This window comes from Humidesulfovibrio sp. (assembly GCF_030689645.1).
In the GTDB taxonomy this organism is placed as follows: Bacteria; Desulfobacterota; Desulfovibrionia; order Desulfovibrionales; family Desulfovibrionaceae; genus Humidesulfovibrio.
This window is the reverse complement of sequence record NZ_JAUYFU010000048.1, coordinates 1-115,343: the sequence shown is the minus strand read 5'-3', so window position 1 is coordinate 115,343 and position 115,343 is coordinate 1. Positions and strand designations below refer to the sequence as shown.

The window sequence follows — 115,343 nt, the reverse complement described above, 5'->3', positions numbered from 1 at the left end:
CTGCTCCGGGATGGGCTACTGCATCCTGAAGTCCTGGTTTGACTGCTGCAACGACAGCCATAACTCCGCGCACTAAGCTTTCGCAGGCAGCTAACTTACGAGTTGTTCGTGGGCCCTTCCGGTGAAGGCCGGGGGGGTCCAATATCCTCTTTCTCTTTCTTCTTGCATTGTGTCAAGGGTTGGGGTAGAGGTTCGCTCTTCGTTTGACCAGATCTGTTCGGGGAGGTGATTCTATTGCCCGGTATTTTGTTGGATGACAGTGATAACTTCGAGATCGCCCTGCGTCGTTTTAAGAAGCAGGTTGAAAAGGCCGGCGTCCTCTCTGAGCTTAAGAAGCGTCAGCACTACGAGAAGCCCAGCGTTCAGGAAAAGAAAAAGAAGGCGGCCGCTAAAAAGCGTCTCGTCAAGAAGATGCGCAAGTCCAGGATTGACGGATGATCAGCATCCAGGGACGCATCGAGTCCGACTACATAGTGGCCTATAAGGCCAAAGACACGGTTCGGCTGGCTGTCTTGAGGCATCTCAAGACAGCCGCCAAAAACCGTGAGGTAGAAGTTTTGCGTCCTCTTAATGACGATGACTACCTTGAGATCATCGCCCGCCAGATCAAGCAGCGTAGAGAATCACTTGAACAGTACGAAAAGCATGGCCGCGCCGAACTCGCCGCAGTTGAGGCCGCAGAGCTTTCCGTTCTTCAGGACTACATGCCCGCCCCCTTGACCGAGGCCGAGTTGGTGCAAGCCATCGACCTGCTTGCCAAAGAGACGGGTGCACAGGGGGCCAAGGATATGGGCAAGGTTATGCAGGCCCTTATGCTCGCGTACAAGGGACGCTACGACGGCAAGAAGGCCAGCGAAGCCGTTCGAGCCCGACTTTCTTTGTAGCTGGCGGCCCTTCATGGAACCGAGAACCCTGCACCTGCTGGAGTTCCCGAAGGTCCTGAGGGAACTTTCGGGATTTGCCGTCTCCGAACCCGGAGTCGCCGCATGTCTTGCGCTCCACCCCCTCGCCACGGCTCAGGCCGTACAGCAACAACTCACTTTACTGGACCAGACCCTGCGCTGGGTTCGTGAGTCAGGCTTTCGTCTGGTGGCCTTCCCTGATTTCGCCAATTTTTTTCCGGAACTAGATATCGCGCACCGTGTTTTGGACTTGGACGCGCTCTTTGCCCTTTCCCAGACACTCGAACAGGCGCGGCATGCCCGCGAACTGCTTGAGCCTTACCACGAGCGCGGTTGGGACGAGCTCACCGAGGCCGTGGCTGGCGCGCCCTGGCCACAGGCCACCTGGTCTGGCCTGAAACGCTGTCTTGATTCGGATGGACGGCTCAAAGATGAGAGTTCTCCTGGCTTGTTCTCCGTGCGGCAGGAAATCCGCAGCATCCATCAGCGCTGTTCCAAGAGGGTAAAGGACTTCGTTCTTTCTGAAAATATTTCTCATTATCTTCAAGATGACTACATCACTATTTCATCTGACAGGTATGTTCTGCCCCTCAAGGTTAACTTTAAGAACCGCTTCCCGGGCATCATCCACGACTACTCCCAGACCGGTGAGACCTGCTATTTCGAGCCCATGTTCCTGGTTGAGATTAATAACACCCTACAGGAACTCAAGCGCGAAGAACGCGTCGAAGAACGTAAGGTCCTTGAGTATTTGACCGGACTTGTCAGGCAGGAGCGCCCCGGCGTTGTGGCCAGCTACGACAGCCTTGTGCAGTTGGATCTGCTCATGGCAAAAGCTCGCTTGGCCGACGCCACCGGAGCGCGCGCGCTAGATATTGGCCCGGATCTGCCTGCCCGGCTCATTAAGGCACGGCACCCCTTGCTGGCCTTGCACAACGCTGACACGCAACCGCTGGACATCAAGCTCCAGGAAGGGCAGTTGGCGCTCATCGTCAGCGGCGGCAACGCCGGCGGCAAGACTGTTTGCCTCAAGACTATGGGGCTTATAGCTCTTATGGCCTTTTCCGGCCTTCCTGTGCCTGTTGCCGAGGGGTCTTCCCTGCCGCTGTGGACCGACATCTTTGTTGTTCTTGGCGACGAGCAGAGCCTGGAAGAGCACGTGAGCACCTTCACTGCGCAGATTCAGTATCTTGCCCGCGTTTGGGACCGCGTGAACGACAAGACTCTTTTCCTGCTTGATGAGTTCGGCGCTGGCACTGACCCTACCCAGGGCGCCGCCTTGGCCCAGGCTGTCATCGACGGGCTGCTGGACCGTGGCGCCGCCAGCTTCGCAGCCACGCACTTTCCAGCGCTCAAGGCTTATGCACTGGCCACCCCCCGGGTGCGCGCCGCAAGCGTTCTTTTCGACCCGAGCACCAAGAAGCCTCTGTACCGTCTGGCCTACGACCAAGTGGGCGCGAGCATCGCTCTCGACGTAGCACGCGAGCATGGCTTGCCACGCACCATTCTTTCCCGGGCTGAACAGTACCTGCTCCTGGATGGCTCGGACACCAGCGCCGTTCTTGAGCGCCTGAACTCCCTTGCGGTAAAGCGCGAGCGCGAGAACGACGCCCTTGCGGATGAACGCAACGCATTGCGCAAGAAACGCGACACCCTCGAAGCCCGCTACGAGAAGGAACGCGTGAAGGTGTTGGGCGAAGTCCGCGAACTGGCTCAGGGCGTGCTGCGCGAATGGAAGACCGAACGCATTGGCCGTAAGCAGGCGCTCAAGAAACTTTCTGAGGTGCGCGAGCGCCTTGAACCTGCTGTGCGCGATGATGCACCGGCAGTTGCTCCAGACCTCAACTGGGCTGAGATTACCTCTGGCCAGCGTGTGGGCTATAAAGCCTGGGGAAAGGCTGGCGTTGTTCTGGAAAAGGATGAGCGCAAGCGTCAGGTTAAGGTAGATTTTTCTGGTGTGGCCATGTGGGTGGCTTTTTCAGAACTGACTTTGGACGGGAAAAGTGCCCGCAAGACAGAACGCGTATCGCAGGGCGTGACTGCGGAACTTGGCTTCACCCCGAGCATTGATCTGCGTGGTCAGCGCGCTGACGAGGCCTTGTCCGCCCTCGGACAGTTTCTGGACGCCTCGCTCCTGCGTGGAGCAAATGGTGTTGAAATCGTTCACGGGCGCGGCACCGGCGCTTTGCGCAAGGAGATCCACGCGTATCTCCGCACGGCTCCTGGCGTGGCGGCGTTCACCTTGGCCAATGAGGATCGTGGCGGCGACGGCATGACCGAAGTGACGCTTAAATAGCGTCATCTCAATAGGGAATTGCGGTCCATGGACAAGCAGGTCATTCAGACGCTCAAGCAGCGGCTCAACATCGTTGATGTTGTTCGGCGCTATGTCTCGCTTAGGCCCGGTGGCGGACGTCAGATGGGTTTGTGCCCGTTCCACCAGGAGAAGACGCCCTCCTTCAGCGTGAACGAACACGAAGGCTTTTTCTATTGCTTCGGATGCCAGGCCGGAGGCGATGTGCTGGACTTCTACCAGCGCGTCAACGGGTTGGAGTTTAAGGACGCACTCGAACAATTGGCGGCGGAAGCCGGTATTGAACTCAAGGCGTTCAAGCCAGACCCGGAATACGACGAACGCCAGAAACTGAAGCGCTTGTGCCTTGAAATGCACGATGCAGCGCAAGAGTATTATCGCCGCAACCTTGATTTGGCTGCGGGCGATGTTGCGCGTGTATATTTGCAAAAGCGTGGTGCGGACAAGGACGCAGTAGCGGCCTTCGGTCTGGGTGCAAGCTCGGATGACTGGCACGGCCTGTCGACATTTCTCGCCTCGCGTGGATTTTCTCCTGAGCAGGGAGTTTTGGCTGGGCTCTTGTCGCAGAACGATCGCGGCAAAATTTACGACCGTTTTCGAAGCCGTCTCATCTTTCCGATACAGAATTTATCAGGTCAGGTTATTGCCTTTGGTGGAAGAATACTTACAGATGGTGAACCCAAGTATCTGAACAGCAGCGACACGCCCATTTATAAAAAGGGGGAACACCTCTACGGACTCTTCCAGGCCCGCCAGGCCATGACCCGCAGCAAGCGGGCAATACTCACGGAAGGGTATATGGATGTGCTTGCGCTGCACCAGTTTGGCTACACGGATGCCTGCGGGGTCCTCGGAACCGCCCTCACCCAGGATCAGGTGAAGCGGGTAGCAGGATTTTGCTCGCGCATGGTTTTGATCTTTGACGGAGATACAGCTGGCCGTAAGGCGGCGTTGCGCAGCGCGGAAATGATTCTGCAATACGGCACCAAGTGCAGCGTGGTGCTCATGCCTGACGGCGAAGATGTGGACAGCCTGCTCCAGAAGATGGGGCGCGAGGGCCTGGACGCTCGCCTGGATGCGGCGCTGGATGGACTTGATTATTGCCTGGAAGTGGTGCGAGAGGGGTTTTCGCCGCGTGAAATCGTGGCCTGGGCCAATGGGTTTTTGGCGCATCTGGCCGATAACTCCTTGCGACCATTTTACATCCCGCGCCTGGCCCTGGGCCTTGGCATTGCAGAAGCAGATTTGCGCCGCTTCGGAGGCGGGCAGGGCAGGCTTGGAACGGGTGGACAGAGTGCTTCGCCCCAGACAAGACAAGTTTCGCAGCCCCAGCAGGAGCGAGCTCGAGCGAAGTCCACCGGTAACGACCAAAGTACGGACCGCCGTTTTTTGTCATTGCCTGTGCATTACCCTGAATATATTGCTGAACTCAACAAGAGAGGGTTCGAGGTTCTTCTGCACACGGATTTGGCCAAGAACATTTGGAGTCAGCTTCGCATGGCGTCTTCACACGAGGATATGCTGTCTCTTTTCCAAGGCCCGGAGAAGAATGAATACTTGATAGTGAAGGAAGAGCAGCCGCATCACGAAGGCGATGCATTAACTATCGAATGGCAACATATATGTTCGCAGATTGAAATCGCAGGTTTTCGCCTTAAGCGTGAGCAGGTGAAAGAAGATATTCGTATCGCTCAAGAAAGTGGCGATACGCAAGAGTTGATGAGACTCCTGGTTGTCCTAAAAGATCTCAATGCCCCCAGCAGGGAGGACGAATGAATAATCTCAAAGAAATCCAGCAAATTAAGCTTCTTATAGCCAAAGGGAAGAAAAACGGATTTCTGACCTTCGAGGAAGTGGGCAAGACTCTGCCCACAGAGATGAACACCCCCGACCAGCTCGAAGAAGTGATGAGCATCTTCGACCAGATGAATATTGTCATCGTGGACAGCGAAGAGAACGGCAAGAAGCTGACCACCGAGACCACTGACACGGACGAAGAGCTTGACTTGGTGCCCAGCGAAGGTGACGATGCTGCCGATTATTCCTCCCGCAGCACCGACCCCGTGCGCATGTACTTGCGCGAGATGGGCGCAGTGCCTCTGCTTGACCGCGAGGGTGAGGTGGTCATCGCAAAGAAGATCGAGAACGGCGAGCTTGAGGTGCTTTACGCCCTTGTTGAGGTGCCTGTGGCCGTTGAAGAGCTCGTCCAGGTGGGCGAAGACCTCAAGAACACACGCATCAAGCTCAAGGACGTGGTCAAGACCATTGAGGAGGATGACCCCACCGAAGACGAGATGAACCAGCGCCAGCGGGTCATCTTCCTGCTCGACGAGGTCAAGACGCTCTTCAAGAAAAAACGCAAGATCTACGAGAAGCTTGACTCCTGCGCCCAGTTGGACCGCCGCGTCACCGGCGTGCAGAACGAGATTCTGTCCTACAAGGAAGAGATCGTCACCCGCCTGCGCGACATCAAGATCGAGAAGACGCTCATTGACCGCATCATCGAGACGGTATCCGACTACGTCCGCCAGATGCACAACTGCCAGCGCGACCTCTCGGCCTACATTCTTTCCGTGGGCAAGAACCGCGACGAAATCGTGCGCATTTTCCGCGCTGTTGACGACCGCGAGATGAATCCTGTCAGCGCTGCCGACGCCCTCGGCATGTCTGTGGAGGAGTTTTTCTCCTTCAAGGAAATGCTTTCCGGCAAGATGGAGATCATCACCCGCCTTCAGGACAAGTGTTGCCACAATGTCGACGACCTGGAAGAAGTGCTCTGGCGCATCAAGCGAGGTAATCTGGCCGCCATGCGCGCCAAGCAGGAGCTCATCCGCGCCAACCTGCGTCTTGTTGTCTCCATTGCCAAGAAATACACCAACCGCGGCCTGCAGTTCCTGGATCTGATTCAGGAGGGCAACATCGGCCTCATGAAGGCCGTGGACAAGTTCGAGTACCAGCGTGGCTACAAGTTCAGCACCTACGCCACTTGGTGGATCCGCCAGGCCATCACCCGCGCCATCGCGGACCAGGCGCGCACCATCCGCATCCCGGTGCATATGATCGAGACCATCAACAAGCTTATCCGCACCTCGCGCTACCTGGTGCAGGAGCTTGGCCGCGACCCCTCGCCGGAAGAAATCGCCGAGCGCATGGATTACCCGGTTGAGAAGGTAAAGAAGGTCCTTAAAATCGCCAAGGAGCCCATCTCTCTTGAGACGCCCATCGGCGACGAAGAGGATTCGAACCTGGGCGACTTCATTGAGGACAAGAAGGCCACGGCCCCTGCGGAAGAAGTGGTGAGCACCAAGCTTTCTGAGCAGATCGCCAAGGTGCTTGCCGACCTGACGCCTCGAGAGGAGCAGGTGCTGCGCAAGCGTTTCGGCATCGGCGAGAAGAGCGACCACACCCTTGAGGAAGTGGGCAAGCTGTTCAACGTCACCCGCGAACGCATCCGCCAGATTGAGGCCAAGGCTCTGCGTAAGCTGCGCCACCCTGTGCGCAGTTCCGTGCTTCGCTCCTACTTCGAAAGCTAACCCCCCGCATAAAACATTCGGGCGGGGAGGGCGATGAACGCCTTCCCCGCCTTTTTTTCACCACCACGGAGTCTCCCGTGAAATTTATCGTCCTTACGCTGTTTAGCCTGCCCTTCCTCGCCTTTGTCCTTGATCTGCTGCTTGGCGACCCTCGTCGCTTGCCGCATCCCGTCAGGCTCATCGGGCGCTGGCTGGACTGGCTTGAGCCCACTGCCAAAGCCTTGAATCTGTCGCAGCGTGTCAGTGGGGCCTTTTGTGTTCTCAGCACGGCTGCTCTTTGCTATTTGGCGGTGCAATTTTTGTCTGAACTGAAGTTCTTCGGTTTGGCAATGATGTTTTATCTGGCCTACGCTGGCCTCGCGCTCGGTGAACTCATCGACAGCGCTCGCGATGCCCTTGACCTCATTGAAGAGGATGGGCGTTTGGACGAGGCCCGGGTAGCCGTTGGTATGCTGGTAAGCCGCTCCACCACCGACATGGAGGCCGACGACCTGCGCAAGACCTTGGCCGAGACAGTGAGTGAAAATTTCAGCGATGGATTTGTTGCCCCAATGTTTTATCTTGTTCTTGGAGGCCCGGCACTTATGTGGGCGTACAAGGCCGTGAGCACCATGGATTCCATGTGGGGGTACAAGACGGATCGTTTCCGCGACCTCGGGTGGGCCGCCGCCCGCACGGACGACCTCCTGGCGTACATTCCGGCGCGGATCTCGGCTTTTGTCCTCATTGGTGTCGGTGCGCTGTTGCGACTCAACTGGCGTGAGTCACTCTCCCGGTTCCGAGCCGACGCTGCGACCATGGACAGTCCCAACGCGGGCTGGCCAATGTCCGCCTGCGCCTGGCTCATGCAGGGCCGCATGGGTGGCCATGCAACCTACTTCGGCGAACCAAAATTGAAGCCAACGCTCGGTCCGGCAGGTCAACTTTGGAGTATAGAGAAACTTAAGAAATTGTTTAGACTCGTTGTGTTCTCTGGCTTTGCGGTTGTCGTGCTGCTCCAGGGGCTCAAGGTTGCTCTCACAGCCTGGTAATCCTATTTCTTTTGTTATCCATCTCGGCGTAACGCTGCTCGGCGAGCGATTCGACAGCTTTCAGGCACCAAAAAAGGCCGACTGGGTTCTCCCAGTCGGCCTTTTGCGTGTGTAACCAGAGGGCCTGCTAACCTAGCTCAATATTCCGATCATATGCTTCGCTCACTGCGTCGATGATGATGCCGCGCATGGCCATACGATCGAAGTGCATGGTTGCACGGATTGTGGATCCGGCAGGTGAGGTGACCATCTCGCGCAGTTCCGCGAGATGCAGGCCGCCTTCCTCGGCAAGCTTGGCCGAGCCGCTGAACAAGGCCTTGACGATCTCCGTCGATTGGGCGCGTGGAAGGCCGAGGTTCACTCCGGCCTCAACAATGGCGTCCATGACATAGAACACATAGGCCGGGCCGCAGCCTGCGACGGAAGTGAACGCATCAAAGAGCTTCTCAGGCAGTTCATGCACCTGGCCGAGGGGCTTGTGCATTGCGCGCAGGAACTCCCGGCGCTCCTCATCCAGGTCGGGGTCGTCGAAGCACAGGGCGAACACCCCAGCGCCAACAAGGGCCGGGGTGTTGGGCATGATGCGCACCACGGGGCAGAGTCCGCCGGAAAGCTCCTTGAGCCGCGTCATGGTGACGCCCGCGGCGATAGACAAGAGGCAATGCTCCGTCGTCAAGTCCGGCGCTAAGTCAGCAAGAACGCCCGCCAGATGCTGTGGTTTGACGGCCAGCAGCACATAGCGGCATTTCTTCACCAAGTCGCGTGGGGTGGCCTCAATCTTGAGACCAACTTCCTGACTCAGTATTTCAAGCTTTTCTTTGTTCAGATCGCAGCCGTGGACCTCCAGCTTCTGGGCGGCCAATCCCTTGATGATGGCCGTGCCCATATTGCCGACGCCAATGAAGCCGACGCTCTGTTTCATGGCTTTAGCCCACCAGCTCCAGGGAGCTGAAGAAGTAGGACACTTCCACCTTGGCGGTGTCGGGCCCATCGGAACCGTGGCAGGCATTGGCTTCAATGCTCTTTCCGAAGTTCTTGCGGATGGTGCCTTCGGCAGCCTTGGCCGGGTCGGTTGCGCCCATCAGATCACGGTAGCGGGCGATGGCGTTCTCGCCTTCGAGGGCCGAAACGACCACCGGGCCGGAGATCATGTACTCGACAAGATCCTTGAAAAAGGGGCGTGCGCTGTGAACGGCGTAGAAGCCTTCGGCCTGCGCGCGGGTCAGCTGAATCATCTTCATGCCCTTCACGGTCAGGCCCGCGTCAAGGATCATCTGGATGATGGCGCCAGTCTGCTTGGCGGCAACGGCGTCAGGCTTGATGATGGAAAAAGTGCGTTCAGTCATGTGCGTGTCCTCCGGGGGAATGAGTGTAGAAAGCGGCCAGTATTGGCCGCTTGTATTCGTGTGTTGGGGAAATGCACCTTAATGAGGCTTCAAGTCAAGGGCTTTCAAGTAATGAGACCGCCAACGGCGGCCTCCCGAGTGATGCGGTGCAAACAGCAGTTAGAAATGCAGCTGCTCGTCCTTGATGATTTTAAAGCTCTTGTTTCCTTTCACGCGGCCAGGTAGGCCGTAGAACTTGCGCACGCCTTCGATCTCCACCTCAAGCAGATCCTCGGCGTCCGTATCCAAGAGCAGAATATCCCCCACATCAAGGTTCAGGAGCTGACGTCCAGTGATGCGCGTCTTGCCCAGGCGCACCAGGAACTCGACAGGGGTCTCGAAGAGGCGCTCCTTGAAGCGGTTGATCCACACATGGTCCACCTCCAGGCGTTCGGACTGGAAGGAGGCGTGGAGCTTGGAGCGAATGGGCTCCATGGTGGCGTAGGGCAGGCAGCAGATGAGCGAGCCAATGGCGTTTTCCAGCTCCACCTCAAAGGTGATGACAATGACCACGTCGCTTGGGGGCACAATGGCTGCGAACTGCGGATTCACCTCAGAGCGCACCACTTCGATGTGCACCTCGTGCACCGGTTTCCAGGACTCCTCCATGTTGGCAAGGGCAACTTTGACGACCTTGTCAACGATGGCCTGCTCAATGGGCGTGAAATCGCGGCCTTCCACCTTGGGTTGTGAGCCTGCGCCGCCGAAAAAGTTCTCGACCAGTGCGAACACCAGGCGCGAGTCCACCACAAGCAGGGCATTTCCGCGCAGAGGCTCCATTTTGAAGATGGAGATGCTTGTCGGCACTGGGAGGGAGCGCATGAAGTCGCCAAACTTGGACATGTCTATGGAGATTGGGTTGATGTCTACGCGCTTGCGCATGGTGTTGGCGAGGGCGTTGGTGCACAGCCGCGCGAAGCGGTCGTTGACGATCTCGAGGACCGGCATGCGGCCCCGGATGATGCGGTCTTGGTTCGTGAGGTCAAAGGGAACGATGCCGGAATCATCTTCCGGTATGTCGGGTGTGGTTTCAACCTCGCCGCCAGAAAGACCGCGGAGAAGGGCATCCACCTCATCTTGTTCAAGAATCTTACTCATGTCCGCGATTCCTCGTGGGCCGCATGGTCTGCCAGGGCGAAAATAGCCACCCGGTCATGAAATATAAGCAAAAATCGGACCGATGGTGTTTCGAGTTAAGGGGCGAACGGTTTCAAACACGATAGCCCGAGCAGGGCGGCGTTGGCAAGGAACATCACTGGGGCGACAGAGACGTAACCGTAACCACCTGCACTGAGGAGTCTTTTTCCTTGAGCCATTGACGCAGCGCAGCAACGGTCTCTTTGTGCGGGTGGCCGATGGCGATGGCGTGTCCACGCTCCCGCGCCAGGGCTTCAGCCTTGCGCAATTGCTTCAGAATGGCGGACACAACCAGCTCATTGTCAAGAAACACGTCGCGCTGATGTGCTCGAATGCCGAGCTTTTTGGCTTCGACCACTCCCACGCTGGCGGCGGTGGTGCGGCTGTCCAGGAAGAACAGGCCCTCGTCCCGCATGGCGGAAAGGGCTGCGCGCATGCCCAGATTGGACTCGGTAAACTCTGATCCCATGTGGTTGTTAAGGCCGATGGCTCCGTGAACTCGCTTTGTTGAGCGGTGCACGGCATCCTGGATCTGTTCGGCGGTCATGGTGGTCAAGAGCGCGTGAGGGCCTGGCGCCACCTGGGGGTAACCCTTGGGCTGCATGGGCAGATGGATCAGGATTTCACGTCCAGCGGCCTTTGCGATCTTAAGGACGTCCTCGCGGTTTCCGCTGTCTGGCCATATGGAAAAGGCCACAGGCACGCCGAGTTTTGCCAGTTCGCGGGCAAGTCCCACGTCCTCTCCCATGTCGTCGATGACAATGGCAAGGCGCCCTGCGGCCCGTTTGGGTTCCTCTGGCTTTGGCGCCTCTGCGGGCAGGTGTAGGCGTTGCGTTGGCAGTCCGTCTATGGAGATATCCCAGTTCTCAGGGGAGATGCGTAGGAGCTTGGCTCCAGGCACAAACGACGCCAGTTCCTTGACGAGTCGATCATGCAATGCCTGCCTGTCTGACGGAGGCAGGCGCAGAATCTCGACGGTGTATTTCTGCCCAGCGTGCTCGCGTTGTTCAGTGCTCACAACCTGCGGCGCAGCAGCTTCCGGCGACACGGCCTTGAGGCTTGCACGCAAGGCTTTGTCGGCAAGCTTTGCCCTTTTGGCAACCTCACCTTCGCGTGGCTCGTCCAGGGTGGCATTGTGTGTAGGGAGGACAGGGGGCGCAGGGAACTGACGGGACAGGAAAAAGCCGCCGACAAGTCCGGCAAACAATGCCAACGCAATCCAGACTGCGGAATTGCCCCTTCGCTTGGGGCTCCTTCCCTCGTTTGAAGAAGAAGAACCAGGCCGGGATGGTCCAGCCTGGTCCTTGTTGTCCGTAGGTTTCGTCATGTGCGCAGGCGGTTACCGGATGTCCCGAATCTTGGGCAAGGTCTTGACCATTTCCAGGCCCAGGCGCAGCTGGTTGTCCTTATCGATCATGTTCCGGGCGGTTTCATTTTCCGCGCCGGGCTTTGCAGCGCCTTTCTTGCCCTTTTTGGCGGTGCCGTTCTCCAGGTGGCGGGAGAAGTCCTTCTCGCGGAAAGTGAAGCGGTCTTTGAGGTTTTTGTCCTCATCAGAGGGCGGAGCGACGAAGGGAATCTCAAGATCCGGAACGATGCCCTCGGCTTGGATGGAGCGGCCATTAGGCGTGTAGTACAAGGCTGTGGTGAGCTTGATGCCAGAGCCGTCAGGCAGGGAGACCACGGTCTGCACAGAGCCCTTGCCAAAGGTCTTTTCACCCACCAGCAGCGAGCGTTTGCGATCCTGCAGCGCTCCGGCCACGATTTCCGAGGCGGAGGCGCTGCCTGCATTGATGAGGGTTACGAGGGGCACCTGGGTGAGGTCATCCTGGGACTTGCGGCCATTAAAGTCGCGGCGTGACTGTGGGTCTTTGCCCTGAATGTACACGATGAGCCCATCGGCCAGAAAGGTGTCGGCCACGGTGACGGCCTGATCGAGCAACCCGCCGGGGTTGTTGCGCAGGTCGAGAACGATGCCCTGAATGGGGGTCTTCTTGGCGTACTCCGTGATCTTGTCGTGCAATTCCTTCGTGGTGTGCTCGTTGAAACGGGTGATGCGGCACATGAGGTAGCCCTTTTCGAGCTCCTGTGTCTTCACGCTGACGATGGGGATGGTTCCGCGGGCGATGGTGACGTCAATGGGCTGCTGCGCCCCTTTGTGCAAGATTGTCAGAGTGACGCTGGTTCCCTGGGGGCCGCGGATCTTCTTCACTGCCTCGTTCAGGCCGATTTCGGAAGTGGGTTCTCCGTCGATCTCCAGAATGATGTCTCCGCTCTTGAGACCGGCCTTGTAGGCGGGCGTGTCTTCAATAGGGGAAACCACGATCAGTCGTCCGTTCTCGGAGCTGATCTCGATGCCGATGCCGTGGAACGCGCCACTGGAGGAGACCTGCAACTCCTTGAAGTCGTCGACCGAAAGGAAGGAGGAGTGGGGGTCCAATTGCTCCAGCATGCCCTTGATGGAATTCTGAATCAGTTCAGCTTTGGTTACCGGTTTGACATAATGGGTCTCCACCATGTCCACCACCTGACTGAATCTGCGCAGGGCCTCAAACTGGTCATCTTTACCTGAAGCCGCACCAAGCGGGGCCGGTGCCACGGCCAGGGTGAGAAGCATGACAAAACAAACAAACCAGATGCCAATGCGCATAGTTCCTCCAAAAGACAAATCGGCCGGGAATTTCGACCGCTACTGGGCGGGCATGAGCCACTGCTGGGGATTAATGGGTTTCTGATGAAAACGCAATTCGAAATAGAGTCCGTTGCCGTGGGCTTCCGGGTAGTACCCGGCATGTCCTATGGCCTCGTCCTTTTCCACATCCTGCCCGGTCTCTACGCTCACATCCGATAGGTAGGCATACAGGCTGTAGTAGTCGCCGCCGTGGTACAATATGACAACTTTGCCAAGCCCTCTCAGAACATCGTTGTGCACCACCTTGCCCCAGAACACGCTACGCACCGTAGCGGAATCGCTTGTGGCGATGCCGATGCCCCTGCGTGCGGGCTTGCCATCCGGAGCGAAGGTGGCGACAAGCTTGCCGCCCACGGGCCAGGGTAGCGAAGACTTGAACGAGTCGAACTTGCGGCTGCGCTGGCTCACCAGCTGGTAATTCAACTGCTGGATGGTCTTGATGATGGACTGAAGCTCGGACTCGAGGTCACGACGCTGGTTGCTCACCTGACTAATGCGCGCGTTGGTGGACAGCTTGTCCCTGAGCAACGTGTCTTTGTCTGCGTTGATGCCGACAAGCTGGCGGTCCACCTGTGCCTCAAGCTCTTTCTGCTTGGCCACCACTCCGGCTAGTTCCTGCTCCTGGCGTCGAACGCCTTCAAGCATGGAGCGGGCGCGGTTGTAAGCTGCGCTGTTCCACTGAAAGCGGCGGTCGGCTGTGTCCCAGCTGTCAGCCAGACGCGCGCCTTCGTGCATACCCTGGGCATTGATGGGCCACAGCAGATCGAGCAGACGGCGTAATTCGCGTACGGACTGCTCGCGCCGCTTGCGCACAACTTCGTACTGTTCAGCGTATTTGGCCTCTTCCTTGCGGATAATATCGAGGGCCTCTTCCTGCTTGTCGATACGGGCCTGCGCAGCTTTCATGCGTTGGTCAATTTCACTGAGCTTGCCGACAAGCGCCTTTTCTCGGTCGGCCAGCTTCTGCACTGCGCCCTTACGTTCATCTGCCTTCTGGCGTTCTGATTGAAGAGCTTTTTCCAGGTGTGCAGGCTGGGCAAGGCCCTGTCGGGACAGCAGGGGACAGGATATAAGGCAAAGGCAGAGGCAGATGGGGAAGCGGACAACGCGCTTTTGCATTCTGGTCATTGCGGCAACCGGTCTGGGTCTGGAAGCAGGTTCCGAGCAGGGCAAAGGGCGCACTTGGGTTTTGATTTGCTGCACCATTCCTTACCCGCTCGGACGATGAGGGCATGGAATTCGTTGTAGTCTTGAACCGTTTCCGGCAGGGCGCTCTGGATGATTTCCTGAACCTCATGGTAGTCGGTGACCTCTGGGATAAGGCCGTGGCGGCTGAACATTCGAACTGTGTAGGCGTCGACCACAAAGGTTGGCTTTCCCAGAGCATAGCACAAGATGGAATCCGCCGTCTCTGGCCCGATGCCGCGCACGGACAAGAGTTTGGGTCGCAAATCATAAAGGCTTTGCGTGGACAAGTTCTCTATATCGAGGCCGGACTCCTGCTCAAGGAAATCAAGAAATAAAGCCAAGCGTTTTGTTTTAATACGAAAATGCCCGGCAGGCCGGATGAGTTCTTCAACGGCCTCCGGAGCGAGGGCGCGCAGGCCGGATTCAGTCATGGCGCCAGCTTCCTTCAGGTTGGCTATGGCGCGCTCAACGTTTTTCCAGTTGGTGTTCTGGGTGAGGATGGCGCCAACGGCCACCTCAAAGGGAGTGTCTCCGGGCCACCAATGGCTCGGGCCGAGCGTTTGGCCAAAGACTTGGTACAGCCCCCGGATGGTGTCCCCCCGCCGCGACATTAGGACCCCGCGATCTCTGCGTTCTGCACTACGTTGGTCCACAGCAGGCCGCACCATTCGCCTTCGTTGCGCTGCACTGGTTCGGGCAGACCCAGGCGCAGGTATGCGCGGATGACGTCTGGAGCCTGCTCCACAAGAATGCCGGAAAGGGCCAGGCAGCCGCCAGGAGCCAGGTGGCGCAATATGTCTGAGGCCATGAAGATCAGCGGTTTGGAGAGGATGTTGGCCACAATCACCTGAAACTGCTTGTCATCCGGCAGAGAGTTGATGCCGCCCACAGCCACCTTGAAGGTGTCGGCCACGTTGTTGATGACGGCATTTTCATCCGCGCAGGCAATGGCCTGGGGATCGATGTCGAGCCCGAGGCCGGTGAGTCCCAGCTTGGCCAGGCCGATGCCCAGGATGCCCGACCCCGTGCCCAGGTCCAGAAATTCCATTCCCGTGGCCATCGCACCGGAGCGGTGCAGGTCGGCGATGCAGGTGAGGCAAAGCGCCGTAGTGGGGTGGTGCCCGGTGCCGAAGGCCATCTTTGGCTCGATGATGATGGGAGTGAACTCGGCGTGCTGCGCATCGGCAAGCCAAGGAGGCAGAATCTCAAACCTCCCGCCGCACTCGATGGGAGTGAAAAACTCGCGCCAGGACTGGCCCCAGTCCTGGCTTACGCTTTCCTCGGTGCGGATGCCGGAGTGCGGCCAGAGTTCGCCTATCTGGCGGGCGACTTCACGCCCAGCCTCGTGGTTCTCAAGGTAGGTGCTGAAATGCGTGGTGCCGTCTGTGGCCTGGGTCTCTTCCCAGCCATGCTGTATGGCACCGGAAAGAAAGACAACCCCGTCGTCGTAGTCGGCGGAAGGCAGCGAGAATTCGATTTTAAGCAGATCCTGAGTCATGTTCGGTAACATTCCATTTGCAAAAGGTTCACAGGGCGTCAAGCTATGACGTCCATAATATTGCCAGTGCCCGTTATGTCGGCGCGCATCTGGGCCACATGCAGCTGGTTCGCCTTTTCGTCCACCACAGGCTGGCCCGTTTCCGCCGCTGCGATGAGCGGCATCGGGTGTGGCTGCACCGTGGTGATTTGCCTGCCCTTGGGCAGGTGCGGCTCGTCCGGCACGGTGACGTTCTGTACCGGGTTTGGCACTGCCGCACCCTTGGAAATTGGAGTTATCCCCGACATTCCCGCCCCCAGGCCTATAAAAGACGTTTCAGTCTACGCCTTGTTCGACTCAATAATATCATCCAGTGCCGCAGCAAAGGCAAGCAGATCATCGGCGCTGATGACCAACGGCGGCAAAAGGCGCAGAACCCTGCCATGGGCAAGATTGCACACGAAGCCGCGCTCCCTCAATTCCGAATGAATTTTCTCGCCAGGGGCGGAAAGCTCAATACCGATCATGAGCCCCAGGCCGCGTACGTTGCTGATGCATTCCGGGTGCTTGTCTTGCACCTTGCGGAAGGCGTCCAGGGCGAGGGCGCCAAGGTCTCGCGCCTGACCGGCCATGTCGTCACGCTTCAATATCTCAATGACCTTGGCCGCAACTGCGGAAACCACGCCGCCTCCGCCAAAGGTGGTGGCGTGGGCGCCAGGCACAAAGCCCTTGGCCACATGCTCCTGGGCCAGCATGGCGCCCATGGGCAGGCCGTTGGCCAAGGCCTTGGAGGTGGTGAACACGTCAGGCGTCAGTCCGAAATGCTGGTGCGCCCAGAATTTTCCTGTGCGGCACAGGCCGGTCTGCACTTCATCCACCATGAACAGGCACCCGGCCGCGCGGCAGATTTCCTGCACCTCGCGTGCGTAGGCCTCAGGCAGGGGCAGCACGCCGCCCTCGCCCTGGACCATCTCCACAAGCACTGCGGCGGTCTTTTGCGTCACCGCAGACCGCAACGCCTCGATATCGCCGAAGGGCACGGCGCGGAAGCCCTCGGGCAGGGGCTCGAAGCCTTCCTTGATGCGCCCGGCCTGGCCTGTGGCCGTAAGAGTGGCCAGGGTGCGGCCATGGAACGACCCCGTGAGGGTGATTATCTCGTATGCATCCTTGTAGCGCACTGTGCGCATGTAACGCCGGGCGAGCTTGATGGCTGCCTCGTTGGCCTCTGCGCCGGAATTGCAGAAGAACACCCTGTCGCAGGCGCAAGTGGAGAGCAGAATTTCCGCTAACTCAACCTGCCTGGGCTGAAAGAAGAGATTGCTGACGTGGAGGAGCTCCTGGGCCTGCTCGGCCATGACCTTCAAAAGCTCTGGGTGGCTGTGGCCCAAGTTGGCCACGGCGATGCCCGCAAGCAGGTCCACGTACTCCTTGCCGTCAAGATCGGTCATGCGCGCGCCAACGGCCTTTTCAATGGCCAGAGGGTAGCGCCCATAGGTCTGACAAAGGACTTTCTTTTCCCGGGCCACCAGCGCGTCGTATTTGCTGCTCATTATATATGCTCCTTGCGGGACTGAACGTGTGCTTACACCTTTCCGGTATGACCAAAGCCGCCCGCGCCGCGCGCGGTCTCGCCAAGCGCATCCACAGCGGTGAGCCGGGCGGTGAAGACCGGCATGAACACCAGCTGTGCGATGCGCTGACCTCGCTCAATTGTTCGCGGCTGGTCCGAGGTGTTTAAAAGCGACACGATGATCTGTCCCCGATAGTCCGGGTCGATGACGCCTACGCCTTGGCTTACAGTGAGGCCTTCCTTTGTGCCAAGGCCGCTGCGCGAAAAAATGAATCCTGCGATGCCCGGACGCATGATTTCGATGGCCAGGCCAGCGGGGATGGCTGCTCGGCCTCCGGCGGGGATGGCGAGTGTGTCAGAGTCGATGCAGGCGCGCAGGTCGAGACCGGCGGAAACATTCGTGGCGTAGGCCAGGGCGTGCTCTTGCCAAACGGGATGCAGAAAGCGCACCCGCACTTCCATGGATTCCAGGCTGGCTGCCGTATGCTGCTGGTCTGTCATCAAGATTCCTCCTTGCGCGTGGAGCGGATTTCTTTCCACCGAATCGCTTGCCTGTCAATGAATCTGACCGTGACAGAATTGTAGCATAACGAGCCTTGCATTTTCTTTGGGTGCTTTATAGGCTGTAAGCGGAAGAAATTTCATCCGTCACAACTTCAAGGAGTCCTCATGCAGGCGCTACGCGTGTTCAGCGTTGTACCCAAGCTTCCGCCCCGCCTGGAAGTTCTCTGGGACATCGCACATAATCTCTGGTTTTCGTGGAACAACGACCTCACGAACATATTTACAACAATTGACCACGCCCTCTGGGTGGCCTGTGACCAGAATCCAATAGAGCTCCTTAACAGGCTGCCCCAGCGCCGCATTGAAGAATTGTCGCGCGATGACTTCTTTCTGCAGCGTCTGGCGGACGCAAAACGCTCCCTTGACCACTATCTCATGCGCCGCCACTCCCCGTTCAAGTTTCCGGTCCTGCCGGATCGAAACATGGCCGTGGCCTATTTCAGCCTTGAGTACGGCATCGCCATGTGCCTGCCCATTTATTCCGGCGGCCTCGGCGTGCTTGCGGGCGACCACCTCAAAAGCGCCAGCGATCTCAACGTCCCGCTGGTGGCTATTGGCCTCCTGTACCGTGAAGGCTACTTCCGGCAGTACATGACTCCGGACGGTTGGCAGCAGGAGCGTTACCCGGACCACGACTTCGAGCAGATGCCCATCAAACCGGTGCAGGACGATCTTGGCAACCAACTGCGCATTTGTGTCGACCTTGCGGGGCAGAACCTATGTGCGCGTCTTTGGGAGGCGCGTGTCGGCAAGGTGCGCCTGTTTCTTCTCGACACCAATCTGCCGGACAATTCGCCGGAATTCAGACAGGTCACAGCGCGATTATATGGCGGCGGCCTGGAAATGCGTCTGTGGCAGGAAATTCTGCTCGGCATCGGAGGCATCAAAGCCCTGACCGCCATGGGCATAGAGCCTATGGTCATCCATATGAATGAGGGGCATTCGGCCTTTGCCGGCCTGGAGCGTATTCGGGTGTACATGCAGGACCACGGCCTGACTTTCGAGGCCGCAACGGAACTTACGGCTTCGTCCAGCGTGTTCACCACCCACACTCCGGTTCCGGCTGGCAACGACCGCTTCCCGCCCGACCTTATGCGCACGTATTTTGAGCAGTATTCCGCCAAGCTTGGGCTTGCGTTCAAGGTCTTCATGGCCCTTGGACGGGAAGACCCGCGCGACGAAGGCGAACACTTTTGCATGACCGTGCTGGCGCTCAGGCTTTCGCGCTTCAGCAACGGCGTGTCCAAGCTTCATGGCGAGGTCTCGCGTCACATGTGGCAGCGCGTGTGGCCCCAAAATCCAGTTGAGGACGTGCCCATCGGGTCCATCACCAACGGCATCCACGCCGCCACCTGGGTGGCCACGGACATGGCCATCCTCTACGACCGCTATCTGGGCAACTGGCGCGAGGATCCCGACTGCGGCCGCATCTGGGATCAGGCCGAGACCATCCCCGACGCCGAGCTCTGGCGCACACATGAGCGTCTGCGCGAGCGGCTGGTGGATTTTGTGCGCAAGCGCCTGCACAAGCAGTTGAAGGACAAGGGCGCCCGCCACAAGGAAATGCAGGTGGCCGACGAGGTGCTTGATCCGCAGGCGCTGACCATCGGGTTTGCGCGGCGCTTCGCCACCTACAAGCGCGCCAACCTGCTGCTCATGGACAAGGAGCGGCTGGTGCGGCTGCTGAACGACACTGAGCGCCGGGTGCAGTTCATCTTTGCAGGCAAGGCGCATCCAAATGACAACGAGGGTAAAAAGATCATCCAGGAGTTGCAGCAGCTTTGCCGCCGCGACGATTGCCGCCTGAGCATGGTGTTTCTTGAAGACTATGACGTGAAAATCGCCAGCCGGATGGTGCAGGGCTGCGACGTGTGGCTCAATAATCCGCGCCGGCCTTTGGAAGCCTGCGGAACAAGCGGCATGAAGGCCATGTGCAACGGCGTGCTTCAGGCCTCTACGCTGGACGGCTGGTGGGACGAGGCCTACCGGGCGGACAACAGCCTGGGCTGGGCCATCGGCAGGGGAGAGGAGTACGAGGACTTGGCCTATCAGGACTTCGTGGAGAGCCAAACCCTGTTCAACATTATCGAAAATGACATCCTGCCGGAATTCTACGATCGAGGCCGTGGCAACCTGCCGCGCAACTGGATCCGCAAGATGAAGTCTGCCTTGAGAGAGCTGGGCCCTGTGTTCAACGCTCACCGCATGGTTGAAGAGTATGTTGAGCGAGCCTATTTGCCATCCTGCCGCAATTACGTGAATCTTGTGAAGGACGACTTCCGCGCGGCCAAGGAGTTGGCCGATTGGCGCATGCGTCTCATGACCCGTTGGAGTAATTTGGCCATTGCAGACATCCGCACAGAGACCCATGCCACAGTGTTCGTGGAGGAACCCATCCTCATCGAAGCGCGAGTGCACCTGGACGGGCTTTCGCCTTCGGACGTGCGTGTTGAGATTTACCACGGGCCGGTAAGTCAGGACAGCGCCTTCACACGTCGCAACACCATGCCCATGGCTCCGGAAAAGGAGCTTGGGGACGGCTGGCATTTATACCGCGGTGAAGTGATGCCTCCAGAAGCCGGGAGGTTTGGCTTCACAGTCAGGATTTTGCCCCACCATCCGTACCTACTAGATTCCCATGCCCTGGGATTAATTCACTGGGCCTCCGTCTGATTTGCGTAGTTCAGGCCGCCTTATCTTCGGAAAGGCGGCCATTTTTTAGCTCAATTTTCGTCATTTTCGCTGGCTTTGTATTCTAGCCATGCTTGCAGAATATGACAAAAACCGAAAATTCGACGTATATTTGTAATCCTTTCTTGACAGCCCATGACGGTTATGATTTTCTGGCCAACCCCTGTCAGCCGGGCATATCGGATGAAGCGGGATGCGGCCTGCGGCCCCGTGCGCGTTCATCCAAACCACTTGGAGCGAGGTAACGGTTTTGCTTTTTCAGCCGATCAACCGAAATTATCACGACTTCTCCATCGTCCGCGACAAGGACCTTTGCATCAACTGCAAGGTCTGCGTCCGCCAGTGCTCGTACGAGGCCCATTTCTGGGACGAGACGCGCCAGAAGGTCATGCATGACAACGCCAAGTGTGTGGGTTGCCACCGCTGCGAAGCCCTATGCCCGACTTCTGCGCTTTTGATCCAGAAGAAGCGCTCGGATTTTAAGGACAATGCGCTCTGGCGTCCTGAATTCATCAAATACATCTATAAACAAGCCGACACCGGCGGCGTTCTTCTTACGGGCATGGGAAGCCCGGTGAATATCCCGATCTACTGGGATAAACTCCTGCTGGATGCCAGTCAGGTCACCAACCCTTCCATTGACCCGCTACGCGAGCCCATGGAACTCAAGACCTTCCTGGGATCAAAGCCGGATAAGCTTGAATTTGCCAAGACCAAGGACGGCAGCCCCAAGCTCAAGACTAAGCTGGCCCCGCAGATTGAGCTGAACTATCCTTTGATGTTCTCGGCCATGAGCTTCGGCTCTATCAACTTCAACCTCCATGTCGCCATGGCGCGCGCGGCCACGGAGTTGGGCATCTGCTACAACACTGGCGAGGGCGGCCTGCACAAGAGCCTGTACGAGTATGGAAAGAACACCATCGTCCAGGTCGCTTCCGGTCGCTTTGGCGTCCATCGGGACTTCTTGAACGCTGGCGCAGGCATCGAGATCAAGGTGGGACAGGGCGCTAAGCCCGGCATCGGCGGGCATCTGCCTGGCGAGAAGATCAACGCCATGGTCTCCGAGACGCGCATGGTTCCCCTCGGTTCCGACGCCATCTCCCCGGCTCCGCATCATGACATCTATTCAATTGAAGACCTGCACCAGCTTATTTACGCCCTGAAAGAGGCCAGCGAATACCGCGTGCCTGTGAGCGTTAAAATTGCTGCAGTGCATAACGTTGCCGCCATCGCCTCAGGCATCGTGCGCGCCGGAGCCGACATCGTTGCCATCGACGGCATTCGAGGCGGCACGGGCGCAGCTCCCGGCATGATCCGCGACAACGTGGGCATCCCCATTGAGCTTGCATTGGCCCAGGTAGACCAACGCCTGCGCGACGAGGGCATCCGCAACCGCGCCTCCATTGTCGCCGCTGGCGGCACCCGTTGCAGCGCCGATGTGGTCAAGGCCATCGCTCTTGGCGCAGACGCCTGCTACATCGCCACCTCGGTTCTGCTGGCCGTTGGATGCACCCTGTGCGCCAAGTGCTACACCGGCAAGTGCCCCTGGGGCATCGCCACCAACGACGCACGTCTGGCCAAGCGCCAGAACCCGGACGTCGCCGCCCAGAAGATGGTCAACCTGGTGCATGCTTGGGGCCATGAAATCGAGGAAATGCTCGGCGGCATGGGCCTCAATTCCATTGAGAGCCTGCGCGGCAACCGCGACAAACTTCGCGCTGTAGGCCTGTCCGACACCGAGATGGACATTCTCGGCGTCAAACACGCTGGCCGCTAAAAGGGGGAGGAAAGAGAATGAAACGCGTCTACCCCAATAAGGACTTCTGCATCGGCTGCCACATCTGTGAGTTGGCCTGCCTTACCGCCCACTCCAAGAGCAAGGATCTGATCCTGGCCTACACGGTTGAGCGCGGACAGAACGGCGTGGCCTCCAGCAAGCACGTGCACGAGGGCGGCGCCACCTGTGTGGCCCTCTCTTGCCGTCACTGCGACGAGCCCTCCTGCGTCGCCGCCTGCATTTCTGGCGCCTTGCAGAAGGATCCAGAAAGTGGCCGCACGATCTATGATCGCGAAAAGTGCGTCGGCTGCTGGTCCTGTCTCATGGCTTGCCCATTCGGGGCCATTGCCAGGCATCCGCTGGAGCAGAAGATAGTCAAGTGCGACCTGTGCTTTGATCGTCCCGGCGGCCCGGCCTGCGTGGCCGCCTGTCCGAACAAGGCCCTGAAACAGGAGGAGCGCTAACATGACCTATGTGATTATCGGCAACGGCGTTGCCTCCATCGGCGCAATAGAGGGCATCCGGCGGCATGACAAGGACGGGCGGATCGTCATCATCGGCGCAGAAGATACTGCCGCCTATGGACGCCCGCTCATTTCGTATCTGCTGGCCGGAAAGATCGGCCCCGAGCGTCTGGCCCTGCGCGGCGACGACTACTACACCCGAAATGGCGTGGAGTTGAAACTCGGCACCACTGCCACGAGTATCGACACGGCAAAGAAAACCGTAACGACCGACAAGGGTGAGACGGTGAAATACGACCGCCTGCTCATCGCCACTGGCGGCATTCCTTTTGTTCCGCCCATCCCGGGCGTGCAGGGACCTGACATTTACAGCTTCACCACCCTGGCCCACGCCAACACCCTGATTGAGCTTTCGAGCAAGATCAAGCGCGCCGTGGTCATCGGCGGCGGACTCATCGGCCTCAAGGCTGCGGAGAGCATCTTCGACCGCGGCGTGGCCGTGACCATCGTCGAACTTGCTCCGCGCATCCTGTCCGGCGGCTTTGACGAGAAGGCCGGGAAACTGGCCGCCAACCGTCTGAAGAAAGTCGGCATCGAGGTCAACTGCGGTGTTACCGCCAAAGAGATCCAGCGCACCAAGGAAGGCCGCGTCAAAGGCGTGCTCCTGACCGACGACCGTTTCCTGGAATGCGATGTCGTGGTTGTGGCCATCGGCGTTGTGCCCCACAGCTCCATCGCCAAGGATGCCGGGGTCAAGGTCGAGCGCGGCATCATGGTGGACAGCAAGCTCATGACCAATGCCAGGGACGTGTACGCAGCAGGCGACGTGGCCCAGGCCATGGACCAGATCACCGGCGAGCATCGCGTGGTTCCCATCTGGCCCAATGCCTACAATCAGGGCTACGCCTCAGGCCGCAACATGGCCGGAGCCAAACAGCCCTACATGGGCGGCCTGCCCATGAATTCCATCAGCTTCTACGGCTTGCCCACCATCTCGGTGGGCACGGTGAACCCGCCTGAGGGCGACAGCAGCTTTGAGGTCCACGCCCTTCTTGATGAAGAGAAAGAGACCTACCGCAAGCTGGTGTTCCGTGACGAGAAGCTCGTGGGTTACGTGCTTGTGGGTGATATCGACAAGGGTGGCATGTACACCGCGTTCATCAAGTTTGAGATGCCGCTTGCCGGCGAGGCCAAGGACAAGCTCATCAATGGCGGGCCCGAGGTCTTCCTCTGGCCAGCCGAGCTGTTCGACGAGACCTGGAACCCCGAGCCGGCCAAGGCCGCCCGCTAACAAGCTGGCGATCTTGCAGAACATCCGCGTAGGAGCACGAGTAGGATGAAAGCACCTGAACGGTATTACGACTTCCAAAAAGACATCTCCGGTTGCGGCGTCTTTGGGGTGATCCACAAGAAGCGTGGACTCATTCCCGGCGAAACGCCGATCCGGGCCATGGCCTGCATGCACGACCGCGGCAATGGCCTCGGCGGCGGATTCGCGGCCTATGGCATCTACCCCGAACTGGCCGACAAGTACGCCTTCCACCTCATGTGCGACACCCAGTCTGCGCTGGACAGCGCCGAGCAGGTGATCAAGCACTACTTTACGGTTCACGAGTACCATCCAATTCCGACCCGCAAGGTCGTTACCATCAAAAATCCGCCTATTATGACCCGGTATTTCTTGACTATCAAGAAGGATCGGCCTGAGGAAGTTCGCGAACTGGGCGAGCAGGATTACGTTGTTGGCGCAGTGATGCACATCAACCACAAGGTTCCTGGCGCGTTCGTCTTTTCCAGCGGCAAGAACATGGGCGCCTTCAAGGGCGTAGGCTTTCCGGAAGATATCGCCGATTTCTTCCGCCTGGAAGAATACAAGGCCTACATCTGGACTGGCCACAACCGCTTCCCGACCAACACTCCGGGCTGGTGGGGCGGGGCGCACCCCTTCACGTTGCTCGACTGGTCCATCGTGCACAACGGCGAGATTAGCTCTTACGGCATCAATCGCCGATACCTGTGCGAGCATAACTATCTGTGCACGCTTATGACCGACACCGAGGTTGTGGCCTACGAGTTGGACCTGCTCATCCGCAAGCACGGCCTTTCCAAAGAGATGGCCTGCAAGGTCTTCGCCCCGCCCTTCTGGGACGAGATCGCCCGCATGCCCAAGCAGGAAAGGGACGCCTACACCGCCCTGCGCATGGTGTACGGACAGGCGCTGCTGAACGGACCCTTCGCTATTCTCGTAGCCGACAGCACTGGCCTCTTCGGCCTCAACGACCGCATCAAACTGCGGCCGCTGGTGGTTGCCGAGAAGGACGACATGGTCTTCATGTCGAGCGAGGAGAGCTCCATCCGCGAGATCCAGGCTGAGCTGGACCGCGTGTGGATGCCCAAGGCTGGCGAACCGGTCATCGTGCATCTGGAGGCGTAGGATAATGGCCAAGACTTTCACCCTGGACGCGAGCGGCATGTACTACCGCCAGCTCAATGAGCAGATCCGCGCGGCTGTTGCCGCTGGCTCAACCAACTTCGTGCTTAAAAACGTCAACGGACAACGCTACATTGCAGGCGCACTTGAAGGCGACCTGACCTTCGAGATTCAGGGCGTGCCCGGTCAGGACCTGTGCTCCTTCATGCGCGGACCCAAGGTCCGCGTGAAGGCCAATGCCCAGGACGGCATCGGCAACACCATGGATGACGGCACCATCATCATCGAAGGTCTCGCTGGAGATGTGGTGGGCTACGCCATGCGCGGCGGCAAGATTTTCATCAAGGGAGATGTCGGCTACCGCGTGGGGATCCACATGAAAGCCTACATGGAAAAGCTCCCCGTCATCGTCATCGGCGGCAAGGCTGGCGACTTTCTTGGCGAATATATGGCAGGCGGAATCCTTTTGCTTCTTGGAATGTATTCTGATAAGCCCACTGAACCCATTGCCGGACGCAGCCTGGGAACAGGCATGCACGGCGGTGTGATTTATGTGCGCGGCGAGGTTCCCAAGGAGCAGATAGGCCCCGGCCTCTCGACGCAACCCCTCGATGACTCCGATAAAACGGTCATAGAGGGTATCGTCAAGGAATACGCCAAGGAACTCCATCTTGATGCCAAGGAGATTCTGGCGGCTGATTTCGTGAAGATCAAACCCTTCTCGCACCGCCCGTACGGCAACTTGTACGTGCCGGCGTAAGGCCGGGAGGGCAGGGCGCAGGGCATTTCGCCTTTGGCGCCACCATCCAGGAGGATGCAATGTTTTTTGACAATCTCGCTTTCGCCATGGGCGGTCTTACAGGTAACGGCGGCGCACAGGGTAGCAATCCCCTTGGCGCGTTTGTTCCGCTCATTCTCATGTTCGCCATCTTCTATTTTCTGCTTATCCGGCCTCAGCAGAAAAAGGCCAAACAGCACAAGGAGATGATCAACAACCTGAAGATAGGCGATCGCATTGTCACCAATGGTGGCATTTATGGCACCATCGTCCGCATGAAGGACCAGACCGTCATCGTTGAGATCGCCGAGAAGGTGCAGGTGGAAATGCTCCGCAACACCGTTGCCGACAAGGCTGAGGCGTTTGAGAAATTGGAAAAGAAGGGAAAGTAGGCCTTTCTTTTGATTTTAAGCCGTTAGGCGGATACGCGGACCTGGGGATGCGCCTGGGTCCGCGCTTGTCTTTGTCTGGCTCTTAATTTTTTGTCGCGTAAATCGCCGTTTTCGTGTTTTATTTTGGAAGCAACTGGGAGAGCACATGTACCGCAACCTGCGCTGGCGTTTACTTCTTACCCTAGCGGTGATGATCGTGGCCTTGACCTTGGTGCTGCCTTCAGTCCCTGGCATCAAGGACACGAGCCTGGGTAAAATCCTGCCCGACACGGCCATCAACATGGGGCTCGACCTCAAGGGCGGAATCCACCTCACCCTTGGTGTTGATGTCGACAAGGCCATAGACAACAACATGTCCAGCCTCGGCCAGGACATCAAGGCCAGCGCTCGTGAAGAGAACCTGGCGCTGCTTAAACCAAATGTTCTGCCAGGCCCTCGTCTTGAGGCTGTGCTTGTTGGAGCGGACAAGCAGGAAGCCTTCGAGAAGCTGCTGCAGAAGCAGTTCTCCTCCCTCAAGATCGACGCCAAGGAAGTCCAGGCCGAGGACAAGGTCAAATACTTCCTGTCCATGACACCGGACTATAAAAACTATTTATCCAAGCTCACCCTGGACCAGGCGGTAAAGACCATCCGTAACCGCGTTGACCAGTTTGGTGTTGCCGAGCCGGACATCCGCCGCCAGGAAGGCAACCGTATCCAGGTGCAGTTGCCCGGACTGAGCGATCCCGAACGCGCCATCGCCATCATCGGCAAAACCGCGCACCTGGAATTCAAAGTCGTGGACGACACAGTGGATCCGTCGAGCCCCATTCTCGGCCCTGGTCGCGAACTTTCCGTGATCAAGACGCGAGGTCCCAAGGGCTCCACAACCGAAGCTCCCATTGTGCTGAAGAAAGACGCGGTCATGACCGGCGAGTACATCACCGACGCCCGCGCCACCATTGAACAGAACAACAGCCAGTTTTCCGTGAGCATGACCTTCAACGCACGCGGCGCCAAAATCTTTGAACGCGTGTCGGAAGAAAACATCAAGAAGCGGCTGGCCATCGTGCTGGATGGCAAGTGCTATTCCGCCCCTGTCATCCAGGATAAGATCTCTGGCGGCAAGGCCCAGATTACTGGCAGCTTCACTCAAGAGGAGGCCCGTGACCTCGCCATCGTGCTGCGCGCAGGCGCATTGCCTGCCCCGGTCAACGTGCTGGAGCAGCGCACAGTCGGGCCCACCCTTGGTCAGGAATCCATTGACGCTGGCATCATGGCCACCGGCATTGCAGCAATCGCCATCATTGTGTTCATGAGCTTCTACTACGGAACAGCCGGGCTCTTCGCCAACGCAGTGCTGATTCTGAACATCGTGCTGACCCTGGCTGGCCTGGCCGCCTTTGGCGCGACCCTGACTCTGCCAGGTATCGCTGGAATCATCCTGACCATCGTTATGGCCGTGGACGCAAACGTGCTCATATATGAACGCATTCGCGAGGAACTACGCCACGGAATGAAGGCCAGCGATGCCGTGCATAAAGGCTATGACCGCGCGACCCTGACAATTCTGGACTCGAACACCACGAACGTCCTTGTGGCGATCATCCTGTATCAGTTCGGCACCGGCCCCATCCGCGGTTTCGCCGTCACCCTGGTTCTGGGCATCATCATGAGCATGTTCACCGCCATCTTCGTTTCGCGGATCATGTTCGACCTGTACCTCTCCAAGCGCCCGGCGGATTCCGCCGTGAGCATTTAAGGAGACGCCATGAGCTTCCACTTCATTAAAAACGACACCAAGATAGATTTCATCGGACTTCGTTATTACGCCTTCGCATTGTCCGCCCTGATGATCTTCATAGGCGCAGTCTCCCTAGTCATGAAAGGCGGCCCACGCTACGGCATCGACTTCGCAGGCGGCGTCATCATCCAGGCCAAGTTCGATGCGCCGACCAAACTCGACACGTTGAAGCGCTCACTCGAGGCGACCAATCTACCTGGTCTTGTGGTCCAGCAGTTGGGTCAAGAAAAGGACAATGACTTCCTCATCCGCACCAGCACGACGGAAGCCACCAGCAATGCAGTTCAGAACACCGTCACCAACGCGCTGAACAAAGACCTGTCAGGCACATCCTATACGTATAAACGTATTGAGATGGTCGGCCCCAAGGTTGGCGAGGACCTTCGAGGCAAGGCCCTTGAGGCCATGTACTTCGCCATCTTGCTCATCGCCATTTACATCTCCGGACGTTTTGAGCAGCGGTGGGTAGCGGCTGGGATTATGGCTGCTGGACTCTTCGGCGGCATAACAGCTCTGCAATATGTCAATGCGCCGCAGGTCTGGCTGGTTTTCGGCGCGTTGATAATCACCCTTGCTCTATGCTTCCTGCTCAAACTCAACTACGCGCTGGGGGCCATCGCAGCGCTCATACACGACGTCCTTGTGACAGTCGGCATTTTCTCCATCTTGAACAAAGAATTCGACCTCACCATCATCGCGGCGCTTTTGACCCTGATTGGATTCTCGCTCAATGACACCATCATCGTCTATGACCGCATCCGTGAGATCCGCAAGCTGAAGACCGGTGAACCGCTCACGACCATCATCAACAGAAGCGTGAATCAGACCCTTTCGCGCACCGTGCTGACTTCCGGTCTGGCCTTCCTTGCCGTGTTCAGCCTGTACTTGTTTGGCGGTCAGGTTATCCATGACTTCGCGCTGGCCATGCTTCTGGGCATTGTGGCGGGAACCTTCTCGTCCATCTATGTCGCAGCCCCGATCATCGCGAGCCTGACTCCGCCTGAAGACCTTGACGTCCCGGCCACCCCGGTGCGGGCTAAGACCAAGACCGCATAAGCTTCTGGCTACTGCAAAAAAGAAAGGCCCCTCTTCCTTGCGGAAGGGGGGCCTCTTTGTTTGCTTTGTGAGCTGGTTTTACAGCTGATCCAGCAGGGTCTTCTTGATGGAGTCGATGGAGCCTTCGCCGTTCAGCTCAATGTACTTGCAGGCGCCCTTGGCGGCCAGAGCCTTGTAGAAGTAAGCGGCGGCCAGGGTTCCGGTCGTCTCATCGTAGTAGATGTCGTGGCGCTTGTCGATGGCGCCCTCGTCCTGGTCATCGGCGCGGGCGGTCAGGGCGCCGCCGCAAACACGGCACACGTCGCCGTTGGGCTTGATGGCGTCGATGAAGATGTTGTTCGGGTGGTTGTTGTCATTGGCGCACAGACGGCGGCCCATGATACGGTTTTTGGCAACGGCGCGGGGCAGCAGGATCTCGATGACGAAGTCCAGTTTCTCGCCGCCCTTCTCAAGCGCTTCCCACAGCTTCTCAGCCTGAACCAGGGAGCGGGGGAAGCCATCCAGAAGCCAACCGTTCTTGCTGGCGTTCTGCAGCACGTCAAGAACCATGGGAATGGTGATGTCGTCGGGCACCAGCTCGCCGCGGTTGATGAATTCCTTGGCCTTCATGCCGAGCTCAGTGCCGCCGCCGATGTGCTTGCGGAAGATGGCGCCGGATTCGATGTGGTCCAGATCAAATTTGGCCTTAACCAGGGTGCCCTGGGTGCCTTTGCCGCTGCCGTTAGGTCCGAACATAAGAATATTCATTGAGCCTCCTAGAGTATATGCTTTTTGCTTGTGCAAAAGATTCACAAGCTCTTATCCGCACTCTTTTTTCCTGTCAATGACCTGCATCGCGATGCCTGCCTTGGTGAGCCTGGCTTCTTTGTCACCGGGAAAGCGAACCTTTTTTCCGGTCGCATGTTCCCGCCACAATTCATCCAAGCGGAAAAGGCTGTCGCTCAGAGGTTGCCCGGGGCCAAGGCGCTCCAACACAGCCTTGTAGAGCCTGAGCCGTAGCGGGGCAGGGGACTGTTCCAACACCCTGGTTGGGAGCAATGCAGCGTCGCCTCTGGCGCTTTCGGGCAATCCTGAAAGCATGCGGGCTGTTTCAGAGTCCCAGTGGTCCTCGTCAACGCGAGCCTGCCGCCATAGCCGAGCCGCAGCATCAAGATAGGCTGGATTTTCACGCAGCAGAACGGGCAGCAGATCCAATCGAACACGATTCCGTGTGGTTGCGCCCTCGAAATTGCTTTGATCAACCCGCCATGCCAGCCCGGCGGCCTTGAGGAATTCTTCCAGCTGTGCTCTGGGCGTAAGCAACAGCGGTCGCACCAGCCCTCGTGCCGGATCTTGCCCGGCCATGCCGCCAAGGGCAGGCCAGCCCACCCCGCGCATAAGGCGCAGAAGCTGGTCCTCGGCCAAATCATTGAGTTGATGTCCCAGCAGAATGTATTGTGAAGCGGTTTCACGGCGTACGCGCTCCAGCAACTCATAGCGTGCCAAACGTCCAGCCTCTTCGAGTCCAAGGCCTTTTGATTGGGCTTGGGCCTGCACATTCTCGCGCTGCAAAATCAGCGGAATGTTCCAGTTTTCACAAAGTCTGGCAACGAAGCACGCATCTTGCGCCGAGTCTTCGCGCAGGCAATGGTCCAAGTGAACGGCTATGACTTGACCGCCGTTCTTGCGACAGAGCAGGGTGGATAGGAGCAGCAGCGCGGTTGAGTCGGCCCCGCCGGAGCAAGCCACGATGCACGGCTGTGAAGTGAAATCGCAGGCGAGTTCGCGCGTGACAAAGGCCCTGACACCGAGGCAAAATCTCGCCCATTTGGGCGGCAGATCCTGAAGTCTCGGCAGGGGACGCATTATGCTCCGCAGCGGCGCCAGGCTAGGCCGTTATGTCGAGTTGGCGGAGGAGGTCGTCGAGGTAGTTGATGATATGTTCGCGCTGATGCGGTGTAGCGTACGAGACGCACTCGCAGCGAAGCTTCTTCTGGGCGCGCACAAGCAGTTCCAGCTTCAGGGTGCTCTCGTCCTGTACTTCCAGCACAAACATATGCGGTCCGCATTCGCCCATATGTTCGCGCTGCACGTCGGTAAGCAAGGCTTCCGGCAGCGGCAGGTAGAAGATGCCGTCGAGGGAGCCGGCAAGGCCCATGTCCGTCAAGCTCGCCAGCACCTTTTGCAGGTGCTCTGGGTAGAAATCCTCAATGAGGTAACTGCGCATCATGTATTCCTATTGCTTGGTGGAATTATCGAGCCCGCTTTCTGCGTCCTCTCGACAGCATTCGCAATCCAGCGGTTCGTCATCCTCGCTTCCCCTGCGATCCAGGTGGGCGTCCGGGTTCACGGGGTCGCTGTCCAGATTGAAGATGCGCCGTGTGACGTCGATGAAACGATCGGATGAGCCTTCCTCACGCGTGCGGCGCTTGAGGAAGCAGATGGGCTCATGCAGGAGTTTACGGCTGACCGAGTTCACCAGCACCTCGAGAGCCTGTCTGGTTTCATCATCCACAGCGCCAAGCCGCTTCAGGGTCTTGGCCAGCTCGCGCTGGGCAACGTCTTCAGCCCGTCTCAGCAGGTCGGTGATGGTGGGTTGCAGGGCCAGGGACTTCATCCAGGTGGCGAAAGCCTCTGTCTCCAGGTCCACAATGGCCCGGGCCTTCACTGCCTCGCCCTTGCGGGCGCTCATGTTCTCCTCCACGACCTCCTTAAGGTCGTCGATGTCGTAGAGGTAGACATTGTCCAGGCTGTTCACATCCGGGTCAATGTCGCGCGGCACGGCGATATCGATGAAGAACATGGCGCGGTTGCGACGTTTTTTCAGCACCTCGCGGATGTCCTTGGCGCGAATGATGGCCGTGGGTGAGCCGGTGGAGCTGATGACGATGTCCACGCCGGAAAGACGTTCCACCATATCCTCGAAAAAGACCGCTTCGCCGCGCATGGTTTTGGCCAGTTCCTGGGCGCGGCCATACGTGCGGTTGCAGATGTAGAGCTTTTCAATGCCCGAGGCGAGCAAATGCGTTGCCGCCAGCTCCGCCATTTCGCCAGCGCCCACAAGCATGGCGGTCTTGCCGGTCAACTCGCCAAAGATCTTCTTGGCCAACTCCACGGCGGCATAGCTGATGGAAACAGCGCTGCTGGCGATGGCCGTCTCGGTGCGCACCCGTTTGGCCACGGAGAAGGACTTGTGCAGCAGGCGATTGATTATCACGCGCGCGGTTCCGGTCTCAACAGCTTTGCGGTAGCTGTTCTTAAGCTGGCCCAGGATCTGCGGCTCACCCATGATCATGGAGTCCAGGCTGGCGGCCACGCAGAACAGATGGGTAACTGCGTCCAGGCTCTGGTGCTTATAGGTGTGGTCGCGCAGTACGTCGAGCGGCCCCTGGCAGGTCTCGGCCCAGTGGGCCAGCACAGCCTCGGAGATGTCTTGATCCTGACAGCGATTACCATCGGCAACCACGAGGATCTCCACGCGATTGCAGGTGGACAGGGCCATGACCTCGCGCAGGGGGCAAGTGCCCAGCAGACTTTTTTCGAAGTCCGCGACGCTGGTCAACGCGAATTTCTCGCGCACATCCACACCGGCGGAACGGTGATTGAGTCCGACAAGGAATATGTTCTTATCCATTATGGCTTGAACCCGTGGAAGGTTGTGGGAACCAGGAAGTTGATCCCGAGCATGGAAAGCACAGTGAGGAGGAACACAGCGATAGCCATGACCGCCGGCTTTTTGCCCCGCCAGCCGTAAGCTAGGCGCTGGTGGAAGAGGTAGGCGTAGAGTCCAAGAATCGCAAGGGCGAGAATCTCCTTGGGATCAAAGGAGAACACGCGCTTGGACGCCAGCCAGGCCCACACGAAGCCAGACACAAGCCCTACAGTGTACAGCGGAAAACCGATGACGATGACCCAGTGGTTCACCTTGTCGAAGGTGTCCAGGGAGGGCATGTCCTGTTGAAAATTTTTGAGGCCGACTTTGGTCTTGATGCGCTTTTCAAGATGGATGAAAGCGAGCCCAGCGCCAAAGGCCATTGCCAAAAGCGCCATGCTTGAGAATAGGGTGCCGATGTGCAGCAAGAAGAATAGCCCGGAAAGCATTGGAGGCAGGCTGGCATTGATGTCCGAGGTGGCATTGGCTGTGGCGTAAAAAACCAAAGCCAAGGGCAAGGCGACCACCGCGAGGAAACGCATGTTGAGCCGCCACCACAGAAGCAGGAATATGATTAGGATGCCCAGCCCAAGCAGACAGAACAAAAAACGGCCCGAGGTCAGCGCCGACAGGGCGTCGGCCCCGGCCAATTGGCTGGCGAGGTCAAGGGCGTGAAGGGTGAAGCCCGCAGCGGCCAGGCACAAAGCCATGACCTTGATGCGCTCGTTGCGCAGGGCTGAGCCAAGCACATAGAAAGCCGTTCCCAGGAAGTAGAGACCAATGACCAGCATCGGCAGAATGTCAGGCAAGCCCATCAAGCAACTCCGGGATGAGATGGTGCAATTCAGGGGGCAAGTGGACAGAAAGTTCGACCTGCGCGAGTGATACGTCGCCTAGCCGGAACGCCTCTAGAAGTTTTGATCCGACAAGCCTGCGGAACAGTGCCGAGTTAGCCTCCGTTTCCTGTCCAAGGGCGAGAACACTGGGGCGCAGTCGACTCATGAGCTGCAGGAACCTTGCGTACTCCTCCCCGAACCGGTCCTGCAAGTCTTTTCGAATGCGCTTGGTCAGGGCGGGACTCTGTCCGCTGGTGGAAATGGCGATGGAGAGATCGCCGCGCGTGACGCTGGATGGAACGATGAAGCTGCCCTGGTCCGGCGCATCAACCATGTTGCACAGGATGCCGCGTTCGCGGCAGAGCGCTCCGATGCGCAGGTTCAAGCTCGCGTCGCTTGTGGCGGCGATGACAAGAAAGACACCTTCCAGATCACTCTCCTGGAAATCGCGCTGTTCAAGGCTGACGCCTGGGCGCATGGCCAGTTCGAGCAGGGCCTGATTGGGCTCTCTGCGGTCAATCACCACCAGTCTGGACGCGCCGCAATCCGCCAAAGACTGAATCTTTCGCAGGCCGACCTGGCCCGCGCCAACCACAAGGCAGGCCCGGTCCTCAAGACTCACGAACATGGGATAATAACGCATTCGCAACCCATACCAAATACCGGGGGTCTCTGTAAAATGCGAAGAAGGGCTTTCTTGCCAGATTCCCTGCGCCTGGGGTAGAGAAAGGCACCACAAAAAATGAGGTCGTCCATGCGCCAACTCGTGATTCAGCTCGCCCGATTCGGCGACCTCGTGCAAACCAAGCGTCTGCTGCTCTCGCTGCTGGCCGAGCCTGAAACCGAGGTGCACCTTTGCCTTGACCGTTCGCTCGCTGGGCTTGCCGCGATTCTGTATCCCAAAGTCATTCTGCACCCGGTGACAGCCCACGGAACGGCCCTGGCGAAGCTGTCGGCTGAAGAACAGGCCCAGGCGCTGCTCACGGCCAACGTGCCAGCCTTCCGGAGGCTTGCGAGGCTAGACTTTCAGCGAGTGTACAACCTAAATTTTTCGCCACTCAACTTCCGCGTGGCCAGCCTCTTTGATCCGAGCATCGTGCGCGGGCATGTGTGGCATAATGGTCAGGAGTCAGTGGGACAGTGGGCCCGTCTTGCCATGCGCTGGTCGTCCATGCGCCGCATAGGGTTGAACATCGCGGATTTCTGGGCCTGGCATCATCCAACTCCTGTTTCGCCGCGCGAGGTCAATCCGCCTGTTCAAGGCAGGGGAGGGGGGCTTGGTGTGGTGCTTGCCGGACGCGAATCACGCCGGTCGCTTCCTCCAAAGGAGCTGGCCGGATTGGTGACATCGCTGCTTGAAACAAATCCGACACTGGGCAACGGTCCAATTACCCTCCTGGGGAGCACATTCGAAGCCAAGGCTGCACATCAATTACTGCGCGAACTGCCCACAAAACACGCAGGAAAGGCCAAAAACCTCTGCGGCGCAACGGACTGGCCCGGGCTTATTGAGGCCGTGGCTGAGCTTGACCTGCTGCTAACCCCGGACACCGGCACCATGCATCTGGCCGCAGCGCTGGGAACACCCGTGCTGGCGACCTTCCTCTCCTCGGCCTGGTGCAGCGAAACCGGCCCTTACGGTCAAGGTCACCGCATTTTTCAGGCAATAACGGACTGTCTGCCCTGTCTGGAGTCGCAGCCCTGCGAACTCGGCGTAATCTGTCTGCGGGCCTTTTCCGACGCGCGCCTGATGCGCTACCTCGCCACCAGCGCCCCCAAACATCTGCCAGAGGGCTTGCTGGATCTTGAATCGGCCTTTGACAGCCTTGGGGTGGTCTATGTCTCAACAGCAGGCGAAGACACTTCAAACGGGCTGCGCTCGGACTTTCGCGAATTCCTTGCCCGTCACCTGGGCGCAGGCTACTCTTGGGAGCATCCTGATGCGCTGAAGTTCGCTGAACGCTTGTACTCCGAACGCGACTGGATGACGCCCGATCTAGAGTCCAGCCACAATCGTGCCTTTCTCTCCACAATGAAATATTTATTGTGATATTTGATTGTTAAATAAAGTCTAGATAATATCTAATCCCAATCTTCCATTCGCGGAACACAGTTGTTCTGCTTATGTGGGGCGGAATCAGGCAAGGGGGCGTTCATGAGGGTATTGGTTGTGCTTCCATTGTACGGCGGATCGCTGCCCGTGGGGAGGTATTGCGCATCTGCACTCGCCGAGCTGGGGCACGTGGTTGAAGTTTTTGAGGCCCCTGAGTTTTACACCTCGTTTCAAGCTATCAAAGGGCTCAAAGTTACTTCCGACCGACTGCAATATCTGGAAAACAGTTACTTGCAAGTGGTTTCGCAGGCAGTTCTGGCTAAAGTGGATACATTTGAGCCGGATTTGGTTTTGGCCTTGGCCCAGGCGCCGCTGTCGATCCAGACCCTGAAACGCCTCAAGCGAGACGGTGTGGCTACGGCCATGTGGTTCGTGGAGGACTACCGCCTCTTTACCTACTGGCAAGCCTTTGCCCAGCATTACGACTTTTTCGCCGTCATCCAGAAGGGTGATTTCATCGAGCAATTAAAACGGCTTGGCGTTGAACGCTCTCTGTATCTTCCCCTGGCGGCCCATCCGGATGTTCATAAACGACTTGAACTTTCTGGAGTTGAACGCCGCAAGTTCGGTTCTGACGTATCCTTCATGGGGGCAGGCTACCCCAACCGCCGCGTGGCCTTCCGACAGTTGGTGCGTTTTGACTTCAAGCTTTGGGGCACGGACTGGGACGGCGATTCCATCCTGATGCCTTATGTGCAGATGGCTGGAGCCAGGGTGACGAGCGAGGATTGCGTACGCATCTTCAACGCCACCAAAGTGAACATCAACCTGCACTCCAGCATTCAGGCCAAAGAGCTGGTAACCGGCGGCGACTTCGTGAATCCGCGAACCTTTGAGGTGGCCGCTTGCGGGGCTTTTCAGCTTGTGGACCGTCGGAGCCTCATGTCCGAGCTGTTTGCGGATGACGAGCTCGCCATCTTCGACAATATGGACGAGCTGTCCCCACGCATTGAGCACTACCTCGCATCTCCGGAAGAACGCATCACCATCGCCAAACGCGGTCAAGCCCGAGTGCTGGCCCAGCACACCTATGCAGCACGCATGCGCACCTTGTTGGAGTTCGTTGCAGAGTGTCGACCTGGTTGGCCCAAACCCCGTGCGGTCTCTGCCGCCTCCGAAGGGCTACCTCCAGAACTCGCCACTGACATCCAAAGTTTGCTTGAACGCCTGGGCCTGCCGTCAGACACGGGCTTCAACGATCTCGTTTGGGCCGTGCGCCAGCAACAGGGCAAGCTGGGCGAACTGGATGCGGCTGTGTTGTTTCTCGATGAGTGGCGCAAGCTGTACGCGCGCCAGACGGGAAAGGCGTAGGAAACGCGGCGGAGGCCTCAGGGCTTCTTGATTCCCCGCTTGCGCGAAGCAAGCCAGACATGCATGCGGGCCTCGGCGCCCTCGTTTTTTGGTACAAAGAACTGCGCACCACGCTTGGCGAGATCGTGGGGCAGGTATTCCTGATCCACCCAGGAGCCGGGGAAGGCGTGCGGATACTTGTAACCCCGGCCATAACCCCATTCTTTATGCAGGCTGGTGCTGGCATTGCGCAAGTGCAGGGGAACAGGCTGCATGCCGTTTTCCCGCACTTCCTTGAGAGCATTTAAATATCCGCCATAGCTTGCGTTGTTCTTCGGGGCCAGGGAAAGGTAGACCACGGTTTCCGCCAGGGGGATGAAGCCTTCGGGCATGCCCACGTATTCCACGGCCTGCTGACATGCCACAGCTAGGGGCAAGGCCTGCGGGTCTCCCAGGCCGATGTCCTCGGATGCCGACAGAATCAGTCTGCGGCATACAAAGCGGGGATCTTCACCGCTTTCCAGCAGACAGGCCAAGTAATAGAGCGCTGCGTCAACGTCGCTGCCGCGGATGGACTTGATGAGCGCCGAAGCCAACTCGTAGTGGGAATCGCCTTCCCGGTCGCCACGGATGATGACCTCGGGCAATGCTTGGCGCAGGGTGTCCAGGCCGAGCTTATCCTGAGACAGCCCGGACACATGCTCCACGAGGTTCAAAAGGGCGCGGCCATCGCCTGCGCACATGCCAGCCAACAGGTCGAACACCTCATCAGGCCATTCGCACCCAAGCACCTTGGCCCCGCGCCTGGCCATGCGGATGAGCTCCTCCCGCGTGAGAGAACGAAAGCGCAGCACGTGCAGCCTTGAGAGCAACTGACGGGTAACGCTGAAAGATGGATTTTCCGTGGTGGTGGCCAAGAGCACAATTTCCCCACTCTCCAAAATGGGCAAAAAAAAGTCCTGCTGCGCTTTGGAGAAGCGGTGGATCTCGTCGAGGATCAAAACCTCAGCGCCTTGCAGATGCTTGCGCAACGCGGTGAGCCCAGCCTCTGGAGCGCTGACGCGGACCCATTTTTTTCCGGCCGCCTTAGCCATGAGCATGGCCAGAGTGGATTTGCCGCAGCCCGGCGGGCCAAAGAAAAGCAGGCTTGGCAGGCGCGGTCCGCTGGCAAAGGCCGCAATGCGCTCCAGCAGATGGCTCTGGCCTACGAATTCGGTCAGGGTCTGAGGCCGGATCTTGTCCGCCAGGGGCTGCTTTTCGGAAATTTCAATGCGCATGAACCGGTCCGGGCGTTATTAAGTTTTCAGCAGGGCGTGGTGCGCAAGGGACAGGCAGGACAGTGCAGCAGTCTCCCAGCGCAGTGGGCTGGGGCCGAGACTCATGGACACGAATCCGGCCTGGGCCAGGCGCGCAACTTCCCGCTCCTCAAGTCCGCCCTCTGGTCCGAGCACCACCAAGCTGCGCCCGCGCACAAGGATCTCCGGCGCAAGCAGATCCTGCGGACCAGCACCTTCGTAGAGCACATAGCATCCGTCAAAATCCCTCGCAACGCGGATCAGCCCGTCCACGCCGCCAGAAACCACAATAAGGCCCGGCAGCCAGGCGCTCTGGCACTGTTTGGCCGCTTGCACACACTTTTCAAGCCAGGAGTCCTTGGGCTCATCAGGAACATCCCCCTGGCTTCGAGCGGCCTGCCAGAAAAGGATGCCCAAAGCGCCCAGTTCAACTCCCTTCTCAAGAAGCCAATCACGCCGCGAGGACTTGTTCCAGCCCAAGGCCAGGGTCACCCCACGGGTGGGCGCTGGCTCAAATGTTTCGGATATGCGGCACAACTCGGCCCTTGTTTTTGCGGTGATGGCGGCAACTTCGAAAATTCCGTGGCGACCAACGCCATCGAACAGGCGCACGGTTTCACCAACGCGGGCGCGCAAAACACCCAGCAGGTGTCGGGCTTCCGGACCTTCAAGCTCGGCTGCGCCGTTTGGTCCAGGCCAGCGCTCTTGCGGCAAATGGTAGGAGTTGAGACGGGTCATGGTTTGCAGGATGCGGGGCCGCCCAGGAGCAAGTCCCGGTCGGCCCCGCGTACGGGCTAGATTTCGTGCGCCACAAGGGACTCAAAGGTTTCGCGGCGGCGAGCGACTATGACGTTCTCGCCATCCACCAGGAGCTCGGCGGCTCTGGTGCGGGTGTTGTAGTTGGAGCTCATGGTGAAGCCGTAGGCGCCGGCAGAATACACTGCCAGGAGCTCGCCCTGGCGAACCTCTGGAAGCATGCGGTCCTTGGCCAGGAAATCGCTGGACTCGCAGATGGGACCCACAACGTCCACGTCCTGTGCGCCGCGCCCCTGGGGCTCAACTTCCTCGATGCGGTGGAAGGAGCCGTAGAGCGATGGCCGCACCAAGTCATTCATGGCCGCGTCCACAATGACGAAGCTCTTGCTCGGGGTCTGCTTGGTGTACAGCACTTCAGTCACCATGATGCCCGCGTTGCCCACAATGACGCGACCGGGCTCGAGAATGACCTTGAGGGGAATGCCAGCAAGGGCCTTGGTGAGGGCCGCTCCGAATTCCTTGGGGTGTGGAGGCTCTTCTTCATCGTAGGGAATGCCGAGGCCGCCGCCAAGGTCGAGGTAGCGGATGTCCAGGTTCATGCCTTTGAGTTTCTCGTAGAAGGCCAGCAGCTTGTCCAGCGCCTCCAGGAAGGGCTCAATGGTGGTGAGCTGCGAACCGATGTGGCAGTCGATGCCCACAGGCTCGATGGCCGGCAGGTCGCGCGCCATGGCGTAGGCATCCAGGGCGCTTTCGATGTTCAACCCGAACTTGTTCTTCTTCATGCCCGTAGAGATGTATGGATGGGTCTTGGGGTCGACATCCGGGTTGATGCGGAAGCTCACCTGGGCCTTTTTGCCCAGGTCGCGCGCCACATCGTTGATGCGAATGAGTTCCTGAACGGACTCGACGTTGAACATCAGGATGCCTGCATTCAGCGCCTGGGCTATCTCCGGGGCCTTCTTGCCCACGCCGGAGTAAACGATGCGCTCCGCCGGGACACCAGCCAGGAGCGCGCGGTAAAGCTCGCCGCCGGAGACGATGTCCATGCCCGCGCCAAGGGAGGCCAGCAGCCGCAGCACAGCCAGATTGGAGTTGGCTTTGACGGAATAGCAGGTGAGGTGCGGCACCGCGTCAAAGGCCGAATCAAAAGCCTGATAGTGGCGTTTGAGGGTGGCCGTGGAATAGATGTACAATGGGGTTCCGTAGCGCTGGGCAAGTTCCTTCACGCTGACGCCTTCCGCATACAAGGTGCCGTTCTTCATCTCGAAATGATGCATCGGGGCTATACTCCTCTACAAGGGGATGGTTATTGCGGCGCTGAGATAACAAGATCAGAGATAACAAGATCCAAAGCCGGATAGACATTGTTGGCCACGAGCTGCACCCGATAGGTCTTCCTGGGGTCCAGGTCGCAGGCCGTGATGATCAGACGGTTCATGTCGCGACGCATTTCCGGCGCTCCAGGTCCATAGAACCGGGAAATGCGCGGAACAAAGGGACAGGTGGGGCAGCCGTCGCCGGGTTCGCTGCCGATAGCCTCGATGTGCAGGCGCACGCTATCCAGATTGTCCCATGCGCCCGCCAACTCGCAGTCGATGATGAGACACCCCTGGCCACGTTGCACGGTCATGGTGCGCAAGCGAAAACGGTCTTCGCTCAACTTGGGGGCAGGCCATTCGCGTTTGCCGCAGGAGGCGAGCCCCAGGACCAGCACGGCCAGAAGCAAGGCCGCAATGGGTCTTGCAGCCTGGAACCGGTCAAAGATGCGTTGAGAGGAGGGAGGGGTGCCGGTCATTGGGCGCTCACGTTCTTTTTCCATTCATGCAAGAGGGTCAGGGCGGCCAATGGCGAGAGGCCGTTCACATCAAGACGCTTGAGCTCGACGAGCATCGGGTGCTCGGGCTCCACTGTTTTGGGTTCCTGCGGAGCTGGCACGCCAGGCAACAGGCTCTGCCGTGCAATTTGCGCCTGTGAGCCGCCGCGTTCACTTTGCGATTTTTCCTCGAGGGACGCAAGTATTTCGCGCGCGCGCAGCACAACAGGCTGCGGCACTCCCGCCAGCCGCGCCACTTCGATTCCGTAGCTCTTGTCCGCCGGTCCAGGGATGAGCTTGCGAAGGAACACGATGTCGCCCTTCCACTCCCGAACGGCAATGTTCATATTGCGTAGGCCGGGAATGCGGCCCTCTAGAGACGTGAGCTCATGGTAGTGCGTGGCGAAAAGTGTGCGGATGCCGTTACGGCCTCGGCGCGAAAGCTCCTCTACAACGGCCCAGGCCAGCGCCAGGCCATCAAAGGTGCTGGTGCCACGCCCGATTTCGTCCAATATCACCAGGCTGCGCGACGTGGCCTGACGCAAAATGCGCGCAGTCTCCATCATCTCAACCATAAAGGTGCTCTGGCCGCGGGCGAGGTTGTCCGATGCCCCCACGCGCGAAAACACCCGGTCAACCAGCCCAAGCCTGGCGGACTGCGCAGGCACAAAAGAGCCCAGCTGGGCCAGGATGCTCATGAGCGCAGCCTGGCGCAGGACCGTTGACTTTCCCGCCATGTTTGGGCCTGTTATGAGCAAAATTCTACGACTTTCGTCGATGCGCAGGTCATTTGGGATGTAGCCAGCCGAGCCCGTGGCCGCCTCCACAACGGGGTGGCGTCCCTGTGTCACCTCGATCTCGATGCCTTCATGCAGAGCCGGACGGGACCAGTCGTTCACACGAGCCGCCTCGGCCAGTCCCTGCCAGTAATCAAGCCCGGCCAGACTGGCGGCCATGAACATGAGCCGCGTGCGCACCTGGGCCACAGTCTCGCGCAGTTCACCGAAAAGTTTGTACTCAAGCGACTTGCGTTCTTCAGACGCGCCCTGCAGTCGATCTTCCAGGTCCTTGAGTTCCTGGGTGATGTAGCGCTCACCGTTCACCAGGGTTTGCTTTCGGATGAAATGCTCTGGCACTTTGCCCTGGTAGGCGTGGGAAATCTCCAGGTAGTAGCCGAATACCTTGTTGTACCCGAGCTTGAGTTTTAAGATGCCGCTGGAGTCGCGCTCACGCTCCAGCATTTCCTGTATGCGCGCCTCACCATGCTCTGTGAGGCTGATGAGCTCATCGAGAGCCGGGTCGAAGCCGGGCAGGAACAGACCGCCGTCGGTGACGGCCAGCGGCGGGGAGTCCACAAAGGCCCGTGTAAGCAGGTCCGAAATGTCCGCCATATCGTCCCAGTTCTTGAGCAGGCCCTTGAGCTCCGCTGGGGCTTCGACGCCGGGTTGGTTCGTTGCGTCGCTCATAAGGGCGCGCAGGCCCGGTAGGCGTTTCAGGCTCTCCCGCACGGCCACGAAGTCGCGCGGGGTGGCGCGCGCCAGGGCAATGCGCGTGCTCAGGCGCTCCAGATCCTGCACGTCCAGCAGAATGCGGCGCAATTCCTGGCGCAGGCTGTCGCGCTCGAACAGAAAAGCCACCACTTCCTGTGTGCGCAAGATAGGGCCAAGCTCGCGCCAGGGCTGGCGCAGGCGGGATTCGAGCAGCCGTCCGCCCATGGACGTTGCGGTCTTGTCCAGCACATGCCACAGGGTGCCTGGCCCGGACTTGCCGTCAAGCCTGCGGAAGATTTCAAGGTTGCGCTCTGTTACCTCGTCGAGCACCAGATGACGCGAGAGGTCCAATGGCCGGAACTCGCCCAGTGGCGGCAGTTCTGTGCGTTGAGTCATACGCAGGTATGCAAGGAGCGCCCCCAGAGCCCGCACAAGCTCTGGCTTGTCGGCCAAGTCCAGAGTGCCCAGGTCCACAGCGCCTTGTGAAGTCAGCACCGCAGAAGTGGCAGAGGCCAGATCGAAAGAGCTTGGCGAGGCCATTTGGCTCACCTGAGCCGCCAGATCCTGGAAGGATGTAGGGACTTTTTTGCCCTGTGGCAAAATGATTTCGCGGGGAGACAGCTTCATGGCCCACTGCCACAACTCTGGTTCGCGTCGGGAATGGAGTCCGCACCATTCCGCAGTGGACACGTCGACCCAGCCCAGCCCCCCCGCGCCCTTGTCCGCGTCCCAGTAGAGAGCGCAAAGGTAATTGTGGGCCTTTGCGGAAAGCGAGAGATCCTCAACTATAGTTCCAGGGGTCAGCACGCGCGTAACGGCGCGCTTCACCAGCCCTTTGGCCTGACGCGGATCTTCAATTTGGTCGCAGACAGCGATCTTGTAGCCCTTCTCCAAAAGTTGGGCGAGATAGCCGTTCACCGAGTGATGCGGCACGCCACACATTGGAATCTTGGATTCCGAGTTTGGATTCCTGGTGGTGAGGGTGATCTGCAACTCGCGCGCAGCCGTTTGCGCATCCTCGAAGAATAACTCGAAAAAGTCGCCCATGCGGAAGAAAAGCAGGGCGTCCGGATGCTCGGCCTTCACCTGCATGTACTGTTCGAACATGGGGGTGAGCTTGGCGCCCTCTGCGGCAGTCTGCGTCATCTGGCTCACGAGAACTCCTGACGAAACAGGATGCTGTGCCAGGAACGGCAGCGCGGGCAGATGAAGAAAGTTTTGTCCCAGCGAAAGCCGCACCCCTTGCAAACGAAACGCTTACTCTTCCGAGCGTGGCCAACGAAGTAAACCATTTGCTCGCTAAGAAACGGCGTCAGTTCGAGATCGGTTAGCACAAGGCTTACCAGTTCAAGTCGTGCCAGCCAAAAATCGGCATTGAGCACCAGCGATTTTTCCAGCCAGTGCCGAGCGTTGTCCAAGTCGGCTTCAAAGAGGCAAAGCTTGGCGCAGTAATAGCAAATCAAAGCGTCGGGATGGAGTCCGGTAAGCACGGAGACGCAGGCACGAACCAATTCGGTGATAGTTTCTGGACGAAGAGGCAGGCCAGGGGTGCCATCCTCCACGCGAGCCGCGGAAAGCACATCCAACAACCCTTCTAGCAACAGAAAGCGCTGATTTGCCGGGATGTTTGCGCAGGCGGCGGTTAGCGTCTTTTCAAGCACCGGGATGTTGGCGCACAAGGCGCTTTGCACCACACTCGCCAGCCAGGCCTCCGGCGATGCGGGAAAGGCAGACAAAGCTTGCTGCACCAAACGGTCCCCAGCGACAGGGTCTCCATGCCGAAAGCAGTCGCTGGCCTGTTGGGCCAAGTAATGGGCCTGGGCCATATTGCGTCCCACACGACCGTAATGATCAGCGGCGCGCTCGAACTCGCCGCAATCTGCGGCCAACCGGGCCAGCTCAAGCTGCACGGCCTCGGTATCGCCCATAAGGTCAGCAGACTGTGAAAAAGCTTCGCGGGACTTGTCCAGCATGCCGCCACGCCGGAAGTCACGACCCAACTCAAAGTAGCTTCGCGCGCGCAGGGCCTGATCGAGCCCTGGACGGTTGATGAGGCTGTTGCGGATATGGATGGCCCGTTCAATTTCGCCCTGGGAACGGTACAAATTGCCGAGAGCCAAATAGATCTCTACTGATTCTGGGTTGTTGCGAACGGCCTGGGAAAGCTCCTCGATGGCAGCGCGTGTGTCCTGGTGGGTCATTGGTTCTGGGGCGCGCACGCCATCAGCCCCCGTTATCGAGTGCCTTTTGCGGCCAAGCCGGAATAGCGAATTCCAGGGCAAGAAATACCTCCTAGAGGCCAGTAGAAGACTGGCTGCTCGATTGCCCCAATTGACCAGGCTGGTTCTGCGACTGGTTGAGCGGAATGGTGCGTAATGAGAGCACCTCATCTTCCAGGCCAGCGTACCGGGTGCGCAGTGTCTTGAGTTCGAGCCCGAGCCGAATCCGATCAACAAGAAGGAAGGCTAGGCAGAATACGGCGCCAAGGAAGAAGCCGCCCAGCACCAACAGATACAAGGGCAACGGCAAAGAATACAGGTGGGCGGCCACTACATTGAACTCCAAGACTACTGTGGTTGACAGAGGCTGGTTATTTTGCACGAAAAACAGCATGGACACCACGAAAACGAGGAGCAGGGTGAAGAATTTCAGGTAGCGCACTGTGGGTCTCCTTGATTATCAAGCCTGGGTGTCAGCCCAGAGCGTCGAAATGTGGCTTCAGGTGATCATAAGTCGAGCGCAGGTGCTCGGGAATGACTCTGGTTTCGCTGAACACAGCCATGTAGGAATTATCGCCGTTCCAACGCGGCACGATCTGGAAGTGGATATGCGCGGCGATGCCAGATCCAGCAGCCTCGCCAAGGTTAAGTCCGGCGTTGATGCCATGAGGCTTAAAAACGTCCTGCAGGATCTCAACGCAGCGCTGCAACAGGTCCATACACTCATGTGCTTCCTCAGGAGCCAGGGAGGTAAGGCAGTTCACATGACGATAGGGAGTCACCATGAGATGCGCATTGTTGTATGGGTAGCGATTCATGATGACATAGCAATAAACGCCACGATAGAGAATGAAGCGTTCGGCGTCCTCGCCGTCATGGTCGGGCACGCAGAAAACACACTCATCAGGCTTGGGTCCCAAGATGTAGTCCATTCGCCAAGGAGCCCACAAAACGTTCATGACTTTCCTCGCCTTATTCGATTTCGCGTAATCGCAGGTACCACAAATTCTTCTTAACGTGTGGACCCTTCCAGGGCAAGACCTCGTATACTTCGAGACTTGGCATGACCTGACGCGTTCGTTCGAACCTTTGCGATGGTGACTTGATCGGCATGGCTCACCCATGTTCACGATCTTGAGCTCGACTGAATCAAAAAAAAGCTATCTCACTCAACACGCCGACGGATCATCAGATGCAATTCAGGCCTGATCGTTCGTTCTTCGCCCAATCGCCATTTGTTCGCAAACCGTTGCCTACCGATGAGAAGCACGCGGCGATCCCAACATGAAACGTGATGCACACTGGAATCATCCCATGAAAAAGATGAAGGTCATAAGCAGAAACAACGGGATGAGAATACCGGCAGACCATGCCATATAACCGAAAAAGCTCGGCATTTTTACACCCTGCGACTCCGCGATCGAGCGGACCATGAAGTTTGGAGCGTTGCCGATGTAAGAGTTGGCGCCCATAAACACCGCTCCGCAGGAGATGGCCGCCAAGGTCAGGGGAGCGTCGTGCATCAATTGAGAGGCGTCGCCGCCCGCAGTGTTGAAAAACACAACGTACGTCGGAGCGTTGTCCAGGAAGCTGGAAAGAATACCAGACAGCCAGAAATACATGTGGTTCACCGGCTGGCCGTCCTTGGTCACCAGAGCGATCACGTTGCGAAAAGCCCCCTCGGACCCGGCTTTCAGCATGGAGATCGCGGGAATCATGGTGACAAAAATGCCGAAGAACAATTTGGCCACCTCCTCAATGGGCTCCCAACTGAAGTTGTTGAGCTTCCTGGTCTCACTGGCAGTGATAAGCAGGGAAAATCCAGCGAGTACAAGCAGAACCACATCACGCATCAAATCTTGCAAGGCAATGGATAATGTTCCAACAGTTAATTGCATCTCAGGATTCCATACACCGCTTAACAGTACCGTAATTATAACCCCCAGCAGCAACAATACATTGACACCACCCTCCAGGCGCAAGACATGACGCTGCCTGCTAATGGCAGGTCCAAGGGGTGCTTCTTTCTTCATCATCATTGTGTCGAGAAAATAGTAGAGTAAGAGCAAGATAGAAGAAGCAAACATCATTTCACTAAAAAGATGTTCTGTGGTCCAAAAGAAATCAACGCCTTTCAGGAAACCAAGAAAAAGTGGTGGATCTCCCAATGGACTAAGTGATCCACCAATATTTGAAACCAGAAAAATAAAAAAAATTACTGTGTGAACTTTGTGTTTGCGGTGCATATTGGCGCGCAGCAAGGGCCGAATAAGCAGCATCGAGGCACCAGTGGTACCCATAACACTCGCCAGAAAAGTGCCGACAAGCAAAATTGCAGTGTTCGACGTTGGTTTACCGCTCAGGTTACCCGTAAGACGCACCCCGCCGGAAATGGTATACAATGAGAAAAGGAGGATGATAAAAGGGATATACTCCATCGCTATTGTATGTAGAAGAGCAGATAAAGCCAAACCGGGACCGAAAAGCAGCGCGCAGGGGCCCAAGAAGGCTAATGACCAGAACACGGCGATTTTGCCGAAATGTTCGGCCCAAAGTACGGGGAGAAGAAGCGGCAGAATAGCGATGGAAAGCAACATGCCTGCGAAAGGAATCGCCCACCAGAACGAAAGGCCCGAGCCGTCCAAAAGTGCAGTCCCCCCAGAAGCTTCTGCGGGCATGGCACAGAACAAAAGCATGAAAGCGGTGGCGCCAATAATGGGAATTGAATTCAAGTCGCGCACAACCAAGAACCTCCAACGCAATAAAATGTTGGCGAAACCTGATCTGGAATGCCCTGCCGCAAAATGCGCGTTACCATTCCCTGATTCGCGTAACGCCCCAGGCTAGCCCCGACCTATGTGGAGAGCCCGTACAGAGCATGCGCATCCGCCAGCCCCTCCTTTGACCACAGAGGGCAAAGCCTTGGTCTTCAGCTCCGTCAGTGGTCGTCAGGCAGCATTATTTAGTTGAACGTCTTGGGCGCGGCCCGTGCGGCTGTTCATCATACCCTTCCATGCGTAGTCCTTCCATAAAGGTTTTGGCAAGCTCAAGCTGACGTTCGCGTGTTGTTGTTAGGCCATCGATGGCTGCAGCGCGAACCTTTTGCAGTATCTTGGCAAAACCCGGTCCGCTCTTGAGCCCGAGCGCCTTTAGGTCGGATCCGTCGATGAGCAATTCCTGACTGCGCAGTCGCGTCAGATACTGGGAGATATTCTTGCGCATGACTTCGCGTCGGCTGCGAGCCATCAGAAAAAGCACACCTTCCACCGGTAAGGGATCCAGGGTGAAATAGATCTCACTCATGTTTGACTGGGCTTCCTGCCAGGTCATGAGACGTGCCAAGGCTTCGCCCAAATGATCGCGCAAGGAGAGAAATTCACGCAACTCGCGGTCGGAAAAACGCAGACGCCGGCAGATCTGCTCAAGCTGATCACGCTCCGTACCCATTGTCAGGCCAAGCATATACAGTTTCCAGGTGTTCACAGACGGTTCAAGATACAGCAGGGTATACCAATCATGTACCTTGCGCAGTTCCATGAGCACTCGCAGCCTGTCCGCATCCAGATTCAGCTGCGGATGGATGGTGGCGAGCAGCTTGAGATCCTGCATGCGGTTCAGACACTCCAGAACGTTTTCCTCGTTCAGAATGAGCTGCATTTCATGTGTCAACCGAGCGCCTGAAAGCTTGGAGAACAGATTCAACTGCACTGCATTTTTTATAAGACGCAATGTCTGGCCATCGATCCGAAAATTGAAGCGCTGCTCAAATCGCACTGCTCTAAGAATTCGCGTAGGGTCTTCAACGAAGCTTAACGAATGCAGTACGCGAATTGTCTTTTCCTTAATGTCCCGCTGTGCGCCGAAGAAGTCCATGAGCTGCCCGAAGTGCCCGGGCGAAAGGTTAAGGGCCAAGGCGTTAACCGTAAAGTCGCGGCGGTACAGGTCCATCTTAATGGACGAAAGCTCAACCGTTGGCAGGGCAGTCGGGTATTCATAATACTCCAGACGTGCTGTGGCCACATCTATGCGATGTCCGTCTGGAAAAACTACAACGGCTGTCTTAAACTTCTGGTGTTCCTTCACGCGGCCCTGGCGGGCCTTGGCCAGCGCCTTGGCGAACAGAATCCCATCCCCCTCGACAACGAGGTCAATGTCCAGATTTTGCCGACCCAGAAGAATGTCACGCACGAAACCGCCAACAGCGTAGATCTTGAATCCAAGCTCCTTGGCAAGCATTCCGGCCTGTTCCAACAGAGCCAGAATTGAGCCTGGCAACCGCGTGCGCATCACTGAACGGATGTTCCGGTCGCGCTTGGGGTCGGGCATGAGCGTCTCGGAGATGCGTGCAGATTCTTCAACAAGGAGATTAACCAAGTCCGTGCGCGTAATGATGCCCACGGTTTGATCAGCCTCAACCACCGGCAGGAAGCGCTGCCGCTTGCCTATGATTATTTCCATTACTTGATGCAGCGTTGCGGTCGGCCCCACCTTGGCGAAATCCACAAGCATATACTCCACCAGCGGCACATGGCGCAGACCGTGGGCTACGGCTTTGTCCGCCGTACGGTGCTCCAGCAGGCCAACGCAACTCATGGTGCCAGGCGCAACAACCGCCACAGCCTTGAGTCCGAAGCGGGTCATTAGTTCCGCCGCGTCCGCCATGGAGCGGTTTGACTCTATCACCTTGGGCGGTTTGGACATGAGGCTCGCTGCCGTGATCTGGGGATTGATGTGGGAGTAGAGCAGAGTGAGGAGCTCATCGCGAACCTGGCTCAAAGTCTTGTCCTTTACCGTGGCCGAGGCGGCATACCCGTGACCACCGCCGCCAAAAAATGAACAGATGAAGCCCACATTGACATCACTGGCGCGCGAACGCGCAACGATGTGAATCCGGTCGCCCATACGCCCCAGGGCGAACATGACGCGGACATTCTCCATGTCGATGAACTTATGAACAAGGTATGCGAAATCACTAATGAAACCTTCGGTGCTAACCTCGGCGACGGTGACTTCGATACCGTGAAAGTCATGGGTCTTGGCTGAATCAATAAGCTCAGAAAGCACCCGGATCTGCTCTGAGGAAAGGTCGCGTGCGAGAAGGTCAGAAATGACGCCCAGGTCCATGCCGTTTTGACGGAGCCAGGCCGCTGCACGAAAATCCTCCGGCGTGGTTGAATTGAATGTGAAGGAGCCCGTGTCCTCAAAAATGCCCAATCCCAGCACAGTGGCTTCTTCAATTGTTGGCGCGATGCCTCGGTCCATGAGTTCATGGGTGATGATGGTGGTGGTGGAACCCCAGTTTTTAACGCAGGAGTATTCCGGCTCTACGTCCTCCTCTGTGTCGGGGTGGTGATCAAACACGTGAATGCGGATTCCCGGCTTGTCCACCAGAGCCTGTACATGGGACACTCTGGACTTCTGCCGGGTGTCCACGATGACGAGCAGCTCTACATCAGCCGGATCGATATCCTTGAAGGATTTGAAGTTGAACAGATACGTGGTGCTTTGAATGTAGAAATTCCGGAGGTTCTTCTCCTGGCTGCCTGGGAAGATAAGAACGGCGTCAGGGTATAGCCGATTGGCCGCTATCATGGCCGCCAGGGCGTCGAAGTCGGCGTTGGCGTGGGCTGTTATGACCGTTTTAGGTCGCGGACGGATAGGGGCATTCATTCTTTTGTTCCTGTGCGCCGGGGTTTGGCGGCTGCGAAGGCCGTTGATCGCGGGTGAAACTGTTCGTGAATGCGCATGAGCCGTCCTGATTGGATGTGGGTGTAAATCTCCGTGGCGTTAATGGCGGCATGCCCAAGGAGCAGTTGCACTGTGCGCAAGTCCGCTCCGCCCTCAAGAAGATGGGTCGCAAAGGTGTGCCGAAAAGTGTGCGGGGAAATGCTGCGGCGAATTCCTGCGGCCTCGGCGTAGCGCTTGATGAGTTTCCATACCCCTTGCCGGGTGAGCCCCTTGCCTGAGCGGTTCAGAAATATCTGCTGGCACAATGGCTGGAAGGCCGGGCGCTTGTGGTCCAGATAGTCGCAGAGCAGGCGCTGGACTGCATAATGGATGGGAACCAGGCGTTCCTTGGCGCGCTTGCCAAACACACGCAAAATTCCAGTCTGCGGATCAAAATCCCCCAGCGCCAGATTGATGAGCTCTGAGATGCGCAAGCCAGCGGCGTAGAGCAGTTCCAACATCACCCGGTCGCGGAAGCCAAGATTCGTGCTGGGATCGGGCTGGTCGAGAAGACAGTCCATTTCCGCCTGGGTCAGGAATTCAGGCAGTTGGGCTGGAAGCTTGGGGCTTTCCAGTAGGGCAGAGGGGTCCTCATCCAGAAGCCGTGCCTGCACGGCAAAGGCGAACAGGCCTCGCGCCGTGGAAAGGTGCCGGGCCAAGCTGGTGGCGGCCAGTTTCTTGGCGCGCAGGTGGGTCAGGTACAGGAAAAGGTGCCGCGTGATGCAGCGCTCCAGGCTCACGCCAAGGCCGTCCAAAAAGGCAAGCAGGGCGCCTATGTCCGCACCATAGGCCACTAGGGTGTTTTCCGATAGTCCACGCTCCACTGTGAGGTGTTCCAGATACCTGTCCGCAATGGGGTGCGAGAGGTTCTTTTGTGTTCCTTCGTCAGCGCTGTTCATCAGATCATCACCGGCGATAGAGGTTCGCCAAGGGTCGACAGGCATCCGTGAGCGCCAGAGTTCAGAATATCCCCGACATGGCCAGCATCATCTAAACTTTTTCTTGTCATTCGGCAAGAAGACGGTCAAAGACGATGCAAAACATGCAATTCCCAATGGAGCTTTCGTTCAAGGGAACCAGCTCGATTGACAGCACGAGGCGCTGGCATTACACAGACGTTTCCATTTGCACCACAAGGAGCCCTTCATGTCCGAATTCCAGCTTGCACAGCGTCTTGCGAACCTTCCCCCGTACCTGTTCGCAGCCATCGACAAAGCCAAGGAAGAAGTCCGCGCTAAAGGCATGGACATCATCAGCCTGGGCATTGGCGACCCCGATCTGCCCACCCCGGACTTCATCATCGACGCGCTATGCGCGGCCGCTCGCAACCCGGTGAACCACCAGTACCCCTCATACGTGGGCCTCTTCACTTTCCGCAAGGCCGTTGCCGATTGGTACAAACGCCGCTTTAACGTGGATCTGGACCCGAACAACGAGGTCGTGAGCCTCATTGGCTCCAAGGAAGGCATTGCGCATTTCCCGCTGGCCTTTGTGAATCCTGGCGATCTGGTGCTCATCGCCACCCCGAACTATCCCGTATACGGCGTCACCACAGAGTTCGTTGGCGGCATCCCCATGTACTTGCCCCTGACCGACGAGAACAACTTCTTGCCGGATCTCGACGCCATCGACAACGACACATGGAAGCGCGCCAAAGCCATTTACGTTAATTACCCCAACAATCCCACAGCTGCCACGGCTCCGCGCTCATTCTACGAAAAGTTGGTGCAAAAGGCGCAAGAATTCAACGTCATCGTTGTTCACGACGCAGCCTACACCGAAATGTACTTCGACGAAGCCAAGAAGCCCCTGTCCATACTGGAGATCCCCGGCGGACGCGATGTCGCCATCGAGTTCCACTCCTTGTCCAAGACTTACAACATGACCGGCTGGCGCATCGGCATGGCCGTTGGCAACAGCTCTCTGGTCAAGGGGCTTGGAAAGGTGAAGGAGAACATGGACTCCGGCATCTTCCAGGCAGTGCAGGAGGCGGGCATCGTGGCCCTGAATCAGGGCGATGCTTACAGCGCCGAGTTGCGTAATATCTATAAGGAACGGCGTGACGTGGTTGTGAGCGCGCTGCACAAGGCCGGCATCTCCTGCCGTGTGCCCGACGCCACTTTTTATGTTTGGTCCAAAGTGCCCCAGGGCATCTCGTCCCAGGATTTCGTCACCCGCGTGTTGATGCAGACTGGCGTGGTGACCACCCCCGGCAATGGTTTTGGCACACCGGGCGAAGGCTATTTCCGCATATCGCTCACGGTGAACACGGATCTGCTGAAGGAGGCGGTGTTACGGATTACCCAACTTTAGACGCATACATCTCCCTTGGTTCCAATCAGGGCGATGCCGAGGCGAATTTAGAAGAAGCGCTGCACCGGCTCGAGCACTATGGTAACGACCTTGTGTTCGACGTGCAGTCGCCTATTTACAAAACTGAACCGCAGGGAGTCAAAGAGCAGCCCTGGTTCATGAACTGTGTGGTGCGCCTGAAGGTCAGCTCGGAAATCTGGGCTCCTGAAGGTCTGTTATCCACGCTGCAGGCAGTAGAGTCTCAGATGGGCCGCACGCGCGGCGAGCTAGTGGGAGGTCCCAGGGCAATCGACCTTGACCTGCTGATGTTCGGTGATGTGGAAATGCGGAACGAATACTTGACGCTTCCGCACCCGCGCATGCTTGAGCGGGCCTTTGTGCTTGTCCCCCTGCGTGATGTTGCGCCCGGCCTTGTGCTGCCTGGCGGAAAAACCATCGAGGAGACGCTCTCCGGGCTTTCATACATCCTGGACGGCCGCAACATCAGCCAGAAGTAGGGCGCTCCGGTGTCCGTCAACCGGCCCTCTCAAGAAGGACAAATCCCATGATGAGCGTGACCAAACTTCTTATTCTGGCTATCTGCGCATTTGTGGTCTGGAAGCTTTTCGTCGGCGACAAGCGCTGGAAAGAGACCAAGGCGCAAGAAAAGAAAGAGGATCTCGTGGCTTCAGGCGAGATGGTCAAGGACCCTGTCTGCGGCGCCTATGTTTCCAAAAACAGCGACATCCGCGTACGCCAGGGCGATGTTTTGCTGAACTTCTGTTCCTACGACTGCCGTGAAAAGTACTTGGCGCGCATTGAAGGTGAGAACGGAGGCGGGCAGGCCTAAGCTTTCCACTTGCCATAGGCCGCGCGCCTAGGCGGAGGGTCCAATGAAAATATTTCTGGACAGCGCCAACATCGATCAGGTCCGGCAGGCAAAGGCCTTAGGGACTATTGAGGGCGTCACCACCAATCCAAGCCTCCTGTCCAAGGAAAAAGGCGATTGGAAGAAGATCGTCCGCCAGATTTGCAAAGAAATCGATGGACCTGTGAGCGTTGAGGTCATCAGCACTGAATCTCAGGCCATGCTCGCCGAAGCCCGTGATCTTGTGAAGATCGCCCCAAACATCGTCATCAAGGTGCCCATGACCCTTGAGGGGCTAAAAACCATATCTGAACTGCACAATCAGGGCATTGACACCAACGCAACTCTGGTGTTCTCCCCAAACCAAGCCCTGCTTGCCGCCAAGGCCGGTGCGACCTACGTCAGTCCGTTCATTGGTCGGCTTGACGACATCGGACAGGATGGCATGCAAGTCATCCAAGACATTATGACCGTGTTCCGCAACTACGACCTTTCCACGCAGGTGCTCGCGGCGAGCATACGGCACACCAACCATTTCTTTCAAGCGGCCATTCTTGGCGCAGACGCAATAACAATCCCGCTCCCCGTACTTTTTGACTTGGCGAAGCACCCACTAACCGACATAGGGTTGGCTAAGTTCATGAACGACTGGGCCACGCGCTAACGTCTTCCGCACCAATGGCTGATTCGCCGCACCACCCTGTCTCATAATGTAAATTATGTAAACTTTCAGACTGGTGACGGCCACGCATCTTCCCTTCCTGAGGGTTCTGTGGCAATTTCTTCCGGATCGTAATTAACTTTGGCCGTCCTGCGCAAAACCCGCAAGACGCTTACACGATTGAGGCCTTGCGCTAATGAAGAAACAGTTCTGTTGTGTCGTAACGCCCCGTTTGCTGATTGGTTCACTGGTCATGGTGTCCATGATGGCGCTACATGCCAGCGCCTTTGCCGGCCCTACCAAAAAAGCCGCAGCAAAACAGCCAGCGACTGAAACAAAGTCCAACAAGCCTGCCGCCACCGAAGCAGCATATGAACAATGGCTCAAAAAGTATGGTGCATATGATCGCATCGTGCAGCCCGCTGATGATCCTGCGGATGAAGCCAGCGGCTCGACCTTGAAACAGGCCGAAGCCCAACTGTTGCAAGGCGCTCCCCAGCAAGCCCTCGCCCTCATCGAGGCACAGCCGCCCTTTGAAGATCCTGCGCTGGAGACCCAACGCCTGTGGATTGGCGGCAATGCCTTCCGCGCCCTTGGTGATCCCTACAAAGCTGTGATCTGGTACAGCCATGCGGCAAAGCTTATGGATGCCAAGCAAATTAAGGCTAAGCTCTCCACCGAGTCGGGCCTTGAAGCTTTGTGGGTTGACGTTTGGCGCAGGCAGTTCTGGGCCTTTGTCGGCAATCCTTCCGCCTCGCGCGACGCGCTGGAGCAGACACTGCGAACTCTTCTGAGCCAGGCTGAAACCGCCTGGGGACAGGAGAATTTCTGGGTCAAATCCAAAGAGGCGCTGGCCCTTGCCACTGGCGAGGAATCAACCGTCCAGACCAAATCAACCGAAAAGGCCTCTAGGGACGGGCTGCTCGCAGTGAGCGCCGCAGACCGCCAATTCATTGCCCAGGCTGTTGCTGCTGCCAGCCTTGAGGACTACGATCGGGCCAAGGGTTTTCTGGCTGGAGTTTCCGTGCCTGCCCTGCGCGACTTCTGGACCTCCTTGCTCGCCTTCCTGAACACCGGCAAATCCCCTGACGCCAAGTCCTTGGGCGCTGCCGGCTACGCCAAGGCCGCAGGATTCTGGAACGCGAATCTTCTCGCTCCGTACGCAGGCAACCGCGAGGAGTGGTTTCTGGGGAGCTCGACCCCATCTTGGACCCGGTTCAAGACCAACCTCGCTCAGCTGTCCAAGGCCGAGGCACAGGAGGCCGTAGACAAGGAGCTGCAATCATTACTTCTCTCGGAAGAAATGTCCCGGCTCCTGCGATCGCTCAAATTCATTCTTTGTCTTGAGGACGGCAACGTCGACGCCGCACGCGAGATATGGAATGGCTTGGACAAGAGGAAACTTCCCATCTGCTTGCGTGTGGCTGGCGGACTATTGTTCCAAGAGGACATGAAGACGCTTCTTCCTCAGGAGATCGGCGCGGCGGGGAAGCTCTCCCCTGCCCTCTCAGCCCTGCTGGCCGCTGGCGGCACCGGCTCCCCCCTGGCTGGGGAGGCACCGTTCTGGACCAAAATGGAAGTTGGGAAAAACAGCAACGTAAACAAGGTATGGCCGCTCGACAGACTGCTCGTTCTTGCGGACTGGCAGGCTCGCTGGGCAACCGGCGCCGGGCCTGAACTTGCCCGCCGCTCCGCCTTCCTGTTCCCAGATACCGGGTACGGGTATGACTGCCTGACTTATCTGACGCAGAGGGCTGTGGAAAACCGCTCCTTCCAACTGGCGGAAGCATACCTGTCTCGGATGTCGACGCTGTCAACTGACAAAAAGCGCACAATCGCACGACTTGGGCTCAAGGCCAAGATGGAGCGCGAAAGCGGTAAGGATGAGCTGGCCCTCGCCACCTATCAGGAAATGCTTGGATTCGGTTCTGACATGGACGCCAAATCTCGCCTTGATATCGCCACCTTCTTGCAACTCAAGGGCGATTTCGAAGGCGGACGCAAGCAGTTGCAGATCCTTTGGGACCAGCACGACAAAATGCCCCGGCCCTTGCAGGCTGAAATTCTCTTCTGGATGGGTGAAGGCGAGCATTCGCTTCGCAATTATGATGCAGCACTGGATTACTACCTTCGCTTAGCCTATCAGTACCCACAAGAACCCATGTGGCCCACTGTGGCCATGTACCGCTCGGCCATGATTTATGAAATCAAGGGGAACTTCGAGACTGCCAAGAAGCTGCTCAAGTCCGTCATAGCCACGGCGGAAACCAAGGAAGCCCAGGAAGCCGCCAAAAACAGATTGAGCGCCTTGGAGGCTAAATCTGGCAAGCCCGCAAAGAAGGAAAGCGGTGAGCCTGTATATCCTTTCTAAAATTCGCCCAAGCACGAACGAACCATCCTTCCACCCAGGAGTCGAACATGGCAGAGGATTTTCGCAAATTGCTCAAGGACGACATGAGGAATGACGAGACTGGCGAGCGCTGGTTTCAGGATCTTGAAATAGGCGACATTTTCTTCTTTTCTATTCAAGCCAGTTCGCTTCATGGCTCCGCACCGGCTGCTCTTTTAGACGACGTCATGGGATATGAGGGCTTCCAGGTCACTGTGCAGTCCAAGCATGGCGTTTTTGCCCACGGCAAGCGTGGGGCTTGGCAACACTTGGAAAACAAGCCCTGGTGGCCCCTGTTCGAGGCTGATTCGCCAATTGTGTTTGTTGCGGAGAGTGTGCCCGTGGCCACAGTGCAGCAAATCTATGAAGATCTGCTGGCCTGCGTGGAGGCGCATCCGGAAATGATCAGCAAAAAGTGCCTCAAGTCGCTTGCAACATGCTGATATGATAAAATGTCAGGATTGCTGGCCGTCGCTTTCGGCGGCCACATCCTGCGTCTTGCCTCGACCAAGTACCTGCTTGCCGACCATCAGGAAAAGGCCAAGCCCGAGGGTCACTGCCACCAGCCGCACCAGCCGTCCAGTATCGCCGTCGAGAATGAAGCCGCCGGTAAGCTGACCCAAGTAGGAAAAGGCATAGCACAACGGAGCGGAGAACACGAAGGTCCCCCAAACGTAGGTCCATAATCGCAGGGACGTGAGGCCGAGTAAAAAGTTAATTACGCTGGTTGGCACCGCCGGGTTCAGCCGTACAAACGCCACCACCTTCCACTGTCCTTTTTCCAGGCTTGAGCTGAGGCGCTGTAAAAACCGGGAATTGAAGCCCCGGGCAAAAGGCTGGCCAAAGGCCGATCGCGCGAACGAAAATGCCAGGATCGCGCCAAGGGTGCTTCCCAACAAGGCGTACACGGCGCCAAAAGCCGCGCCCCAAAGAAAGCCAGCCCCGATGTTCAAAGGCAGGGTGGGAAGCATGAACAACATCGCGAGGGCGTAGGCCGCAACAAAAACAAGCGGGGCCAACACAGGATGAGCTTTGGCAGCCTCAATGACGCCCCCGGAAGTCAGCATGTCCTGGTCCCAGAGCCGCCAAGCGATGCTGGCGAACACAACGAACATAAGTATGAGCACGACGCGTCGTGCCGTGCCGAAGCCGTGTCGCGTTCCTTTATCCTGAGCGGAAGGTTGCATTGAAGTCATCTGATCCCGAGGTGTGGCGGATTATCGCAAAATGCGGATACTTATGCGCGGCTGCCATATTGCACACGGCGTCGTAGTCCTATACCAACTGCCTCGGACTCGTAAAGCCTGGACAGACTCCGTCACGGCAATTCTGCATAAACGAATTCAGGGGACTCTAATTTCATGGCGATAGCGCGGCTCACACTCCGGCCCGATCAAAAAGACATACTGCTTCTGCTCGGCTTGGCCCTCTTGTGCTACGCTGACAAGATTCTCCTTGGGCCGCTGGCCTCCATCGACATTTACGACAGTCTGGAAGTTCATTTCGCGCATTTTCAGTCCATGTGGAGGCTGTGGGCCGAGTACGGTCCCTTTAGCTGGTATCCGTTTCATGCGGGCGGGGTTCCCAGCTTTGTGGGCCAGCATCCGCCCTGGCATCCGGCTGTTTTTCTAGCAGGCGTGCTGCCGTTGTGGCTGCTCTCGCTTTTGTGGAACATCAGTCAAATGTTCCTGGCCGGATACGGCATTTACCGCTTCTTGCCCCTGCTCCTCGGAGCATCGCGCCGCAGCGCTTTTGTGGTCGCGGTGCTCTATTCACTCACCTGGATCAGCGGCAACGTCCACTTCGTCATGCCTTACGCATTTCCAGCGGTTTTCGTCTGGTGCGTGGAGCTATTCAGACGTGAAACCCCGCGTTCGACCAAACTCAGAGCCGCCAGCTTCATCGCTCTGGCGAGCCTGTTCTCTTTTCCGGTGCTCACGTTACCGCATTTCCCGATTTTTCATCTGGCGCTGGTGCTGTTCCTGGGGCGACACCTGCCGGACTTCCGCCGACAAGTGGCCGGCGTGTTCATCATCTGGACCGGATATGTTCTGCTCTTCGTCCCATCCATTGTAAGCCTATTCTTATACATCCCCTACACTCAGCGAGAGTGGGACTTCAGCTTTACAGGCCTTGGACCCGCGCTGCTTGACTATCTCCGGTGGTTGCGAGGCAGATTGGCCGATCAGCAGTTGATTCCGATCTTGTTGCTTGGCCTGCCGCTGCTAACCAAGCAGAAGGTACGCGTCTGCTACGCGTTCATTTTGGTTATGCTGCTGGTTGCTGGAGCATTTACCTGTGATCTCAAAGGGCTGTTCCACGGGAGCTTCCTGCTCAAGATGGACCTGTTCATGTTCGCCACCTGCCTTGGCATCGTCGGTGCGATGATCGCCAGCCAGGTGCTGGACGCCTTGGCTGAATCCGATGCGGGCATCCGCTGGCCTTGGGTGCTTGCGGTTGTGGCCGCCCTGCCGCTGCTCGGCGCGGCTCACAAGGTGCTGACCTACGTGGCCATCCTTGGAGCTGGGCTTGCCGCCGTGGCTCTCATGCGCGCAAAGCGCCACAATTCCGGTACGCCTCAGATCCGCATTAACCGACCGGCCATCGCCCTCATGATTTGCCTTGCGGCCATGGCCATGCTTGTGCGCCAGCAAAATATGACCAGCGGAATGTTCGCCCCGTACGCCCAAGGAATGCTGGGGCATCAAGACCTTGCCGCCATGGCGACGAAGTCCCCTGAAAGGCCATTCCGTGTGGCCTGCGTCGACGTGCATCCGGTGGTGGCCCAGAATCTTGGATTAGACACCGTCGGCGGCAAGTCCCCATTGTTCAACAAGTACTATAAGGAAGTCGTGCGTGAGGCTATCCGTCCTCAGTTTGCCAACCCTATGCAAATACAGGCGTTTGACAACCTTTGGCGTCAACTCTACCTCACGCGGATTCGCGTTGACCTTGATCAGCGCTCCTGGGTGCTGAGCAAGGCCCCACCGCGTTCCGTGGCTGATTTCAACTGGAACGCATTGCGCGCCTTGAACGTGACACACGTCGTGGCCTCACGCGAAATGACAGACATGAGCAGCGTGGCCGCCTTGCCTGTTCTATCACCCGGGTTCGGCGAAAGCTCCGAACTGTTGACGCCACTAGGCTTGCGGGACAGGTTCGCCCTGCCCCTCTATATTTACGAGCTCAAGGACCCTCTTCCGCGAGTGTATTTGGCCGAACCGACGTTCCGATCCTCCCGCCAGGAGGTTCTGGAAGCTCTTGGCCAGTCAGAGCTTCCTGTCCTGCAAAGACAGGTGTTCCTGCTGCAAGAGGATGTCCGGGGCTTCCCGCCCCCTGCGCCGCTGCAACGCTATGTCCCAGAAAGCGGCCTGTCCATCGGTGCTGCGCATATAGTGTCCTGGTCGCCGGACAAAATCCGCATCAAGGGCTTGGCCGAGCGCCCATGCGTGCTTGTTATGGCCAACAACTTCGATCCCAACTGGAAAGCCGTGCTCCCTGGCGGCAAGGTTCTGCCCACTTTCCGCGCAAACCATGCCTTCACGGGCGTGTTCATTGATGAGCCTGGCCCATTCCTCATGGATTTGACTTACTCGAACCCGCTCATATGGTGGCTCAATTTGTCCTCAGCCTTTGGTCTTGGTCTCATGTTCTGCGGTGTGTTCTGGGGCGTAGGCGGCAATATTTCGACGCTTAAGGATGAGCCAACCCCTCTCCTCTGCTCCGCCCTGCCCACATGGCGTGCCTGTCTGCTTACCGGCACGGCCACTGCGGCTGTCTGGACACTGGCCTTCGCGCTTTTCGTTTACGGAAAGCAAAAAGGTCCGCAGGCGGAGAGCTTTCCCTACGCACTAGCGACCATTCCTGTTCTCGGCTTTCTGGTGGCCTGCTGGACCCGCAACTTCCTCCGCCGCTTTTAAGTCTGTGCCTTAGTTTGCCACAACGCAAAACGGCCGCCCTGTCACCAGAGCGGCCGTTTGAACATTCTGTGCAATGCTCAGCTTCGAACTATTTCCACCAGACAACTTCTCGCAGGAACTGGAAGTAGTAGGCCGCGCCCCAACGCAACACCTGTAGTTTGCGCTCACCGCCAATGCGCGGCGGCTCGTCGCCGGGAATCTCAGAGATCTTGAGCTTGCGCTTGGCGGCACGGCAGGACAAAAGCGGCTCCCAGCTGATCTTTGTGCCAAAAAGTTTTTCCGGCAGGCTGTAGGCCGCATCACCCACAAGGTCGAGATCATACACCAACTGCTTTTTATAGGCGCGATAGATGACCATGACGTCTGTGTATTTCCCGCCGTGCAAGATGTTCACAGTCCTGGTGAACAGCCAGTTGCCGAAGGCGGTGACGATGTCGTCGTCCGCGCTCTTGGCCGGTCCAAGGTAGCGCGAAGCAATGACCATGTCATAACCTTCCTTCATCTTGTTGATGAGGTCTGGCAGCAGCTCAGCCACAGAATTACCGTCCGGGCTGAAGGTGACGAGCACATCGCCCTCAACCAGGGGCATGACTTCCTCATAGGCATGGCGGAAGCCGCGTTGCTTCTGCACATACACTTGGTAGCCCTGTTCTCGGGACCACTCGATGGTGCCGTCTGTGGAGCCGCCGTCGACCACGATGATCTGGTCAACCCACTCTCGTTTGATGCGCGGCATGATTGCCTTCATGCCTTCGATTTCATTGAGCGTCATGACCAGAAGTGTCGTCTTCATAGGGGCTCTCTATCAGGGTGTGCAGGATGTATGGCAGCCCAAGCGGGCGTGGGGAAGCTATATGACGGCGTTGTCCCTGTCCAGCCCCTTCTCGGCCATCTTCACAATATGGAGCATGGTGTCCAGGCCGAACTTGGCGCGGATCATGGAGAGGTAGCGCGGATTCTTGTAGTAGGCGTCAAAGGCATAGTCGCGGAAGGAGAGCACCTGGCCGCCCGAAAGATGTTTGGTGGGCAAAGGCAGGCAATCTGGGCTGTACTGCGAAAAACCGTTCCAGGTTGCAGGCAGGGGCAGGTTCTGCGCCACCGCGTCGTCATAGAGCTTGGAGCCGGGATAAGCCATGGCCGAGTAAATATTGGACCACTCGGCGTTGATCTCCTGCATGAGCGCGAAGGTTTCCTGCATGGAGTCGTAGTCGTCCTCCGGCAGGCCGAAGATGAAATTGGCGCAGATGTGCTGTCCCTGGTCGTAGGTCATCTTGGCCACGCGCAGCACGTTGTCCAGTTTGTAACCCTTGGTAACGTCTTCGATGACGCGCTTGCTGCCGGACTCGAACCCATAAGCAATCCAGTTGACGCCAGCCTTTTTCATGGACTCCAGCATGCGCTCGGACACTGTGTTCACCCGGGCGTAGGCCCAGAAGTTCAGGTCATAGCCTCGGCTGGCGATCTTGCCGCACAGTTCAAGCACGCGCTTCTCATTCACCGCGAACAGCTCGTCCATGATCTTGATGTTTCGCACGCCGTAGGTGTTTACCAAAAAGTCGATCTCAGCCATGACCGCATCCACCCCGCGCGAGCGCAGGCGGTGTTCGCCAAACAACGCGTTGATGCAGCAGAACGAGCACTGATACGGGCAGCCCAGGCTGGTGTACAGCGTAGCGTAAGGCTGGCGGCGCGTCACGTCGTCAAAGCAGTGCCAGTTGTGGGCGCGGTAGCGCTCCATGGGCAGAAGGTCCCAGGCGGGCATGGGCAGCGTATCCAGGTCAGCCCACATTTCCGGCATGGAGCCGGGCATGATTTGGCTGTCCTTTCGCCACCAGAGGCCGGGAATGCCCTTGAAGGAATCGACGCCAGCCTTGAGCGCGTCGATGAGCGGCGGCAGGGTGCGCAGTCCCTCTCCCTGGATGACGAAGTCAGCGGCCTCCTCGCGCAGGGAGCGTTCCGGCAAGGCGCTGATGTGTAGGCCTGTAAGGGCCAGGGCCGCCTGCGGCGCCAGTTCCTTGATGCGTTTCGCTATGGCGCCCACGCCCGTCATGTTCATGGTGGAAGCTGATGGGTTGTGGCCCGAGGCCATGACCACGGTCAAAAGCGCGCCTCGATCTACAGCGGCCTGCGCCACCTCGTTCCAACCCAGCCCGTCGGTCTCGGCATCAAGAATCTCAACGCCATAGCCCTGGCCGCGCAGGTATCCCCCCAGAATGCCAGCCCAAAGCGGAGGCTCTATGGCCGTCAGATCGTAGTCCGACAGGTTGCCGTAGAGCTGTTTCTGGCTGCCGGGTTTGATGAACAGGACGTCTGGCGTGCGGGCCATGGTCCCCCTACCCTTCCACCGAGTTGAGCACTTGGCAGAGCTCGACAATGCGTGCGGCCTCAAGGGTCGGGTAGTTGCCGATGTAATAGGCGAAGAAGTGAATGTGCTCCACTTCCGGGTATTTGGCAAACTCGCCATCGGGAACGATGCCTTTCAGATAGTGCTGACGCAGCTGGTTGCCGCCGCCAGCGCTGCCGCGCCGGAACTCGATGCCGCTTTCGCGCATTTTGGTTTCCAGCCGCTCGCGCAAGGCCACATCGGGCTTGTTCAACACCAGGTTGAAGGCGTAGTTGCAGCTGCCTTCAAGGTCGAAGTCAGTGCGATATTTGCCCGAATCAATGTGCTTGAGGAACAGCTCGAAGTTCTCGCGCCGGCGCTCGTTGCAGGAGTCCAGGCGCTTGAGCTGGCTTCTGCCCAGCACGGCGTTGATTTCGGTTGAGCGGACATTGAATGCCGGAAAGGCGAAGATGAAGTCCGGCGAGAGTTCCGGGTTCTCGGCCGCGTAGCGCGCGCGCAGCTCAGGGCTTTCAGCCTCGCGCACCATGCCGTGGGAGCGGAACATGCGGATGGCGTCATAAAACGCATCGTCATTGGTGCACACCATTCCGCCTTCGACAGTGCTCATGTGATGAGCGAAATAAAAGGAGAAGTTGGACGCCAGGCCAAAGGAGCCCAGGCGCTGACCCTTGAAGGTGGCACCATGGGACTCGCACACGTCCTCGATGAGTGGGATGTTGCGGCGCTCAAGCTCGGCCAGCAACCGGTCTGACAGGCCGTTGAAGCCCTGCACGTAGGTTAGAAACACCGCGCGGGTGTTGCTGTTCAGCTTAGCGATGACCTGATCCTCGTCCATGCACAGGTTGCGCGGATTGATGTCCACAAAGACCGGCGTGAATCCGTTCTGCAACACGCTGGCGATGTCCGACACCCAGGTGAGGGTGGGCACGATGACCTCGCCTCCGCCAAACAGGTGCTTGAGTGCGCCCATGGTGATGAGGTTGGCCGAGGCGCCGGAGTTCACAAACACGCTGTGCTTCACGCCAAGCCACTGGGACCATTCCTGCTCCAGAGCGCGCACGTTGGCGGACTGGGTGAGGCGCGGCATGCCCTGCAAGAACTCGATGAGCACGTCCAGGTCCTGGCGGGTGACGTTGTCTTCCATCAACGGCCATTTGAAACCCATGGCTATTTCTCCGGTATGTTTGCGATTATTTTTGATTCAGGTACCAGTCGTAGGTCAGGCGCAGGCCTTGGGCGAAGTCCACCCTGGGCGCCCAGCCCAGGCCAGCCAGGCGCGAGGAGTCCAGCACCTTCACGGGCATGCCGTCGGGTTTGGTGACGTCATACGTCAGCTGCCCGGCATAGCCGGTGATTTCCTTAAGCATCTGCGACAGTTCCGCTATAGACACAGCCGAGCCGGAGCCGATGTTCAGGGGGCCGTCCCAGCTGTGGCCCTGCATGAGGAACACAGCAGCATGGGCAACATCGTCCACGTAGAGAAACTCGCGCCGGGCCTTGCCCGTACCCCAGATGGAAAGCTCCGGGTCACCAACAGCCCGCGCCGAGCGCATGCGCGCCATGAGCGCGCCCACCACGTGGGAGTTCTCCGGGCTGAAGTCGTCGCCCGGGCCGAAATAATTGGTAGGCACCGCGATATTGAAATCAACGCCGAACTGCTGGCGCATGGCACGGCACAGCTCAAGCCCCGCCAGCTTGGCCGAGGCATAGGCCAGATTGGTTGGCTCCAGCGGGCCGCTGTACATGCTGTTTTCGCGGATGGGCTGGGCCGCGTCCTTGGGGTACACGCAGGAACTAGCGAGGTAGAGCAGCTTCTGTGCGCCAAAGCGCTGGGCCGCATGGATCACGTGGGTGGCGCAAAGCAGGTTGTCCAGAATCAGGTCCGCCGGGGCGCGGCGGTTCAGGCCGATGCCGCCCGCCTTGCCTGCGGCGTAGACCACCCAGTCCGGGCGCTCGGCCTCGAAAAAGGCGTCCACGGCCTGCTGGTCGCGCAAGTCAGGTTCAGAATCGCCGACACCGGCAAAGCCCGCTTGCCCTGCTGCTGCGAAGGCGCGAAGAATGGCCGAGCCAAGGGCCTTGGAGCCCCCGGCCACGAAAACTTTGCGGCTGACCGAGCTCATGAGCCGCGCACCGCCTTCACTATGCCCGCTTTGATGTCGTCCTTGCCGATGTAATAGGCACGCTCCAGAGTGTAGCCGCTGGGCGTTGGCAGATCCGGGTTGCACACGCGCACGATGGGTGCTTTCAGGCTTGCAAATCCCTTTTCGGCCACCATGGCCCCAATCTCCGCTGTGACGCCGCCGGTCTTCCAGCCGGTGTCCGTCACCACGAGACGACCCGTGCGCGCCACGGATTCGAGAATCAGCTCTTCGTCCAGGGGGCGCAGGGTGCGCGGGTCGATGATTTCCGCCTCAATGCCTTCCTCGGCCAGCTCCTGTGCGGCGGCATAGGCCTCAGCCACCAGGTGCGAGATGGCTACCACCGTGACATCCCGCCCCTTGCGGCGGATGACTCCCTTGCCGATGGGCACGGTGTAGGGCTCTTCCGGAACCAGGCCGCGCTGTTTGAAATTCATGCGGTGGTCGATGATGAGCACGGGGTTCTTGTCCGCGATGGCCGAGAGCATGAGCCCCTTGGCGTCGAAGCATGTGGCGGGCATGATGAGCTTAAGCCCTGGCACATGCATAAACAGCCCCTGCAGAGCCTGGGAATGCTGGGCAGCAGAGCCCCAGCCCCGGCCCACGCAGGCCCAGAAAACCAGGGGCACGCAGGCCGCGCCGCCAAACATGTAGTGCCACTTGGCCGCGTGGTTCACCAACTGGTCCATAGCGAGCAGCAAGAAATCCGGACGGTTGTGGAAGTAAACCGGGCGCATGCCGCCAAGGGCAGCGCCCACGGCCACCCCGGAAAGGGCCGTCTCGGCCAGGGGGGTATCAAACACGCGGTCCGCGCCGAATTTGAGGTGCAGACCCCGAGTGGCCCCGAACATGCCCGAGGGGTCGTCCACTCCCTGGCCCATGACGAACACGCGCGGGTCCAGCGAAAGCGCCTGGAAAAGGGCCTCATTCAATGCCTCGGCGTAGGCGATGCGGCGGCCAGCCTTGTTGTCGAGAAGGACGTCGTTGGAAAAATCAGGCTCGTTGGTGTCCGGTTTGATGCGCGACCAGGGCATGGTGACTACTCGCAGAAAAGATGGTTGTGCAGGACATCCGCAGTGGGCAGCGGACTTGTGCGCGCAAACTCGAAAGCCGCGTCAATTTCGGCGGAGATCACCGCCTCGAGTTCAGTCAGTAAAGAATGCGAAAGCACGCCGAGTTCCAGCAGTTTTCGCTGGTACGTGCACACCGGGCAGCGCTCGCGCCACAGCTCGATCTCTGCCGGGTCGCGGTAGCCCTTGGGGTCCTGCTGCAGACAGCCCGCGTGTCCCAAAATGCGGTAGGTCACGCACTCGATGAACGCTGGCCCCTGGCCCGAGCGCGCATGCGCCACAGCCTTCTCAGCAGTGTCGAACACCAGCTCCGGGTCATTGCCGTCAATCTTGGCGGTGAAGAGCCGGTCGCCAGCGCCTTTGTGGAACACGTTGTCGCCGCAATGGCGCGTGGCCGTGGGCGAGCATACGGCCCAGCCGTTGTTCTCCATGACGTAAACAACGGGCAGCTGCTTCAGCATGGCGAAGTTCACGGATTCGTAGAGCGTGCCCTCGTCGGCCGCACCGTCGCCGAAAAAGACTGCGCTCACGCGGTCGAGCTTCTGCATCTGGAAGGCAAGCCCCTGTCCGGTGGCGATGGGAATGCCGCCGCCCACGATGGCGGAAGTGCCCATGTTGCCGTGGGCCACATCCACCAGGTGCATGCTGCCGCCGTACCCCCTGGAACAGCCCGTGCTCTTGCAGAACAGCTCAGCCATCATGGCGTTCAGGTCGCCGCCCTTGGCCAAATAATGGCCATGACTGCGATGATTGCTGTTGATGGCGTCGTCATCGCGCAGGCTAGAGCATACGCCGCTGGCGATGGCCTCCTGGCCGATGTACAGATGCACCGGAGTCTTCATCTCATCCTTCATGTATTCGGATTCGATGCGCTCCTGCACGCGCCTGATGCGCAGCATGGTGCGAAACAACTGGAGTCGCGCTTTGGTGGTCAGAGGCATGGCTAATCCTTCAGCGTTCCGATTTCCCGGAAGGGCTGGATGGAGCGGTTCCTGCGGTCGCGCTCGCTCTGGCGGTAATCCGCCGTCTGCGGCTCATAGAAGATGATCTGGCTGCCGTGGCGGCAGAAGGTGAAGGGCACGTGCAAAAGTTCGGAGAGCTCCTCGCGCACCCGTTCACGCGCCGATGGCGGGACAAAAAGCAGCAGAAAACCGCCCCCGCCAGCGCCAATGAGCTTGCCGCCGATGGCTCCGTTTTCCTGGGCACGGGCGTAAAAATCGTCCACCACGCCGTTGGATATGTTCGGGCTCAGGGAGCGCTTGGCCTTCCAGGCCTCATGCAAAAGCTCGCCAAAGCCGCAAATGCAGCGGTTGTTCTGGAGCAGCTTGATGCCGTCATCCACCATGCTGTGCATGGTGTTCAACAGCGCTTCCTTGGCGCCAAGGTTCTCAACGTAGGTGTCGGCAACATCTGAGGCCGTGCGCATGATGCCGGTGTAGAACAGCATCAGGTGGTCGGAAAGCTCCGTCAGGCGCGAGCGGGACAGGGTCAGGGGACGCACCTCGATTTCGCCGTCACGGTGGAAAATAATGTGATTAAAGCCGCCATAGGCTGCGGCGCACTGGTCCTGGGAGCCAACGGTCTCCTTGATCAGGTCCTGCTCGATCTGGATGCTCTCACGGGCCAGCTGCTCCTTGCTGGGCATTTGGCCACGCAAAGCGTACAGGGCGTGCAAAAGGCCTACGGTGAACGAGGAACTCGACCCCATGCCGCTTCTGGCCGGCAGGTCGCCGTCGTGGTGGATCTCCACGCTGCGGTCGAAGTTCATGAAGCGCAGGGTCTCGCGGATGGCCGGGTGTTTGATCTCGTCCAGGTTCTGGCACTGCTCGATCTTGGAATAGACCGCGCGGATCTTGTGCTCGAAAAACGGCGGAAGATAGCGCAGCGTTATGTAGCAGAACTTATCGATGGCGGTGGAAAGCACCTGGCCTCCGTGCTCACGGTACCAGCCGGGATAGTCGGTGCCGCCGCCAAAGAACGAGACACGAAACGGGGTTCTGCAGATGATCATATGTGCTCCACGCCGCCGATGGTGCGCGCGACCAGGATGGGTTCGATGATGTTTACGGCTTCGAGCAGGCTCGCAGTCACATGGTGCGGGCGACAGCCCTCCGCTGCGGCGTGCGCGGCGCCATAGCCCGTGGTGACAAGAAATGTCGTGGCGTTCACTACCAGACCCAAATCAATGTCGCAAGGTTTGTCGCCGATGACGAAGCTCAGCGTAGGGTCCAGGTCAAGCTCGTGGCTGGCGCGTTCAATGAGCCCCGGCAATGGTTTGCGGCAACCACAGGCCTCATCTGGCGCGTGCGGGCACACGTACAGCCCGTCCAATCTGACGCCTTCTGCTTCCAGCAGTTCGATGAGCCGCCCATGCACCCGCTCCACAGCCTCGCGGCCAAAGTACCCCCGGCCAACGCCGGACTGGTTGCTCACAAGCACAAGCCGAAGGCCCAGGCCGCTCATGCGGCGCATGCCCTCTGCCGCGCCGGGAAGAAGCTCCACTCCGGCAGGATCGTGCAGGTAGTTCTTCTCAACGATGACCGTTCCGTCACGGTCCAAAAACACTGCGGGTTGAAGCGCGCAAACGCCAGTCTCCTGCCCAAGCAAAAACCGCCCCGCTGCCGCGTAGGACTCCGGCGTGCCGATGTCCAAAAACCGGGCCTGAGCCCGGTAGGCGCACAAGGCACCCCGGTCAGTCAGATCCGGAAACACGTCGTGCTCAATGGAAGCACATTGTCCGGGGGAAATATCCGCCATGCAACTCGGCTTGAGCAGATAGATGCCCGCGCTGATCCAGCCAGCGCCGCCCTGCCCTTTTTCCGTAAAGCCGCTTACGCGGCCAGACGCAGCCGTGGCCACGCTGCCATACCGCGCAGCGTCCTCAACAGGCACGAGCAGAAGCGCCCCGGCTTCGTCACGCTGGGCAAACCAGGCGAGGTACTCGCCCAGGTCCGCGTCTGTGAGGGAGTCCCCATTAATGCATAAAGCCAGCTCCGAGGGATGGCGGTCCATGGCGAGACGCAGCGCGCCGCCAGTGCCAAGGGGCTCTTCTTCTCGGGAAAACAAAAGCTCCATGCCACGGTATGTGGTTCCGAGCGAGGCCTCCAGCATCTCGGCCATGTGCCCGGTGCAGAGCACCACGCGCCGAAGGCCGAAGCGCGCCAGGCTGTCCAACAGATGATAGATGTACGGCCGGCCAAGAATCTCGGCCAAAGCCTTAGGTCGGTCGGGCACAGCCTGGCGCAGGCGGGTGCCGAACCCGCCTGCCAGAATGTACGCCGTTACTGCGTCGAAACCAGGCATGCTAGACGTTGGCGAACCGGTTGGGCTTCAGGATCTTGTAGCCCTTGAGGAGCTCCACGATGCCGTCGTCCAGGGAGTTGTCCGGGGTCCAGCCAAGACCCTCGATCTTGTCGTTGCTCACCAGATAGTCGCGCTTGTCCGGGTCTTCGCCAATGGCGGCGGAGTGAATGTAGAAGTCGGGCACGTACTGCTTGATCTTCTCGGCCAGCTGGCGCTTGGTCAAGTTGGCGGAGGAAAGGCCCACGTTGTAGGCCTGGCCCTTCATCTTGGCGTAGTTGTCCATGCCGAACATGAAGGCCTTGGCCACATCGCGCACATGGATGTAATTACGGCGGAAGTGGTCCTCGAACAGGATGACGCTTTTGTCCTTGAAGGCGCGGTAGGTGAAATCGTTCACCAAGAGGTCCATGCGCATTCGCGGGCTCATGCCGAACACCGTGGCCAGGCGGAAGGTGATGGCGCTGCCCTTGTCCAGAAAGGCCTTCTCAATCTCCACCTTGGTGACACCGTAAGAGGAGATGGGGCGCAGGGGCGACTCCTCGGTGCAGTAGGCGTCCTTCTCGCCAATTCCGTACCCGGAATTTGTGGTGGGAAAAATCACCAGCTGGTCCTTGCTCGTGGCCTTGACCATGTTCAGGTGCGCCTCGCGGTTCACCATGTCGGTCAGAGTCGGATTAAGCTTGCAGGCAGGAGCGCCGACGATGGCGGCCAAGGGGATGATCACGTCGTGCTTGGCGATGAGGCCGTTGATGAGCGCATGGTCGCAGATGTCGCCCTTGACGAACTCGAAGCCCTTATACGCGCAGCATTCAAGCAACACATGCTGGCCATGCATAAGGTTGTCCAGGACAGTGACCTCATAACCCTTTTCCAAAAGCTGGGGGACCAGGGTGGAGCCAAGGTAGCCGGCGCCGCCGGTGACAAAAACCTTCTTTGCCATCATATTCTCCATACGTTTTCCGCGTCCGCGTAAGGTTTGGGGGCGGGTGTTAGGTCTAGTGCAAAATGCTCATGGGACATGCCCATGGCATCAACCGCAGGCCCTGTACTTGGAAGTCTAAGTGAACGACATAAGAAACTTAGACCACGCGTTGGAGCCCAAGTGGTTCAGGCCAACAAACAACAAGGCGGTCCTTGAAAACTTAGCCCATGGGGCCGCTCAACGCAATGCTTCGGCGCACCGCCGAAAACAATTCCCCCCCACAATGCTCGGGGGCAATTCATGGTCTCAAACCTTGCCAAGACTTTCGACGAAGCGGTTGATGTGAAACAGAATGAATATGCCAGAAACTGACGAAGAACAACAGATTCAGACAGGTGTTGAACCACCGCAACCCCTCGCCAGTGAATCATCCAAACAGCAGATTTGAGGTAACCGAAAAGCCCTAAAGGTCTGCATGCCCAGGCCTGCTGATGTGCGCAACCATCAAGCGAAACTTACGCCACGTCTTACCCTGCGCCAACACGCCCAGGCTCGCTTGCTCCCCAGAACTTAACAAAAAAAAGGAGATCGGCCTGAGGCCAATCTCCTTCCAAAAAACATGGTGCCGAAGGGGGGACTCGAACCCCCACAGGATTTCTCCCACTACCACCTCAAAGTAGCGTGTCTACCAATTCCACCACCCCGGCAAGGGTCTTATTTCTGATCAGCAGCAGGCTCACCCTGCTTTGGCAAAGCTTTCTCTTCAAAAGAGACGCCGCCAGGGATAGGAGCTTGAGCCGGAGCAGGAACAGCAATTCCAGCTGCGCCCTGCGTCATCAAAGCACTATCACCCAAAGCACTAGGCTTTGTCAAGACATTGTATGCAAGAGAGGTGGTGAGAAATATGGCCGCCAGCACAGCGGTGACGCGTACAAGCAATCCGCCAGCACCAGTGCTGCCAAAGACGGAGCCGGAGCCACCGCCAAATATGACCCCCATGCCCTCCTGCCCGGACTGCAGAAGCACAAAAATCACCAGAAAAACGCAAGTCAAAATATGAATGGTCAGAACAAGGGTTTGCAACGCTTTCTCCTCGCGTGATGCCTGTGCGTCCTTTAAGCAAGAACGATGCGGCTGAAGTCGTCAGCCTTCAAGCTCGCGCCTCCTACCAACACACCGTCGACATTGTCAAGCGCAATGATCTCAGAGGCATTGTCGGGCTTCACGCTTCCGCCATACAGAATGCGCATTTCCCGGGCAACGGAGCCGAAAACGTCTTCAAGAAGCGCACGCACCAAAGCGTGAGCTTCCAGTATCTCCGCAGGGCCGGCAACCAGCCCCGTGCCAATGGCCCAGACTGGCTCATATGCCACCGAGAGCGTCTCCGGAGCAATATTCTTGGGAACATCCGCAAGCCCTAGGGAAATCTGCCGGGTTAGTACTTCGGCCAGTTTACTGGCTTCGCGTTCCTCAATTTTCTCGCCCACGCAGAGTATAACCTTGAGCCCGGCTGCAAGACCGAATGAGGTCTTCTGCCCAACGAAGGAGTCGCTCTCGCCAAGCACATGACGACGCTCCGAATGCCCAGTGAGTGCGAAAGAGGCGCCTGCGTCCCGAATCATGGCGGGTGACACTTCACCCGTGAACGCGCCGTGGTCGGCAGGATAGAAATTCTGTGCGCCCAGGTGATAGCGCTCGGCGCCAGCAAGACCAGCAGCCGTGGCGGACAGCGCCGTAAAAGGCGGAATGACCAGCACTTCTCGCCCGACGGGAAGGTCCACCGCAGATAGCCGGAGCAAATCCTCAACTGTCTGGCGTGCTTCAGCCTGAGTCTTGTGCATCTTCCAGTTGGCCGCGAAAAGTTTAATCATGGGCTAAGCTCCGGTGTCGAGGCGGCATGCGCCCCGGCTCGAGTTCCTTATGCTGGTCCGCTCACAATGGGCGAAAAATCCAGCCGATACAACAGCGCATCTTCATTATTATCTGGATAGTAATTCTTGCGCGTGCCCACTTGGATAAACCCGAATTTTTCGTAAAGGTCAATGGCGCCCACGTTGGAACGTCGAACCTCAAGGAATCCTTGCAAGGCGTTTTCACAACGGCAAATGTTTAGCACCTCGGCAAGAAGCCGCCTGGCCAGACCCTTGCGGCGGTAAAACGGATGCGTTGCGATGTTCATGATCTCCATTTCTTGGGCGATGAGCGAGAAGGCCACATAAGCCACCAGCACTCCGCGCTCATGAATTCCAAGAATGCGGAAGGCGCGGCGGTCCAATCCAAGCAGGAACTGCTCTCGGGTCCAACGGGTGCGGAAGCACATGCGCTCAAGGTCCATGACCCCAGCGATATCATCCACCCCAAGAAATTCGCAGTTCCAGGTTTGCATCCAGGCCGTGTCCTGCTATCAGTTGTTTGCGCGGAACGCTCAAAACCTTTGAACACCAAAGTTGCCATGGCCACCATTGATAAGATGACCGCTCCGACCTCTGCTCCACTTGTGGAGGTTCTCGACGCTGCGCGCCGCGTGGTGGCGATGCTGCCCGCAACAGACGTGGCGCGTCAAAAGCTTTGTCACCGAACTGTGGCTGTTCTGCTTTTCGACGAAATGGGGCGCCTCGCCTTGCGCAGGCGCGCCGCATCGGTAAGCGGCAGGCCAAGCCGCTGGGATGTTCCTGTCCGCGGACCTGTGCTGGCCGGAGAGGCGGTTCAAGACGCCGCCACACGCTCACTCAAGGCGGAACTCGGCATTCATGCCGAGCGTCTGCGCCCCATCCTGGAACTCCGACCACAGCCAGAGAACAACAACGAATTCCTGCATGTGTTCAGCCTCACCAGGCCGGAATCCGTGGCACCAGGCGGGCAGGACCGCGAAGCCGGAGAGTACAGTTTCTCGGCTGAAGAGTTGGACTGCTTGATGCGCGATTTCCGGGAGCTTGTGTCAACCCAATTCCTGGTGCTGGCCGAGGCCATGAGCCTCAAGGGATTGTGGCGGCGGCGGCCTTGAGCAAGTCCTGCAAGGGATCGAAAAGCAATGAATTGGTGGCGAGTATGTCCGGCCCGCCCAACCGATAGGGCTCCTGGCTGAGCATGGTTCCTATGCGGCCCCCGGCTTCCTGTATAAGCAACACCCCGGCCGCAGTGTCCCAGGGGTTGAGCGCGAACTCGAAAAAGCCGTCATAGCGCCCGCAGGCCACGAAGGCCAGATCCAAGGCAGCAGCCCCGGCCCTGCGAACGCCTTGCGTTGCGGGCATGGCCAATTCCAACTGCCGCAGGATGGACGCCCGATGGTCCACAATGCGGTAGGGAAAGCCCGTGGCCACAAGGGCGGAACCAAGCCCGGAAATGGCGGAAACGCTGATGGCCTGTCCGTTCATGCGCGCGCCCTGCCCCTTAGCGGCAACGAAAACCTCGCCCAGAAGCGGCAGGTTTACAATTCCAAGCAACGGTTCGCCATTCATGCACAAGGCAACGGAAGTGGCGATAAAGGGCACTCCGTGCGCGAAATTCGTGGTGCCGTCCAGCGGGTCAACCACCCAGCACAGCCCGTCGAGGCCCTGGTCCGGGCTGCCCTCCTCGCCCAAAAAAGCCGCCTGCGGGACAAGGGCGCCCAAACTCTCACGCAGCATGGACTCCACGGCTCCGTCGGTCTCGGTGACAAGATCCTTGAGGCTCGTTTTGCAGCGGATGTTGCGCGGACGGCGGTTATGCTCGCGAATGAGCTTCCCCGTCTCAAGCACTGCGGCTTCGATATGCACGCACAGGCCAGGGGTAAGGTCCGGGGATATTGCGTAGGATGTGGTCATTTGCGCAGAAGGATTTTTCGAAAACTCAGATCAGGCCGCAGGGCTGCGGCCGCGCCGCGCACGGGGGCAAAATGCGGCTCCATCGCCACGGCTGTGCGCAGCTTGATGCGTTCGGCCAGATAGCGGTCCAGGCCACAAAGCTGGGACGCGCCGCCGTAAAGCAGCAGGCCAGTTTCTCCGATGTCGGCCACCAGTTCTGCCGGAGCATGCTCCATGACCCGGCGCACCAAGGCTTCAAGCTCGGACAGTGGTCCGGCAAGAGCTCCCGCAAGATCAGCCTGGGTGAGCTCAAGGGCGACAGGGGTGCCTGTGGCAGCAAATTTCCCGGTGATGGTCATGGCCCTTAAGGAGTCAGAAGGCGCTGCGCAGGCCAAGCTCTGCGTGACCTGCTCGGCCATGTTCTCGCCTATGGATATTTGGTGTTGAGCGGCCAGATGCTGAGCCACAGCAGACTGAAAGGCCAGTCCGCCGCATTTGATGGTTTCAGAATAGACGACATCAGCAAGGCAGACCACGGATGCCTCGGCCACGCCTGCGCCGATGCCCAGGAGAAGCCGTCCCTTGGGCTGGGTGATGTCGAGCCCAGCCCCGACGGCGGCGGCAAGGGGCGCACTCACCAAATCGGCCGAGGAAAGCCCTGCGGCCTTGCAGCAGTCCAGAATCGTGCGTTTCTCCAACTCCGTGAGCCCATGGGAGACGACGACGCAGGCCTTAATGCGTACGCCATCGTCAGGCAGAATCTGGGCCAGAAAACGCCGCAGCAACTCGCGCGCCGCTTCGTAATCAATGATGCCGCCGGCTTCAACGGGACGCACCACGCTGATGCGGTCCGGAGCCTTGCCCAAATATGTCTTGGCTTCGGTCCCGGTGACGATGACAGTACAGGTGCCTTGCTCCAAAGCCACAACAGTGGGCTCATTCAAGAGCACTTCGCCATTGGGCGAAAGGATGCGCGTCTGGCCTGTGCCGATATCAATGGCGACAGCGTTGCTGCGCAGCATCTTGAGCGGATTGCGCAGTCGAAGCGACATGATGGCCTACTTGCCTGACCGGCGCTGGATGAAAAACTCAACGCTGCGATTATAGGTCTTTTCTTCTTCCGGGGTAAAGAAACAGGCAGGCAGCTCGCTGCGAAGCCGGTGATAGTGCACGCACTCACAGCACAAGGCGTGCTTGCTGCACGAGGCGTGGGTGCAGGTGCAGTATTTCGAATTGATAGCCACACGGGGACACTGGTCAATCTTTCGCATGCAAAACCTCCAGGCGTTGCCGCCACGGATTTTTTTAAAGAAATTCCCCTTAAGCGTCAACATGCGCTCTCGTAGCGATTAACCCGCGGCAAGCGCGTCTGCTCAATATTATTGAGCTGCCCGGAAGATTGTGGCAAGGAGACGTTGTCCACAAGATCATTCGATAAGGAGCACGCTGTGGAAATCTTGAAAATGACCCCCCTCACGGCCTGGCACAAAGGCAAGGGAGCCAAGATGGCCGCCTTCGCCGGGTTCGACATGCCGATCCAGTACGAAGGCATCATCGCAGAGCACAATCACACCCGACAGAACGCGGGCATCTTCGACATCTGCCACATGGGAGAATTCTCGCTGCGCGGGCCAGGAGCCAAAGACGCCCTGAACGCAGTGGTCACCCAGGATCTGGACACGCTGGCCCCAGGAAAGTGCAGGTACGGCTTCCTGCTGAACGAAAAAGCCGGTGTGCAGGACGACCTCATCATCTACTGCCTGGACACCGACGACTACATGCTTGTGGTCAACGGCGCGTGCGAGGCCGGCGACTTCGAATGGATCAAGAATCAGTTGCCAAAGGGCCCGGAGTTCAACAACATCTCTGATGCTACAGGCAAAATCGACTTGCAGGGTCCGAAGTCTTTCGAGGTGCTGAAGGATATCCTGGGTGCCGACTTCGTTTCCCCCGGCTACTTCAACTTCAAGCGCATCACCTGGCAGGGCTCGCCGCTCATTGTGAGCCGCACCGGCTACACCGGCGAACTGGGCTACGAACTGTACCTGGACTCATCCATGACCCCGGCCATGTGGGACAAGCTGGCCGCCCACCCGCTGGTGAAGCCAATTGGCCTCGGCGCGCGCGACACCCTGCGCCTGGAGATGGGCTACCCCCTCTATGGTCAGGATCTTGATACCGAGCACACCCCGGCCGAGGCTGGATTCGGCGCGCTCATCACCAAGCAGAAGCCTTTTACAGGGCAGGCCGCTCTGGCCACTGTGCGCGAGCGGCTTATTCCGCTTGTACTGGCTGGCCGCCGCAGCGCGCGCCATTACGACACCCTGCACCTGCCCGACGGCACTCAGGTGGGCATGGTCACCAGCGGCTCCTTTGCGCCCTCCCTGGGGTATTGCGTCGCGCTGGCTTACGTGGCCGACGCCCACGCAGTGCAGACGGACTTCCTGGTTCGCACTCAGCGCGGCGACCTGGAAGCGAAGAAGTCTCCCCTGCCCTTCAACCCGAACGGCACGGCGCGCATGAAGCTGGCCTAGCCAGACAGTCAAATCTGCATAAAAAAAGGGGAGCTTCGGCTCCCCTTCGCATTTGCGCGATGTCCCGCAAAACCATGTCTGCACTATTCTGGCGGCAGGGTCGCGTGGAGGGCCTGCTCCAGCCGTTGGCCCTCGCGGGCCAGCATCTCCGGCGTAGTTTTTTCCGCAACAATTTCAAGAGGATTTCCAAAATAGACAGGGCAGCGGCAAAAGGGCCTGGGCAACTCAAATTGGTCCCAGGAACGCTCGAACACATACTTGGCCGACGGACGCGAGCGCACTGGGATCAACAGCGCGCCAGTCTTGTGGGCAAGATACACAGCCCCGTCCTTGACCTTGTGCCGGGGGCCGCGCGGACCGTCAACGGTGATGACGCCGATACGGCCCTGGTCCATGTGCCGCTTGAGCGCGATGATGGCCTTTAGGCCACCGCGAGTGCTGGAGCCACGCGCCGTGCCGTAGCCGATGCGCTCAAGCACCTGCGCTATGATCTCGCCGTCGCGGCTGTCGCTGACCACTGTTGCCACGCGATTATAAAGACGGCACAGGCCATAGCCGGTAAGCGCAAACAGCTCCGCGTGCCAAATGGCCAGCAGCACCGGCCTGCCGGAGGCCAGGGCGGCCTCGGTCTCGCGCAGGCCGCCTTGGTCGTCGTAGCGGATGCTGCGCACCCAGGCCCGGTATAAAGCCGTGAGGGCTGGGCTGATGAGGCTTGGGTTGATGCGCATGGTCTGTCCTTGCGTGAACGGGCTAGGCGGAGCTGTCGGCGAACTGCATCTGGTACAGCTTCGCATACAGCGGACAGGTTTCGAGCAGCTTGTGATGCTTACCCTGGGCCACAACCTTGCCCTCCTCCATGACCACAATGAGGTGCGCAGACAAGATGGTGGACAAACGGTGCGCGATGACGATGCTGGTGCGGTCGCGCATGAGGTTCTCCAACGCCAACTGCACGATGCGCTCGCTCTCGGTGTCCAGGGCGCTGGTTGCCTCATCGAGAATCAGCAGGGGCGGGTTCTTGAGCAGGGCCCGGGCGATGGTGAGGCGCTGCTTCTGCCCGCCAGAGAGCCGCGCGCCGCGCTCGCCAATGATAGTGTCGTACCCCTCTGGCAACTCCATTATGAACTCGTGGGCATAAGCGGCCTTGGCGGCGGCCTCGATGGCATCCTGGGAGAATCCGGCTTGGCCGTAAGCGATGTTGTCGCGCACAGAAGAATCGAACAGAAAGGCGTCCTGGGACACAATGCCCTGAGTGAGGCGCAAGCTCTTGAGAGTATACTCAGTTAGGGAGCGCCCGTTCAGCAGAATGCTGCCGCCGTCGATGTCGTAGAAACGTGGAATGAGGTGCACCAACGTGGTCTTACCGGATCCGCTGGGGCCGACAATGGCCACTCGCTCCCCGGCGCGCACGTCGAGGCTGATGCCGTCGAGCGCAGGTCGCGTGGCAGCGGGATAGGTAAATTGCACGTTGCGGAACTCAAGGGTGCTGAACGGGAGCTCCACTTCGCTGGCGCCTCCGGTCTCGCGCACAACATGCGGAGAATCAAGGATATCGAACACGCGCTCGGCACCTGCCAGAGCACGCTGAATGTCCATATTGCAGGAGTCAATTTTTTTGATTGGCTCATAAAGCATTATGATACAAGCCATAAACGAGAAGAATGTGCCTGCGGTTGTTGTACCATCGATGACGCGCATACCGCCATAGAAGACCACCATGCCTATGCCGATGGAGCTCAGCAGGTCAATGACACGGGAGGACAGCTCGCTGTTGAGCACCTGCTTGACTGTGAGGTTCATGAGCTTGTTGTTTGCCCCGCGAAAGCGGGTTGTTTCCAACGGCTCCGTGGCAAATGCCTTAATTACTTTTATGCCGCTGAAACTTTCTTGAAGAAAGACGTTGATGTTGGCAACGCCAGCCTGAGATTTGCGCCCCAGTTTCCGTAATTTTTTTCCGAAGTATACCAGTGGATAAGCGGCAACAGGCACAACGACTACAGCGTAAAATGCTAATTCAGCATCCTGATAGAACACCACGGCGATGAGGCCAGCCACTTCGAAAACTTCACGAATGAGCATGACCAGCGAAGGGACGCTATTGCGTATCTCAACGACATCATTGAGGATGCGCGACATGAGCATGCCTACCTGGCTCTGCTCGTAAAAACGCATGGGCAAAACGATGATTTTTTCGTAGAGATCATTGCGCAGCGCTTCAATGACGCGCATGCCCACGCTGTTCATGAAATAGGTCTGCACAAAGCGGAAGCAGCATTTGGCCACCATGACGCCCATGATCATGAACGGCAGGATCTTCAGGGCCTCCACATCCTTGTTCACAAAGATCTGGTCGATGGCTGGCTTGACAAGATAGGCCATGGCCGCAGTGCACCCGGCAACCACGAACATTGACAGGAATGCCGCGATGACCTTGAACTTAAAGGGCATGAAGTAGCCAAGGCAGCGCAGGATCAAATGCCTGTTGCCGAAATAATGCAAGGCCTTTTCTTTGGACAAAAAATGCTCCCGTTTCGGTTGAAGTGCGTTCCGCACGGCACTGTCTGTACTGGGTGCGGGGCTTGCTGGCAATGGAAATCCGTGCACCTTTCGACGAACTGAGTAAGCCTTATTCGGGCTGTTTTGAGGGTTTCCATCAACGGATAGGCGTCATGACTTTTGCACGAAAATATCTAGACTCCATAATAGGCTGAAATACATGACTGACGAAAAATCTCCCCTAATTCGCATCAACAAGTACCTGTCCGAATGCGGAGCGGCCTCGCGACGTGGCGCCGACGAACTAATCCTTGCGGGACGCGTGCAGCTAAACGGTGTGGTGGTGGCGGAGCCAGGTGTTCGCGTTGACCCGGAAACAGACCGGGTGCTTGTGGACGGGCAACTGGTCAATCACCCATTTTCCTGCGGTGGCCGAGACCTTACCCTGCTGCTGCACAAGCCCGTACAGGTGGTCACCACCCGCAGCGACCCGCAAGGGCGGCAGACCGTGTTCGACATCCTGCCGCAGGAGTACAAAAACGAACGCCTGCTGCATGTGGGGCGTCTGGATTACTTTTCAGAAGGACTTCTACTGCTTACCACGGACGGCGAACTCATGAACCGGCTCATCCATCCGCGCTGGCACCTGCCCAAGGTCTACCATGTGCTGGTGCGAGGCGCGGTGTCGGACATCAAGCTCGGGATCATGCGCGACGGCATGACCTTGAAGGAAGGCGAGTTGCTCGCCCCGGTGAAGGTGGACGTTTTGCGCAGCGATGCCGGCGGAGTATGGCTTGAGATGAAGCTCTTGCAGGGGGTGAACCGGCAAATCCGCCGCATGTGCCGCGACCTGGGCTGGACCGTTTTAAAACTCATCCGGGTGCGCCAGGGTCCCATCAGCCTGGGATCCATGAACCCCGGCCAGTGCAGGCCGCTCACCCCTGCTGAGGTTCGCGGCCTGCGCCGGGCCGTTGGGCTGTAAGCGCGCTATTGTTTGGTGTTATCCTTGATCTGCGTGCCAGTGGGCGGAGTGAATTCAAACAGACGCGGCTCGGCCTTCTTATCCAGCACCAGATTGGTCAAGCTCACCTGGTTGCCGTTGCCGAAGAAATCTACGATGAGCACGCGGCCAAGGAGGTTGGTCTTGGTGTCGACCCAGATGTAGGCGAGAACCATGGAGGGTTCTGGCTCCTTGGGCACCAGGCGCAGCTTCACAAGGCCGTTTTCAGTGCCCTGCTCCTCAACCTTAAAGTCCTCCTTGAGGTTCGCCTTGCCGGAAAGGAAGCGGATCATGGTCTTGGAGTTGAACACCTGTGTGCTGCGGTACTTCATGGCCAGCTTTTCAGCCTCGAAGTAGTTCCACACCACGTTCTGGCCCACAACGAGGAGCTCCTTCTCAGGCTTATGGGTCTCCCAGCGCACAAGGGACTGCTTGAACCAGATTTTTCCGCTGCGCTTCTCCACACTGCCGCTGGCGGCATTGGTCAGTTCCTGCTGGAAATCCGTCTGGAACGAGCTTAAGGAATCATAGCGTTTCTGAATGGCGTCGGTAATCTTGTTGGCTTGCGCGGCCGCAGGCAGCAGGGCCGCCACCAGCACCGCGAAAACGATGAGACTCTTGCGAATACGCATTGCATGCTCCAGGTTTGAGTGACATTGGGCCTTTGCCCGGCGCAAAGATTAGGTGAAGACGAAAGCAAATGCAACGGAGGCCGCGTGGGTGTCGATTTGAGCGCCGTACCCTTGAAGTTCCGCCGCGCCATCGAAGCCGAGTTGGCCCTGCGCGTCTACACTGCCGCCCTGCCCCGCCTGGGCGAAGCTGCAGCGCTTGAGCTGCTCAACGCAGCCGTTGACGGAGCCGCGCGTGCCGCAGGCCAAGCCTTCGCCGACAAGGCTCCGAGCGGCGCGCCCAGTCTAGCGCACTTCTCGGAGGTGCTGGCTCTTTGGCAGGCAGGCGGGGCGCTGACCATCGTAGACATCGAACGCGGGGAGGACGCCCTACGCTTCACGGTCACTCGCTGCGGATATATGGAAATGTATCGTGAGATGGGCCTGCCCGCAGTTCTCCACTCCACCCTGTCCTGTCGGCGCGATGCGGCCTTTGCCGAAGGCTATTCGTCAAAGTTGCGGCTCGACCGTCCACAAACCATCTCTGATGGAGCCGCAGCCTGTCTGTTCCGCTTCCGCTGGGAACACTAGGCCCGGCTCTTCCGCTCCGTGGTAAAGTCTGGCACAATGTTCATCCAGTCAGCCAACTTCAAGCACCGGGAGATCCTCATGACCCAGAAGACCCTCATCACCTCCGGCTCCAAATGGGAACCGCTTCTCGGCTATTCCCGCGCCGTAGTGGCCGGGAACACCATCTATGTTTCTGGTACCTGCGGCGTGGAAGCAGACGGCTCCGTCGCCCCGGACATGTACGGCCAGGCCAAACGCGCCCTGGAAATCATCGGCGCAGCCCTTGCGCAAGCCGGGGCAGGCATGAAGGACGTTGTACGCACCCGCATCTTCGTCACCGACGCATCGAAGTTTGACGACATCGCCAAAGCCCATGGCGAAATTTTCGGCGATATCCGCCCCGCCACCACCATCGTCGAGGTTTCACGCCTGGTCGACGCCTGTTTCATGGTTGAAATCGAAGCCGTGGCCGTCATCTAGAGACCCAAACTCCAAGAATTGAACGCGCGTGGTCAGGCCTGCCGCAACAGCTGCGCCGGGCCGCGCACGAGTTCACGCATCACCAACCCCCCAAGGATCAAGAGACATGGCGTCCAAGCCCCCCTTTTGTCTGGCCCACCCCCAGGACATCCCAGCCGACCTCGCCCTTGGCGAACCACTCCTGAGCCGCGATTATCTTCTGGATGGTGAACTGCGCACCTGGACCGGGGCCATGCAAGAGGTTCACGCCCCTGTGTTCGTTGAAGGCTCTAAAGACCCAGAGCGTCAGCTTTTGGGCAGTTGCCCGGCGCATGCGCCATCCACCGGGCAGGAAGCCCTGACTGCCGCCTGCACCGCCTGGGATCAGGGCCTTGGCGACTGGCCCAACCTGCCGCCCGAAGCGCGCATGGCCTGCGTGGAGGACTTTTGCCTGCGCATGAACGCAAAGCGCACGGAAATTGTACGGCTCATGATCTGGGAGATCTGTAAGTCGCGCAAGGAGTCAGAACAGGAGTTCGACCGCACCATCGAATACATCGAGGACACGCTCTGCGAGCTGCGCCGAATGCTCTCCGAGGATTCGCACACTGTGAAGGCTTCACGCATCGACGCACAAATCGGGCATTCTCCCCTGGGAGTGGTGCTGTGCATGGGCCCCTTCAATTTTCCGCTGAACGAAACCCTCGCCACCCTCATTCCAGCCCTGCTCATGGGCAACACCGCAGTGGTCAAGCTGCCCCGCATCGGGCGGATGCTTTTTTTCCCACTCATGGACTGCTTCCACAAAGCTTTCCCGCGGGGTGTGGTGAACATCCTCTCCGGCGGCATCGAAACCGTGACCCCAGCCATGACATCGGGCAAGGTTGATGTGCTGGCCTTCATCGGCACCAGCAGAGCGGCCCAGGCTATGCACGCCCTGCACCCACACCCGAACCGGCTGCGCTGCGTGCTGGGGCTTGAGGCCAAAAACGCGGCCATCATCCTGCCCGATGCAGACCTGGTCGAGGTTGTTGCAGAAATTCTTCGCGGCGCCTTCGGATTCAACGGCCAGCGCTGCACGGCCATCAAACTCATCTTTGTGGCGCGCAGCATCGCTGATGCGTTTCTTGAGCGTTTCTGCGCCGCCGTGGCGGGCCTCAAGATCGGTTTGCCATGGGAGCAGGGCGTAAATATCACCCCCCTGCCAGAGCCGGGCAAGGTTCAATTCCTCGACGCGCTGCGGGCCGACGCGCTGGCCAAAGGCGCGCGCGAGCTGACGCCGAACGGCGGTCCCATGAGCGCCAGGCCGGACGAGACGTTTTTCGCACCCTCGGTGCTCTACCCAGTAACCCCGCATATGCGCCTGTTCCGAGAGGAGCAGTTCGGACCCATTGCACCTGTTGCGGTGTTTGATGAGCCGACTGAGGTTCTGCGCGCCATCGCGGCATCCGACTACGGACAGCAGGCAAGCGTCTTCGGCAGCGATCCCGTTCAGCTGGCGGATCTTTCGCAGCGTCTGCGCAACCTCGTGAGCCGCGTGAACATCAACTGCAAGTGCCAGCGCGGCCCCGACGAACTGCCCTTCACCGCCCGGCGCGACTCCGCAGTGGGCACGCTTTCGGTGCGCGACGGGCTTTTGGCCTTTTCACTGCCGACCCTGGCGGTAGTGCGAGACAAGCCAACGAGCAAACCTGTGCTTCAAGCGCTCGACGACCTAAGAGCTATGCCCTGACGGGAACCCCCAAAGGCTCCTGGGGCCTGCACACCCGGCCAGCCAACGCAAACCTCGTCTCAGTTATGGCGCTCCCGTTGTACCATCACGGGAAGGTGTGGCTGTATGGAGTTGCGCTGCGCGCCAACCCTCGTGATCTCCGTGTTTCACGCTGGCTCGAATATAGTCTGTGTACGGACAGGCGTTGCCAGATTTGAGACCTTCAGATGACGAAGCACGTTTGCTGACAGGAGCACTTGGCGGCAGAGCATGAGAACAGTCATTTCTACGGAATTCTATCTCTCCAAAATAGTTGCGACCTAATGCGAAACGGCTCTGCACCAAGCTTAGAAAGCAGTTCACAGCGGAGGAGTCAAACCAGTAGCCCCCCAAAATTCAAGAAACATATTTGAAAAGCCTCAACTGCTGTTGGCCCGGCAGATGACGGTCCACAGCATTGCGCAGCGCGGGCGCCCTGCCGAAGAACCGATAGCCTGATACGTGCAAAAGCGAGTGAAACAAGCCAGGTTTCGATTCTCTCTAACGTTTCCAGAAGCTTCGCCGCGGTCACGATCTGGGTAATTATTGTTCGTTGCTGCATGTTGTTAGCGGAAAACCCAAAGCGCTCGACGCATAGCTCCTGTTCAAGAACCAAACTCGCGTGCCTGCGGAGCCACTCGCTTGGACGCTGGCGGGTACGTCCTTGCAAAGGCCTTCACCATGTCACGGAACGCCAATTCAAGGGTCGCGTTTCTGCGAATACGCGCACCACGTGGTCCCTCTTCGCCGTCAACGCGCCAAATGACGTCCCCTGTGCGCATATCCAACACCAGTATTGTGTAGTCCTGCTCCACCCTCAAACTTTTGGGGTCGTCTGGGGCCTTTTCCACAGCTGCCACAAACTTGATGCCCTCAGTTCCGGCCTTGTCCAACGCTGAAGCGCAATCGGGACCAAGGTCAGCGGCTAGATATTCATCATAAATGAACAGATCTGCGACATCCGATGACATGGGACCGCACACGCCTATGCTGTCGATGGGAAAGCCGACAGCCTGAAAAGGGGCTCCATGGATAAAGTCACGAATAGAATTAGAATCATAGGTCGTATAAACCGGCCCAGCGCACCCCGCAGCAAGAGGAAGCGCCAACGCTAAACACAACTTTATGGCAACTCGAAATCCATGGCGCATTGCTCCCTCCTGTTGGATGAGAATTGTTCTGCGTTTGCTGAGAGAAATTAAACGGATTCAGACAAGCGTTGATTTGAAATATGTCGATATTGAGCCCAGAAACAAGGGGGGAACCGATCCTCAAAGGATCTTAACTCCCAAAACATGAAACCTCTCGCCACTACAGAGAACTCTTCCATAGAGCCTGTTTGAACCGTTCGGCTAGGTTGAACGCAGGGCCGCGCTTAGAAACCTGTCCAACTGATTGGCGAAGGCGTTTCTGTCTGCCAAGCTCAAAGGCGCTGGTCCGCCGGTGACGACGCCAGTGCTGCGCAATTCATCCAGCATGTTGCGCATGGTCAGCCGTGAGCCGATGTTCTCCGGGGTGTATAGCTCTCCGCGGGGGTTTAGACCTGTTCCGCCGCGCTCAATGACCTTGGCAGCCAGGGGAATGTCAGCCGTGATAACCAGATCACCAGGCTGGACTAATTCTGCGATGGTGTCGTCCACCACGTCAAACCCCTGCCCTACCCGCAAAGTGGAGAGGTAGGGCGAGGACGGCACGTTCAGGTTCTTGTTGGCCACAAGGGTTGTTTCGATCTTCCGCCGCATGGCTGCGCGCAAAAGAATCTCCTTGATCGCTGTGGGGCAGGCATCGGCGTCGACAAGAATGCGCATGACGAAAACTCCAAGAAAAAACGTATAGATCGACTCACAAAATAATGTTGCATAAGCCTACAATAAATGACCAGTCTTGTCTCTGCCTGACCTCGCTCATGCAATATTGAGAACCATCGATAACCATGCGCCGTTCATTGACTTGGCACAGCCCCATACTGTTAACGACGCATCGTTCAAACAGGACACCGTTCACCATTATTCTGGCGATGTGCCCAAGTTCGCATTCCGCTGGCTCGGCATTTATTGGGCGCAAGCATATCCCCATGTTCATGTAATGGGTCTGTATTGAGAGAGACTGACAAGCGCCCGCCCAATAAATTGGCGTACCGGGCCGAACGTAGACGTGGAATTCTGGCAGGATTAGAATACCCAGTTGAAGGACAGGCCGCCCTCCACGCTGGAAAAGCCCTCCCGGAACAGCTCAGTCCCGGCAAAGGCGCTGCACCTCAGGCCGCCGCCCAGTAGCAGGGTCATGTTTCCTTGCAGCCCCAGGCTGCTTCTGGCCGTAGAGGGCGCGTGTGACGAGAACTTCAGGCCGTCGGCTCCGGCAAAGCTGCCACGGGTGGTGACGGCGTTGCCCAACAGATCAAGCATCCACTGCGCACGCAGCCCAGCCTGGAGAATATGGCCCTGAGTCAGTCGGTGCTCCGAGCTCAGTTGCCCTCCCAGAGCCGAACGCAGGCTGTGTTGCCCGGCGGAATCCAGGGCAAGGTCGGCCCCGCCGCCACCGTGCTCCTTCATGGCCGGACGCCAGTTAAAACCATAATCCAGTTCAGCCACCGGCCCGAAGGACACCGGTCCCACCAGCCAGTTGTAGCCACCGCCAACATCCGCAGCGCTGGCAAAGCCCAACCACTCGCCCTGGCTGGCGCGCTGGTAGCCGTCGATGGCGACTTTACGCTGAGTGGTGCTACTCTCAATGCCAACCCGAGCCAGGCCATGAACGTACACGCCCTCCGAAGGGTTTGGCCTCGCCTGGGCCTGAACGCCGAAATGAATGCTGTCTGTCTTGGTCTGTGCTCCAGACTGTGTGTTCACATCAGTCTGGCGATGCGTGAGCGCCGTATGGAAGCCCGCGCTGAGGCCATCGCCATATTCGCGCTCTATGCCGCTAAAAACGCCAACGTCCGCAGCACTGAAGCCTGGAGCTTCGCCCCTGGTGCGCTGCTGCTGCAGACCACCATAGGGCACGACATAGGCGGACCAAGCTTCGAGGCTATCGCTGGCGCTTAGGCCCCCCCCCATGGAGCGTGGAGCCTGCTTCATGGCCCGCAAGACTGCGCCGGAGAGCATCCGGTTGGAATTGACCGAGGCCTGGGCTGCACTGTTGTAGGCAGCAGGTGAGAGTTCCGCCAGGGCGCGGGAGATGGTGCCGCCCCCCACTGCTGAGAAGTCCAGCGCGCTGAACAACTGCTGCATGTCGCCCTTGGCTGAACCAGCGACTGCGTCCAGGGCGCGGCCCAGGCCGAAGGTGTCAGTGCTTGTCGCATACTGGCTGTAGGCGGTGGCGCTGCGCGTGGTGGTCACGGTGTAAACCGGCCCGGCAGACATAACCATGCCAAGGGTGGGCGAGCTTGGGGCCACAAAGCTGTCTATGCCGCTGGGCAGGGTGCTGCCTCCGCCCCCGCTGAACATGCTGGCGAAAGGTATGGTCATGGTGCCGGAATAGTACCCGGAGTCCGGCGTTACCGTCACCTTGGCGCCTGCGCCAGTGTTATGATTGAACACGCCGCTTACGTTCAGCTTATCCGTTTGTCCGCTGGCGTTGAACTCCATGAGCAGCGTGCCTGTGTTGGTGAAGTTGCCGGTGATGTTGACCGTGCCGATGCTGTTGCCCGGCGCAACGGTTCCTGCATTGGTGAACGCGCCACCGCCTGGGGCGGCCTGCCCGGCGGGGGTGCTGTCGGCATAGAGCCGGTAGGTGGCGTTGCCCTTGAGGGTGGCCCCGGCCTGCACGGCCAGAGACAGGCCGCTGTATGTGCCGTTGTAGGAGAATGTGCCGCCGGCGACGTTCATGCTGAAGCTTGCCGGGCCGGAGATGTTGCCGTTGTAGCGCATGTTGAAGGCGCTGTCCGGGGTTCCGGCCGTATCGCTCACGCCAACGTTCAATGCCGTAATGTAGGTAGCCGGAACACCCATGTACCAGGGGTTCCAACCGCTCTCTATGTCGCCGGAGATGGCCGCGCCGCGCATGATATTGATTGCCCTCACGTACGCATAGGAGCCTATCCGTATCGCCGCGGAGGAGCCTGTAAGGCTTCCCGCGATATTGAAGGAGTCCACCAGCGCCCCGTTCAGGTCGGAGTTCATCTTGGTAAAGAAGTAGCGGTAGTCGGAGTTGACCCCATATGCGTGCGGCGGCATGTAGTAATAGGAGAGGTACCATGAGCCGGTGTCGAAGATCGCGCCGACTCCCTGGGGGCCGGTGGCTTCGACGACGCCATTGAGATTGATGACATTGCCCTTGCCGTAGGCAACAAGTACGCCTGTGCCTTGCTGCCCGTTTGCGGCCACGGTGATTCCGCTGGGGATGGTGACTGTGTTGCCCACGCCGTCGACGCGGATGCCGCCCGCTGCGTACCCGCTGGCGTTGATGTTCGCCGCCTGGGTGACGTTGAGCTTGTCGCGGTAGACATGCAGGCCCGCGCCGAAGGAGGCAGCGCTGTTGAACCCGGCGGTATTGACCACAGTGTCCGCAGTCTCGGCCAGATACCCCCCCACCAGGCCGGGCGCCATGGTGGGGTCGGTGGTCAGGAAGCCGCCCAGATTGCTTGGGTAGTAGCTTTTGCCGTAGAACTGCTTCAGGTCGATGGAGTAGCCCATGTCCTTGAGCGCAGCCAGCTCCAGCTCCGGGAAAAACACGAATGGAGCGGGCGAGTACGACATGAGCGAACCCAGAAGTGCAGGATGCCCCAGCACGTTGCCGCCGTCGATCCGGTAGTCTGTCCCGACGCCGCCCATGACGGGCAAGCCTTTGCCGTTGCTTAGCGCGTCCACGGCCGGGCCGTGGAACGTTGGAAAGAAACTCACCTGCCCCGGATGCGAGGCCATGGCCTGCGTGGGATCGGCGTAAAAGTCCGGCAGCACGAAACTGCCGTTGGAGCGGTTGGCGGGGGCCGCGGGGTTGAAGACGATGCTGCCCTGCTCGCCCTTGACGCCATTGACGTCGTACAGGCGCGAGCCCCACGCCGATGACGCGTCGAGCGTCCAGGTCGTCTGGTTCCACGGAACGCCGCCGCTCTGGCGCAGGAGCACACCCTTCATGCCCAGGGCGTGCATCAGTTCGTGAGCCATGACGGTGGAGAAAAGATTGCCGTCGAGGCCCAGCCTCGGGGGCGTCGCCGGGTAGTCGCTCCTGAAGACAATCTCGGTATGATAGCCGATGGAGGGGTTCGGGGCAAAGTACTGGCCGTTGACGATGTAGCTGTACAGGTCGGTATTCGCGCGGCCCGTGTACGGCGTGTAGTTGTATGCCGTGCCGCCTGGGTAGGCGACCTTCGCCAGATTGATGATGATGCCGGGGGAGGTGCCGCCGCCAACCCGCTCGGTCCAGGCCCTGACGCCCACCATAATGCTTTCCAGCTCCGCCGCGCTGAAGTCTCCGGTGACGATGGTCGGCGGATACGGCGGCGGATCTTCTTGATACGACTCGCCCGCTGAACGCACGTTCAAAATGAACGGGCCCATTGAATACTGCGTGGCGGCAAGGGCTGGCCTAACGGCAAGACACAATGCAAACAACAACAACATGAAAATGCAGACTTTCATTCCATACCACTTCATCATGCTGCTGTTGCAAAATTCTAACAGAACGCCAACGCAAGCGCTTCCGGGCACTACTTGTGAGAACAGATAGGGTGCGCAACGACACGACAATGCACCTGAACGAAGGATCGCCTAGATGGGCAAACGCCTTTGCTGTCCCAGTCGGCCAACAAAGGCGTTTGCACCTAATACAATTAACGAATCCCCTGCCCAATGGGAATGCGTAGACGCTACCCATTTAGCACATTATCGTTGAATGATATGTCTTTTAGACTTCAGAAGAGATGGGGGCGTGGTGAAGTGGTGCCCTCGACAGGAATCGAACCTGTGGCACCAGGATTAGGAATCCTGTGCTCTATCCGACTGAGCTACGAGGGCACTTTTCGATCGCCAGAGAGGGACTCCTACACAATTCTCGCCTGCCGTTCAAGTCGAATGTATGCCCTTCGTCCAAAGGCGTCACACCTTTACAAATCGATGCCTTGGCTTATACTTCTTCAAAAGCCGCCAGCATGGAGGCAAGAACGGAGGTATTTTCATGAAACGATTTTTGGCCCTGACTACTCTTCTAGCCCTGCTCGCATTGCCTGGGACCTCCCTCGCCAAGGCTGGGCTGCCGGACTTTACCGATCTGGCCGAGCGGGCCGGAAAAGCAGTGGTCAACATAAGCACTACTAAAAACGTCGCAAGCAAGGGTTCACAGATTCAGGAACTCTTCAAAAACGCACCCAAAAACCACCCGCTTAGAGATTTTTTCGAACAATTTGAGCGCCAGTTCGGTCAGCAGGACACACAGCCCCGGAAGCTGAGTTCCCTGGGGTCCGGCTTCATTATCTCGACTGACGGCTACATCGTGACCAACAACCACGTTGTGGCCGAGGCCGACGAGATTAAGGTCAAGCTCCTGGGACGCGACAAGCCCTACGACGCCAAAATCATTGGCCGGGATGCCGAAACCGATCTGGCCCTGCTCAAAATTGAGGCGGGGGGCGGCCTGCCAGTGCTGGAATTCGGCAATTCCGACTCGACAAGGGTGGGAGAATGGGTGCTGGCAATCGGCAATCCTTTTGGCCTGGGGCACACTGTAACAGCGGGCATAGTCAGCGCAAAGGGCAGGCACATCGGCGCCGGCCCCTTTGACAGCTTCCTGCAGACCGACGCCAGCATCAACCCCGGCAACTCCGGCGGACCGCTTATAGACATGGACGGCAAGGTGGTGGGCATCAACACGGCCATTGTGCCCAACGGACAGGGGATCGGCTTCGCCACCCCCGCAACCATGGCCGACAAGATCATCCAACAGCTCAAGACCGGACAAAAGATCATGCGCGGATGGCTCGGCATCACCATGCAGGAGCTTGACGAGAACACCGCCCGGGCCGTTGGTCTCAAGGACACCAAGGGCGTGCTCGTGGCCCATGTCATTCCCGGCGACCCGGCTGACAAGGGCGGGCTCAAAATCGGCGACGTCATCATGAAGGTGAACGGCCAGTCCGTGGACGGCTCAAGCGCCCTTCTGGCGCGCATAGCTTCCCTGCGGCCCGGCGAAAAGATCCAGCTTGGCGTCTGGCGTCAGAACCGCATGCTGGATCTCTCAATCACCCTGGGCGAGCGCAAGCCAAACTTTGTGGCGGAGCAGCAGGACAAGGGTTCTAAGAGCAAGGCCTCGGCGATCTTGCTCGGCCTTTCCATCCGCCCCGTTGAGGGCGGCGAGGAAGCCCAGTCCCTGGGCCTGCAAAAGCCCCAGGGCCTGCTCATCATGGAAATCCAGCAAGGAACCTCGGCAGCTCAGATCGATATATTGCCTGGTGACGTGATCATCGAGGCCAACCAGCAAGCGGTCAACACTGTGGACCAGCTCAAGAGCCTTGTGGCCGACTCGAAACAGAAAGGCCTGGTCATGCTGCTGTTGAAGCGCCAAGGGCGCAACCTGCTGCGGGCAATCCCGCTGGACAAGAAATAACATTCCGTGCAGAGGTGGGGGGGCAAACGCGCCCCCACCCTGTAACCCGCCCGCCACCATGCCCGAAACGCTCCAGGCCCAGGCCAAAATCAATCTTTCCCTGTTCATCACCGGCAGGCGCAAGGACGGCTACCATAACTTGGAAAGCCTGTTTCTGCCCGTGCCTGGACTGGTGGACAGCCTTGAAATCGCTCCAGGCGCGGCAGGTTCCGGGTGCCGAATAGAGCCGGAACTGCCCGACTGCCCACAGGACAAAAACCTGGTGCATCGGGCTTGGCAGGCGTATGCTAAGGCAACGGGCTTCGGGCCGGACATCCATGTGCGCCTGACCAAGCGCATCCCCACTGGCGCGGGACTGGGCGGCGGAAGCTCCAATGCGGCTGCAATGCTGCGCTGGCTGCAGGACAACGCCGGCGCAGCGGCGCTTGACAATGCCGCACTCAAGGCACTGGCTGCGGGGATCGGGGCGGATGTGCCCTTCTTCCTGCTTTCCGGTCCGGCGGTGGCGGAAGGCATCGGCGAGAAGCTCACGCCGGTAGAGATCGATCTTTCTGGTTTCACCTTGGTTTTGGCGCTGCCGCAAGTTCATGTCTCAACACCTTGGGCTTACGCGGCCTGGGATGCGCTCATGGACTCAAAAAACAGCAGCAGCCATGAATCAGTTTGCTTGACAAGCACCAGAACGGCGAATAAGAGACGTGTTTCCCTTTCGCCCGTAGTGGTTCGAAACGACTTCGAGGTCGTTGTCTTTCCGGCCAATACGGCGTTGCGCATGATCAAGGAGCAGTTGATCGCCCTTGGGGCGGTCAGCGCAGTCATGACCGGAAGCGGGGCAGGAATTGCCTCCCTGTTTCGGGACTGCCGCTTAGCGCGCGAAGCCGCGGAAGCGATGCTGTTGAGTTGTGTGCCCGTCCATGTGGAGACCCTTAGATACTGGGGTGTTGCCAAGCGGTAAGGCGACGGGTTTTGGTCCCGTTATTCGAGGGTTCGAATCCTTCCACCCCAGCCATTGCACGCGAAGGAATTAAAAATGTCTGGTACTAGCGACCTGAAAATTCTGAGCGGCTCGGCCAACGTCGACCTGGCCGAGGCAATTTGCGGCCATATCGGCTGCCGTCTGACCCCTGTCCTGCGCGAGCAGTTCAGTGACGGCGAGATCCGCATCGAGATCGACGACAATGTGCGCGGCGACGATGTTTTCGTCGTGCAGCCCACCAGCTCCCCCGTGAATTTTCACCTGATGGAGCTGTGTCTGATGATTGACGCGCTGAAGCGCGCCAGCGCCCGACGCATAACCGCCGTGGTGCCTTATTACGGCTATGCCCGCCAGGACCGCAAGGTTCTGCCGAGAGTGCCCATCAGCGCCAAGCTCGTTGCGGACTTCCTGTCTGTTGCAGGAATGCACCGCCTCATGACCATCGATCTGCACGCAGGCCAGATCCAGGGCTTCTTCAATTGCCCCGTGGACAACCTGTTTGCAGCGCCGGTGTTCCTTGAGTATTTCCGTGACCTGGGCGACGACATCGTTGTGGTTTCCCCGGATGCTGGTGGCGTGGAGCGCGCACGCGCCTATGCCAAACGCATGGACGCTGGACTGGCCATTGTCGACAAGCGCCGCGACGCCCCCAACCAGGCCAAGGCTATGCATCTGATCGGCAATGTTCAGGGCAAGACGGCCATTGTGCTGGACGACATGGTTGACACCGCCGGCACCATGTGCGCTGCAGGCCAGGTGCTGGCCGACAACGGAGCGAGCAAGATCCTCGCTTGCGCCACACACCCCGTGCTTTCCGGCCCGGCCATCGAACGTCTGGACAAATCCGTATTTTCGCAGATACTGGTGACGGACACCATCCCCTTGGACGCGCGCAAGCGCACGTGCCAGAAGATCAAGGTGCTGTCCGTGGCCGACCTCCTGGCCAGGGCCATAATGAACGTCCACGGAGAGACCTCCGTCAGCGTTCTTTTCGTATAAACAAATTTCTGGCGGTACTTAAGCCCGCTTGATAAAGGAGACGACACCATGGCTGAACTGATGAAGCTTTCCGTGAGCCCCCGCGCCGAAAAAGGCAAATGCCCCTGTCGGCGCATCCGCACCAAGAATCTGGTGCCCGGCATCTACTACAACCAGCAGGGCCAGAACATCGCCGTGCAGGTGGAGATGCTGCCGCTGACCAAGCTTCACGCCAAGCTCGGCAGCTCCCGCGTGTTCCAGCTGGACATTGAACTTGACGGCAAGATCGAGTCCATGCCTTCTCTCTTCAAGAGCGTCCAGTACGATCCCATCAAGTCTACCCCCATTCACGTGGACTTCTACGGCGTGGACCTTGATCGCGACATCAAGGTCGACGTTCGCGTGGTGGTTGAAGGCAAGGCCAAGGGCATCATCATGGGCGGCCAGCTGGAAATCTTCCGCAACAGCATTGAAGTCATCTGCAAGCCGCTGAACGTCCCTGAGAAAATCGTCATTGACGTCACCGACCTTGAGATCGGCGTCAACCTTCACGTGGGCGAAGTGAAGCTGCCCGAAGGCGTGCGCGCGGTGTTCGACGAGAACTACTCCGTGGTTGGCGTCATCGCGGTCGAGGCCGAAGAGACCAAGGCTGAAGACGGCAAGAAGTAGGACACAGGCTTTCTTTACCGGCCTTGTGCCGGTTCTTACGGCGGGGGGGCCCAGGCTCCCCCGTCTTTTCAAGCTTTCAATTCCCGCCGTCCTTCCATCCCGCGGCATGGGCACTCATGGACACGACTCCCCTAATCATAGCCTTGGGCAACCCTGGCCCTCAGTACGAGCGCACCCGCCACAACTTCGGGTTTCTGGTGGCCGATGCAATCTTGACCCAGGCATCCGGGCGCAAGAGCATGGCCCTCAAAACCCTCCAGGCCAGCGGCGACTTCGAGCTGTATTCCCTTACATTGGGCGGCACCAGCTGCCTTTTGACCAAGCCGCAAACCTACATGAACCTTTCTGGCCGTGCGGTCGCACGTATTCTGGGCCGATATGGCGCTTCCGCCGCGAACATGGTGGTGCTTCACGATGAACTGGACCTGCCGCTTGGACGCATGAAACTAAAGCGTGGCGGCGGCAGCAACGGACACAGAGGCATCGAGTCAATTGTGGAGCACACGGGGTCTTGCGATTTTTTACGGCTGCGCCTGGGGATAGGCCGTCCGCAATATTCTGCGGACGTGGCGAAGTTCGTGCTCGAGCCCTTCGACGAAACAGAATTTTTGGCTGTGAATGATATCCGGCAGGCGGCCTTGAAAGGCCTGACCCTGCTCTTTCGTCGGGGGCAAGCCGAGGCCGTACAGATGCTCAACGCTTTCCGCCTGGCCGAGCCCCCCACCCCCCCTGAGACGATGGACACTCCCGGCGCAATGGGGTAGTGTGAACATTCACCGGAATTGTACCCCCCCACTGTGGAAGGAGACTGAGTGTTTCAAATCAACGAGTTGGTCGTCTACCCTGCCCAGGGAGTCGGTCGAATTGAACGCATCGACAGCCAGGAGATTGGCGGAGCTCGCGCGGATTATTATATCGTCCGCATCCTGAGCAACTCCGTAACCCTCATGGTGCCGGTCACAAACGCCCGCAATGTGGGCCTGCGCCATGTGTGCAGCCTGGAGAACGGACAGGCGGTCTTTGAGTCCCTAAAAGACAGATCAGGGTTCACAGGCTACACAGGCCAGAACTGGAACCGTCGCTATCGCGAATACTCCGAAAAGCTCAAAAGCGTGGATTTGGCCGATGTGGCCTATGTGCTCAAGGAACTTTATCTCATCGGCATGGACAAGGAGCTCTCCTTTGGCGAGCGGCGCCTGCTTGAGCAGGCCATGACACTTGTCTCAATGGAGCTGGCCTTTTCCCTGGACCGTGACCAAGCTGACGTCAAGGTGGACATCAATGAAATGTTTGCCGATGTCATCATGAAACAACAGGAAAAGTTGCAAAAAGCCAAATAGCCCCCTTGTCAACGCCATGCCTTTGAGGTAGGCGCTAGTTTCAGCGCGTTCGCGCGGCATATTCCCCTTCCGCAACAGGCAGAATACCACTCGGATACCCGTCTCCACTGGTACAAGCACTGAATATGCCCCGCCATGTCCTGCATCACTCCAGGAACTGGATGCAAAACTCCAGCTGCGCTGCCCTCTGACATCGCTTTATTTCTGACGACAAGCCCTCACTGTGAGGCGCACACTCCCCTTAAACCTCATCCCACGGAGCGTGAGGCTTTCAATGCCCCGCGAAAAACACCCCAATCAAGCTCACAAGAGTCGTTCACAGGATCGTTCCCAAGATCGCTCACAGGACCGTTCGCAGGACCGCTCGCAAGAGCGTTCAACCGAACGACCACAGGAGCGTAATCAGGAACGCACGCAGGAACGCGCGCAGGACCGCATGCAGGACTACGTTGAGGAAGAGTACGTCTCCACTTCAGAGAACAAGCTCAACCTCACAGATCTGAAACAAAAGAGCATGCCGGAGCTGATGGAGCTGGCCAGCAGCTTCAAGATTGAGAATCCGAGCAACCTGCGAAAGCAGGAGCTTATCTTTGCTCTGCTGCAAGAATGCGCCTCCCAGAACGGCCAGATCTTCGGTGAAGGCGTTCTCGAAATCCTCCCCGACGGCTTCGGCTTTCTGCGCTCCCCCCTCTACTCCTACATGCCGGGCCCCGACGACATCTACATCTCGCCTTCGCAGATACGCCGCTTTGGCCTGCGCAAGGGCGATGTGATATCCGGACAGATCCGTCCGCCCAAGGAAGGCGAGCGCTATTTCGCTCTGCTCAAGGTCAGCGAGATCGGCTTCGAACCGCCAGAAGCCAGCAAGCACTTGGTGCTTTTCGACAACCTGACCCCGCTTTACCCAGACAAGCGTTTTGTCATGGAAAACGGCGCCGAGAACTACGGCTCCCGCGTCATCGACCTGCTCTCTCCCATTGGTCGGGGTCAACGCGGCCTTATTGTGGCCCCGCCGCGCACCGGCAAAACCATGATGCTCCAGACCATCGCCAACTCCATCAACGCCAACCACCCGGAAGTGTACCTGATCGTGCTGCTCATCGACGAGCGGCCTGAGGAAGTGACCGACATGGAGCGCACAGTGCGCGCCGAAGTCATCAGCTCCACCTTCGACGAACCGCCCACCCGCCACGTGCAGGTGACGGAAATGGTGCTCGAAAAAGCCAAGCGCCTGGTGGAGCGCAAGCGTGACGTGGTCATCCTGCTCGACTCCATCACACGCCTGGGCCGTGCCTACAACGCCGTGACCCCGTCCTCCGGACGCGTGCTCTCCGGCGGTCTGGACGCCAACGCCATGCAGCGTCCCAAACGCTTCTTCGGCGCCGCGCGCAACATCGAATCCGGCGGCAGCCTTACCATCATCGCCACCGCGCTCATCGACACCGGCTCGCGCATGGACGAAGTCATCTTCGAAGAGTTCAAGGGCACCGGCAACATGGAGATCTACCTGGACCGCCATCTCTCCGAGAAGCGCGTGTTCCCGGCCATCGACATCAATCGCTCCGGCACCCGCAAGGAAGAGTTGCTCTTGGACGAAGAAGTGCTGAACCGCATGTGGATTCTGCGCAAGGTGCTTTCCCCCATGAACTCCACAGACTCAATGGAATTCCTGCTGGGCAAGATGCGCAAGACTAAAAACAACAATGAATTCCTGAACATAATGAACAAGTAACGATCAACACTCAATGACTATTCCCAAAAGGATGCGCCCTAGGCGCATCCTTTTTTCTTTTGTCGAGCTGTGCTATGGGAAGATGGCCATGGCCGCCGCACTGTCCGGCAGCCGCAACACCTGGATGAGCGCATGACACACCGGTCACAGATCCTGTTCCGGCTCCTCGTCGTTCTGATTCTCACAGCGACTTTCATCAACCCCGCCCAGGCCGCAGGCATGTTCGGGTCAGTCACCGTTGCCGATGAAATCGAAATGGGCAAAAAGTTTGATGACACCATCCGCGCCCAGATGGGTTTTGTGGACGACCCGGAGATCGTCATCTACGTGAAAGGCGTGGTTGACCGCGTTGCCAGAGCCATGCCGCCGCAGGCCTACCCAATAAGAAGCGCCGTGGTGGCCAACAACGCCATGAACGCCTTCGCAATTCCCGGCGGCTACATTTACATCTTCACCGGGCTGATCCTGGGGGTGGAAAACGAGGATGAACTGGCTGCGGTAATCGGACACGAGCTCGGTCACGTCACCGAGCGTCACGTGGCCAAGCGCATGGACCAGATGAAGTACCTGAACATTGCCTCAATCACCGGCATGGTTGCCGGCGTGCTGCTGGGCTCTGGCGGGGGCACAAGCATGGGCAACATGGGCAAGGCCGTCACCATGGGCTCCATGGCGGGCGTGCAGTCGGCCTTCCTTATGTACACGCGGGAAAATGAGCGCGAGGCCGATCACGTTGGGATGAACTACCTCATCAAGTCCGGTTACAACCCCAACGCCATGCCGCACACCTTCGAGATAATGAACAAGAAGCGCTGGTTCATGAGCGGCGACAACATCCCCTCCTATCTCTCCACTCACCCGGGGCTGGACGAGCGCATCAGCTACCTGCGCGACCGCATCAAACATCTGCCTGCCAATGTTATCTCACGTGACTTCGAGCAGCAGCGGTTCAAGCGCATTCAAACCATCCTGCGCTCGCGCATGACTTCGCCCGAGACGGCCCTGGCTTACTATGACAACAAGCCCAAGGCCGAGCAGACCTGTCTGGACCAAGCGGGCAGGGGCATCGCCCTTGACCGGCTGAAGCGCCAGCAGCAAGCGGACCAGGCCTTCAGCGCAGCCCTTGCCTGCGGACCGGATGACCCCCTCGTGCTTCGCGAAGCGGGCATGTTCTTCTTCAACCAGGGAAACATGAACAAGGCCGCTCCGCTCTTGCAGAAGGCCGCCATCCTAAATCCGAAAGACGCCATGAGCATGTTCTTCACTGCACGCATCATGGCTGAGCGCAAGGATTACATCGGCGCCATCAGCCTTATGGAACGCGTGGCGGCTGAAGTGCCGCAAGACTCTGAAGTTCGCTACCACTTGGGGCGCATCAAGGGTGAAAGCGGCGATATCTTTGGGGCGCACTTACAGCTCAGCTACTCCTCTTTATATGGCCGCGACAAGCAAAAGGCCGAATTCCACTTATCCAAGGCTAAGCCACTCGCCATCACAGAAGCGCAGAAACGCGAGCTTGAAGAGCTGCAGAAGGTTCTGCACCCCACTGGAGAAGAGTCGAAGGAAGCCGCCAAAAACAGTGGCAAACCAGGCGATAAACCTGGCGGACCCTCAAGAAATCAACGGCTTCAGCTCTTCTAACCGCACCAGGCACCGCGAAAACACAGCACAAAGGATACCGCAAAAGCACATGATCGCTGCAAGAACCATTGACGAGCTTCGCGACACCATCTCCGGCTCCTGCGTCACCATCGGAAACTTCGACGGGGTCCACGTGGGGCACCAGCGCCTCATGGCCCGCACTTGCGCCAAGGCCAAGAAGCGCGGCCTGATCTCCGTCGTAGTCACCTTCGACCCGCATCCCATGACCGTGCTCATGGGGCAAAAGACGCCGCCCTTCATCACCAGCACCCGCCAGCGCCTCAGGTTCATAGAGCAGCAAGGCCCCAACGTGGCGCTGGTGCTTGAGTTCACCCGCCAGATGGCCGCACAGGAGCCCGAGGAGTTCGTTCGCCACTACCTCGTGGAAGGTCTCGGTTTGCGGGAGCTTGTCATCGGCTACGACTATGCCATGGGCAAAGGCCGCAAGGGCAATTTTGAACTGCTTTCCGCCATGGGCCAGCAACTGGGCTTTGGCGTGGAACGCCTGGACCCGGTGATTGTCGGCGGAGCAGTGGTCAGCTCCACACGCATCCGCGACCTGATCCAGTCCGGCAACGTCTGGGACGCCCGTCCGCTGTTGGGACGGTTCTTCGAGGTCCAGGGCGAGGTCATCGACGGCATGAAGCGCGGCGCGGCGCAACTTGGCTTCCCCACAGCCAACCTGCGCCTTGAGGGTACGCTACTGCCAAAGTCGGGCGTATACGCAGTGTGGGCGGAAGTCGATGGAGAAACATTCCAGGCAGTGGCAAACGTGGGCTACAATCCCACTTTTGGTGACACTGGCCTGACCCTTGAAGCACACATCCTTGACTTCAATCGCAGCATTTACGGCAGCCAGATTTCACTCCAGTTCGTTCAGCGCCTGCGCTCAGAACGCAAGTTCGAAAGCATAGAGGCGCTCAAATCACGTATCGCTGATGATGTGCGTTTGGGCCGCATAATCTTGGGCACTCCCGATGCTCAGCCGGGTGCAGACCCCAGCGTCAGCGACGACGACGAGTAGCCATCGCCACCCAGGCCGCCTAGTGGCAGCGCGAGGCAGAGGCCTTCAACTACTGGCGCGGCGGTCCGATATTCAAGTCGGTCCGCCGCAGATCCCTACCTCCAAGGAGTTCGCATGGAAATTCACGGCACCACAATCCTGGCCGTCTGCGGCGAGGAAGGCACCGCCATGGCTGGCGACGGTCAGGTGACCCTGGGGCAAAGCGTGGCCATGAAGCACACCGCCAAAAAGGTTCGCACCATCTACAAAGGCCGGGTCATTGTCGGTTTTGCGGGCGCCACCGCCGATGCCTTCACCCTGTTCGAGCGGTTCGAGAAAAAATTGGAGTCCCATTCCGGCAATCTCACCCGCGCTGCGGTGGAGCTTGCCAAAGACTGGCGCACGGACAAGTACCTGCGCAAACTTGAGGCCATGATCCTCGCCGCCGACGCCGAAACCATCCTGCTCATTACTGGCACGGGCGATGTCATCGAGCCCGACGACGGCATGGCGGCCATTGGTTCCGGCGGGACATACGCCCTGGCCGCAGCCCGCGCCCTCAAGCGCCATACGAAAATGCCAGCCAAGGAAATCGCCATGGCCGCCATGAAGATCGCGGCCGAACTGTGCGTGTTCACAAACGAAAACATCACGCTGGAAACCAAGGAACGGGAGGCAAAATAGTGAATTCCCTCACCCCCCGCGAAATTGTCTCCGAACTTGACAAATACGTTGTGGGCCAGGCCGAGGCCAAGCGCATGGTGGCCATCGCCATGCGCAACCGCTGGCGCAGGCAGAAGCTCGACCCCGAGCTGCGCGAGGAGATCGCGCCCAAGAACATCATCATGATGGGGCCCACCGGTGTGGGCAAGACCGAGATCGCCCGCCGTCTGGCCAAACTGGCCAAAAGCCCCTTTCACAAAGTGGAAGCCACAAAGTTCACAGAGGTGGGCTACGTGGGCCGCGACGTGGAGTCCATGATCCGCGACCTCATGGAGATCGGCATCACCATGGTGCGCGCCGAGGAGCGCGAAAAGGTCCGGGTTCGCGCCGAGAAGCACGCTGAGGACCGGCTCCTTGACCTGCTTTTGCCCGGCAGCACCCCAAAACCCGGCGGCTATACCTTCACGCCCGTTGCCGACCCGGCATCGCCGCAACCAGCGGAGCATGTTGCCACGGCCAACGAGTCCACCCGCGAGAAGTTTCGACTGCTCTGGCGCGAGGGCAAACTCGACGACCGCATGGTGGAGCTTGAGATCGCCAGCCAGGACGGCGGCGGCGCGTCCCTCATGGGCATGTCCGGCATGGAGGACATGGGCGGACAGGTTCAAGACATGCTGGGCCGCTTTTTCCCGCAGAAGAAACGCCTGCGCAAGATGAAACTCAAGGATGCCTTTGCCGCCCTCGTTCAAGAGGAATCAGACAAGCTCATCGACATGGACAAAGTGCAGGACATCGCTCGCGAGCGCGTGGAACAGTCCGGGATCATCTTTCTGGACGAGCTGGACAAAATCGCCAGCCGCCAGGACCACGGCGGACCAGACGTGTCACGCGAGGGTGTCCAACGCGACCTTCTGCCGGTGGTGGAAGGGTGCGTGGTGAACACAAAGCATGGGATGGTCAGGACCGACCACATCCTGTTCATCGCCGCCGGGGCCTTCCACTACGCCAAGCCCTCGGACCTGATCCCGGAGCTGCAAGGACGCTTCCCCCTGCGTGTGGAGCTTTCCGCCTTGGGGGCGACAGAGTTCTACCGCATCCTCACTGAGCCGCAGAACGCGCTCACCGTACAGTACTCCGCCCTGCTCGGCACCGAAGGCTTAAGCCTCAGCTTCACCGACGACGCCCTGCTTGAAATCGCGGCCACGGCCCAGCGCATCAACGAAGAAACCGAAAATATCGGAGCGCGCAGGCTCTACACCATTATGGAGAGAATCCTGGCTGAGCTGTCTTTCGAGGCTTCGGACAAGGGCGGGCAAACTGTGGTCATAGACAGCGACTATGTTCGCAGCCAACTGACGGACATCGTCGAGAACCGCGACCTCTCGCGCTACATTCTGTAGAGAGCCTAGAGAGAAACGAAAAAGGCCGGGGAAACCCGGCCTTTTTTTTAATTCAATCGAAATCTAGTCCCTGCGTCGACACACAAAGAAGGTGTAGCCAAAGTAATCAGAATACCGTCTGTGAATATCCATCTCCTCCTGCGCCATGTCGGCCACGGCCAGCCACTCGGGCTTATCCGCATGCCGAAGCCGGAACCCGGCCAACTCCATGGAAAGCGGCGTATAATAATCTTTCCACCAGCATTCCGCCGGGAGCCGGAACTGACCAAGGAGATCGAACCCAGCTTTGTGAACATGAACCTGATGTGAGGCTTCACTCTCCATCCCTGGAAACTCTCGATTCCAAAAATCACGAACTTCCGCCGGTGGCGCGTCATGAAACCAGGAGATGTCGGTCAGGGCGATGCACCCCCCTGGCTTCAGCAGCGTTCGCCACGAGGAGAGCGCCACGGCGAAGCCGATATGGTATGCCGCACCTTCTGACCAGATGAGGTCAAACGATTCTGGCTGAAAGTTCAGGGAGGACATGTCGCCCAGGACAGGCTCAATGCGTTCACCCACCCCCTCCTGACACGCTCGCCGCCGCAATTCTTCAAGAAAGTGAGGATACAGGTCAATGGCGGCGATGCGCGCGTGCGGCAACAACCTTGCAAGGGCCAGCGTCTGGGCACCATTGCCGCAGCCAACATCGAGGATCAGCGGTTCATCGGAAAGTCCCGGCACCAGGGCCAAAGCCCTGGCCGTGTCCTGGCTGCTGCCGGGGCCCAGCCTCGGGAGCCCAGGGTGATACAATTCAAAGAATGCTGCTTCGCTCATTGCAGTAGGATCTCATTGTGATGGTTATTGTGTATGGCACTGCGAGCACTTCAAAGGTCCTTTGCCTTTGCTGCGGTGACAGTCCTGACAAAGTTTGTGAAAGGCCATCATGAGGGCCGGGGCATGGTCGTCTGGCGTGGGCCGGACCTGGTGACAGTCCGAGCAGCGGCGCTGGGTTGCGGACGCCCCCGCGATGCGCCTGCCCTGTGCGTCATAGGCGTGGTGGCAGGAAGAACAGTTCTTGATCTCAGCCTTAACGTTGTGCTCATTATGCTTAAAAGGCACAGCCAAGGCACGGGGCTCTGGGAAGGCCGGATCCTTGAGGCTCTTCACGTTGTCCTGGGCAAATGCCGGCAGCAGCCACAATGCCGCCACCAACGTAGCGGCGCAAGGCACGGCTACTTTTTTCAATAAGTTTGTGAGCTGCATGAGGTCTCCTGTGTCGTATGATGGGGGGGCTCCAGCAAGAGGAACCGGCGCATCGCGGCCAAGGGAGGCGGTGTCGCCAGCTTAGCTGTCAGATGCAGCCAGATGCGGCCAACGCCGGAAAAGGCGCACAAATCGCATCTCGTGACTACTCGAAAGATCGGGCCGCGTCACTCCACGCCCAGGCGCTGACGCAACAAATCGAAGTCAAGGGCGTCGCCCACCAGCCGCACGCCGTGGTTGACCTTGATCATGTCGCGCAGCTTGTGGCGAGAGAGGATGTTCTCCATCTTCTTGGCCACGGAGAAGGTGTCCTCGCGAACCATAATGATGGGGGTCTGAAGCACTTCCGAACGGGTGAGAATGATGTCGTTGGGGTGCAGGTTGCCCGTGAGGATAAGGCAGGGGCAACTGCCCTCAAGGGCCACCAGCTGGACGTCGGAGCGATCACCGCCGACGATGATGGCCGAGTTCTTGTGTCGCATGAAATGGGCCAGAAAATTTTCCACCTGCATGGTGCCGATGAGGAAGTTCTCCACCACGCGGTCAGCCTTGTGATGCGCACTGATGACCTTGCCGCCCAAACGTTCGGCCAAGTCGCTGACCTTGATGGCGCTCATAATCGGGTCGGAGGCGATGACGCCCAGCACCTCGACCCCCTTGCGCCGGAAAAAAGGGACGAGCAGTTCGTCCACCTCGGGCCTGTAATGCTCCGGAACGTCGTTCAGAATCACGCCCGCCAGATCATCCCCCAAAGCCTCTCGACAGCGCAGCAGGTAGTCGTACTTAAGCTCATTCTGGTAGCGGTCAATGACCACGGCCTTGGCCCCCAAGGCGCGGGACACGTTGACGCCATCCAGACCGCAATAAGTTCCGGACCCGAGGAAATTCCCCGAACCAGCGATGATCATCACGTCCTTGCCTTCAGAGAGCTTAGCGTAGGCGTCAACTATGCCTGGCATGAGATCGCCGATATCCTCGCTGAAAGCGCGGCGCGTAAACTCGCGGGTCACCACCACCGGAGTCACCAGGGACGGATCCTGGCGCAGGCCCAACACATCTTGGAGAAACATGGCATCTTCGTCGCCCGGCTTGCCGTCTTCCTTACGGGGCACTGCGCCAACGGGCTTCATGTAGCCAACCTTGAGCCCCAGTTTCTTGAAGCGCAGGCCCAAAGACATGGCAATGAGGTTCTTGCCGGAATAGCCCGTGGTGGAGCCGATGTACACGCCAACCATATATTCCTCCTCGCGCCCGCCCAAAGACGTGACGCTCGTGGACGCAGGGTGTCAGGTGCGCAGGGTCAGCCGCGCCTCGGCCACCAGCGCCCCATCGTTGTTCACAAGAACAGGATTGAGTTCCGCCTCATAAACCTGCGGGAAATCGTGCGCCAGGGCCGCCAAGGCCAGCAACACGTCTTCCAGGGCGCGAAAATTCACGGCAGGCTCACCATCCACGCCCTTGAGCAGCAGATAGGAACGGATGGATCGGATCATGCCAAAAGCCTCGCCGCGGCTCAAGGGGGTCAAGTGGTGGGAAATGTCCTTCAGTATCTCCCAGTGGATGCCGCCCAACCCAAACATCAGCAGCGGGCCGAACTGGTCGTCGCGCCGCATGGACACAATCACTTCAAGCGATCCTGCGGGCGCCATGGCCTGCACCAGGCAGCCGGAAACTGGTGCCTCTGGCCGGATGCGGCGCACATGATCGGTCAGATCCTTGAAGGCTTGGCGCACGGCCACATCGCCAGAAAGGCCCAAAGCCACGCCATCGACATCCGTGCGGTGCGCAAGCTGGGGAGAATCCACCTTGAGCACCACCCGCCCCCCCATCGCCTTTGCCGCATCCACGGCCTCGGCGCTGCTGCGCGCAAGGACCGTTGGCGGTGTGCTGAGGTTATAGGCAGCCAGCAGTTCCCTGGCCTGAAAATCAGAAAGCTCCTGCCGCCCCTGCGCAACAGCCTCAGCCACTACCCGACGGGCGGCATCGAGATCGCGTTGAGGCGGTTCAAAGACAGGCACTGGCTTCTGTCTCCACTGGGCGTAGGCGTACATGGCCTCGATACTGCGCAGGGCGGGTTCGGGAAAGGCGTAGCAAGGCATCCCGGCCTGGCGCAAGAGCTCGCGCCCAATGCTGCCGTGGGCCCGGCCCAAGAGGCAGGTCATCACCGGTTTGTCCGAGCGCCGAGCCACCTGGGCAATGGCCGTGGCCGTGGCCTCAATCTCAACCATGGCCGTGGGGGCGATGAGCAGCAGCACCGCATGCACAAGGGGGTCGTCCAGTACTGCCTCAAGGCTCTTTTTGTAACGCTCGGCCCCGGCGTCGCCGATGATGTCCACGGGATTATACACCGAGGCATATGGCGGCAGCCCGGCCTGCAGCCGCTGGATTGTCTCCGGCGACAGCCGGGCCATGTGCAGGCGTGTCTTCTCGCAGGCATCCGCTGCCAGGATGCCGGGACCGCCCGCGTTGGACAGGACCGCGACGTTCGGTCCACGGGGCAGAGGCAGACTGGCGAAGGCCTCGGCCAAAAAGAACAGCGATTCCAGATCCGGCGCACGAACAATGCCGCACTGGCGAAAAGCTGCGGCATATGCGTCATCCGACCCGGCGATGGAGCCTGTGTGAGAGCTGGCCGCCTTGGCACCGGCGTTGGTGGAGCCAGCCTTGAGCATTATCACCGGCTTCTTGCGGCTCACCTCGCGCGCGGCGCGTACGAACTCCTCGCCGCCGTCCACGTTCTCCATGTAGCCCATGATGACCTTGGAGGCGGGATCGTTCCCAAGGTAGGACAGAAGCTCGGTTTCGTTCAGGACGGCCTTGTTGCCAAGACTGACAAATTTAGAGAAGCCGAAGTGCTCACCGCGTGACCAGTCGAGGATGGCCTGGCACAGGGCGCCGGACTGGGAACAGAAGGCCACGCTGCCAGGCACGGGCTGGGAGGCGGAAAAGCTGGCGTTGACGCCGTGGGCGGTGTTTATCATTCCAAGGCAGTTGGGCCCCAGAAGCGCGATGCCGTGCTTACGCGCCAAGGCGGCCAGATCGCGCTCAAGCTGATAGCCCTCGCGCCCAGCCTCGCGGAAGCCTGCGCTGATGACTATTGCCGACTTGAGGCCTCGCGCCGCCATGCTTTCAAAGGCGGGCAGCACTGCATCGCGGGGCACGGCGAAAACCGCCAGATCGATGCCGCCTGGCAGGTCGTCCGGGGTTCTGGCAACGGGCAGCCCCTCGATGCTGCCGCCCTTGGGGTTAACGGGATACAAGCGCCCCTTGAAACCTGCGGCCAGCATGTTGACCACGACGGCATTGCCCACCTTGCCCGGTGTGGCCGACGCGCCGATGACGGCCACCGTTTTGGGTGCGAAAAAAGCCTGCAAGGCGCGCTGATCCACGTATCGCTCCCGTGTTGCTCCACGGCTTTGCCGATGCGGCACCGATGCGGTCCCGATCTGTCCCGTTGTCAACCTGGATACACTGTCGCGCCCCGCGCCTCAAGGGGCTGCACGGCAAACCAGCCATCTTTCGCGAGAAATGTCCTTCTCATGTGTTGCCGAAAAGCCCGTCACAACATATAGATTTCTAATGCGAACTGTTTCAAGCAATGTTCATGGGGCTCCCGTAAGCGCAGCAATCCTTGTGGGCGGCGCCGCCACGCGCATGGGCGGAGTTCCTAAAGCCCTGCTGGATGTGTGTGGCCAGAGCATTCTCGACTGGCTGCATGAAGTGCTGTCGCCACGCTTCACGGACATCCTGCTGGTAGCCAAGGAGCCCGAACCATATCGCGGCATCTGCGACCAAGACCAGACCAAAGTCCTGCGGCTGGCCCTGGACGAGCTGCCCGGAAGAAGTTCGCTCACAGGAATCCAAACCGCACTGGCCAACGCTCAAACGCAGCACGTCTTCCTCACCGCCTGCGACACCCCCTTCCTGCGCCCGGCCCTGCTGGACGCCCTGCTGGCCCACCTGCGGCCAGAGGACGACGTTGTTCTGCCGCGCAAACCAGACGGCTACTTCGAGCCCTTGTGCGCACTCTATTCGCGCCGCTGTCTGCCGCACATCACGGCCCAACTGGCCCGCGGCGACCATAAAATCATCCGCTTCTTCGATCAGGTTCGCGTGAATCCTCTGCCCGTCGCCACCTTGCTTCAGGCTGACCAGGATCTGCTGTCCTTTAAGAACGCCAACACGCCGGAGGAGCTGCGCTCCCTGCGCCAAACCGCAGCGAGGCTGCGCCAGTCCCAGGAGAAAAAACAGTGACCCAGGAACGCATTTCCCGCGATCTAGCCCTGGAACGCATCCGCCACCATATTCACGACCACGCGCGCCATGTTCAGGACCTGCCGCTCATGGACTGCCTGGGACTGCTCAGCGCACAGGACCTCTTCGCAGTGCACTCAACACCCTCGGAGCCCCGGTCCACAGTTGACGGCTTTGCCCTTGCGAGCCAAGCCACGCGTCAGGCCACTGCTGAGGCCCCGACTGAATTCACCGTCAACGGACAGATCCGCCCCAGCACCATTGCCCCCCCCCCACTTGAGCCTGGCCAGGCGGTGAGCATCCTCACCGGCGGGCCGTTGCCAGCAGGCGCTGACTGCGTGGTCACTTCGGAATCCGTGACCCTCGCGGGTTCGATCCTCAAGGTGCCGCGCGTAGTCGTGCCTCAAGAGCATGTGCGCGCTGTGGGCAGCGACCTCAAGGCAGGCACGCGCATCGTGCGGCGCGGCGAAGACCTGACTTCTCCCGTACTGGCAGCGCTGGCGGTATCAGGGGCGATTCGTGCCAAGGCCTACCGCGCGCCAAAGGTGCTGGCCCTTGCCCTGGGGAACGAGCTTGACGCCCTGGACGCCGCACCTGCACCAGGGCACATGCCTGCGGACAACCTGCTGCTTGTGGCCGGACTGCTGCGCCAGAGAAATGTTGCTGATGTCACGGCGGATGTGTGCGCCAACAACCTTGGCGAAATTGGCCGCAGGCTCGGCACGGATGATTACCAGAGCATCATCACCACCGGAGGAACCGGCCCCGGCCAGCGCGATTTCATCATGCAGGCCGCCCTTGAAGCTGGGTTCAAACCCTTGTTCACAGGGCTGACGCTCATTCCAGGCAAGAGCATGTTTGCCGCCGTGAGGGGCAACACACTGCTACTGGCCCTTCCGGGTACGCCCTGGGCCGTGTTTGCGCTCATGCACGCCCTGGTTCTTCCCGCCATGTGCTGGCTCAGGGGCCGCACCTTGCCCGTGCCAGGGCTTATCCTGGCTCGAACAAGCCTGCTTCCTGGCGGCCCGCAGTTGGGTTGGGAGCGCCTTGTGCCTTGCACGGTTTCCGCCGTCGGGGCAGAGCTTCATGCCCTCCCTTTGCTTGACCGCACGCGAGAGGCCAGGCTGGACATGCTTCAGGCCCAGGGGCTGCTTATCGTTTCGGACAAAGCGGAAACAGGTGAGCTGCTGCCCATGATCCCCATCTGGGAGAATCGACGCGGCCACCGGCTGGACTGAGCCTCAAAAGAATCACAGACTTCACAAAGCGCCCCACGATCCCCACTGGCGGCAGACTTCGACTCAGGCGATAACACCGGCTGCGGATTTGATCTGGCGCTCTTGAGTGCAGCAGATTTCAATTTTGCCTTGACCGCCACCTAGCCCTTGTATATCTAAGCGCGACGCGAGCCAGCCAGCGTAGCTCAGCTGGCAGAGCAGCTGATTCGTAATCAGCAGGTCAGGAGTTCGACTCTCCTCGCTGGCTCCAGAGCAGACTAGGCCCCGCAACGGTTTGACGCCGTTGCGGGGCTTTCTCTTTGCTGTCAAATCTAGTCAATTCTGGGCAGTTTTTTACGCGTCCTTGCGTAAACTTTGCGTCAAGTCATATGGCCAAAATCCAACGCTGCGTGCCATCATCTCCCAGACTGTCCGACGCCCGGCAGGGCCTTGAGCCGCGCCTCGGTTATCTATGCCATAATATGCCTTGTGACATTCACCACAGCCGGGCCGTAGATGTTGTTGCTACTAAGGCACGTTGCGATTATCCCGTGGTGTGCAATCTGCATCGGGTCACGCGCAAGCGATAATTCCCACGTGCCAGGCTTTACTGCGTCCTTCTCTACAAGTGATGCATACAACATGGTCGCTGTAATCTTGTAGTACACATCATAATATGTGACGACATTATACGCCCTATTCCCGTGGTACGCCCCGCTGACGTAACCAGTGTTCTTGTTTCCAAGAGCGAGCTTTGAAGCGATAACATTAGATCCTGAGCTGATCGTAATCACGCTTATTGACAGCCCGTTTGTTGCCACTGCCAAAGATGTCGGATCCACAATTGCAATCGCGTCTGGCGAGAAAAACAGCGTTCCATTCGAGTGGTTACCGTGCAGTGCCGAACCAATGCGAAACATGCCCTCAGTTTCAACAAAGTGTTCAAAGGGCCTGTAGAGCATTTGCGCTGCTGGACCTGCTGTGTAGGGGTCTTGGCATGTGAATGAAGATCCGCTGGCAACTTGCAATGGTGTTTCCCATGCGTAATACCCGGCAAAGGTGACAGGCCCAGTATAATTCGCAGGCACAAAAGCTTCCGTGTAGACGCCCCTGCGCACCGCCCCTCCCACCATGTTCTTGCAGCCAAGATGCATGACTATGCCTCCTTGGTGCGGCCCATGAGCAGCCAGTTCGCGCCGTCCACACAGCGGAAGTTCAGGAAGATGCGCTTGCCAGCCGCGAATGTGGCGTCCAGGGCATTGTCTGCATTGGGTTTGAAGGCCGCGTTCCAGGTGATCGCCAAAGCCGAGGCCGCGTACAAGGTCATGAAGATGGTCTTGCCGCGCACGGCGTTGGCTGGTGCGCCCAGGGTGATGGCCCCGGTGGCGGAAATGTCGATGTCCTGGTGCAGGTCGGCGTCCAGGGCGATAGCGCCGTTCTGTGCGGTGAGGACCACAGGCACGGCGTACTGCTGGCGCGTGTAGGCCCCGACCACGGCGAGTTGTGCAAGCACGGTGCTTTCGAGCAGGGCGGCGCTTTTCAGGCCAAGGCTCGTGCGGGCGGCTGCAACGTCGGCAAGGTCAGAAAGATTGCTTGCCTTGAGCAGTACCGTCCCGGCGCTTGGAACGCTGGCAGCAGCTGCGGCAGCAGCGGCGGCGGATGCGCTGGCCTCGTTTGCCTTAGTTGCCGCTGTAGACGCGCTCGTGGTGGCGTTTGCCGCGTCCGTCCGCAACTGTGCGATGAGCGCGGCAGGGTCGGTGGTATCCTGTATGGCCACCTTTACGGAACGGCCTGTCTCCTCCTGAAGCGACAAGCAGATCATGGTCAGCAGATCCAGGGCCACCTCAACCTCTTCAAGCCACAGGGTCGAGGTGTTCGAAATCTTGGTCTCCTGGGCTATCTGCGGCGCTAGGTAGATGGTGAGGGTTTCCCCGGCGGCCAACACTTGCCGCGCGCTGCCCGCCTTGGGATAAGTCACGGTGCCGCTGACCGCCCCGGCTCCCGCCACGGTGTAGTCCGTGTTCTCAATGAGCGGAACCGGGCCGGAGACCGTGACGAGCAGCACCTTCACCTGGCTGCTTTTCAAAAACTTGAACCCGGTTGGGAACTGCGTGGCCACCCCGTTTCCGGCGTATTTCGACTTTGAGGCGCTGCTGGTGTACGTCATAACTCCCTTCCTCCTCGTATCAGTTGCCGCCGTAAGTAACCCGGCGAGTGGCTGCGTTCTTCTTTTTCTTCGGTGCGGGCACGATGAACCGCAGGGGGTTTTTGGTCTTGCCTTCGGCCATGTCCAGGGCCGCATCCATCACGGTTACAGCCTGACGCGAGGGCAGGCCCCACAGGTAGCCCGCGCCAAGCAGCGTGGCCTTGGCCACCTTGCGGCCCCGGTCCTTCTTGGCCTTGAAGGCATTGGCAAGATCAACAGGCGACTCAATTGCTGAAAGCACAGGACTGAGCTCAAAAGACCGTCCCTCAGCCAAGGCGCTCGACAAGCTGCGCAGCACCGGGAACGAGCTCATGTAGTAGCTGAAGATGGACAGCCCCAGGCCGCGCTTCTTCTCGTCGTCGTCCGGCGGGCCGTTGCGCAGCAGCTGTTCCAAAATGGCCGGCGCGATGAGCAGCCACCAATAGGCCTTGGCCAGCTCAATGGTCTTGGGCATGCTTGCGCCCTCGCCAAAGGCCCGGCGGTTGGCTTCGGCGATGTTGTTGTAATTGGTGGAAAACCAGCTGTAGAACATGGTCACGAACTTGCGCAGCTCGTTGCCGTGCTGCACCCTGGCCAGGCTCATGGCCGCGCCGTCGCCCTGGGATAGGCGCACGGTCATGTCCGCATACTCGCACGCCTTCTCCTCGCTCCAGCCGTTCTGCTCCATGGCCTGGGTGTATGCCGCCTGCCAGGTGGCATAGGCCACGGCGCTGTCCACCACCCCAATGAGCGCAAAGGCCGTGCGGTGCACGGTATCCAACATGCCGCTCTTGCTCGGGTCGAACTGGCCCAGCATGTCCACCACATCCCGGTCAAAGCTGTTCCGGCGGTTGCGCAGGGCTATGGACCGCTCCGAGACGAACTGCATGGCCTCGTGCGGGTGCGTGATGAGCGCAGAAACCGAGCGCACCGTTTGCGCCCAGCCCACCTTGTAGGCAGTGCTGGTGAGCGAGGTGAGCTGCAAAAAGGCCGTAAAGGGCTTCCAGCCCATGGCCACGATTTGCACATTGCGCCGGGTCCGGGCGAAGAACCGCTCCATGCGCGAGGACTCCTCTTTGGCGGGCCGCGCCACGTTTTGCAGCCACGGCGCGATCTGCTCGTACACCGGGCGGGACCAGGCAGCTTCCACCGCCTCGCGGAAGCGCTGGTCCGTGGTGATCTTCTGCACATCGCGTATTGCCACGGCGTGGGTGGCGTAGTGCGCGGTGTCCAGCACGTGCCGGGCAATGACGCCAAAGTCGAGCCTGGGAGCCATGCGCCCGCCCACGCGCTCCTTGGTGAAGCCGCTCTTGGGGTTTGGCTTCTGGTAGATGCTCTGGAAAAGATCCTGCATTTCCGCCTGGGCAGCCTGCCGGTCCGCCTTCCAGTTCAGCTCCCGGTCGAATATCAGCGGAAAGTAGCCGCCCTTGACCTCGATCTCCTGGCCGCTTTGCGTGCGGGCCACAAAGGGCAGCGGCTGCACCTTCTTCAGCTCCACACCTGTCAGGCGCTTGTGCGCGCGGTTCAGGTGCGGGTAGATGGCCTCGATTGCCGCCCACACCTGATGCACCACAGCCCACTCCCGTTCCCCCAGGCGCGAGAGGATGGCCGCCATGTCGCCCTCGGTCCACTGGAACCCGGCTTTGATGGCCTCGCGGTTGCCGTCGTTGCCGCTGTTCAGGGCCACCATGACGATCTCCTCCATGGTGAGCTGGAGCGGCGCACCCTGCTGGACTTCAACCTCTTTGCCCTTGCGGATAACCACGTTTCTGGGCACCTCTTCAATGGTCAGGCGCTTCTTGCGCCAGGCGGCCAGCTCCTTGCGCACCGGGGCGAAGGCCGCTTGAAGCTTGGCCTGCACCTCCTCGCCCAACGCCAAGAAGTCGCCACGGCTGCCCACAATGGGCTTGAAGCAGGCGCTCCACACCGCGCCCATGTCCTCTTGCCCGTCCAATTGGCGGAAGATGTGTTCCGGCTTGAGCAGCTCGGCATGATAGGCCGATACCCCGTCCAGAAACTCGCCCATGGTCCCGGTCCTGCGGGCGGAGGGCGGCTCCGGGTGAATATTCACCTGAGGCGAGGCTGGGCCCTTGGCCAGGATTGCGCCAAGCACCTGGCCCATAACGGCATCGAACTCCTGGGCCTTCCGCTGGCCCATGATGCGCGTGTCCCAGGTGCCGAAATGGATTATCTGCCGCAGCACGCGGTGGGCGTCGCGGTACTGGTCCACGCTGAGCGCGCCCTTCGGCACGCGCGAAAGGCTGGCGATGGCGTCCTGGTCCACAAAGTGGTGCAGGCCCTTGATGGACAGGAAGTCCAGCAGCTCCGGCCCGCCCCGCTCCGCCTTGGCTCCGCCCAGGCCGAACAGCCCGGCCCAGTTGCGCGCCTGCTGCCGCCAGTCCTCATCAATCTTGCGCGTAAGCATGGTGCGTGCGCTGCGCTCTATCTTCTCGCGCTCCGCCAGGGCGCGCTCCATTTCGCGCAACAGCAAATCGTTCTGGCTCATCTGGTTCAGCAAGAGTTGCGCCCGGCGATGGTCGCCCGCGTTGAAGGCTTGCTTGGCCTGGTCCTGCAAGCGCGTGCGCTCCATTCTGGCCTGGGCGCGCAGCTTGGCCAGGTCATACAGCCGCAGCTCGTCCACCGTGGCGCGGGCCTGCATGGTCTCCATGCGCCGGTTCTGCGCCTTGGTGAGCTTGCTCAAGATCTCCAGCGTAGCTTCCTGCACGGCCTTGTAGTCGCCGCCAAAGTCGCTATCCAGGGCGCGCTGGCGCTGGTAGGCCTCCTCACGCCGGGCCATGTAGTCGGTGATGATCTGGCCCTTGGCCGGAACGTCGAGGATGTCTTCCAGCATGTCGTGCGCGTCGGTGTAGCCGTGCTCCAGGGCCACCGCATCGGGCGAAAGCCCGGTGCCGCGCTTCACCAACCCAGGGCGCTTCATGGTCAGCAGGCGCACAAACTCCGCGTCGTAGGACTCGGAAACCATGGCATGATCCAGGCCGCCCAGGGCCACGGCAGCGTCCATTGCCCGGTGCGGCAGGTAGCCGTCCACGATCTCGCGGGCCTCGGCCCGCCACTGTGCGCGCAGGGTCCGGTGCTCCTTGCGGCGCTCCAGGTCGAAGCGCTCATAGGCTAGGCGCTCGGCCTCGGCCATCAGATCCTCGTAGTCCTTGATCTCGCTGAAGCTGGCCGCAAGCTCCTCCGCGTAGCCGGGCATGCCCGCGTCCTCATCCACGCGGAAGCTGTGCACGCTGTCCGCCGCCTGGGCCTCGGCATCGCGCTCCGCCTGGGTGCTCACGAGCCTGTCGAACACTTGGCGCACCTCCGGGGTAAGCTTCACCCCGCCGATGTTGCGGATGCTGCCGTAGACGCGCACCAGCATGTCGCGCAGGGTCTGGAACACGCGGCGCAGGCGCGAGGTGGGTGCCTGGCCCTCGTACAGGTAGCGTTCAAAGCCCTTGGCAAATTGCTCTTCCGCCTCGCGGGTCCACAGGCCGTCCTTTACGCTGCACCAGTCTTCGACAATCGCTTGGTCGCGCTCCGGCAGCATACGGCGCAGAATGTGCCCGGTTTCGTGGATGATGCTGGACGGGTCCGCCGTCTGGAACAGGTGGATGATGGCCCGGCCATCGTCCAGGAACTGCACCCCGGCGCGCGGTCCGGCCTGCTTGGCGGCGCGGGCGGAATAGGCTGACTCGCCCGGCGCGGAGTCCTGATTCAGCTTCTTCCCGCCGTCGTCATATATAGGCTTGACAACATCGCTTTCGGTGTATAGCTTTACACCAGAACGCTGTCGCGCCCTGAGCACCCCGGCCAATTGTGGGCCGGACATGTCCTCAAGGATCGCGGCAGTTTTCTTTTTTTCAAGGTAAACAAGTTCACCCGCCGCGGCTTTTCCCACAAGCCAGCCAGGGAATCTCTCTCTGCCATAAGCAGAGGTCACTTCGTTTACTCGGACACGGCCCGCCTTCACATCCACATCAAGGCCCACGATGACCGGATCTCCGTCTTCGCGCAAAGTGGTGACCACGGTGAATCCGTTTTTACCCTTGCCGTAGCGCAGCACAGCCACAGGGTCGGCCATCTCTTTATACAGCGCCGTGACCTGCTCTTTGGTTAAGTGATGCACCCTCCCATGTTTGGCCTTAATGGCTTGCACCTTGTCGAAGGTGCTTTTCTCCATAACCATGGTCAGGCCGGGCAAACCTATCTGGGTCAACAGGTCCGGCGTTTTTCCCATTTGGAGAATGGTGCGTTCGTGCAACTTGCCGGAAGCGGCCTTGTCCACCACCTCGGCCCACTGCTTGGCGGCTTCAACAATGCGCCGCCCGTAATCCCGCGCCTTGTCCAGCGCCTTGTCCAGCAACTCAGGCTGGTGCAGCATGCCCCCGCCGCGTTCACTCTTTGCGACGTCCTGCATGATCGCAGCCGTTGCGCCCGTTATGGCGTCGGCTTCCACCTGGGCCTGCTCGCGGGAAATTTTTCCCGTCGCAAGCCTCCTGATAACCTCCACCAGCTTTCCCGCTTGCTCACCGGAGAGATCCATATTCTCGGACAAGGCCCCCAACTGGGCGAGCAAATCCCCGGTCTCCCTATCTCCTGTCCAGGCGCGGGCCTCCGGGTCTGGCTCATCAGCGCGGCGGTTAATATCTGAGGCGTCCACAAACTCACCAACGGAGTTCAGAACCGAATGGACTTGTTTCCCATTGGACAATTTGACTTTTCTGTATACGCCGCTGTTAGAAGATGAATATTCGGTGGTGATAGACTCCTCTTCCGAAAGTTTGTTCTCATAGACGTACTTCTCGCCGTTGGCATCTTCGCGTGTCTCAACAGCCCCTAAATGTGGGCCAGCAGGTGGGGGTGACTGCGCCGCCATCATTTCTTCGGTTTTCACCGCGGTTGGCCCGCCTTCGCCGTAGCGCGTCCAGCGGATTGCCGCGCGCACGGCGTTGGCCAGGTCCGCATCGGTCAGCGCCTGCGGGTCCACCACGCCCATGCCCTTCAGCCAGTCGCGCAGCATGGCCACAAGCTGGTCCCACACGCCCTGCTCCACCTGGGTCAGC

101 protein-coding genes and 4 tRNA genes (1 of these 105 running past the window's edge) are annotated in these 115,343 nt (G+C 59.0%); 46 read left to right on the top strand and 59 right to left on the bottom strand.

Annotation, left to right across the window (positions count from 1 at the left end; translation table 11 throughout):
* The 7 genes from Q8O35_RS07330 to cbiB all read left to right on the top strand — a co-directional run.
* Positions 1-76 carry the 3' portion of a hypothetical protein gene (locus tag Q8O35_RS07330; RefSeq protein WP_305572192.1) on the top strand. It extends 107 nt beyond the left edge of the window, so 76 of the gene's 183 nt are visible here — the last part of the coding sequence; the start codon falls outside the window, past its left edge; the stop codon is at positions 74-76.
* Positions 77-234: 158 nt separating this feature from the next.
* Positions 235-438 carry a 30S ribosomal protein S21 gene (gene rpsU / locus Q8O35_RS07325; protein WP_305571985.1) on the top strand — a complete coding sequence of 68 codons (204 nt, stop codon included), beginning with the start codon at positions 235-237 and terminating at the stop codon, positions 436-438.
* Positions 435-884: a GatB/YqeY domain-containing protein gene (locus tag Q8O35_RS07320; protein WP_371133105.1), complete on the top strand. Its 450-nt coding sequence runs from the start codon at positions 435-437 to the stop codon at positions 882-884. The genes rpsU and Q8O35_RS07320 overlap by 4 nt, the downstream gene beginning before the upstream one ends.
* 13 nt (positions 885-897) lie before the next feature.
* Entirely contained in the window at positions 898-3,198 is a 2,301-nt protein-coding gene (locus Q8O35_RS07315) for an endonuclease MutS2 (protein WP_305571984.1), read from the top strand.
* Between the two features lie 27 nt (positions 3,199-3,225).
* On the top strand, positions 3,226-4,992 hold the full coding sequence (dnaG, locus tag Q8O35_RS07310) for a DNA primase (RefSeq protein ID WP_305571983.1): 1,767 nt from the start codon (positions 3,226-3,228) through the stop codon (positions 4,990-4,992).
* Positions 4,989-6,749, top strand: a complete 1,761-nt coding sequence (rpoD, locus tag Q8O35_RS07305) for an RNA polymerase sigma factor RpoD (RefSeq protein WP_305571982.1) — start codon at positions 4,989-4,991, stop codon at positions 6,747-6,749. The genes dnaG and rpoD overlap by 4 nt, the downstream gene beginning before the upstream one ends.
* Before the next feature lie 77 nt (positions 6,750-6,826).
* Positions 6,827-7,780, top strand: a complete 954-nt coding sequence (cbiB, locus tag Q8O35_RS07300) for an adenosylcobinamide-phosphate synthase CbiB (protein WP_305571981.1) — start codon at positions 6,827-6,829, stop codon at positions 7,778-7,780.
* A gap of 127 nt (positions 7,781-7,907) precedes the next feature.
* Here the strand turns inward: cbiB and proC are convergent, their stop codons facing one another.
* The 11 genes from proC to dut all read right to left on the bottom strand — a co-directional run bounded on the left by proC (position 7,908) and on the right by dut (position 17,727).
* Positions 7,908-8,702 carry a pyrroline-5-carboxylate reductase gene (gene proC, locus Q8O35_RS07295; RefSeq protein ID WP_305571980.1) on the bottom strand — a complete coding sequence of 265 codons (795 nt, stop codon included), beginning with the start codon at positions 8,700-8,702 and terminating at the stop codon, positions 7,908-7,910.
* 4 nt (positions 8,703-8,706) lie between these two features.
* Entirely contained in the window at positions 8,707-9,126 is a 420-nt protein-coding gene (gene ndk / locus Q8O35_RS07290) for a nucleoside-diphosphate kinase (RefSeq protein ID WP_305571979.1), read from the bottom strand.
* 159 nt (positions 9,127-9,285) lie between these two features.
* Positions 9,286-10,263, bottom strand: coding sequence for a flagellar motor switch protein FliM (gene fliM, locus Q8O35_RS07285; protein WP_305571978.1), 978 nt, complete (start codon positions 10,261-10,263; stop codon positions 9,286-9,288).
* Between the two features lie 154 nt (positions 10,264-10,417).
* Complete coding sequence (locus Q8O35_RS07280; protein ID WP_305571977.1) at positions 10,418-11,350, bottom strand: divergent polysaccharide deacetylase family protein; 933 nt, start codon at positions 11,348-11,350, stop codon at positions 10,418-10,420.
* 291 nt (positions 11,351-11,641) lie between these two features.
* Positions 11,642-12,949 carry a S41 family peptidase gene (locus Q8O35_RS07275; protein ID WP_305571976.1) on the bottom strand — a complete coding sequence of 436 codons (1,308 nt, stop codon included), beginning with the start codon at positions 12,947-12,949 and terminating at the stop codon, positions 11,642-11,644.
* A gap of 39 nt (positions 12,950-12,988) precedes the next feature.
* On the bottom strand, positions 12,989-13,897 hold the full coding sequence (locus Q8O35_RS07270; protein WP_305571975.1) for a murein hydrolase activator EnvC: 909 nt from the start codon (positions 13,895-13,897) through the stop codon (positions 12,989-12,991).
* A gap of 218 nt (positions 13,898-14,115) precedes the next feature.
* Positions 14,116-14,790, bottom strand: a complete 675-nt coding sequence (locus tag Q8O35_RS07265) for an endonuclease III domain-containing protein (protein WP_305571974.1) — start codon at positions 14,788-14,790, stop codon at positions 14,116-14,118.
* The gene (locus tag Q8O35_RS07260; protein WP_305571973.1) at positions 14,790-15,677 is read right to left on the bottom strand and encodes a 50S ribosomal protein L11 methyltransferase; all 888 of its coding nucleotides are present in this window, start codon (positions 15,675-15,677) and stop codon (positions 14,790-14,792) included. Before Q8O35_RS07260 ends, Q8O35_RS07265 begins: the two co-directional genes overlap by 1 nt.
* A 38-nt stretch (positions 15,678-15,715) precedes the next feature.
* Entirely contained in the window at positions 15,716-15,928 is a 213-nt protein-coding gene (locus Q8O35_RS07255; RefSeq protein ID WP_305571972.1) for a hypothetical protein, read from the bottom strand.
* 69 nt (positions 15,929-15,997) lie between these two features.
* Positions 15,998-17,206, bottom strand: coding sequence for an aspartate aminotransferase family protein (locus Q8O35_RS07250; protein ID WP_305571971.1), 1,209 nt, complete (start codon positions 17,204-17,206; stop codon positions 15,998-16,000).
* A gap of 32 nt (positions 17,207-17,238) precedes the next feature.
* A complete protein-coding gene (dut, locus tag Q8O35_RS07245; RefSeq protein WP_305571970.1) occupies positions 17,239-17,727 on the bottom strand; it encodes a dUTP diphosphatase in 489 nt (162 codons plus the stop codon).
* A gap of 168 nt (positions 17,728-17,895) precedes the next feature.
* Between dut and glgP the strand changes: the two genes are divergently transcribed.
* The 9 genes from glgP to secF all read left to right on the top strand — a co-directional run bounded on the left by glgP (position 17,896) and on the right by secF (position 29,162).
* Complete coding sequence (gene glgP / locus Q8O35_RS07240; protein ID WP_305571969.1) at positions 17,896-20,463, top strand: alpha-glucan family phosphorylase; 2,568 nt, start codon at positions 17,896-17,898, stop codon at positions 20,461-20,463.
* A 268-nt stretch (positions 20,464-20,731) separates the two neighbouring features.
* Positions 20,732-22,258: a glutamate synthase-related protein gene (locus tag Q8O35_RS07235; RefSeq protein WP_305571968.1), complete on the top strand. Its 1,527-nt coding sequence runs from the start codon at positions 20,732-20,734 to the stop codon at positions 22,256-22,258.
* A gap of 17 nt (positions 22,259-22,275) precedes the next feature.
* Positions 22,276-22,722, top strand: coding sequence for a 4Fe-4S dicluster domain-containing protein (locus Q8O35_RS07230; RefSeq protein ID WP_305571967.1), 447 nt, complete (start codon positions 22,276-22,278; stop codon positions 22,720-22,722).
* 1 nt (position 22,723) lies between these two features.
* Positions 22,724-24,013 (top strand): NAD(P)/FAD-dependent oxidoreductase, encoded by a 1,290-nt coding sequence (locus Q8O35_RS07225; protein WP_305571966.1) that lies wholly within the window; start codon positions 22,724-22,726, stop codon positions 24,011-24,013.
* 45 nt (positions 24,014-24,058) lie between these two features.
* Positions 24,059-25,156 (top strand): glutamine amidotransferase family protein, encoded by a 1,098-nt coding sequence (locus tag Q8O35_RS07220; RefSeq protein WP_305571965.1) that lies wholly within the window; start codon positions 24,059-24,061, stop codon positions 25,154-25,156.
* 4 nt (positions 25,157-25,160) lie between these two features.
* On the top strand, positions 25,161-25,913 hold the full coding sequence (locus Q8O35_RS07215) for a hypothetical protein (protein ID WP_305571964.1): 753 nt from the start codon (positions 25,161-25,163) through the stop codon (positions 25,911-25,913).
* A gap of 59 nt (positions 25,914-25,972) precedes the next feature.
* On the top strand, positions 25,973-26,323 hold the full coding sequence (gene yajC, locus Q8O35_RS07210; RefSeq protein ID WP_305571963.1) for a preprotein translocase subunit YajC: 351 nt from the start codon (positions 25,973-25,975) through the stop codon (positions 26,321-26,323).
* Between the two features lie 145 nt (positions 26,324-26,468).
* On the top strand, positions 26,469-28,064 hold the full coding sequence (secD, locus tag Q8O35_RS07205) for a protein translocase subunit SecD (RefSeq protein WP_305571962.1): 1,596 nt from the start codon (positions 26,469-26,471) through the stop codon (positions 28,062-28,064).
* 9 nt (positions 28,065-28,073) lie between these two features.
* The gene (secF, locus tag Q8O35_RS07200; RefSeq protein WP_305571961.1) at positions 28,074-29,162 is read left to right on the top strand and encodes a protein translocase subunit SecF; all 1,089 of its coding nucleotides are present in this window, start codon (positions 28,074-28,076) and stop codon (positions 29,160-29,162) included.
* Between the two features lie 78 nt (positions 29,163-29,240).
* Here secF and Q8O35_RS07195 read toward each other — a convergent pair whose 3' ends face one another.
* From Q8O35_RS07195 to Q8O35_RS07170, 6 genes are read right to left on the bottom strand one after another with little or no spacing between them, the layout of a single operon-like run.
* Positions 29,241-29,909: an adenylate kinase gene (locus Q8O35_RS07195; protein WP_305571960.1), complete on the bottom strand. Its 669-nt coding sequence runs from the start codon at positions 29,907-29,909 to the stop codon at positions 29,241-29,243.
* A 51-nt stretch (positions 29,910-29,960) separates the two neighbouring features.
* On the bottom strand, positions 29,961-31,007 hold the full coding sequence (gene tilS, locus Q8O35_RS07190) for a tRNA lysidine(34) synthetase TilS (RefSeq protein ID WP_305571959.1): 1,047 nt from the start codon (positions 31,005-31,007) through the stop codon (positions 29,961-29,963).
* Between the two features lie 22 nt (positions 31,008-31,029).
* Positions 31,030-31,368: a hypothetical protein gene (locus tag Q8O35_RS07185; RefSeq protein ID WP_305571958.1), complete on the bottom strand. Its 339-nt coding sequence runs from the start codon at positions 31,366-31,368 to the stop codon at positions 31,030-31,032.
* A 9-nt stretch (positions 31,369-31,377) separates the two neighbouring features.
* Positions 31,378-32,775 carry a glutamyl-tRNA reductase gene (gene hemA, locus Q8O35_RS07180; protein ID WP_305571957.1) on the bottom strand — a complete coding sequence of 466 codons (1,398 nt, stop codon included), beginning with the start codon at positions 32,773-32,775 and terminating at the stop codon, positions 31,378-31,380.
* Entirely contained in the window at positions 32,775-33,608 is an 834-nt protein-coding gene (locus Q8O35_RS07175; protein WP_305571956.1) for an inner membrane protein YpjD, read from the bottom strand. Before Q8O35_RS07175 ends, hemA begins: the two co-directional genes overlap by 1 nt.
* Positions 33,595-34,272: a bifunctional precorrin-2 dehydrogenase/sirohydrochlorin ferrochelatase gene (locus Q8O35_RS07170; protein WP_305571955.1), complete on the bottom strand. Its 678-nt coding sequence runs from the start codon at positions 34,270-34,272 to the stop codon at positions 33,595-33,597. Before Q8O35_RS07170 ends, Q8O35_RS07175 begins: the two co-directional genes overlap by 14 nt.
* A 111-nt stretch (positions 34,273-34,383) precedes the next feature.
* On the opposite strand from Q8O35_RS07170, the gene Q8O35_RS07165 reads away from it, so the two are divergent.
* Both Q8O35_RS07165 and Q8O35_RS07160 read left to right on the top strand, forming a co-directional pair.
* The gene (locus Q8O35_RS07165) at positions 34,384-35,679 is read left to right on the top strand and encodes a glycosyltransferase family 9 protein (RefSeq protein ID WP_305571954.1); all 1,296 of its coding nucleotides are present in this window, start codon (positions 34,384-34,386) and stop codon (positions 35,677-35,679) included.
* A gap of 105 nt (positions 35,680-35,784) precedes the next feature.
* A complete protein-coding gene (locus tag Q8O35_RS07160) occupies positions 35,785-37,053 on the top strand; it encodes a glycosyltransferase (protein WP_305572190.1) in 1,269 nt (422 codons plus the stop codon).
* Positions 37,054-37,070: 17 nt separating this feature from the next.
* Here Q8O35_RS07160 and Q8O35_RS07155 read toward each other — a convergent pair whose 3' ends face one another.
* The 11 genes from Q8O35_RS07155 to xerD form a co-directional block, all read right to left on the bottom strand.
* A complete protein-coding gene (locus tag Q8O35_RS07155) occupies positions 37,071-38,309 on the bottom strand; it encodes a replication-associated recombination protein A (RefSeq protein ID WP_305571953.1) in 1,239 nt (412 codons plus the stop codon).
* An 18-nt stretch (positions 38,310-38,327) separates the two neighbouring features.
* A complete protein-coding gene (locus tag Q8O35_RS07150; protein ID WP_305571952.1) occupies positions 38,328-39,065 on the bottom strand; it encodes a 16S rRNA (uracil(1498)-N(3))-methyltransferase in 738 nt (245 codons plus the stop codon).
* Positions 39,066-39,121: 56 nt separating this feature from the next.
* Positions 39,122-40,360, bottom strand: a complete 1,239-nt coding sequence (lysA, locus tag Q8O35_RS07145; RefSeq protein WP_305571951.1) for a diaminopimelate decarboxylase — start codon at positions 40,358-40,360, stop codon at positions 39,122-39,124.
* A gap of 29 nt (positions 40,361-40,389) precedes the next feature.
* Positions 40,390-40,878, bottom strand: coding sequence for a hypothetical protein (locus Q8O35_RS07140; protein WP_305571950.1), 489 nt, complete (start codon positions 40,876-40,878; stop codon positions 40,390-40,392).
* Positions 40,875-43,532, bottom strand: coding sequence for a DNA mismatch repair protein MutS (gene mutS, locus Q8O35_RS07135; protein ID WP_305572189.1), 2,658 nt, complete (start codon positions 43,530-43,532; stop codon positions 40,875-40,877). The genes Q8O35_RS07140 and mutS overlap by 4 nt, the downstream gene beginning before the upstream one ends.
* Positions 43,533-43,537: 5 nt before the next feature.
* Complete coding sequence (locus Q8O35_RS07130) at positions 43,538-44,668, bottom strand: lipopolysaccharide assembly protein LapB (protein WP_305571949.1); 1,131 nt, start codon at positions 44,666-44,668, stop codon at positions 43,538-43,540.
* 10 nt (positions 44,669-44,678) lie between these two features.
* Positions 44,679-45,047 carry a lipopolysaccharide assembly protein LapA domain-containing protein gene (locus Q8O35_RS07125; RefSeq protein WP_305571948.1) on the bottom strand — a complete coding sequence of 123 codons (369 nt, stop codon included), beginning with the start codon at positions 45,045-45,047 and terminating at the stop codon, positions 44,679-44,681.
* 31 nt (positions 45,048-45,078) lie between these two features.
* Complete coding sequence (locus Q8O35_RS07120) at positions 45,079-45,564, bottom strand: HIT domain-containing protein (protein WP_305571947.1); 486 nt, start codon at positions 45,562-45,564, stop codon at positions 45,079-45,081.
* Between the two features lie 348 nt (positions 45,565-45,912).
* A complete protein-coding gene (locus tag Q8O35_RS07115; RefSeq protein WP_371133112.1) occupies positions 45,913-47,283 on the bottom strand; it encodes a sodium:proton antiporter in 1,371 nt (456 codons plus the stop codon).
* Between the two features lie 280 nt (positions 47,284-47,563).
* A complete protein-coding gene (locus Q8O35_RS07110) occupies positions 47,564-50,275 on the bottom strand; it encodes a CBS domain-containing protein (protein WP_305571946.1) in 2,712 nt (903 codons plus the stop codon).
* Complete coding sequence (xerD, locus tag Q8O35_RS07105) at positions 50,272-51,231, bottom strand: site-specific tyrosine recombinase XerD (RefSeq protein WP_305571945.1); 960 nt, start codon at positions 51,229-51,231, stop codon at positions 50,272-50,274. Before xerD ends, Q8O35_RS07110 begins: the two co-directional genes overlap by 4 nt.
* Positions 51,232-51,478: 247 nt before the next feature.
* On the opposite strand from xerD, the gene Q8O35_RS07100 reads away from it, so the two are divergent.
* The 6 genes from Q8O35_RS07100 to Q8O35_RS07075 all read left to right on the top strand — a co-directional run bounded on the left by Q8O35_RS07100 (position 51,479) and on the right by Q8O35_RS07075 (position 56,985).
* Positions 51,479-52,645 carry an LL-diaminopimelate aminotransferase gene (locus Q8O35_RS07100; RefSeq protein WP_305571944.1) on the top strand — a complete coding sequence of 389 codons (1,167 nt, stop codon included), beginning with the start codon at positions 51,479-51,481 and terminating at the stop codon, positions 52,643-52,645.
* Entirely contained in the window at positions 52,585-53,142 is a 558-nt protein-coding gene (gene folK, locus Q8O35_RS07095) for a 2-amino-4-hydroxy-6-hydroxymethyldihydropteridine diphosphokinase (RefSeq protein WP_305572187.1), read from the top strand. Before Q8O35_RS07100 ends, folK begins: the two co-directional genes overlap by 61 nt.
* A gap of 47 nt (positions 53,143-53,189) precedes the next feature.
* Complete coding sequence (locus tag Q8O35_RS07090; protein ID WP_371133104.1) at positions 53,190-53,474, top strand: transcriptional regulator; 285 nt, start codon at positions 53,190-53,192, stop codon at positions 53,472-53,474.
* 43 nt (positions 53,475-53,517) lie between these two features.
* A complete protein-coding gene (gene fsa / locus Q8O35_RS07085) occupies positions 53,518-54,156 on the top strand; it encodes a fructose-6-phosphate aldolase (RefSeq protein WP_305571943.1) in 639 nt (212 codons plus the stop codon).
* Positions 54,157-54,565: 409 nt separating this feature from the next.
* On the top strand, positions 54,566-56,524 hold the full coding sequence (locus tag Q8O35_RS07080; protein WP_305571942.1) for a hypothetical protein: 1,959 nt from the start codon (positions 54,566-54,568) through the stop codon (positions 56,522-56,524).
* A gap of 47 nt (positions 56,525-56,571) precedes the next feature.
* Complete coding sequence (locus Q8O35_RS07075) at positions 56,572-56,985, top strand: hypothetical protein (protein ID WP_305571941.1); 414 nt, start codon at positions 56,572-56,574, stop codon at positions 56,983-56,985.
* Between the two features lie 12 nt (positions 56,986-56,997).
* Here the strand turns inward: Q8O35_RS07075 and Q8O35_RS07070 are convergent, their stop codons facing one another.
* Positions 56,998-57,648 (bottom strand): TVP38/TMEM64 family protein, encoded by a 651-nt coding sequence (locus tag Q8O35_RS07070; protein ID WP_305571940.1) that lies wholly within the window; start codon positions 57,646-57,648, stop codon positions 56,998-57,000.
* Positions 57,649-57,903: 255 nt separating this feature from the next.
* On the opposite strand from Q8O35_RS07070, the gene Q8O35_RS07065 reads away from it, so the two are divergent.
* The gene (locus tag Q8O35_RS07065; RefSeq protein WP_305571939.1) at positions 57,904-60,462 is read left to right on the top strand and encodes a hypothetical protein; all 2,559 of its coding nucleotides are present in this window, start codon (positions 57,904-57,906) and stop codon (positions 60,460-60,462) included.
* A gap of 88 nt (positions 60,463-60,550) precedes the next feature.
* Here Q8O35_RS07065 and Q8O35_RS07060 read toward each other — a convergent pair whose 3' ends face one another.
* The 13 genes from Q8O35_RS07060 to rimI form a co-directional block, all read right to left on the bottom strand.
* Positions 60,551-61,255, bottom strand: coding sequence for a glycosyltransferase family 2 protein (locus Q8O35_RS07060; RefSeq protein ID WP_305571938.1), 705 nt, complete (start codon positions 61,253-61,255; stop codon positions 60,551-60,553).
* 57 nt (positions 61,256-61,312) lie between these two features.
* The gene (locus Q8O35_RS07055; protein ID WP_305571937.1) at positions 61,313-62,788 is read right to left on the bottom strand and encodes a B12-binding domain-containing radical SAM protein; all 1,476 of its coding nucleotides are present in this window, start codon (positions 62,786-62,788) and stop codon (positions 61,313-61,315) included.
* A 7-nt stretch (positions 62,789-62,795) separates the two neighbouring features.
* Positions 62,796-63,971, bottom strand: coding sequence for a DegT/DnrJ/EryC1/StrS aminotransferase family protein (locus tag Q8O35_RS07050; protein ID WP_305571936.1), 1,176 nt, complete (start codon positions 63,969-63,971; stop codon positions 62,796-62,798).
* Positions 63,972-63,996: 25 nt separating this feature from the next.
* Positions 63,997-64,926 carry a GDP-L-fucose synthase gene (locus tag Q8O35_RS07045; RefSeq protein ID WP_305571935.1) on the bottom strand — a complete coding sequence of 310 codons (930 nt, stop codon included), beginning with the start codon at positions 64,924-64,926 and terminating at the stop codon, positions 63,997-63,999.
* Positions 64,923-65,978, bottom strand: a complete 1,056-nt coding sequence (locus Q8O35_RS07040) for an alpha-ketoacid dehydrogenase subunit beta (protein ID WP_305571934.1) — start codon at positions 65,976-65,978, stop codon at positions 64,923-64,925. The genes Q8O35_RS07045 and Q8O35_RS07040 overlap by 4 nt, the downstream gene beginning before the upstream one ends.
* Before the next feature lie 5 nt (positions 65,979-65,983).
* On the bottom strand, positions 65,984-66,955 hold the full coding sequence (locus Q8O35_RS07035) for a thiamine pyrophosphate-dependent dehydrogenase E1 component subunit alpha (RefSeq protein ID WP_305571933.1): 972 nt from the start codon (positions 66,953-66,955) through the stop codon (positions 65,984-65,986).
* Between the two features lie 2 nt (positions 66,956-66,957).
* Positions 66,958-68,025, bottom strand: a complete 1,068-nt coding sequence (locus Q8O35_RS07030; protein ID WP_305571932.1) for a kinase — start codon at positions 68,023-68,025, stop codon at positions 66,958-66,960.
* Entirely contained in the window at positions 68,022-69,317 is a 1,296-nt protein-coding gene (locus tag Q8O35_RS07025) for an HAD-IIIA family hydrolase (RefSeq protein ID WP_305571931.1), read from the bottom strand. Before Q8O35_RS07025 ends, Q8O35_RS07030 begins: the two co-directional genes overlap by 4 nt.
* Position 69,318: 1 nt before the next feature.
* Positions 69,319-70,257, bottom strand: coding sequence for an NAD(P)-dependent oxidoreductase (locus Q8O35_RS07020; protein WP_305571930.1), 939 nt, complete (start codon positions 70,255-70,257; stop codon positions 69,319-69,321).
* Positions 70,258-70,859: 602 nt separating this feature from the next.
* A tRNA-Leu gene (locus Q8O35_RS07015) sits at positions 70,860-70,946 on the bottom strand.
* A gap of 7 nt (positions 70,947-70,953) precedes the next feature.
* Positions 70,954-71,322, bottom strand: a complete 369-nt coding sequence (gene secG / locus Q8O35_RS07010) for a preprotein translocase subunit SecG (protein ID WP_305571929.1) — start codon at positions 71,320-71,322, stop codon at positions 70,954-70,956.
* Between the two features lie 32 nt (positions 71,323-71,354).
* A complete protein-coding gene (gene tpiA, locus Q8O35_RS07005; RefSeq protein WP_305571928.1) occupies positions 71,355-72,110 on the bottom strand; it encodes a triose-phosphate isomerase in 756 nt (251 codons plus the stop codon).
* A 47-nt stretch (positions 72,111-72,157) separates the two neighbouring features.
* Complete coding sequence (gene rimI, locus Q8O35_RS07000) at positions 72,158-72,625, bottom strand: ribosomal protein S18-alanine N-acetyltransferase (protein ID WP_305571927.1); 468 nt, start codon at positions 72,623-72,625, stop codon at positions 72,158-72,160.
* 66 nt (positions 72,626-72,691) lie between these two features.
* On the opposite strand from rimI, the gene Q8O35_RS06995 reads away from it, so the two are divergent.
* Positions 72,692-73,243 carry an NUDIX domain-containing protein gene (locus Q8O35_RS06995; RefSeq protein WP_305571926.1) on the top strand — a complete coding sequence of 184 codons (552 nt, stop codon included), beginning with the start codon at positions 72,692-72,694 and terminating at the stop codon, positions 73,241-73,243.
* On the opposite strand, the gene Q8O35_RS06990 is transcribed toward Q8O35_RS06995, so the two are convergent.
* From Q8O35_RS06990 to Q8O35_RS06980, 3 genes are read right to left on the bottom strand one after another with little or no spacing between them, the layout of a single operon-like run.
* The gene (locus Q8O35_RS06990; RefSeq protein WP_305571925.1) at positions 73,215-74,042 is read right to left on the bottom strand and encodes an inositol monophosphatase family protein; all 828 of its coding nucleotides are present in this window, start codon (positions 74,040-74,042) and stop codon (positions 73,215-73,217) included. The genes Q8O35_RS06995 and Q8O35_RS06990 overlap by 29 nt on opposite strands.
* Complete coding sequence (locus Q8O35_RS06985) at positions 74,039-75,073, bottom strand: rod shape-determining protein (RefSeq protein ID WP_305571924.1); 1,035 nt, start codon at positions 75,071-75,073, stop codon at positions 74,039-74,041. Before Q8O35_RS06985 ends, Q8O35_RS06990 begins: the two co-directional genes overlap by 4 nt.
* A 6-nt stretch (positions 75,074-75,079) precedes the next feature.
* Positions 75,080-75,292 carry a DUF6485 family protein gene (locus tag Q8O35_RS06980; RefSeq protein ID WP_305571923.1) on the bottom strand — a complete coding sequence of 71 codons (213 nt, stop codon included), beginning with the start codon at positions 75,290-75,292 and terminating at the stop codon, positions 75,080-75,082.
* 177 nt (positions 75,293-75,469) lie between these two features.
* Between Q8O35_RS06980 and gcvT the strand changes: the two genes are divergently transcribed.
* The gene (gene gcvT / locus Q8O35_RS06975; RefSeq protein ID WP_305571922.1) at positions 75,470-76,555 is read left to right on the top strand and encodes a glycine cleavage system aminomethyltransferase GcvT; all 1,086 of its coding nucleotides are present in this window, start codon (positions 75,470-75,472) and stop codon (positions 76,553-76,555) included.
* 83 nt (positions 76,556-76,638) lie between these two features.
* Here the strand turns inward: gcvT and Q8O35_RS06970 are convergent, their stop codons facing one another.
* Both Q8O35_RS06970 and Q8O35_RS06965 read right to left on the bottom strand, forming a co-directional pair.
* Complete coding sequence (locus Q8O35_RS06970) at positions 76,639-77,283, bottom strand: lysophospholipid acyltransferase family protein (protein ID WP_305571921.1); 645 nt, start codon at positions 77,281-77,283, stop codon at positions 76,639-76,641.
* Positions 77,284-77,305: 22 nt separating this feature from the next.
* Positions 77,306-79,072, bottom strand: coding sequence for an ABC transporter ATP-binding protein (locus Q8O35_RS06965; RefSeq protein ID WP_371133103.1), 1,767 nt, complete (start codon positions 79,070-79,072; stop codon positions 77,306-77,308).
* Between the two features lie 199 nt (positions 79,073-79,271).
* On the opposite strand from Q8O35_RS06965, the gene Q8O35_RS06960 reads away from it, so the two are divergent.
* Positions 79,272-80,033: a pseudouridine synthase gene (locus tag Q8O35_RS06960; RefSeq protein WP_305571920.1), complete on the top strand. Its 762-nt coding sequence runs from the start codon at positions 79,272-79,274 to the stop codon at positions 80,031-80,033.
* 5 nt (positions 80,034-80,038) lie between these two features.
* Here Q8O35_RS06960 and Q8O35_RS06955 read toward each other — a convergent pair whose 3' ends face one another.
* Positions 80,039-80,683: an outer membrane lipoprotein carrier protein LolA gene (locus Q8O35_RS06955; protein WP_305571919.1), complete on the bottom strand. Its 645-nt coding sequence runs from the start codon at positions 80,681-80,683 to the stop codon at positions 80,039-80,041.
* An 84-nt stretch (positions 80,684-80,767) separates the two neighbouring features.
* Between Q8O35_RS06955 and Q8O35_RS06950 the strand changes: the two genes are divergently transcribed.
* The 3 genes from Q8O35_RS06950 to Q8O35_RS06940 all read left to right on the top strand — a co-directional run bounded on the left by Q8O35_RS06950 (position 80,768) and on the right by Q8O35_RS06940 (position 83,420).
* Positions 80,768-81,250 carry an L-2-amino-thiazoline-4-carboxylic acid hydrolase gene (locus Q8O35_RS06950; RefSeq protein ID WP_305571918.1) on the top strand — a complete coding sequence of 161 codons (483 nt, stop codon included), beginning with the start codon at positions 80,768-80,770 and terminating at the stop codon, positions 81,248-81,250.
* Between the two features lie 36 nt (positions 81,251-81,286).
* Positions 81,287-81,709, top strand: coding sequence for a RidA family protein (locus Q8O35_RS06945; protein WP_305571917.1), 423 nt, complete (start codon positions 81,287-81,289; stop codon positions 81,707-81,709).
* Positions 81,710-81,815: 106 nt separating this feature from the next.
* Complete coding sequence (locus tag Q8O35_RS06940) at positions 81,816-83,420, top strand: aldehyde dehydrogenase family protein (RefSeq protein WP_305571916.1); 1,605 nt, start codon at positions 81,816-81,818, stop codon at positions 83,418-83,420.
* 623 nt (positions 83,421-84,043) lie between these two features.
* On the opposite strand, the gene Q8O35_RS06935 is transcribed toward Q8O35_RS06940, so the two are convergent.
* The 4 genes from Q8O35_RS06935 to Q8O35_RS06920 form a co-directional block, all read right to left on the bottom strand.
* Positions 84,044-84,589, bottom strand: coding sequence for a hypothetical protein (locus tag Q8O35_RS06935; RefSeq protein WP_305571915.1), 546 nt, complete (start codon positions 84,587-84,589; stop codon positions 84,044-84,046).
* A gap of 201 nt (positions 84,590-84,790) precedes the next feature.
* Positions 84,791-85,246 carry a YaiI/YqxD family protein gene (locus Q8O35_RS06930; RefSeq protein ID WP_305571914.1) on the bottom strand — a complete coding sequence of 152 codons (456 nt, stop codon included), beginning with the start codon at positions 85,244-85,246 and terminating at the stop codon, positions 84,791-84,793.
* A 363-nt stretch (positions 85,247-85,609) separates the two neighbouring features.
* On the bottom strand, positions 85,610-88,936 hold the full coding sequence (locus tag Q8O35_RS06925; protein ID WP_305571913.1) for an autotransporter domain-containing protein: 3,327 nt from the start codon (positions 88,934-88,936) through the stop codon (positions 85,610-85,612).
* 379 nt (positions 88,937-89,315) lie between these two features.
* A tRNA-Arg gene (locus Q8O35_RS06920) sits at positions 89,316-89,392 on the bottom strand.
* Between the two features lie 160 nt (positions 89,393-89,552).
* Between Q8O35_RS06920 and Q8O35_RS06915 the strand changes: the two genes are divergently transcribed.
* The 12 genes from Q8O35_RS06915 to hslU all read left to right on the top strand — a co-directional run bounded on the left by Q8O35_RS06915 (position 89,553) and on the right by hslU (position 101,379).
* Positions 89,553-90,977, top strand: coding sequence for a Do family serine endopeptidase (locus tag Q8O35_RS06915; protein ID WP_305571912.1), 1,425 nt, complete (start codon positions 89,553-89,555; stop codon positions 90,975-90,977).
* Between the two features lie 58 nt (positions 90,978-91,035).
* Positions 91,036-91,932: a 4-(cytidine 5'-diphospho)-2-C-methyl-D-erythritol kinase gene (gene ispE / locus Q8O35_RS06910; RefSeq protein ID WP_305571911.1), complete on the top strand. Its 897-nt coding sequence runs from the start codon at positions 91,036-91,038 to the stop codon at positions 91,930-91,932.
* Positions 91,912-91,986 (top strand) — tRNA-Gln (locus tag Q8O35_RS06905). Before ispE ends, Q8O35_RS06905 begins: the two co-directional genes overlap by 21 nt.
* Before the next feature lie 21 nt (positions 91,987-92,007).
* The gene (locus tag Q8O35_RS06900; RefSeq protein WP_305571910.1) at positions 92,008-92,952 is read left to right on the top strand and encodes a ribose-phosphate pyrophosphokinase; all 945 of its coding nucleotides are present in this window, start codon (positions 92,008-92,010) and stop codon (positions 92,950-92,952) included.
* A 48-nt stretch (positions 92,953-93,000) separates the two neighbouring features.
* Positions 93,001-93,600 (top strand): 50S ribosomal protein L25, encoded by a 600-nt coding sequence (locus Q8O35_RS06895; RefSeq protein ID WP_305571909.1) that lies wholly within the window; start codon positions 93,001-93,003, stop codon positions 93,598-93,600.
* Between the two features lie 116 nt (positions 93,601-93,716).
* Positions 93,717-94,364: an aminoacyl-tRNA hydrolase gene (gene pth, locus Q8O35_RS06890; RefSeq protein WP_305571908.1), complete on the top strand. Its 648-nt coding sequence runs from the start codon at positions 93,717-93,719 to the stop codon at positions 94,362-94,364.
* Between the two features lie 48 nt (positions 94,365-94,412).
* The gene (locus tag Q8O35_RS06885; protein ID WP_305571907.1) at positions 94,413-94,940 is read left to right on the top strand and encodes a CarD family transcriptional regulator; all 528 of its coding nucleotides are present in this window, start codon (positions 94,413-94,415) and stop codon (positions 94,938-94,940) included.
* Between the two features lie 436 nt (positions 94,941-95,376).
* Entirely contained in the window at positions 95,377-96,672 is a 1,296-nt protein-coding gene (rho, locus tag Q8O35_RS06880; RefSeq protein ID WP_305571906.1) for a transcription termination factor Rho, read from the top strand.
* A gap of 132 nt (positions 96,673-96,804) precedes the next feature.
* On the top strand, positions 96,805-98,313 hold the full coding sequence (locus Q8O35_RS06875; protein WP_305571905.1) for a M48 family metallopeptidase: 1,509 nt from the start codon (positions 96,805-96,807) through the stop codon (positions 98,311-98,313).
* Between the two features lie 49 nt (positions 98,314-98,362).
* Positions 98,363-99,337: a bifunctional riboflavin kinase/FAD synthetase gene (locus Q8O35_RS06870; RefSeq protein ID WP_305571904.1), complete on the top strand. Its 975-nt coding sequence runs from the start codon at positions 98,363-98,365 to the stop codon at positions 99,335-99,337.
* 114 nt (positions 99,338-99,451) lie between these two features.
* Complete coding sequence (gene hslV, locus Q8O35_RS06865) at positions 99,452-100,000, top strand: ATP-dependent protease subunit HslV (protein ID WP_305571903.1); 549 nt, start codon at positions 99,452-99,454, stop codon at positions 99,998-100,000.
* The gene (hslU, locus tag Q8O35_RS06860) at positions 100,000-101,379 is read left to right on the top strand and encodes an ATP-dependent protease ATPase subunit HslU (protein ID WP_305571902.1); all 1,380 of its coding nucleotides are present in this window, start codon (positions 100,000-100,002) and stop codon (positions 101,377-101,379) included. Before hslV ends, hslU begins: the two co-directional genes overlap by 1 nt.
* A gap of 63 nt (positions 101,380-101,442) precedes the next feature.
* Here hslU and Q8O35_RS06855 read toward each other — a convergent pair whose 3' ends face one another.
* The 4 genes from Q8O35_RS06855 to Q8O35_RS06840 form a co-directional block, all read right to left on the bottom strand.
* Positions 101,443-102,195: a class I SAM-dependent methyltransferase gene (locus Q8O35_RS06855; RefSeq protein ID WP_305571901.1), complete on the bottom strand. Its 753-nt coding sequence runs from the start codon at positions 102,193-102,195 to the stop codon at positions 101,443-101,445.
* A gap of 24 nt (positions 102,196-102,219) precedes the next feature.
* Positions 102,220-102,624, bottom strand: coding sequence for an acidic tetraheme cytochrome c3 TmcA (gene tmcA, locus Q8O35_RS06850; RefSeq protein ID WP_305571900.1), 405 nt, complete (start codon positions 102,622-102,624; stop codon positions 102,220-102,222).
* Positions 102,625-102,791: 167 nt separating this feature from the next.
* On the bottom strand, positions 102,792-103,859 hold the full coding sequence (locus tag Q8O35_RS06845; protein ID WP_305571899.1) for a phosphotransacetylase family protein: 1,068 nt from the start codon (positions 103,857-103,859) through the stop codon (positions 102,792-102,794).
* A gap of 51 nt (positions 103,860-103,910) precedes the next feature.
* Positions 103,911-106,013 carry an acetate--CoA ligase family protein gene (locus Q8O35_RS06840; RefSeq protein ID WP_305571898.1) on the bottom strand — a complete coding sequence of 701 codons (2,103 nt, stop codon included), beginning with the start codon at positions 106,011-106,013 and terminating at the stop codon, positions 103,911-103,913.
* A gap of 190 nt (positions 106,014-106,203) precedes the next feature.
* Here Q8O35_RS06840 and Q8O35_RS06835 point away from each other — a divergent pair, with 190 nt between their 5' ends.
* The 3 genes from Q8O35_RS06835 to Q8O35_RS06825 all read left to right on the top strand — a co-directional run bounded on the left by Q8O35_RS06835 (position 106,204) and on the right by Q8O35_RS06825 (position 108,366).
* Complete coding sequence (locus tag Q8O35_RS06835) at positions 106,204-106,878, top strand: molybdenum cofactor guanylyltransferase (protein WP_305571897.1); 675 nt, start codon at positions 106,204-106,206, stop codon at positions 106,876-106,878.
* A complete protein-coding gene (locus tag Q8O35_RS06830; RefSeq protein WP_305571896.1) occupies positions 106,875-108,116 on the top strand; it encodes a molybdopterin molybdotransferase MoeA in 1,242 nt (413 codons plus the stop codon). Before Q8O35_RS06835 ends, Q8O35_RS06830 begins: the two co-directional genes overlap by 4 nt.
* A gap of 174 nt (positions 108,117-108,290) precedes the next feature.
* A tRNA-Thr gene (locus Q8O35_RS06825) sits at positions 108,291-108,366 on the top strand.
* A gap of 199 nt (positions 108,367-108,565) precedes the next feature.
* Here Q8O35_RS06825 and Q8O35_RS06820 read toward each other — a convergent pair.
* The 3 genes from Q8O35_RS06820 to Q8O35_RS06810 form a co-directional block, all read right to left on the bottom strand.
* Positions 108,566-109,249, bottom strand: coding sequence for a hypothetical protein (locus tag Q8O35_RS06820; protein ID WP_305571895.1), 684 nt, complete (start codon positions 109,247-109,249; stop codon positions 108,566-108,568).
* Between the two features lie 2 nt (positions 109,250-109,251).
* The gene (locus Q8O35_RS06815) at positions 109,252-110,262 is read right to left on the bottom strand and encodes a hypothetical protein (protein ID WP_305571894.1); all 1,011 of its coding nucleotides are present in this window, start codon (positions 110,260-110,262) and stop codon (positions 109,252-109,254) included.
* A gap of 19 nt (positions 110,263-110,281) precedes the next feature.
* On the bottom strand, positions 110,282-115,343 hold a 5,062-nt coding region (locus Q8O35_RS06810), incomplete at its 5' end, for a hypothetical protein (protein WP_305571893.1).

Coding starts and splice junctions, on each gene's coding strand:
- Q8O35_RS07320 (WP_371133105.1), top strand. CDS start 435: ATGATCAGCATCCAGGGACGCATCGAGTCCGACTACATAGTGGCCTAT.
- Q8O35_RS07315 (WP_305571984.1), top strand. CDS start 898: ATGGAACCGAGAACCCTGCACCTGCTGGAGTTCCCGAAGGTCCTGAGG.
- dnaG (WP_305571983.1), top strand. CDS start 3,226: ATGGACAAGCAGGTCATTCAGACGCTCAAGCAGCGGCTCAACATCGTT.
- rpoD (WP_305571982.1), top strand. CDS start 4,989: ATGAATAATCTCAAAGAAATCCAGCAAATTAAGCTTCTTATAGCCAAA.
- proC (WP_305571980.1), bottom strand. CDS start 8,702: ATGAAACAGAGCGTCGGCTTCATTGGCGTCGGCAATATGGGCACGGCC.
- ndk (WP_305571979.1), bottom strand. CDS start 9,126: ATGACTGAACGCACTTTTTCCATCATCAAGCCTGACGCCGTTGCCGCC.
- fliM (WP_305571978.1), bottom strand. CDS start 10,263: ATGAGTAAGATTCTTGAACAAGATGAGGTGGATGCCCTTCTCCGCGGT.
- Q8O35_RS07275 (WP_305571976.1), bottom strand. CDS start 12,949: ATGCGCATTGGCATCTGGTTTGTTTGTTTTGTCATGCTTCTCACCCTG.
- Q8O35_RS07270 (WP_305571975.1), bottom strand. CDS start 13,897: ATGAAAGCTGCGCAGGCCCGTATCGACAAGCAGGAAGAGGCCCTCGAT.
- Q8O35_RS07265 (WP_305571974.1), bottom strand. CDS start 14,790: ATGTCGCGGCGGGGGGACACCATCCGGGGGCTGTACCAAGTCTTTGGC.
- Q8O35_RS07260 (WP_305571973.1), bottom strand. CDS start 15,677: ATGACTCAGGATCTGCTTAAAATCGAATTCTCGCTGCCTTCCGCCGAC.
- Q8O35_RS07250 (WP_305571971.1), bottom strand. CDS start 17,206: ATGAGCAGCAAATACGACGCGCTGGTGGCCCGGGAAAAGAAAGTCCTT.
- dut (WP_305571970.1), bottom strand. CDS start 17,727: ATGACAGACCAGCAGCATACGGCAGCCAGCCTGGAATCCATGGAAGTG.
- glgP (WP_305571969.1), top strand. CDS start 17,896: ATGCAGGCGCTACGCGTGTTCAGCGTTGTACCCAAGCTTCCGCCCCGC.
- Q8O35_RS07230 (WP_305571967.1), top strand. CDS start 22,276: ATGAAACGCGTCTACCCCAATAAGGACTTCTGCATCGGCTGCCACATC.
- Q8O35_RS07225 (WP_305571966.1), top strand. CDS start 22,724: ATGACCTATGTGATTATCGGCAACGGCGTTGCCTCCATCGGCGCAATA.
- Q8O35_RS07220 (WP_305571965.1), top strand. CDS start 24,059: ATGAAAGCACCTGAACGGTATTACGACTTCCAAAAAGACATCTCCGGT.
- Q8O35_RS07215 (WP_305571964.1), top strand. CDS start 25,161: ATGGCCAAGACTTTCACCCTGGACGCGAGCGGCATGTACTACCGCCAG.
- yajC (WP_305571963.1), top strand. CDS start 25,973: ATGTTTTTTGACAATCTCGCTTTCGCCATGGGCGGTCTTACAGGTAAC.
- secD (WP_305571962.1), top strand. CDS start 26,469: ATGTACCGCAACCTGCGCTGGCGTTTACTTCTTACCCTAGCGGTGATG.
- secF (WP_305571961.1), top strand. CDS start 28,074: ATGAGCTTCCACTTCATTAAAAACGACACCAAGATAGATTTCATCGGA.
- Q8O35_RS07195 (WP_305571960.1), bottom strand. CDS start 29,909: ATGAATATTCTTATGTTCGGACCTAACGGCAGCGGCAAAGGCACCCAG.
- tilS (WP_305571959.1), bottom strand. CDS start 31,007: ATGCGTCCCCTGCCGAGACTTCAGGATCTGCCGCCCAAATGGGCGAGA.
- Q8O35_RS07185 (WP_305571958.1), bottom strand. CDS start 31,368: ATGCGCAGTTACCTCATTGAGGATTTCTACCCAGAGCACCTGCAAAAG.
- hemA (WP_305571957.1), bottom strand. CDS start 32,775: ATGGATAAGAACATATTCCTTGTCGGACTCAATCACCGTTCCGCCGGT.
- Q8O35_RS07175 (WP_305571956.1), bottom strand. CDS start 33,608: ATGGGCTTGCCTGACATTCTGCCGATGCTGGTCATTGGTCTCTACTTC.
- Q8O35_RS07170 (WP_305571955.1), bottom strand. CDS start 34,272: ATGCGTTATTATCCCATGTTCGTGAGTCTTGAGGACCGGGCCTGCCTT.
- Q8O35_RS07165 (WP_305571954.1), top strand. CDS start 34,384: ATGCGCCAACTCGTGATTCAGCTCGCCCGATTCGGCGACCTCGTGCAA.
- Q8O35_RS07160 (WP_305572190.1), top strand. CDS start 35,785: ATGAGGGTATTGGTTGTGCTTCCATTGTACGGCGGATCGCTGCCCGTG.
- Q8O35_RS07155 (WP_305571953.1), bottom strand. CDS start 38,309: ATGCGCATTGAAATTTCCGAAAAGCAGCCCCTGGCGGACAAGATCCGG.
- Q8O35_RS07150 (WP_305571952.1), bottom strand. CDS start 39,065: ATGACCCGTCTCAACTCCTACCATTTGCCGCAAGAGCGCTGGCCTGGA.
- lysA (WP_305571951.1), bottom strand. CDS start 40,360: ATGCATCATTTCGAGATGAAGAACGGCACCTTGTATGCGGAAGGCGTC.
- Q8O35_RS07140 (WP_305571950.1), bottom strand. CDS start 40,878: ATGACCGGCACCCCTCCCTCCTCTCAACGCATCTTTGACCGGTTCCAG.
- mutS (WP_305572189.1), bottom strand. CDS start 43,532: ATGACGCAGACTGCCGCAGAGGGCGCCAAGCTCACCCCCATGTTCGAA.
- Q8O35_RS07120 (WP_305571947.1), bottom strand. CDS start 45,564: ATGAACGTTTTGTGGGCTCCTTGGCGAATGGACTACATCTTGGGACCC.
- Q8O35_RS07115 (WP_371133112.1), bottom strand. CDS start 47,283: ATGCCCGCAGAAGCTTCTGGGGGGACTGCACTTTTGGACGGCTCGGGC.
- Q8O35_RS07110 (WP_305571946.1), bottom strand. CDS start 50,275: ATGAATGCCCCTATCCGTCCGCGACCTAAAACGGTCATAACAGCCCAC.
- xerD (WP_305571945.1), bottom strand. CDS start 51,231: ATGAACAGCGCTGACGAAGGAACACAAAAGAACCTCTCGCACCCCATT.
- Q8O35_RS07100 (WP_305571944.1), top strand. CDS start 51,479: ATGTCCGAATTCCAGCTTGCACAGCGTCTTGCGAACCTTCCCCCGTAC.
- Q8O35_RS07090 (WP_371133104.1), top strand. CDS start 53,190: ATGATGAGCGTGACCAAACTTCTTATTCTGGCTATCTGCGCATTTGTG.
- fsa (WP_305571943.1), top strand. CDS start 53,518: ATGAAAATATTTCTGGACAGCGCCAACATCGATCAGGTCCGGCAGGCA.
- Q8O35_RS07075 (WP_305571941.1), top strand. CDS start 56,572: ATGGCAGAGGATTTTCGCAAATTGCTCAAGGACGACATGAGGAATGAC.
- Q8O35_RS07065 (WP_305571939.1), top strand. CDS start 57,904: ATGGCGATAGCGCGGCTCACACTCCGGCCCGATCAAAAAGACATACTG.
- Q8O35_RS07060 (WP_305571938.1), bottom strand. CDS start 61,255: ATGAAGACGACACTTCTGGTCATGACGCTCAATGAAATCGAAGGCATG.
- Q8O35_RS07055 (WP_305571937.1), bottom strand. CDS start 62,788: ATGGCCCGCACGCCAGACGTCCTGTTCATCAAACCCGGCAGCCAGAAA.
- Q8O35_RS07050 (WP_305571936.1), bottom strand. CDS start 63,971: ATGGGTTTCAAATGGCCGTTGATGGAAGACAACGTCACCCGCCAGGAC.
- Q8O35_RS07045 (WP_305571935.1), bottom strand. CDS start 64,926: ATGAGCTCGGTCAGCCGCAAAGTTTTCGTGGCCGGGGGCTCCAAGGCC.
- Q8O35_RS07040 (WP_305571934.1), bottom strand. CDS start 65,978: ATGCCCTGGTCGCGCATCAAACCGGACACCAACGAGCCTGATTTTTCC.
- Q8O35_RS07035 (WP_305571933.1), bottom strand. CDS start 66,955: ATGCCTCTGACCACCAAAGCGCGACTCCAGTTGTTTCGCACCATGCTG.
- Q8O35_RS07030 (WP_305571932.1), bottom strand. CDS start 68,025: ATGATCATCTGCAGAACCCCGTTTCGTGTCTCGTTCTTTGGCGGCGGC.
- Q8O35_RS07025 (WP_305571931.1), bottom strand. CDS start 69,317: ATGCCTGGTTTCGACGCAGTAACGGCGTACATTCTGGCAGGCGGGTTC.
- Q8O35_RS07020 (WP_305571930.1), bottom strand. CDS start 70,257: ATGGCAAAGAAGGTTTTTGTCACCGGCGGCGCCGGCTACCTTGGCTCC.
- tpiA (WP_305571928.1), bottom strand. CDS start 72,110: ATGATTAAACTTTTCGCGGCCAACTGGAAGATGCACAAGACTCAGGCT.
- rimI (WP_305571927.1), bottom strand. CDS start 72,625: ATGCAAACCTGGAACTGCGAATTTCTTGGGGTGGATGATATCGCTGGG.
- Q8O35_RS06995 (WP_305571926.1), top strand. CDS start 72,692: ATGGCCACCATTGATAAGATGACCGCTCCGACCTCTGCTCCACTTGTG.
- Q8O35_RS06990 (WP_305571925.1), bottom strand. CDS start 74,042: ATGACCACATCCTACGCAATATCCCCGGACCTTACCCCTGGCCTGTGC.
- Q8O35_RS06985 (WP_305571924.1), bottom strand. CDS start 75,073: ATGTCGCTTCGACTGCGCAATCCGCTCAAGATGCTGCGCAGCAACGCT.
- Q8O35_RS06980 (WP_305571923.1), bottom strand. CDS start 75,292: ATGCGAAAGATTGACCAGTGTCCCCGTGTGGCTATCAATTCGAAATAC.
- Q8O35_RS06970 (WP_305571921.1), bottom strand. CDS start 77,283: ATGCGCATCAACCCAAGCCTCATCAGCCCAGCCCTCACGGCTTTATAC.
- Q8O35_RS06960 (WP_305571920.1), top strand. CDS start 79,272: ATGACTGACGAAAAATCTCCCCTAATTCGCATCAACAAGTACCTGTCC.
- Q8O35_RS06955 (WP_305571919.1), bottom strand. CDS start 80,683: ATGCGTATTCGCAAGAGTCTCATCGTTTTCGCGGTGCTGGTGGCGGCC.
- Q8O35_RS06945 (WP_305571917.1), top strand. CDS start 81,287: ATGTTCATCCAGTCAGCCAACTTCAAGCACCGGGAGATCCTCATGACC.
- Q8O35_RS06940 (WP_305571916.1), top strand. CDS start 81,816: ATGGCGTCCAAGCCCCCCTTTTGTCTGGCCCACCCCCAGGACATCCCA.
- Q8O35_RS06935 (WP_305571915.1), bottom strand. CDS start 84,589: ATGCGCCATGGATTTCGAGTTGCCATAAAGTTGTGTTTAGCGTTGGCG.
- Q8O35_RS06930 (WP_305571914.1), bottom strand. CDS start 85,246: ATGCGCATTCTTGTCGACGCCGATGCCTGCCCCACAGCGATCAAGGAG.
- Q8O35_RS06925 (WP_305571913.1), bottom strand. CDS start 88,936: ATGGGCCCGTTCATTTTGAACGTGCGTTCAGCGGGCGAGTCGTATCAA.
- Q8O35_RS06915 (WP_305571912.1), top strand. CDS start 89,553: ATGAAACGATTTTTGGCCCTGACTACTCTTCTAGCCCTGCTCGCATTG.
- ispE (WP_305571911.1), top strand. CDS start 91,036: ATGCCCGAAACGCTCCAGGCCCAGGCCAAAATCAATCTTTCCCTGTTC.
- Q8O35_RS06900 (WP_305571910.1), top strand. CDS start 92,008: ATGTCTGGTACTAGCGACCTGAAAATTCTGAGCGGCTCGGCCAACGTC.
- Q8O35_RS06895 (WP_305571909.1), top strand. CDS start 93,001: ATGGCTGAACTGATGAAGCTTTCCGTGAGCCCCCGCGCCGAAAAAGGC.
- pth (WP_305571908.1), top strand. CDS start 93,717: ATGGACACGACTCCCCTAATCATAGCCTTGGGCAACCCTGGCCCTCAG.
- rho (WP_305571906.1), top strand. CDS start 95,377: ATGCAGGACTACGTTGAGGAAGAGTACGTCTCCACTTCAGAGAACAAG.
- Q8O35_RS06875 (WP_305571905.1), top strand. CDS start 96,805: ATGACACACCGGTCACAGATCCTGTTCCGGCTCCTCGTCGTTCTGATT.
- Q8O35_RS06870 (WP_305571904.1), top strand. CDS start 98,363: ATGATCGCTGCAAGAACCATTGACGAGCTTCGCGACACCATCTCCGGC.
- hslV (WP_305571903.1), top strand. CDS start 99,452: ATGGAAATTCACGGCACCACAATCCTGGCCGTCTGCGGCGAGGAAGGC.
- Q8O35_RS06855 (WP_305571901.1), bottom strand. CDS start 102,195: ATGAGCGAAGCAGCATTCTTTGAATTGTATCACCCTGGGCTCCCGAGG.
- tmcA (WP_305571900.1), bottom strand. CDS start 102,624: ATGCAGCTCACAAACTTATTGAAAAAAGTAGCCGTGCCTTGCGCCGCT.
- Q8O35_RS06845 (WP_305571899.1), bottom strand. CDS start 103,859: ATGGTTGGCGTGTACATCGGCTCCACCACGGGCTATTCCGGCAAGAAC.
- Q8O35_RS06835 (WP_305571897.1), top strand. CDS start 106,204: ATGCGAACTGTTTCAAGCAATGTTCATGGGGCTCCCGTAAGCGCAGCA.
- Q8O35_RS06820 (WP_305571895.1), bottom strand. CDS start 109,249: ATGCATCTTGGCTGCAAGAACATGGTGGGAGGGGCGGTGCGCAGGGGC.
- Q8O35_RS06815 (WP_305571894.1), bottom strand. CDS start 110,262: ATGACGTACACCAGCAGCGCCTCAAAGTCGAAATACGCCGGAAACGGG.